This window comes from Butyrivibrio sp. MB2005 (genome assembly GCF_000424285.1).
Taxonomy (GTDB): Bacteria; Bacillota; Clostridia; order Lachnospirales; family Lachnospiraceae; genus Butyrivibrio.
In genome coordinates, this window is record NZ_AUJP01000011.1 from 115,343 (window position 1) to 222,214 (window position 106,872).

Below are 106,872 nucleotides of genomic sequence, written 5' to 3' on the forward strand. Positions count from 1 at the left end.
TTTTCCAAAATAGAAGCTGGAAAAATGGATATACTTCCTGTGCAGTATCATCTGGGATCAACCATAAATGACCTGATAAATATGGTGGATGTAAAGGCTAAGGATAAGGGCCTTAAGCTTGAGCTGAATATTGATGAGACGCTCCCTACGCAGCTAATTGGTGATGAGATACGAATTAAGCAGTGCGTTACTAACATCCTTTCAAATGCTGTTAAGTACACGGAAGAAGGAACCGTGACGTTGGAAGTTGGCTATAGAAAAGTAGATGATATCAATATTATGCTGGGCTTTAGAGTAAAGGACACCGGCATCGGCATTAAGGAAGAAGATATAAACAAGCTTTATTCACCTTTTGAGAGGATAGAGGAGACCAGAAACAGATCCATAGAGGGCACAGGACTTGGTATGAGTATTGTCAAAAAGCTCCTTGCACTTATGGATTCAAGACTTGAGGTAAAGAGCGTATATGGAGAAGGTTCTGATTTTTCATTCGAGGTAAAACAGGAGGTTGTATCCTGGGAAGAAATTGGCGATTTTAAAAAGAAGTATAAAGAGTATCTTCAGAGCCTTGAAAAATATCATGAAAGATTCAAGGCACCTGATGGAGCAATTTTAGTTGTGGATGATACGCCCATGAATCTTACTGTAGTTAAGGGATTGTTAAAGGCTACACTGATTCAGATTGATACGGCAGAGAGTGGACCTGAAACTTTAGAAAAAGTAAAGGTAAGAAAATATGATGCCATTTTTATAGACCACAGAATGCCCGGCATGGATGGAATAGAAACTCTTGCCGCCATGAAGGAGCTGGACCAAAATCAAAACCTTGGTGTTCCGTGTATAGCACTAACAGCCAATGCGGGAGAAGGCGCAAAGGAAGAATATCTGAAGGCAGGATTTGATGATTATTTATCAAAACCGGTGGACGGCATAATTTTAGAAGAAATGCTTGAGCATTATCTACCGGAGGAGAAAGTTCTTCATCCGGGTGATGAGGGTTTTGATGCCATTCCGGATGAAGCGTCAGTCAAGACAGGAGAAGAAAATAAAGAAGAGGAAGATCAGTGCGAAAACCTGTACAATAAACTTGAGGGCGTTGATTATGAGCAGGCAATTAAAAACTGTGGAAGTCTTGATATCCTTACAGATGTGATCCATGAGTTTTACCTGGCTATCGATTCGAAAGCATCGGACATTGAAAACTTTGCAGAATCAAAGGATTATAGGAACTTCACTGTAGCAGTACATGCTCTTAAAAGCTCAGCAAGACTGATCGGGGCTATGGGTTTGTCAGAAAAAGCGGCATACCTCGAACAATGCGGCAATGATGAAAATCAGTCAGAGATAGAGAATAAGAGCGGAGAATTACTGGTTCTATACAGGAGCTATAAGGATAAACTTGCGCCTGCAGTGCAGACTGATGAAAATAAGGATCTTCCCGAGATTCCGGAAGAAGAACTGGGAAATGCCTTTTCTGATATGAAAGAGCTTTTGGAAGCTTATGATTTTGATACAGCAGATGGCATAATGAAGATGCTTGAAGGCTACAGTATACCTGCTTCTTTGCAGGATAAATTTGGTAAAGTGAAGCAGCTGATGGCTGCTGTAGACAGGGATGCACTATTGGAGATTCTCTGAGTTTACTAAATATGAGGGCAGAATATGGAAAAAAGAGTATTACTTATTGGTAGTGAAAAAAGCTTCATGGTTACTTCTATAGCGAATGAGCTAAAGGAGTGCGGTTTTGAAGTAATAAGAGCTATTCCCGATGTCACGCAGATAGAACGAATGGAAGATAAGCCTTCGGTGTATCTCATTTATATTGAAAATGTGGATGATATGCTTGAATTTTTCGTATATCTGAAGGATAAGACTGTAGAGGATGATATTTCAGTAAGCGTCATTGGCTCATCCGATGAGATAGAAAAAATATTGGCGAAGGTTTCAAGAGATCGTCTTGCTGCGGTTTTTGAGAGACCGGTTAATGTCAAAGAACTTGGCAGACAGATGATGTCAGTTGTCGAGCAGGAAGAAGTAAGACTTCAGAAAAAGAGGATCCTCGTAGTTGATGATGATGGCACAATGCTTAGGACTATAAAAAGCTGGCTCTCTGAGAAATATCAGGTTTTCATGGTGAATTCCGGAATGAATGCCATTACTTTTCTTGCTAAAAATAAGGTTGATCTGATACTTCTTGATTATGAAATGCCTGTTACAACGGGGCCCCAGGTTCTTGAAATGCTTAGGAGCGAAACTGCAACAAGCAGCATTCCAGTAATGTTTTTGACGGTCAAGGGCGATAAGGAAAGCGTTATGAATGTACTTGCACTAAAGCCTGAGAAGTATCTCTTAAAAACCATGCCTCCGGCTGAGCTTATTGCCAACATAGATGAGTTTTTTGAAAAGCAGAAGTATAAAAATTACTGATAAATAGTGAATTTATTGTGAAAAAACTGAAAAAGGGCTTATGTAAGTGGTAAGATTATACTAACAGAAAGTATAAGGAAAGCTATGTAATTCAGTTATGAGTAAAAACGCAAGTGAGAAGAAGGTACGCAGATCTCTGCGCCTTGAGTTTAGCATATTATTTATCCTTGTTATGGCAGGGATGATCTTTATGTGTCTTGTGATAAATAAGGCATTTTTGGAGAGGGTATATTTAAGCCATCAGCTTAGGGTTGTAAAACAGGCCTACAGTAACATTGATGATGCCTCTGATGACGGAAGCTTTACCACGGAAGAGTATGACATCGAGCTTCAGCAGATCTGCGACAGATACGGAATTGAGCTGATCATTCTGGATGCAGATTCTCAGATGATAAAATCATCTTCAAGCGATGCGGATTATATGGCTTCTGTTCTCTGGGAGAATCTCATTGGTGATACCATGAGAAGAAAGGTGCCATCACAAAGGGATATTTTGGAGAAAACCGATACCTATACGGTTCAGATTGAGATGGATAGCAGAACTAATTCCGAGTATCTTGAAATCTGGGGAGTCATAGATTCCGGATATATCGTAATGGTTAGATGTGCTTTGGCCGGAATCAGAGAGAGTATCGGAATTTTCAACAGATTCATGACCTTTGTGGGAATCTCTGCAATTATCATAGGTTCTGTGCTGCTCATCTATCTGACTAATAAAATTACAAGGCCCATACTGCAGCTTAGTGATATTTCCAGCGAAATGAAGGATCTCAATTTTGAGGCTAAATATCACTCCAAGGAAAAGAACAAAAACGAGCTGGATATTCTTGGAGATAATATAAATGAGCTTTCTGAGACCCTTGAAACTACAATAAAAGAGCTTAAGACTGCCAATAACGAACTAAAGCAGGACATAGCCCGCAAGGAAGAAATAGATGAGATGCGAAGAGAGTTTTTATCAAATGTATCTCACGAGCTTAAGACTCCTATTGCCCTTATACAGGGGTATGCGGAAGGCCTTGATGAAGGCGTTATAGATGATCCCGAGAGCATGAAGTTTTACTGTGATGTTATCAAGGATGAAGCCTCCAAGATGGATACCCTGGTAAAAAAGCTCCTCACACTTAATCAGCTGGAATTTGGAAATGATGTAGTGAAAATGGAGCGCTTTGATATAGTTCAGGTACTAAAGAATTATGTAAAATCTGCCGAAATATTAACGAAGCAGAAAAATGCCACTGTCAGAATGGCAGATTATACTCCGCTGTATGTCTGGGCAGATGCATTTAAGACTGAAGAAGTAATCATGAATTATTACAGTAATGCCCTCAATCACCTTGATGGAGAAGGCATTATCGAGATAAAGCTGGAGCAACTGGAAGGAAAGGTGAGAATATCTGTATTCAATACAGGAGAGCCTATTCCTGAAGACAGCATAGAACATATTTGGGAAAAGTTTTACAAGGTTGATAAGGCAAGAACCCGCGAATATGGCGGTAGCGGTGTTGGCCTTTCAATAGTCAAGGCGATCATGGAATCCATGCACCAGGAGTATGGTGTAAGGAATTATGATAACGGAGTGGAATTTTGGTTTGAACTTGAAACCGTTTAACTCATTTAGAACTATAACAGGGGGCAGTTTATGAGTAAAAAAGGTTTTATGAAAATAATAGCTGCGGGGTGCATAGCTTCACTGCTTCTTACAGGCTGCGGTTCTACTTTTCCCGAGATGACAGAGGAAGAGTATAACCAGACGGTACAGTATGCTGTTGGTCTTTTGATGAAGTACTCCAATAATGGTGTTGAGAGATTATCATCCATAAGCGCTTTGGAGATGCAGCACCAGATAGAAAAAGAGGAACGTGAAGCTGCCAAGGCGGAGAGAGATGCTCAGCTGGCCGAGAACATAGGTGATGGAACAGTAGAAGATGCAGGCGAAGGTGCAGAAGAACTCTCTGAAGATGAAGAACTGGTTGCTCAGGCAGATGATATTACAGAGCCTGAAACCGAAGACGGAGATGTGAAGGTTGATATATCATCTGAAGATGGTAGCGAAGACGATAATGTTGATGAGCTTTTGGATCAATATGAGGATCAGTTAAAAGAAGGCGTTGAAGGCGCTGAGAATTCAGACGAAGCGGATAGCGCCGATGCTTCCGATGAAGCAGATTCAAGCGAAGAAACTGATGCATCAGATAGTGCATCCACGGAAGAAAGTGTTCCTGATGCTTCTTTAGAGGATTTGGAATCTCTTGCGGATCAGCCCACTGAAGAAACACTTCCTACAGACGATTCCTCTGAGGGAGAATCTCTTACTACTGAGACCGATGAAACTGTTGATGGAATGAGGCAGGAGATATCCAAGGGTATTTTCCTTACATATTCAGGCTACAGTGTCGTAGGTTCTTACGCAGATGAGAATGATGTTTTCTCAATTACAGCCACAAAGGGAAATAAGCTTCTTGTCTTGAATTTTAAGCTTATAAATACCAGCGGAATGGATGTCACTGTGGATATGGTCAAGGCTAATCCTCATTTTCAGGTAATTCTCAACGGAACAAACGTGGGATATACCAATGTGACAATGCTTGATGATGACCTCAGCAGCTTTGCGGGAACCATTCCTGCAGGAGCTAAACAGAACATGGTTCTTATCAAACAGATGAATCAGGACAAGGTAAAAACTGTGGATACACTGGGGCTTATCGGTACTCTCGGAGGAGATACCATCACATTTAACCTTGAATAAGCCTGTATTTTTGAATGAGTTTCAAAAAGCGCCATTTTTGTGGCGCTTTTTTGGTTAATTGCGTAAAATTGTGTTATAATTATAAGGTTAATTGAAACACTACCATAAAACTATATCTATCAGTGTTTTTTAGAAGAGGTAATAAATAATGAAAACATTAGACGATTATGTAAGAACTATACCTGATTTCCCGGAACCGGGCATCATGTTCCGTGACATCACAACAGTGGTACAGGATCCTGACGGACTTCAGCTTGCTATAGATGAGATGCAGAATCTTGTAAAGGATGTTGATTTCGACGTTGTTGTAGGTGCAGAGTCCAGAGGTTTTATTTTTGGTACAGCTCTTGCTTACAACCTTAAGAAGGGCTTTGTAATGATCCGCAAAAAGGGTAAGCTTCCTTGCGAGACCATTTCTGAGGATTATGAGCTCGAGTATGGTACAGCTACACTTGAGATGCACAAGGATTCCATTAAGCCCGGTCAGAAGGTAATCATCGTTGATGACCTTATTGCAACAGGTGGTACTATTAAGGCTATGATCAAGATGATCGAGAGACTTGGCGGCGAGGTTGCAGGTGTTCTTGTGCTCATGGAGCTTAAGGGACTTAACGGCAGAGCAGCTCTTGGCGATTACAAGCTTTATTCTGCACTTGCTTACGAAGGAAAATAATTTTACCGGTTAGGATATCTGTTTTAGTACCGGCTTATTAACTTTTGAATTTTTACTTTAGGATGGTATGGAAGATGGGACAGACTGATTTCGATGATGGAAAAATAGAAGCGATAGATGAGTTCCAATCACCGGAAGCCCTCTATGAAGGGCTTATTAGTCGCGTCCGCAGATACCACCCATCCGATGATATTACGCTTATTGAGAAGGCTTATCAGGCAGCGTACGAAGCTCACAAGGAGCAGAGACGCAAGTCGGGTGAGCCTTATATTATTCACCCGCTTTGCGTTTCCATTATTCTTGCAGACCTCGAGCTTGATAAGGAAACAATTGCTGCAGGCCTCCTTCATGATGTGGTGGAGGATACCATCTATACCAAGGAGCAGGTGGAGGAGCAGTTTGGCGCCGATGTTGCACTTCTTGTTGATGGTGTTACCAAGCTGCAGTTCCTTGAGCTGTCAGGAGATTATGTAAATAAGACTCCGGATCAGATGGAGATGCAGGCACAGAATCTCAGGAAGATGTTCCTTGCAATGGCAAAGGATATCAGGGTTATTCTGATTAAGCTTGCCGACAGACTCCACAATATGCGTACGCTTAAGCACATGCCTCCTGAGAAGCAGCAGAGAATTGCTCAGGAGACTCTTGATATTTATTCGCCCATCGCAGGACGACTTGGTATCAGCAAGATTAAGATCGAGCTGGATGACCTTTCTCTTAAATATCTTGAGCCGGACATTTACTATGATCTGGTTAAAAGAGTTGCTCAGCGCAAGATTGAGCGCGAGAGATATGTTGAGGAGATCTGTAAGGAAGTCAGAAGCCACATAGATGCTGCAGGCATCAAGGGCGAAGTAAACGGAAGAGTTAAGCACTTTTTCAGTATTTACAAGAAGATGCATAATCAGGGTAAGACCTTAGAGCAGATCTATGATCTTTTCGCTGTCAGAATAATAGTAGATTCCGTAAAGGACTGCTATGCAGCACTTGGTGTTATTCATGAGATGTATAAGCCTATTCCCGGAAGGTTTAAGGATTATATAGCAATGCCAAAGCCCAATATGTATCAGTCGCTTCATACGACACTTATTGGTACTTCCGGACAGCCTTTTGAGATTCAGATCAGAACCTATGACATGCATCGTGCTGCTGAATACGGTATCGCAGCTCATTGGAAGTATAAGGAAGCATCCGATGGTAAGCATGCAGAAGGACAGGAAGAAGAGAAGCTCACATGGCTCAGACAGATTCTTGAATGGCAACAGGATATGTCAGACAACCAGGAATTCATGAATCTTCTTAAGAGCGATCTTAACCTGTTTTCAGAGGATGTATATTGCTTTACTCCCAACGGTGAAGTTAAGAATCTCCCGGCAGGATCGACTCCAATTGATTTTGCCTATTCAATTCACAGCGCTGTAGGTAACAAGATGATCGGCGCTAAGGTAAACGGCAAGCTTGTGCCTATCGATTACAGAATTCAGAACGGTGACAGAATTGAGATTCTTACCAGCCAGAATTCCAAAGGACCAAGCCGCGACTGGCTCAGTATTGTTGGCAGTACGTCTACCAAGAATAAGATCAATCAGTGGTTTAGAAATGAGTTCAAGGAAGAGAACATCAACAAAGGTAAGGAACTTCTTCTTGAACACTGCAGAGCAAAGGGTATCGATCTTTACAGCATAATGAAGAACGAGTACCAGGAGCTTATAGTCAGGAAATACGGCTTCCACAGCTGGGATGCTGTTCTTGCTGCTGTAGGTCACGGCGGATTAAAAGAAGGACAGGTTGTTAACAAGCTCTTAGAGCTTTATGAGAAAGACAACAAGAAGAACATGACCGATGAGGAGGTTCTTGCTGCTGTCGCAGAGAGCAGTGTAACTCCCAGGGTTTCAAGCAGTGGAAATGCCATTATCGTTAAAGGCATCCATGACGTTGCGGTTCGTTTTTCAAAGTGCTGCAATCCTGTTCCCGGCGATCCGATTGTTGGATTTGTTACGAGAGGACGCGGCGTATCAATTCACAGAAGAGACTGCGTGAATGTTGCAGCCATGCAGAAGGAAGACCGCACAAGGCTTATTGAAGCCAGATGGGAAGCCCGTGCTCCGGGAGAAAAATATGTTGCGACAATCAACATATTTGCCAATAACAGATCAGGTCTTCTGGCTGATGTTTCAAGGGCTCTTACTGAGAAGAATGTGGATATTATTTCTATGAATACCCGCACCAGTAAGCAGGGACTTGCAACCATGGAAACAGCATTCCAGGTAGCAAGCAGAGAAGAGCTTCTTGAGATTGTTGATAAGATCAGAAATATCGAAAGTGTTATCGACATAGAGAGAACCACCGGTTGATGCTTTTGATGTTGCTGGTACATTACACTTGATAATAAGATATAGCTTCGGAATTGCAGTAAGATTTTGCTGCGGTTCCGAAGAGTTATATGTTACTACGAGGAATTCAAATGAATAATAAAGAGATAGGAAAAGCGGCAGTTGGTTCGATGCTCCTTGGTATGGTGCAGACTAACTGCTATTTTGTTTATAAAGAGGATGGCAGAGAGCACAAGCCGGGAGTAAAATATGACGATCCTACTCCTGTGGTGTTTTTTGATCCTGCGGATTATGGCGATAAAATCTACGAAGCTTTGACAGACAGAGGCTTTAAGGTGGACGCCATCTATCTTACTCATGCGCACTTTGACCATATAGGCGGAGTGAAGGAGCTGGCTGAGCTTTCCGGTGCCAAGGTTTATGCATACGAGAAGGAAAAGAGGCTCTGTGAGGATACCGAGTACAATTTATCTGCAGCCTATGGCATGAATCTTACTGTTAAGCCGGATGAGTTTCTGAGGGATGGGGCTCTTTGCGAAGCAGCGGGGCTACAGTTCAAGCTCATAGCAACTCCCGGACATACAGAAGGAAGCTGCTGTTTTTATTTTGAGGATGACAAGATTCTTATAAGTGGTGATACGCTTTTTGAGGGCTCAGTTGGAAGAACTGACTTCCCGGGAGGCTCCATGAGTACCCTGGTGAGATCCTGCCACGAAAAACTTTTCACTTTGCCGGATGATGTTGTAGTTTATCCGGGGCACGGCGGTTTTACTACCATCGGTGACGAGAAAATGTACAACTCGTTTTTATAACAGTTAACAGGAAGATCTCTAAGATTCCTGGTTAAACATCGCTCAGATTATTAGGTCTATTATGGATGAATTTTTTTGAGTGATAATAGAGTGAATTACAGCGGGAAAGAATTAAAAGAATCAAGCCGCTGTAATTTATTGAATGGAGTGAGCTTAAATTACTGCGGGAAAGAATAAAAGTATCAAGTCGCTGTAATTTATTGAATGGAATGAGTACAAATTACAGCGGAATAGATAAAAAAGTGTCAAGTCGCTGTAACAACTAAGTGGAGAATGCTGCGCAAGTGAAAAGAGAGCATCTTGTCGATGTAATAATGAGCGTGGAATGCTGCGGAAGATTAAAAAAACATCAAATCGATGCAATTTTAAAAGAAATATGAGCACTAATTGCTGCGAAAAGAACGAATAGTTCTCATTTCAATGTAATTCACAATCAATATGAATAAAGGTTAAGCAAATGATACTGGTAAATTTGAATAAAGATAAATTTAAATATGACATACATTCTTTAGTTAAGGCTTTTTATCCGGCAGAGGATGTGCAGGTTTTGACCACTGAGGAGCTTGAATCCAGAGAGAATACAGATGAAACTGATAATGCGCCTGATATAAGAATAGATTTACTTGAAGATGAGGGACATATCGATATTTCATTTCTTCAGGAAGATGGAAGCTATAAGTCTGAAAGCACAGAGTGTGACAGAGGAGATAATGCCGATGCTTCAGCATCAACCAACGGCACGGAAGCATCTCTTGCAACACCTAAGAATGCACTTAAGCAGCTCCTTTATAAGGGCTTATGTGAAAAGGCCGGAAGGTCGCTGCCCTGGGGCTCTCTTACTGGTATAAGACCCACAAGAATTCCCATGCAGATGATATATGAAAATAAGAGCGAGAAGGAAATCCGCGATTATATGCGCGGCACTTTTTTTGTATCGGATGAGAAGATGGACCTGGCTTATAACATAGCAGTCAGAGAGAAGAAGATTCTTGATAGCATAGACTTTGAAGATAATTACAGTCTGTACATCGGAATCCCTTTTTGTCCAACCACATGCCTTTATTGCTCATTTACATCCTATCCCATTGCAGCATGGAAAAAGACAGTGGACACCTATCTGTCATGTCTTGAAAAAGAGATTGATTATGTGGCTGAGGCTTTTGCAGGTAAAAAGCTCAACTCTGTCTATATTGGTGGCGGAACGCCCACAACTCTCGAGCCTGATGAGATGAGAAGGCTTATCGGATATCTTAGGGATAAGGTAGATCTGTCACATTGCAGCGAATTTACTGTGGAATCAGGAAGACCCGATTCTATTACTAGAGAAAAGCTGCGTGCCATGAAGGAGTGCGGAGTAGACAGAATATCCGTTAACCCTCAGACCATGAGTGATGATACTCTTAAGAGAATAGGCAGATGCCACAGCGTTGCTCAGTTCATAGATGCCTATAATATGGCAAGGGAAGAGGGCTTTGATAACATCAATATGGATATCATCCTTGGTCTTCCCGGCGAGACGGAAAGTGACGTACGCCATACCATGGAGGAAATCGGGAAGTTAAGACCGAATGATCTTACGGTTCACAGCCTTTCTGTAAAGCGTGGTTCAAAGCTTGCTGAACATATAAGGACTAACGGATATTTCCTTGAGGGAGATACCGGTGCCATGATGGATATAGCAAGAGAAGGTGCTGCCAAAATGGGACTTACTCCTTATTACATGTATCGCCAGAAGAACATCTCCGGTAACCTTGAAAATACCGGCTACGCTGAGGAAGGAAAGGCCGGAATCTACAATATTCTCATGATGGAAGAGGTTCAGTCCATAGTTGCCCTGGGAGCAGGCACGGTTACTAAGAGGGTTTACGGCGATGGCAGAATAGAGCGCTGTGATAATGTAAAGGACGTTAAGCTCTACATCGAGAAGATCGATGAGATGATTGACAGAAAGCGCAAGCTGTTCGGTTGAGCCTTAGGAAAAATCCTAAGTTTAAAACTTTAAACAGCGGCGTATCAGACAGAAATTATGATTTTTCTTATGGGAGAGGGTATTAAGAAAGATTGGGGAGTACTTTAAATGCAGGCAAATAATAAAAGATACGAGATGATGACACAGACACCGATACCGAAGCTCATTCTTACTATGGCGGTGCCCACTATCATCAGTATGCTGGTAACAGCGATATACAATACAGCAGACACTTTCTTTGTGGGAAGAATATCAACTCAGGCTACAGCTGCTGTTGGTCTTGTTTTCACAATAATGGCGCTTATTCAGGCTACAGGCTTCTTTTGCGGACATGGTTCAGGCAATTATCTTTCAAGAATGCTTGGAGCAGGTGAGCATAAGGAAGCAAATGAGATGGCTTCCACTGGATTTGCAATAGCACTTATAATCGGTGTCATTATTGCAATCGTAGGTAATGTCTATGTAAAAGAGCTTTCCCTTATGATAGGTGCAACTGAGACTACTCTTGTTGATACCGAGAATTATATGAGAATAATTCTTATCGGTGCACCCTTCATGATAGGTCAGTTTGTAATAAATAATCAGCTCAGATTCCAGGGAGCGGCCATGTATGCCATGGTTGGCTTAATGTTCGGTGCAGTAATGAACATGGCACTTGATCCCCTGCTTATTTTTGTTTTCCATCTGGGAGTAAGGGGCGCAGCTATAGCTACGGTAATGGGCCAGGTTACAAGCTTTATTGTGCTTCTTATAGGCTCAAGCAAGGGTGAAAACATCAGACTTTCATTCAAAAACATTCGAATCAATCCTCATTACATAAAAGAAATCATCAACGGCGGTGCGCCTTCACTATTTAGACAGGGCATGGCTGCTGTATCATCACTTCTTATGAACAAGATGGCAGGATATTTTGGCGGAGATGCTGCTATTGCCGGCATGTCTATCACAACACGAGTTATGATGATGCTTATGTCTGCTCTTATTGGCTTTGGCCAGGGGTATCAGCCTGTGTGCTCCTTTAACTATGGCGCAGGCCTAAAGAAGAGAGTAAGAGAAGGATATTTCTTTTGCGTTAAGTATTCCACAATATTCCTTGCAATAGTAGGTGCTGCATGCTTTGCTTTTGCACCTTCTGTAATAGGAATTTTTCGTGATGATCCGGATGTTATAGCAGTAGGCTCAGTGGCACTCAGGTGGCAGTCGGCTACTCTTGTTTTTGGAGGAGTGCTGGTAATATCTAATATGATGCTTCAGTCCATCGGTAAGGGGGTTAAGGCATCCATTACTTCATCTGCCAGAAACGGAATCTGCTTTATTCCGCTGATTCTTATCTTGCCTCAGATATTTGGAATTTTTGGAGTTGAGATTACTCAGGCATGTGCGGATATTTTGTCTCTCTTTATAACAATACCTCTTGCTGTATCGGAACTTCGTAAATTTAAAGACTAAATTAAAAATTTAAATATATTAGGGTGTTGACAGAGTCGGCACCCTATAATATTATACTAAGTGTACTAGATGGATTAGTACAGTAGATACAGATGTTGGAACAGGAGGAAATGATGCTGATTGAAATTGATTTCAGGGACAAGCGGCCGATATACGAGCAGATTTCAGATAAGATGTCTGAACTAATATTGCGCGGCATCATTGAAGCAAATGAAGCGTTGCCGTCGGTGCGCTCACTTGCAATGGATCTTTCCATTAACCCCAACACCATACAGAAAGCGTATGACAATTTAGAACAGAGGGGACTGTGCTATTCAGTTGCGGGGAGAGGAAGATTTGCATCAGGAATATCGGAGGTGATACCGGAGATGAAAAGTGAGTTTTGGAAGGAATTTGATGAACTATTGCAGAAAGCACTTCAGCTTGGAATTACTGAGAAAGAGCTGATGGAACATCTGAAGAAGGATGAGGAAAAGTAAGAAAGGGGAACAGATGATACAGGCTACAAATTTGACGAAAAGCTTTGGCGACATACTTGCGATAAGTGGTATCGATCTGAAAATTGAGGACGGTCAGGTATTTGGACTTATTGGAACAAATGGCGCCGGAAAAAGTACTTTTCTTAGAATGGCTGCGGGAATACTAAGGCCTGACAGGGGGACAATATCAATAGATGGAAGACCGGTCTTTGAGAATCCGGAGGTTAAGAAGGAATTTTTCTATATCTCTGATGATGTGGCATTTTTCGCAAACACCACACCGGTAGATATGGCAGTTTTCTTTGGGAAAATATATGAGAGCTTTGATATGAACAGATTCAATGATCTCATGGATAAGTTCGGCCTTGAGAAAAAGCGCAAGATAAATACTTTTTCAAAGGGTATGAAAAAACAGCTCAGCGTAATCCTTGGACTTAGCGCCAAAACCAGATATCTGTACTGCGATGAGACCTTTGACGGACTTGATCCTGTAATGAGACAGGCTGTAAAGAGCCTTTTTGCGGGAGATATGGAGAGCAGGGATTTTACTCCGATAATTGCATCCCATAACCTTAGAGAGCTTGAGGATATCTGCGACACAGTAGGACTTCTTCATAAGGGCGGAATTATTTTGTCCAAGAATATCGAGGATGCAAGAGCTGATGTTCACAAGGTTCAGTGTGTTTTCAGAGATGATGAGAGCAGAAATCGTACCTTTGAAGAGCTTAAGGTTATTACAAGCGAGAACAGAGGAAAGCTTTATGTCCTTACAATCAGGGGAAGTGAGGATGATATAGAGAGGACTCTTAGGGCAGAAAGTCCTATTTTCATGGAGATGCTGCCTCTTTCTCTGGAGGAAATATTTATTAGTGAAACGGGGGTAGAGGGCTATGACATCAAAAAGATTATTTGCTGATTTATGCTCAGAGAACAGAAAAAGAAGACTGTGGCCCATTGCTCTTTGCCTGGCAGGTAACTTCTTTGGACAGCTTGTTTATGCATATCTTGCGGTTATGAGATATGAGCAAAGGCTTGCAGAAGGAAGAACTGTTATAGAAGACGTAAGGCTTGCATGCTTTGAAATGGCAGGTGGTCTGTCATGGCAGATAGGAATTCTTGTTGTGTGCCTTGCAATAATAAATGCTGTTCAGGGCTATGGATACCTTTTCGATTCAAAGATGTGCGACCTTTACGGAGCACTTCCGGTAAAGAGAGAGAAGCTGTTTGGGGCTGTCTGCCTTAACGGTATTGGGATTTTTGCTGTTCCCTACATCATCTTTGATATGCTTGTTATTATATATTGCTTAGCAAAAGGATATCTTTTGGTATCGTTTTTACCACAGCTCCTGGGGCTGATGGTTACTATAATTTCCACATATACGCTGATTTTCCTTACAAGTACGTTGGCCTGCGTGATGACCGGACATATAGTTGTTGCATTTATGGCAATTTTTGTATTCTTCGTCGGTGGTCCTGCAACAGTGTACATCATCGAGGTTTATAAACAGGCATTTTTCCTGACATATTATTGGAATCAGGAGCCGCCTTATGCAAAATATTCATCGCCCATTGCAATGTATTTGGCGCTGTTTTCAGATGTTAATCGCAAAAACTATATGCTGTTTAACAGTGCATTATTTATAAAAACTCTTATCATAATCGCTTTGTGCATCATCTTTTACATTATTTGCAGAGCACTTATGAAGATAAGACCCTTGGAAGCAGCAGGAAGCTCCATGGCATTTGAAAAGACAAAGCCCTACATAAAATGTGCTATTACTGTTGTGGTTTCTCTTTATGCGGGGATGTTCTTTAAGTCCATAGGTGAAAAATTCAGCATGCTGATATTTGGCATTATCTGCGGACTTGTTTTGAGTCATGCCGTCATTGAGACAATTTATGAGTTCGATTTTAAAGCATGTCTGTCTCATTTTGGATCACTGATTGCATCAGCGGTAGTTACCGGTTTAATAGTCATAATTTTCGTATTTGATCCGCTTGGATATGAGACCTGGATTCCAAGAGCTGACAGGGTAAAGACTTACGCTATTGAACAGAATTATGTTTACAACGGCTTACAGTACTCGGATGATAGCGAAAACAGTGTAATGCCTGAAAACTATATATTTGAAAACATGAAGCTCACAAATATGGAGATAATAGAACCACTCCTTATCGCCGGAGTGGAACATGCCAAAAAGTACCATAACAGCTTTATCTTCAATCGTGAAGCATATGATAATGCTCGGAATGATGGTGAACTGTATGGATCCTTCGATATTATGTGGGAGATGAAAGATGGCAGGAAGATATACAGGAGCTTTGTAGTAGACTTAAGTGATCCTGCCAATAAGACCTGTGTAAAAGCTCTGTTTGATGATTCTGATTTCAAGCAAGGTTTATTCCAGATAATGGATATCTCCGAGGATGATTTTGATACCGTGAAATACTATGACATCAATGGCAGCCATGAAGTGAAGATTGCAAGAGAGGACAGAACAAGGCTTTTGGAGGCTGTTAAGAGCGATATAGAAAATCAGCCCTTTGAAGAACTTGAAGATTCTTATCCTACAATGGTGATAGGCCTGTCGAAGAGCAGTTATTACTATGGATTAGAGATTTGCAATTTTTATCTTTATCCTTCCTTTATCGGGGCCAGAAAAGTTCTTGAGGAGATTTCCATACCTACAGATTGGATCGTGGATATTGATGCCATAAATACGCTTGGTATTCAGTGCTATGACGAGAATGACGACGTATACGACAGATGGGATACAACGGATAAAGAGGAGATAAAAGCTGTTCTTGAAAACAGCACATCAACCTGGATTAATTCCAATTCCATTTGGAGGCACGCAGGCAATGATAGTGTTTATGTAGATCTTTTCATAAACGGTAATAACTCTGACTATCTTGTAATAAATGATATCAGTGCTATGCCAAAGGGATTACAGGAAATAATTGAAAAAACTAAAGCCTATGAATAAAATTTCATTCCGCTCACATTAACGATATTTTGTTGTAAAATAAACATGTGGGCGGAGGTATTGATTATGGCTAATGTAATAAACTATTTGAAGTGGCGCGGCGATCTTACATTTGATGAATCACCATTTAACGAAGTTGATAATCTCGTTTTGTCACTTGTCGTATACAGCGATCTTAAGGGTATTGTGCCTGAATATATGAGCGGTGGCAGCATCAAGGTTAAGGATGCTGCAGCTGCATTTTTCGAAAAACATGATCCCAAATATATGTCCAGAATAGAGTACGACTGGGTGCTTTATTATATGGCAAAAAGCAGGCGCTTTAGTGATCTTTTGCTGTCGGATTTTATGGACATAAATGATATGTCTCAAAATATGCTGGTAACAGCCATGACAGTAAGGCTCCCTGATGGAAGACGATATGTTTCCTATCGCGGAACAGGCTACGACATAGATGACTGGCGAATGGATTTCATGATCAGTTTTCAGGAGATTCCTGCGCAGAAGGAAGCTCTTAATTATCTTAGTAATGTAATGCAGAAATATTCAGGGGATTTCCTTGTAGGTGGTCACTCCAAGGGCGGAAATCTTGCTCTTTATGCGTCTATGAATATTTCTGATACGTTGCAGATTAGAATAAAGCAAATTTACAGTAATGATGGTCCGGGAATATGTTCTGAGTTTTTGGATGAGGAGCGTTTTGAAAACATAAGATTAAGACTTACTCACATCGTACCTGAGTTCTGCATTGTTGGTATGCTTTTTGAGCCTAATGTAAGACACATAATTATCGGAAGTGAAGCTAAGGGAATTGCCCAGCATACGGGAATGACATGGCAGGTTGACGGCAATCATTTCAAGAGAAAAAAGCACCTCAATGAAAACAGCGTCATGTATAACAGCATAATTGATGACTGGATTGAGTCTAATTCCATGGAGCAGCGTGAGATTTTTACCAAGGATATTTTCGATTCTTTAAAAGCAGGCGGAGCTACCAGTATTCAGGATATTCAGGATGGCGGAATGCATGGCTTTGGGACAATTCTTTTGTCCATGGCTAATTCAGAGAGTAAGACCAAGATTGTATTTGGAAAGTTTATAAGTACCTTTTGGGGCAGATTTGAAAAGCTTAGATTTGTGGAAACAATAAAATCCCAGCAGGGTATTATCAGTATTAGTTTGATTCTTTTGGGACTTTTGTTTTTTGCAATTCCGGAGAATGTATATAACCTGCTTGGCGCTCTTATTGCTTTTGTTGGTATTATCTGGAGCGGAAGCTTTCTTATAAAGTCCGGAATGAGAGAAGAAAACGGCGTACTGAAACGTGGCAGGATGATATTTTGGATGGTCATCATGTGCTTTATGGTGTTCCTTCTTTCGAATCTTGAGAGGATTCCAACCTGGACCAATGTTCTTGTGGCAGTAGCCTTTTTGGCACTTGCCGCTACAAGTGTCAGGTATGTAATAAAAAACAGGAAGACCATGTCTCTGCTGGCCAGATTTTGGATGATATTCGTTGCGGTAATTGCGCTGAATGTTGGCATAATAATGTTTACATCGCCTATGAATTTGTCCATCAGGAAATCTATAACAGTAGGCAGTTACCTTGTTATAACAGGTCTTGTAAGGCTCCTTATCCAGCTGCTTGGGGAAGCAAAGAGAGGTGTTGAAAAGGGCTTTTGTTATGAGGAAGAGGATGTTTGATTTAACTCATAAATATGAGTATTAAGGGAAGTTGAAAGGGAAAAGGGATGAGAAAAGGAAATATTAAAAGGGGAGTGGCAGCACTGCTTTGCTTTTGTATGGTTTTTGGCGCCGGCTGTGGTAAAAAGGATGAACCGGTCATAAACAAAGAAAAAAAGACTATCAGCGAAGATGATAAAAACTACGTATATAGCCTCAGTACCGTAGATGATGCAATTTCAAATGAAAGAAATATTGAGAGTTTTTGCAGAAACGGCGATTATATTTATATACTTACATCTGAATACGGTGTAGTCACAGAATGTTCCGTTAAGAGGGTTAGCCTTAAGGATGGGACAGCCGAGGATTTTGTAAAGTTAGAGTCATCGGCGGATTGTTACTATGGCAACATTGCGTGCGATGATGCTGAGAATATTTACGTCACCAAAAACGAGTATCAGGAATCATTTGACGATGAAGAAAATGTTGAAGATGCAGATGGTGATGTCAGCGGAACTGTAGAAATTGGTGATGATACAGAGAAATCAGAAGAGTCTGCAGAAAGCACAGAGGCTTCTGAGAATCCTGAAGATTCTTCAAATGAGACAGCAGAGGACTCTGAAAGTCAGGATGATGACGTGATATCAGAAGAATCTGAATCCGACGAAGAATATACCGTAGAAAACAACACTCTTATAGTTAAGGTTGCTCCTTCGGGGGAGGTGCTTTGGGAGAAAAAGCTTGTAGAAGAGGATAAGAGCAGCAATCTCAACAGCTTAGTTTATGTTAAGGATGTTGGAGTAGTTACTGCGTCTCAGTCAGGCTTTGCTATCTATAATCCTGAAACCGGAGATGGAGAGATGCTTGAATATGGCAAACGCTCCGGTAATGAGGAAGAGTATTATTATGAGAGATCCCTCTTTGTTTTAAGAGACGGAGAACTCTACCTTCAGGACAACGATGAAGACTGGAACTATAGGATATCAAAGTTCGATAAGGCTGCTAAAGTCTTTAATAAAATAGAAAATGCTTATCCTGAGGGTGTTTATGGTGGGGATCAGCTAAATCCCGGCAAAAGCTTTGATGTTTACTACATGAATAGTGATGCCATAATGGCATACAACCTTGGAGATACTGAGCCTACCAAGATCTGCGATCTCACAGCTTCGGATCTGCTTATAGAGTACATAAGATACATCTATGAAAAAGACAATGGCAATCTTGTAGTTTATGCCTCCATGGGTAGTGATGATATGGGGCTCTATGAACTTACCAAGGTTGCCCCGGAGGATATCAAGGATAAGGAAGTATTAGTTCTTGGTACAGTTTTTATCAATGATGATGTAAGAAAACAGGTGGTTAAATTCAATCAGCTTCATGATGATTACTGCATCAAAATAAAGGATTATTTTAGCGATACCTACAGTGACGATATGGAAGGCCTTGAGAAGGTAACGGAGGCCTTTAACCTTGATGTTACCAGCGGAAATACGCCTGATATATTTGTTCTTAGTTCCTATATTCCCTACGAGAGCTATATAAATAAAGGACTTATAGAACCTCTTGATTCCTATATTGAGAAGGACCCCGATATCTCCCTTGATAATTATCTTCCCAATATTATGGATGCATGCAAAAGAGATGATAAGCTTTACATGATCATACCAAGCTTCTATATAGATACAATGAGCGCTGCTAAGAGTATGGTTGGTGATGAAAAGGTGACCCTTAATAATTTCAGGGACATCTGCGAAAAAAACAACATCGATCCTACAATGATGATGGGCTACAGCACAAGAGATTATGGATATATGTACTACTCAAGATGCGGAAGCTGCTTCATTGACTATGAAAAAGGAACCTGTGATTTTAAAAATCCTGCATTCATAAAGCTTCTTGAATATATTAAGGAGCTTCCTGCTACTGAGGCTGAGGACTATGACTACTCACAGTATGAGACCATGTACCGTGAAAAGAAGGCCCTTCTTAGAAGTGAGTACCTGTCATCCTTTGAGGATTTTCAGGTTTCAACAAGAGGATATTTTGGTGAGGAAATAGTGTACAACGGATATCCCACAGATGATGGCGGAGAATCTTATATAGTTCCTTTGCAGCAGCTTGCAATGAGTACCAGCTGTGCCAATAAGGAAATATGCTGGGAGTTCATTAAGCAGTTTTTGTCTGATGATTTCCAGGATACTGTGAAGGATAGAAAGTGGGGCTTCCCTATCAGTAATAAGGCCTTTGATGAGATGTGCAGCCTCGCTCAGGAACCGCCTTTCTTTATTAATGCTGAAGGTAAGAAGGAGCTGTCTGAGAGCTACTACGGAATAGGTGATATTGAGATCAAGATAGATGAGCTCTCAAAAGAAGAAGCAGAAGGTCTGGCTTCCTTTATTAAATCTGTTGATAAGGTTGATCAGTCCAATGACAAGATCTCTGAGATAATCGAAGAAGAGGTTGGCGCCTTCTTCGAAGGACAAAAGACTGCCGAAGAGGTTGCAGATATAATCCAGAGCAGAGTTTCGATATACTTAAGTGAGAACATGTAAAAAACAATTTACTGACGAATTTTCATCTGATCATGCGCAGTATTATGAATTGACACTAAATTCTAAATCTGTTATTTTATTTTTTAGTGAAAGGGAGTAGTTATCATGCTTTGGCATGTTGCATATTCGTCAGTACGGGATTCATCCCCGGATACGCTGTAATTAACGAGACTTTCGCTGCAAATGCAATGCAGCGAAGGTCTTTTTTTATCATATAGGAAATTCCTCTGGATTTCCTATATGATAAAAAAACACTTCGTGAGGATGCGCAGCTCGCGGAAATGAAGTTTATTGCTTCGCAATACCGCTCGCGCGCCAGGATTTCGCGAGCGAAATCCTATTTTATCCGTAAGATAAAAAAAGCACTTCGTGAGATGCGTAGCTGATAACAATTTCACCCTAAAACTGAAAGGACAATGAAAATGAAAACACTTGCAATCATCTTATTTGTGTCAATGTATGTGTGCCTTATAGCTTTTCCCAAGAGAAGAGCAGTTACTGCACTGATCGTTGCTGCTATCTATGTGGCTACAGGAATTCTTCCTGTTTCTCAGATTGGAACAGCAGTTGACTGGAACGTACTTTTAATGATATTTGGAACGCTCCTTCTTGTTGACTACTTTATCGAATCCAAGATGCCCAATCTTATCGCTGAAAAGCTTATGGATCTGGCTCCTAACGTTATGTGGGTTACCATATTCATGTCCCTTTTCTCAGGCCTGATATCTGCATTTATCGATAACGTGGCAACACTTCTCATGGTAGCGCCCGTTGGTCTTGCTATTTGTAAAAAGCTTAAGATCAATCCTGTACCCATGATCATTTCTATCGCAGTTTCATCAAACCTTCAGGGAGCTGCAACACTGGTTGGTGATACCACATCCATCATGCTGGCTGCAAAAGAGTACGCCAACATGGACTTCAATGATTTCTTCTGGATGGACGGACGCCTTGGAATTTTCTTTGCAGTTGAGCTTGGTGCACTTCTTACGGTTCCGATCATGATGTTCTTATTCAGAAAGGATAAGGAGCCCGTTGAAGCAACAGAGAAGACAGTAGTAAAAGACTATGTTCCTACAATCATGATGGTTGCTCATGTAGTGCTTCTTATGGCTGCTTCATTTATTCCTGAAAAGCCCGAGATCACAAACGGTATGATCTGCCTTATCTGCTCACTTATCGGTATGGTTTGGGAGTACTTTAAGGATCACGATGCTGAGAGAATTAAGAGAGTTGTTAAGAGCCTTGACTACGATACAGTTCTCCTTCTTACAGGCCTCTTTATGGTAATTGGCGGAGTTAAGAACGTAGGTCTTGTAAACGATCTTGCAAACCTCATCGTAACAGTTGGCGGCAATAACCTGTTTGCACTGTTCACAATAGTTGTTTGGGGATCAGTGCTTATATCTGCATTCATCGACAACATTCCCTATGTTGCAACAATGCTTCCCATCCTTAAATCCGTTACAGCAACTCTCGGAGTTAATCCCTGCCTTCTGTACTTTGGCCTTCTGTGCGGAGCAACACTTGGAGGAAACATTACTCCCGTTGGAGCAAGCTGCAATATTGCAGGCGTAGGAATGCTCAGAAAAGAAGGTTATGAAGTAAGCTTTAAGGATTTCACCAGAATCGGTATTCCTTTCACACTTGCTGCTGTAATCGGCGCTTATGTATTCCTCTGGACACTCTGGAGATAATTTAAGATTTGAAATTGATGGAAACAGCTCTGTGGTCGACTGATCATAGAGCTGCTTTTTTTCGGCTTATTTTGAGAAGTTTATTAGAATTGATTTATACAATTTTAACAAAAGCAATTTACTTAATATGGTACTATAAACTAGAAGAAATATGATATCAGGAATACAAAATGAATAATATCTATACGAAATAATTTGAATTTAAGCAGATCAATCATAACGGTTAAGTATATGAAAAAAATTTTAATTGTTGATGATGAAGAAATAATGCTAATGCTTGCGGAACGTGCTCTTGGTAGCTATTATGAGACCATTCTTGCGCATTCCGGCGCGGAGGCGGTTGACCTTTACTTTAAGGATCAGCCCGATCTGGTTCTTACGGATCTTCGCATGCCGGAAATGTCCGGATACGAGCTCCAGAGTACGATTCACTCAAGGAGTGATGCTGATACGCCCTTTATTTTCATTACTTCAGATGAAAGTGATGAGAGTGAAAGCAGAGGGTTTGATCTTGGTGCGGCTGATTATATCAGAAAGCCCATAAAAGCCGAGGTTCTTCTTAAGCGTATAGAGAGAGTTCTCGATAATGTCGATGAGAACAATCGTCTTCGAAAAGAAGCTCAGCTGGATGCCATGACGGGACTTTATAATAAAGCCACAACTGAGAGGATTCTTGGAGACATTGTCAGTAAAAAGCGTGGCATGCTTCTGGTGCTTGATCTTGACAGCTTCAAGCTTATTAACGATATCCATGGTCATGAGATGGGCGATAGAATATTGATTGTCTTTTCAGAGCTTATAAAGTCATCTATTCGTGCGAATGATATCGCCGGAAGAATCGGTGGTGATGAGTTCGTTGTTTTCTGTGAAAATCTTTTTGACATAACTGCAATAGAGCAGAAGGTGGATATTTATAATGAAAAATTGTTAGAGGCAGCAAGGACTTACATGGGCCAGGATATGAACATTCCTCTTGGCTGTTCTTGCGGTGCCACCAAGGTCTGGGACCTTAGCCAGGACTATATTACTGTTTTCTCAAAAGCAGATGCTGCACTTTATAAGGCAAAGCAGGAAGGCAAGCATTGCACGCATTTCTATGAGAAGGATTCCGATACTGAGTCTGAAGCGGCTATCAGTGATTTCAGGAATCTGAAAATGATATTCGGAGAAAGAAATCAGTCACGAGGAGCTTTTGTAACTGATACCGACAGCTTTAAGACTGTATACAGATTTATGGTGAGACTGATTTCCAATTACCAGGTTGATACCAGGATGGTTATCTTTACACTTACTGGAAGCGAAGGACAGGAGCTGTCCGATGCTACAGAGAAATTCATGGATGTAGCAACTTCTAATCTTCGAAGCAGCGATGTAGTTTTAAAGCATAATCACAATCAGGTAATAATGCTTATCATGAAGGTGGATGTGGAGAAATACACGATCCCTGTAATGAGAGTTCTTGCTGCATGGAAGAGAGATGGAATCCAGGGCATTTCAGTGGGCTTTGAAGCGGAACAGCTTGAATGTGACGTGTAATCTTCATAGATGTTAAATAACCCCCTTATCTTGTGGCTTAACATGTGATAAAATACCTCTTGTAGTGTTTACTTCATAACGCTACGAAGTAACAAAGAGGGGTATGAAGGTTTTATGACAGAAAATATACAGGTTTTTACTCAGAGCAGCATTCGTATTCAGACAAGGCACGGCGTTATCTACGTTGATCCTTTTCAGATGAAGGACGAGCCTCACGATGCTGATTACATTTTTATTACTCATGATCACAGCGATCACTTTTCCAATGATGACATCAAAAAAGTTAGAAAGAACAGTACTATTCTCATAGTTCCTGAGAAGATTGGCAAGCTGGCCAATGTGCTTGTTCATGACCAGGATAGGCTTATTGTGGTTAAACCCGGTATTTACAAAGAAGTGGATGGACTGGAATTTGAGACAATTCCTGCTTATAACAATATTAAGCCATATCATCCCAAGTCAGCGGGATTTGTTGGTTATGTTTTCAGAGTTGATCACAAGAGAATCTATGTGGCCGGAGATACCAGCCTTACCAAGGAGGCGCAGAAGGTCAGATGTGATATAGCTCTTGTTCCCATCGGCGGTACCTATACAATGGATGCCAAGAAGGCGGCTGAGCTTATAAATATCCTGAGACCGGAAGTTGCGATACCTACACATTATGGAAGTATCGTCGGCAAAAAATCAGATGCTGAGACATTTAAATCACTGGTTAAACCGCCTATAAAAGTAGAGATAAAAATGCAATATTGATATATAATGATATAGGTGTCAAAAGTCAAAAATGCGTACATGCTTGCATGTTAAGCAGTTTGACTTTATGACCCGAACAAATATGAGGAATTAGCAATTTACGCAGTAAATTAGCGGTTTCCGAATATTTGTAGAATTGCGAGAGTTTCGAAGAAACGGAGCAATTCGTATATCATATAATGGACTCGTATACTGTATTTGCTACAGTGTATAGATAAACGAAATACTTTTATGCTAAAGGAGAGAGGATATGAAAGAAGGAAAAGTATTAAGTGTTCTGAAGAAGTCATTATTTATCATGCTGACTGCATTTTTGGTATTTGTATTCAGCACAACAGGTGCTAAGGCGGCATCCAAGAACCCCGGTTTAACTTATAAGGAAAGTTCAATGTGGCTGGAGAAAGGCAGACAGTCATCATCACTGTATCCTATTACCTATGTAAAAAAGGGAGACAGGATCATAAAGGCCAAGAGCTCCAATGCGAAGGTTGCAACTGCCGAAGCAGCTGAAGCTTACGATACCGGATTACCGGCTCTTAGAGTAGTACCTAAGAAGACCGGAAATACCAAGGTTACAGTAGTTGTCAAGCGTGGTAACAAGACCTATACATCAGGAATGAATGTGCATGTTGTAAAATATAAGAATCCCTTGAAGTCATTTAAGATTGGTAATAAGGAATATGCAGGAAAACTTGGCGAACATTCAAATACCAGCGATTATCTTTCAGGAAAAGCAAAGGTTTCTGCTGTAGCTAAGGGTGATTGGAAGGTTACAGGTCTCTTTACTTACAACTACAACACAAAAAAAGGAAAGAACTATAAGAATGGCAAAACAATTGATCTTGGAAAGGTGACTCAGGTAAGTGTACTTGTTCAGAATAAGAAGAATCCCAAGATTCAGCTTTCAGTTCATGTACTTGCGAATGCCAGAAACTGATATTTTATAATGTCTATAGTAAGGCTCAAACGACATGCTCGTTTGAGCCGTTTTTATTTCATATTTTTGTTTCATGTTTTTGTGAAAAAAGTTTTGCGAGGACCTGGTTTAGAATGACTTTAGAGGAAAAGCAGGAATCTATTATTTTTTTATTAAATCTTTGTTAAAAGGGGTCAATTTTTGGCTAAAATATCCGATAATAGACTAAAGAAGGGAATGGAGTCCCTTTATGTTGTGCGGATTTTCCAAATATGGATATGGAGGGCAGATCATATGCATGGCAGGAAGATCAGACGGGGGGAGAAAATCTGCACAAACTGGTTATTAAGAAAGAGCAAGGAGGTGTATAAGATGTCATTGGAAGTAGGTGGAATCGGTAACGCTTCTGCTGTTACAGCGCAGAATGTGGTTCAGGAACAGATAAAGTCAGACGAGAAAGTAAAAGAAAATCCCAAAGCTGAAGAGAGCGCAAAGGAAGAAGCTGCGAAGAAGGAATCCGGCGTTGTTTATGAAAAAGGAATGAATACAGGCGACAATCTGTATAGCATTAACCGCATGAACAAGCAGGACAGAACAGCTATCGTAAATCAGCTTAAGGCAGATGCAGAGCAGAGAGAGCAGCAGCTCCTTAATATCGTACGCCAGACACTTACAGGTCAGGTTGGCGCTTATGGTACTGCTACAGGCGACAGCATCTGGAAGATATTGGCAAGCGGCGACTTCACAGTTGATGCTGCAACAAAGGCTCAGGCTCAGGAGGATATTTCTGAGGATGGTTACTATGGCGTAAAACAGACATCTCAGAGACTGTTCGATTTTGCATCAGCTCTTGCTGGAGATGATGTAGATAAGATGAAAGAGATGCAGGCGGCCATGGAGAAGGGCTTCAAGCTTGCTACAAAGGAATGGGGCAGAGATCTGCCGGATATCAGTAAGGATACATTAGCAGCAGCTAATAAGCTTTTCGAAGACTATTATGCTTCTAAGAACGGTACTACAGCTGAAACAGTAGAATAATACCCGGGATTATGATTTTAAAATGAATAATACATATAACGTAAAACAGCGCCAGTAAATCACCGACGCTGTTTCTTTATGTGAGCCAAAATGCGTATGCTTTGAGCTTTTATTAGATGGCAAAGAGCATCTCTCCAAGATATACGATAAGCGGAATGGAGATTACGGAGAGAAGTGTTGAAATCACGACTTCCTCTACTGCATAGCCATAGTCTGAATTGTGAAGCTGTGCATAGACAGCTACGTTTGAACCTACGGGGCAGGCAGATGCTATGAGTACAGCAATTTTCATTTCTGTAAGAGATGAAGGAATAGCCCACAGTGCAGCCAGTGTAACAAGAGGAATTATCACAAGTCTTACCAAAGCGGTAACATAAACACTTTTTCTTTTTAGCATGTCTACAATATCCACCTGAGCAAGATAGATACCAATAGTGAACATGGCAAGAGGTGTATTGAGTCCTGCCAAAAAGCCTATGCATTTATCGATGATAGTCGGAAGCTGAAGCTGAGTCAGGAATAATACAATACCTATTATTGTGGCATAGACAAAAGGCGCCTTCAGCAGGTTTTTAACGGTAAATCCTGACTTACCGTGGGTCAGAAGAGATACACCGTAGGACCACTGAAGAATATTTATGCATGCAATAAATGATGCGATATAGAACACAGCGCCGTTACTCATTGATGCCACAATAAGGGGAACGCCAAAGAATCCGGGATTAGAAAAGGATGCTGAAAATGCGGCGATCTCATCATTTTTGAAAAAGAGCTTTGAAATAGCTATTGCAATGAGAAGAGCTACAACCGCAGCCAGGATGCTCAGAAGAAATCCTGTGATACGCTCGGGAGTTCTCTCAACTCTGAATCCGTTAATAATAACGCAGGGCAGTGATAAGAATATGAGGATATTACCGATATTCTTGCTGCCTTCGAGGGTGAGCTTGCCGGCTTTGAAAAGAATAAAACCAATGCCGGATAAGATGAACATAGTGATGATCTGATTGATTAGTATAAGTGCCAAAAGAAATACCTTCCTGTTCTTCAACGCCGAGAATGTGATGAATATCAGCGCTGACAATTTCACGCTGCGCGGCTGTGCACAACATAACAATTATTACATAGCTTTGGCTTTGCAGCAAGAATTAGCGTGCCATTATCAAAAAATGCTTTTGCTTTTTGTATGTCACGGCAAGAGGGAATTAAGGAACATGGAGATATTATCTGTTTTGTCAAGCTCATAGGTTCCCCGTAGATGATATGAATCGTGCCTGGGATTTACCTTTACATCAACAGGTATAGTGAAAACCGTATCGTCACTTTCAGGAAGATTCCTCATCTCTGCGGGATTAATATTGTAAAAATGATGGCGAAGAGCATACATGGTATTGTCATCGGCAAGCATTTTTGATCTTAGATCAGGGCTCTCAATTTTGTAATCCATATCAAAATCGTCCCAGGTGGTGTCCACTTCGTACCAGTTATTATCAATATATACAATATTCCAGGCATGAAAACCGGAGCTTTCAGGATCATCGGCATCAGGATTTGCGATACCTGTGACATAGCCGCAGGGTATGCCGGCCCTTTGACAAAGGTATTCGAAAGCAAGGGCATAGCCGCCGCATATTGCGTGATTACTTGTTCCGTCATCACCCCGTACCAGCGCTCCGTAGGCAGTTGAACCAAGGGCACCTGCCTTCTCTGCAGCATCCAGGGAATTAAGCTCGTAGTCGTAGGTTACAAGGTCAATTAGCTTATCGTGTATTTCAAGCTCTATTTCTTTTTTAGGAGCTGACAGATCTATGTCTTTTAAGAAGTTATCCGCAGCTTCTTCGAATTCAGCTATCATACTGTCTTCGCCGGCAGGAGCTTTTCTCAGATAATAAGTGATCGTAACGGTTTTGTCCGCTTTTTCTTTGGAAGATGTGATACGGGGCTCACTGCCCGTCAATAAGAAAAAGTACTCAGGGTGGTCATAGCACATGGCATAGTAGATGTTCCAGTAATATGATGCGCCTTTTTCATAGTATGTAGTAAGTGGAAGAGTCAGAACTCTTTGATAGTTTTTCTCATTTTTATGGATGACCAGATCGTGGAACATTTCATAGATTTCTTTTTCATCGTCATTTAGAGCATTATAAAAAACACGCAGGTTGTCATTATCATAAGTATAATCTTTATTGCATATGATAAGGATAGCCAGCGATATGACAATTACTAAGGATGAAATTATTCTGATGGATTTTGTTTTCATAAAATGACCTTGCCATGCCCTGATTTAATTTGTATTATAACACTTGTACAGATTTATTCAGATAGGAATTAACATGACAAAGGAAACGGAAGAAAAGAAGAGTCGCACAAAACGCATATTAAAGAAATGCCTTCTGGGGATAGCTATTTTTTTAGTTGTGATAGTTATTAGCGTTCTTGTGGCTTTTAAAATTTATACATCAAATTATTATAGAGCAGACAGCATGATAATAAGCACTATTGAGAATTTGCTTGATGACCAGGTTCATTCATATTCTGATAAAAACGGGGCTGTTTTTCTGCCTCAGCAGACAGAGGCAAAAGCTGTTATTATGTTCTATCCCGGTGGTAAGGTGGAATATAATGCTTACGCGCCGCTAATGTATGAGCTATGTTCAAGAGGGTATATCTGTCTTTTACCGAAGATGCCTGAGAATCTGGCTCTTCTCAGGGTTAATGCAGCTGATATCCTTACAAGAGGTTATGACGAGGATATTCGCAGGGCGAAAGAGCTGGACTGGTATCTGGCGGGACATTCCCTTGGGGGTGTGGCCGCTTCGAGGTACTTAAAAGAGAATCTTGATAATACCAAAGTGAGTGGCGACAGAAATTATCGCGGAATGATTTTCTGTGCATCATATACTACGGAAGATTTTTCTGATACTGATCTGCGACTTCTTTCCATATTTGCATCTAATGATGGTGTCATAAATAAAGAGGACTATGAAAACAGTAAGAAATACTGGCCTGCCGATTCTGAGGAAGTAATTATAGACGGCGGTATTCATTCTTACTTTGGGTGCTACGGAATACAGTCAGGTGACGGCATTCCCACAATAACAAATGAAGAGCAACTGGCTAAAACAGCGGACTATATACAGAGCTTTATTGAAACTTCGAATTGATTTTGGGAAGTAATTCAAGTAGTCTGTCCGCAACTAAATCTGCTGCTGCAAGCTTATACATAAGACGCGTTTCCATGGGCGGAAGTTCTGCCTTGAAGGAGCGCGTTTTTTTATCGCAGTCAATTGCAAAATACACTTCTCCGGGGACACTGTCATTATTGGCGGGATCAACGTTGCCTGCAGATCCGGTTATGCCGATTCCTATGTCAGCGCTATAAGCTTTTCTGCATTCCATAGCCATGAAAATTGCAACTTCTTCGGAATATACGCCGTATTTTTCTATTACTTCGGCCGGTACGCCCTGCATGATTTTGGCTTCATTACTATAGGTTACAAAGGCGCCCTTTAAAATGGCTGAGGCTCCTTCTGTGTCGGTGATAAGAGATGCGATCTGCCCGGATGTGATGCTTTCCATGGTGGTTATGCTTGTATTTTTATCTATGAGAGTCTTGGTGATTTCCTTGTACTTATTCCTTACATTTTGCTCAAAATCAGCGCTCATTTGCTTTGACTCCTTATTGGTAGTTTTTTATAATGAATTTAGTCTATTTAATTATATCAGCTTGGAGGTCTCATACAATGCCAAAGGGAACAAACCAGAAGCTTAAGCTCTATTATCTAGCAAAACTCATGGTGGAGAAAACAGATGACAATCATTATCTTACTATGCCTGAGATTATAGAAGAGCTTGCCAAATATGATGTATCTGCAGAGAGAAAGAGCCTCTACGAAGATATCAAGACCTTAGAAGATCTTGGCATTGAGGTGCTTAAGGAACAGGAGGGCAGAAATACCCTTTATCATGTGGGGACCAAAAAGTTTGAATTACCTGAACTTAAGCTCCTTGTGGATTCAATTCAGGTATCCAAATTCATAACCGAGAAAAAATCCAGAGCTCTTATCAAAAAGCTCATGGATCTTGTAAGTGTTCATGAGGCGGCTCAGCTTCAGAGACAGGTTGTGGTTCAGGGCAGAATCAAAGCCATGAATGAGAGTATTTACTACGTGGTGGATGATATTCACAAGGCCATCAGCAGTAACTCCAAGATCACCTTCGAGTACCTTCAGTGGAATGTGAAAAAGGAGATGGTGCCGAGAAAGGAAGGCCGCTACGAAGTAAGTCCATGGGCACTTACCTTTGATGATGAGAATTATTACCTGATCGCTTTTGATTCAGTGGATGAGAAGATTAAGCACTATCGTGTAGATAAGATGAGGAGTATTAAACTCCTTGATGTTAAAAGAGATGGCGCCGAGCAGTTTAAGGATCTGGATATGGCTTCATATTCCAAAATGAATTTTGGAATGTTTGGAGGAAAGACCACAGAGGTTGATATTGAATTCAATAATAAGCTTGTGGGAGTATTCCTTGACAGATTCGGCAAGGATATTCACATCATAAGTGCCAAAAAAGAAGGATGGTCCCAGACCAGAGTAGAGGTGGCAGTAAGTGATCAGTTCCTTGGGTGGATATTTGCTCTTGGAAGAGATGTTAAGATCATAGGTCCTTCTGAAGTAACAGAGAGATTTAAAAATGAAATCGCTGAGCTTATAAAGTGCTATGAATAATAGAATTTATTGATAGAATAAAAGAAACCCGCATTTGATGCGGGTTTCGTGATTTTGTGAAATTTATTTTTTTAGGGCCTCAAGCTTTTCCTTATTGATCTTGCCCTCTGCGATGGTACCTGCTACCCAGAGCTTTAAGGATTCAACGGTCATATCGATATTTTCAAGCTGTTTCTGAATATCTACAAAATCATCAAGCTCATCATCTGAGATTACACCGTCTGCAGTGATATCAATAAGTCTCTCGCGCTGTCTCTCAAGGGCATTAAGAGAAGAGAGCATTCCAAGAACTATCTCTGAAAGTGTGGATTCCTTTACTTCAGGAACTGAATCCTTACCAATACGGCATTCATGTGTGCAGTAATAATTGCAAAGACCGGGCTTTTTATATGCTCTTGCCATTTCAACAACATCTTCGGGGTAGATGGTTGTCTTACCGGTTTCCATTTTCTCAAGTCTGCTTTCGCTTATAGTTCCGAGGATTTCGCTGGCCTGTGCTCTTGTAAGTCCGGCTTCCTCACGACTTTCGAAAAAGATATTTTTGTTTTCTTTTATGGATTTTTTCCCCATTAAGTGAACCTCCCCAATTTCTTAGTTTATCGATTTATCAGTAATTATCATTATATGAGATAATATTCAATTTTTAAATAAGAAATCACATTTCTGTGATATAATATTTTAGCTTATGTCCGGAGAGGATATGGCGAACTTTGTGAAGTTCTTTTGAGGCTTTGGATATGAACTACATTAGGAGGATTTTATGAAAAAAAGAATTTTATCTATGCTGTGTGTAACTGCGCTTACAGTAGCTACTTTGGCAGGCTGCGGCTCTGCGGGAGATACTGCATCTGAATCTGATGCTACAGAGCAGGTAGCTGAAGTTGAGGCTACTGAGGAGCCGGCGCAGGAGTCAGAAGAGAGCGAAGTTTCTGATGCTGCTACAGAGGTATCTGAAGAAGAGGTAGCAGAGGCTACAGAAGAAGAGGCTACAGAAGTAGCTGAAGAAGAGATAGCAGATGATGGCAGAAGCTTTGAGCTTCTCAGAATAGGGTCTCTTAAAGGCCCCACAACCATGGGCATTGTAAATATGATGAAGGATTCTGAGGAGGGCAAGACTACCGGTAATTATGAGTTCGAGATGGCTACTCAGCCCGATGAACTGGCATCCAAGCTGGTGGCCGGAGATCTTGATATAGCACTTCTTCCTGCCAACCTGGCATCAGTTCTTTATAATAAAACAGAGGGCGGAATAAGCTTTGTTGATATCAATACACTGGGCGTTTTGTACTGCGTAACAGGAGATGAATCTGTAAAAACTGTAGCAGATCTTGCAGGTAAGACAGTTATTACAACCGGTCAGGGTGCAACACCTGAGTATTCCATCAGATATCTTCTTGATAAAAATGAAGTAACTGACTGCACTCTTGATTTTAAGTCAGAGGCTACTGAGGTTGCAGCTGTACTTGAAAATGATCCTACAAGTATTGCAGTTCTTCCGCAGCCCTTCGTGACATCTCTTTTGATTAAAAATGAGAATGTAAAGATTGCATTCAGTCTTGCGGATGAGTGGGAGAATCTTTCCGAGAGATCACAGCTTATCACAGGCGTTACTGTTGTAAGAAATGAGTATCTTGATGAGCACGTTGATGAAGTAGAGAACTTCATAGATGAGCATGTTGCAAGTGTAGTTGCTGCCACAAGCGATGAAGAGCGTACAGCAGAGCTTATTGCTGAATACGGAATCATCGAGAAAAAGGAGATCGCCAAGGCTGCACTTTCTAACTGCAACATCGTTTGCATCACAGGTGAAGCTGCAGGAGAGATCCTTTCAGGATATCTTGAGACTTTATTTGAACAGGATCCCAAATCTGTTGGCGGACAGCTTCCGGATAATGATTTTTATAAGCTGAGGTAAATATGACAAAATTTATCAAAAACGTAGTGGCTGCTGTTTTCTGGCTTTTAGTATGGCAGATAATAGCACTTATAGTTCACAATAAGGTTCTGCTTGCAGGTCCCATCACTTCTTTTAATGCACTTATCAGAATGTCGGGAGAGCCTGAGTTTTGGCAGTCTGTTTCCGCATCATATCTGCATATAATCGCAGGTATATTTATCGGAATACTGCTTGGAGCGATCCTTTCCGTTGTTTCATATAAATATGAGCTGGTGGATATGTTTTTATCCCCACTTGTACTTGCGCTTAAGTCCATACCCGTTGCCAGTATAATTATCCTTATACTGATATGGGTGGGAAGTGACTTTATTTCAACCTTTATATCTGCGCTTGTGGCATTCCCCATTATGTACGTGGGAATGAAAAACGGATTTACATCGGCAGATAAAAAGCTCCTTGAGATGGCTCATGTTTACAGAATGCCGCCTTTAAACCAGTTCAGGTTTATTTATATGCCTGCTGTATTCCCGTCACTGGTAAGTGCTGTGTCTCTTGCTATCGGAATGGGATTTAAGAGCGGTATCGCAGCGGAAGTAATCGGACAGCCACTTTTGTCTATGGGAAATGGCCTGTATCGTGCTAAAATATATTTGGATACGGGAGACGTTTTTGCCTGGACCTTTGTAATTATTCTTGTTTCATGGATCACAGAGAAAATAGTTATGCTTCTGCTTTCTCTTGTTAAGAGAGGGGGTATGGTAAAATGACTATAGATCTTGAGAATATATGTAAGTCTTATGGCGATCTGAAGGTTCTGGATAACTTTAATCTGGAGATAGAAAATGACCACTCATATGTGATCACAGGTGAATCCGGTAAAGGAAAGACCACTCTTATAAGGATTTTACTGGGACTTGAACAGCCTGATTCAGGAAAAGTACACCTGATGGGTGACTATAAATATGCATATCTTAATGCGGGAGTTGTTTTCCAGGAAGACAGACTTTGTGAGAATTTCTCCGCAGTACAGAATGTAGTTATGGTCAATAAGAACAATTCCGTTAAGGTGGCAGAGGAGGAGCTTAAGAAACTTCTTCCGGAGGATTCAATTTATAAGCCTGTCAGAGAATTGTCCGGAGGCATGAAAAGACGTGTGGCTATCGTCAGAGCATGCTCCATTCCATCTGATATGCTTATTATGGATGAGCCCTTTACGGGGCTTGATGCTGCGACAAGGCAGAAGGCAATTGATTATATCAGAGAAAAGCAGGGGAGAAATCCTCTTTTCATAACCGCACATGATGCGGAGGGCTTTGATTTCTGCAGAGAAGTGAAGCTTTAAGGTAGTAACTAATAAATGGTAGGAATTAGATAGGAGATTTTATGGTAACAAACGACAAAGGGATAGTAAGCTTTAAACACAAGATTATGGAAGAGGTATGTCGCCTCGCATGGAATGATGAGCTGGATGAAGCTCATAAGGATAAACTTGCGTATGACATGGCTCCCGGTCCCAAGCCGGAGTATCGCTGCTGCGTTTATAAGGAAAGAGAGATTGTACGTCAGAGAATCAGACTGGCATGCGGTCAGGCACCTACTTATAACGAGGGCTCCAAGAATGTGGTTCAGGTAATCGATCCTGCTTGTGATGAGTGCCCTATTTCTGCATTTTCAGTAACTGATAACTGCAGATTCTGTATAGGTAAGGCTTGCCTCAATTCATGTAAATTCGAAGCTATTCACGAAGGAGATATGCGTATGCATATCGACCCTGCAAAGTGTAAAGAGTGCGGTATGTGTGCAAAGGCCTGTCCTTACGGAGCAATCGTTCATCTTGAACGTCCCTGCCACAAGGCTTGTCCTGTTGGCGCTATCACTTATGATGAGTATGGTTACTGTAAGATCAATGAGGATAAGTGCATACAGTGTGGCCATTGTATCCACAGCTGTCCTTTCGGAGCTATCGGCTCTAAGACTTATCTTATTCAGATCATCGAAGCTATCAAATCAGGCAAAAAGGTAATCGCTATGTGCGCACCTGCTACAGAGGGTCAGTTTGGTGAGAACATCACTATGGCTGCTGTTCGCAACGCTCTTATCAAGGTTGGCTTTAATGATATGGTAGAAGTTGGTCTTGGCGGAGACATGACAGCAGCTTATGAGTCCAAGGAGTGGGCAGAAGCTTACGAACAGGGCAAGAAGATGACGACATCATGCTGTCCTGCATTTATAAATATGTTAAAGAAGCACTTCCCGGAGCAGTTTGAGAATAACATGTCCTCAACAGTTTCTCCTATGTGTGCCATTTCAAGATATCTTAAGGCGCAGGATCCTGATTGCGTAACAGTATTTGTAGGTCCCTGCATTGCCAAGAAGTCTGAGGCACAGGATGAAACAGTGCCGAACAATGCTGATTTCGTAGTAACTTATGGTGAGCTCAGAGCACTTATGAGATCAAAAGATGTTGAATTTGAACCCGTTGATGACACTTATCAGGAGTCTTCAATCTGGGGTAAGAGATTTGCTACAAGCGGCGGCGTTGCAAATGCTGTTATTGAGTGTATGCAGGAGAGAGGCCAGGATGTAGCAGACCTTAAGCTTCTTAGAGCAGCCGGTGGTATCGAATGTAAGAAAGCACTTACACTTCTTAAGATGCATAAGCTCCCCGAGGACTTCATCGAGGGTATGGTTTGTCCCGGTGGTTGCGTAGGTGGTCCTTCCAAGCATAAGACAGAGGTTGAGATTACCAAGGCAAGAGCAAGCCTCCTTGCAAAGGCTGATGGCAGAAAGGTTCTTGAGAATCTTAAGAACTATCCTATGGATAAATTCTCAATGCACAGAGACGGTAAGAAGATCGACCTTCCGGATTGATAGAAATAACGTGGTTTTGCTAGATTGACATTTTTTTATCTATTATTGAGTATGAATTATTATTGATGTAAAATAATCCTCGTGTGATTTTTTGCGTGATTTTTTACAATACGTTTTCAGGTCTTTAGACCTATGTTCATAATTAGGAGGAATTAAAATGTACGGTTTTGGCGAGATGATTTCAAAACTTAAAGCAAACCCAAAAACAATAGTATTCACAGAAGGTGAAGATCCCAGAATTCTTGAGGCTTCTTCAAGACTTCTTGCAGGTAACTTCTTAAAACCTATTCTTCTTGGTAACCCTGATGTGATCAACAGGGCTGCAGAGGAAGAGGGATATAACATCAGAGGAGCTGTTATAATCGATCCTACCAACTACGAAGATTTCGATGCAATGGTAGATGAATTTGTAGAGCTTCGTAAGAGCAAGGGCATGACACCTGAGCAGGCAAGAGAGATTCTTTCTCATTCCAATTATTTCGGAACAATGCTTGTTAAGATGAAGAAGGCAGACTGCCTCCTTGGTGGTGCAACATATTCAACAGCTGATACAGTTCGTCCTGCGCTTCAGATCATTAAGACTAAGCCCGGTAACAGTGTTGTTTCTTCATGCTTCATTCTTGTTCGTCCCTCAGCAATCGGCGACAACGAAGTAATAGCAATGGGTGACTGTGCTATCAACATCGATCCTACAGAGGACGAGCTTGTTGAGATCTGCAAAGAGACAGTTGATTGCGCTAAGGCATTTGGCGTTGATCCCAAGGTTGCATTCCTTTCATTCTCAACCAAGGGTTCGGCTAAGAGCCCTTCAGTTACTAAGATGCAGAATGCTGCAAAGAAGGCACAGGAGAAGTATCCTGAGATTCCTATAGATGGAGAGCTTCAGTTTGACGCAGCAGTTTCTCCCAGAGTAGCAAGGAATAAGACACCGGATTCACCTGTTGCAGGACATGCAAATACATTTATTTTCCCTAACATCGATGCAGGTAACATCGGTTATAAGATTGCTCAGCGTATGGGTAACTTTGAAGCATACGGTCCTATTCTTCTTGGACTTAATGCACAGATCAACGATCTTTCAAGAGGCTGCAATGCTATAGAGGTTTATTCTATGGCTATCATCACAGCAAGCCTTGCATAATTGATACAAGCGTTACCGGCTTATTCTGATTGAATAAGCCGGTTTTTTACCTTATATGGAATCACTATCTGATTTCTGTAAGTTTTAGGAGACATCTATGGAATATAAAGATTACATGGTGCGTGCCACAGCAGGTAATGCACAGATTAGAGCATTTGCAATTACTTCAAGGAATCTTGTGGAGGAAGCAAGGAAGATTCACTCTCTTAGCCCTATTTGCTCAGCGGCTTTGGGCAGACTTATGAGCGGTGCTCTAATGATGGGAGATATGCTCAAGGGAGACAAGGATGCACTTACAATAACAGTTGACGGAGACGGCCCCATTGGAGGACTTCTTGTTACTTCAAATAACAAGGGCCAGGTAAAGGGCTATGTTAAGAACAATGCAGTTGTTCTTCCCAATAACACCGAGGGTCATCTTAACGTAGGCGGAGCTGTAGGTAACGGAACACTTACTGTTACAAGAGATCTTGGACTTAAGGATCCTTATGTTGGAACAATTTCTCTTTACTCCGGTGAGATAGCAGATGATCTTACCTGCTATTTTGTAGAATCAGAGCAGATCCCTTCATCTGTTGGTCTGGGAGTTCTTGTGAATAAGGATCTTAGCATTATGGAGGCGGGAGGCTTTATTGTTCAGCTTATGCCTGATGCTACTGAGGAAGTAATTTCCAAGCTTGAAAGCAATATTCAGGGAATGCCTACAGTTACAGATATCCTGAGAGAGGGCAAGACTCCGGAGGATCTTCTTTCCATGGTTCTTGACGGACTTTCAATGGAGATTACAGATACGAGACCTGTTGAGTATCACTGTGGCTGCGATAAGGACAGAGTAGAGAGAGCACTGGTCCTTCTTGGTAAAAAAGAATTGCAGAGCCTTATAGATGATAATGAGGATATTGAGATAAAGTGTCAGTTCTGCGGAACAGCTTATAGCTTTACTCCCACAGAACTTAAAGAACTTATGCTTAGAGCAAAATAAAAAAGAAGACCTTCCATGAAGCTTTGATTAGCCAAATGGAAGGTCTTTTTATTGTTTGCTATCGCCATAGCTACAGTAGTTAAAACGAAGCAGTGTAGAAAAGATTTAATGTACCAGTACTTTATCGAGGCGCTTTTTTAATTCAGGTCCAACGATTGCTACTATAGCAATTTTGATTATGCTGGTAGGGATGAAAGGAATGACACAGGCTGCCAGTGAATATGCAAGATCTGCCTTTGCAATGATCATGAACCATACTGTACCAAATGCGTAATTGATGACGGCACCTATGATAAGGGCTGCAACAACAGTTACGTAATAGAGAGCAGGCTTAGAAGATGATGTGCGTATCTTTACTCCAAGCTTGTGGCCAAGACCTGCGGTGTAGGACAGTATAGGGAATGATATAAGGAATCCGCCTGTCATACCAAGAAGTATGCCAAGACCACCCTGAAATGAAGCAAATACCGGAATTCCTACAGCTCCCATGAGTAGATAGAGCAGAGTGGCTATAGTTCCCTTTTTCCTTCCTATAACAATTCCTGCAAGAGGAACGATCAAAGTCTGCAATGTCATGGGTACGCCTGATGGCATAGGTATTGAAATCTGTGCAAGTACCGCCATGATTGCAGCAAATGCTGCGATCTCACAAATATCTATGGTGGTCAGCTTCCCTTTTGTTAATTCATTGTCCAAGTAATTCTTTTCTTTAGTCATCATTTGTCTCCTTTTAAACATAGGCAGGTTATCAAAAAAATATTTAAGTTACTGTAAACCGTAAAAATTGTGTGTAAATATAGAACAATTATCAAATTATAGTAACAAATACCTGTCTGCATTATTGAGTTTATTGTTTATTGTTTATCATGTCAACTACAATTTGATATTTGTATTTGCATTGAAGGCACACTAAATATGGGCATGAATTATGATTAGATACAATATATTTGAGGGAAAATGGTTATTTGTCACACTTTGTATAATAATTCACAAAATTTAAATGAATTGTACAGTATATTCTGAATAATAAGATAACTAGCTATAAAAGTGTAAATTATCTAAAATATATATTAATTAAGCGGAAATGTGTTGACAATTTAAAGCGATATTGATATCATCATAATTACCAAAAAGAAAGCGGATGGAAACAAAAGTAGCAAAGGTAGCGAGTGCTTTACCGGAGCGAGGATAAGAGGTTTCCTCTGTTTTGAGGAACAGGGCGAGATGAGGCGGCGAGTGCTTCACCAATTCGAGTCAGTGTTCCCTTATTTTTCTAACGAATCGTGGTACCACAGGAACGGCGAGTAATTCGGATGCCGGTGGTAGACAGAGATCAGGTGCGCAACTGGTTTCGGTGATGAAGGATTCGAGAAAATAAAATAATTCTACAAAGGAGAACAGTCCATTGGAAATTCAGAACTAAAGGGCGTCGATCAATTGAAGGTCGGCGCCCTGATTCTTTGTTCTTTTTTAATCTATTGTAAATATGTAGAAAAAACATAGTTGCACTTACAAAAAATTTAGTGTATATTACGAAACTATGAAACGGAAAAAACGAGTTTCTACTATTATATAAAAGAACGAGGGGCATTAAATGGCAACAAAGAAGAAAAAACTGCTTATTGTGGAGTCTCCCACTAAGGTAAAGGCTATCAAAAAGTTCCTGGGTAATGGCTATGAGGTTGCAGCCAGCAACGGTCATGTCAGAGATCTTCCCAGAAGTCAGATGGGTATCGATGTAGATCACGGATTCGAGCCCAAATATATCACTATAAGAGGAAAAGGCGACGTTCTTGCTTCTCTTAGAAAGGCAGCAAAGAACGCAGAACATATATATCTTGCAACTGACCCTGACCGCGAAGGTGAGGCTATTTCCTGGCATCTTATGACTGCTCTTAAGCTTGAGGATGCTAAGGATCGTTTTTCACGTGTGACTTTCAATGAGATCACTCAGTCTGCTGTTAAGGAAGCTATGAAGCATCCAAGGGACATCGACATGAATCTTGTTGATGCTCAGCAGGCAAGACGTGTTCTTGACAGAATGGTTGGTTATGAGATTTCTCCGCTTCTTTGGGATAAGATCAAGAGAGGCTTAAGTGCAGGTCGAGTTCAGTCTGTGGCTCTTAGAATCATTTGTGACAGAGAGGATGAGATCAATTCCTTTATTCCTCAGGAATATTGGACATTGGATGCTGCTCTTAAGGTAAAAGGTGAGAAGAAACCTATAGTAGCCCGTTATTATGGAAAGAACGGCAAAAAGGTAGATATAGCTTCAAAGGATGAGCTTAACGCTATTCTCAAGGAATTAGAGGGTAAGAAGTTCAAGATTTCTGAGATCAAGAAGGGTGAGAGAGTAAAGAAGGCACCGCTTCCATTTACTACATCAACTCTTCAGCAGGAAGCTTCCAAAGCACTTAATTTTTCAACTCAGAAGACAATGCGTACAGCGCAGCAGCTTTATGAAGGAATCGATATGGGTAAGGCCGGAACAGTAGGTCTTATTACATACCTTCGTACAGATTCAACCAGAGTATCTGAAGAAGCCCAGGCAGCTGCACAGAAATATATTGTAGATGCTTTTGGTGAAGAATATCTTGCTGAGAAAATCGCAGGCGGCAAGAATACTGCTAAAATTCAGGATGCACATGAAGCAATCCGCCCTACAGATGTAAATAATACACCTGTTGCGGTTAAAGAGTTCCTTTCAAGGGATCAGTTCAGACTTTATCAGCTTATCTGGCGCAGATTTATGGCCAGCAGAATGGCTGCAGCAAAATATGAAACCACATCTGTTAAGATTGATGCCGGTGAGCACAGATTCACAGTAGCTGCATCAAGAACAGTCTTTGACGGATTTATGAATGTTTACACCGACGAAGATGATCAGATTGAGAAGAATACTCTTGCAAAGAGAATTGATGAGAACTCTGAGCTTGTACTTGAGGAGTTTGAGGAGAAGCAGCATTTCACACAGCCTGCACCTCATTACACTGAAGCTTCTCTTGTACATGATCTGGAGGCTCTCGGTATCGGAAGACCCAGTACCTATGCGCCTACTATCACAACAATCCTTGCAAGACACTATATTACCAAGGAAAACCGCAACCTCTACGTGACTGAGCTTGGCGAAGCAGTTAACAGAATGATGAATGATGCATTTCCTCAGATTGTTGACGTAACATTTACTTCTACCATGGAGACTCTTCTTGATGGCGTCGCTGAAGGAAGCGTGAAATGGAAGACAATTGTAGAGAATTTCTACCCTGATCTTCAGAGTGCAGTTGAGAAGGCAGGAAAAGAGATTGCAAAGGTTGAGATTCAGGATGAGGTTTCTGATGTTGTATGTGAGAACTGTGGAAGAAACATGGTGATCAAATACGGTCCTCATGGAAAATTCCTGGCTTGTCCCGGATTCCCTGAGTGCAGAAACACCAAGCCTTATTACGAGAAGACCGGTGTTATGTGCCCTAAGTGCGGTAAGGATATTGTTCTTAAGAGAACAAGAAAAGGCAGACTTTACTATGGATGTATCGACAATCCGGATTGTGATTTCATGGTATGGCAGAAGCCTTCTGTTAAGCCTTGTCCCAGATGTGGCGGCCTTATGCTTATAAAGAATAATAAGCTTGTCTGCAATGATCCTGAGTGCGGATATATCGGAGATAAGGATACAGACGAGTAAATATTTTCACAATTTATTTAATTTTAATAAAATATTCGACAAATTACTTTGAAGTTGTTCAATATGTATGTTACAATCGCATTAGTTGTAGAAGATTTATGCAAAACGTCTAGCATTTTCTGAAAAAAGGAGCGATTCCAATGAGTAGCGTACAGCTTTTGGATAAAACGAGAAAAATCGGGAAATTACTACATAACAGTAATTCCGGCAAGGTGGTTTTTAACGATATCTGCACTGTGCTGTGTGACATTCTTAATTCCAACATGCTTGTTATAAGCAGGAAGGGAAAAGTGCTTGGTATCGGTGAGACTACTTCCGTCGATTCTCTTGGCGGCCTGATTGTTGATGATGTCGGCAGCTTTATCGATCCGATGCTTAATGAACGACTTCTTACGGTTTTGTCTACTAAGGAAAATGTTAACCTCGAGACTCTTGGTTTCGAGGGAGATGTTATGCGTAAATATCAGGCGATTATCACACCTATTGAAATCGCCGGTGAGAGACTTGGAACACTTTTTATCTATAAGTGCAATGAGCCCTATGATATCGATGACATAATTTTGTGTGAATATGGCACAACTGTTGTGGGCCTCGAGATGCTCAGAGCAGTTAATGAAGAGAATGCTGAAGAGAGCAGAAAACTTGCGGTTGTTAAGTCTGCTATCAGTACACTTTCATTTTCAGAGATGGAAGCCATCATTCATATTTTTGATGAGCTTGATGGAATGGAAGGCGTCCTTGTGGCAAGTAAGATTGCTGACAGAGTAGGTATTACTCGAAGTGTTATTGTAAATGCACTCAGAAAGTTTGAGAGTGCAGGCGTCATTGAATCCAGATCTTCAGGAATGAAGGGAACCTACATCAAGGTTTTGAACGACGTTGTATTTGATGAGATCAAAAAGCTGAAAGCGCAGATGTAATAAAATGCGTATTTGTGGCCGATATATATTAAACAGGAAGTATTATGATGAAGGGATTTATCTATTTTGATAAATCCCTTTTGCCATATTTGGATTTACTAATCCTTGTATGATGTTCATACAAAAAACACAATATGAAGTGTATTTTTTGTCAATACATCTTGTAATTTGAACAAAATGAACGTAATATGTAGATAGGGTCAAAAGGCGAACGGGGGTATTTTTATGATTAATAGTAACGCTTTTGATTACATCAATGTACTTGATAAGACTGCAGATGCATCCTGGACCAGGAATGAAGTTTTATCAAACAATATTGCCAATGTGAATACGCCAAACTACAAGCGCGAGGACGTTGCGTTTGAGAGAGAGCTTGAGCGTGCTCTTGGCAACTCCAGATATAAATCCATGGACGCCAAAGTGGCAGATCTTAAGGTCAACAGACTGAAGGCAAGACCATATACAGATTATTCCAATTTCTCATACAGAATGGATGGGAATAACGTAGATATCGATACTGAGAACGTGACTCTTGCAGCCAATCAGATCAAATATCAGGGTGTAATGCTTGGAATCAATTCCGAGTTCACCAATCTGAAGAATGCGATGAAGAGCTCATAAGCTGTGAGAATGCAGCAGAATCTTAGGAGGGGCTTATGATTAGTACCGGTAATATATTTGATTCTTTTAACATAAATTCATCGGGAATGACAGCAGAGCGTTTCCGTATGGATATTATTGCTGAGAATATCGCCAATGCCAATACCACAAGAGATGCTACCGGCGATGTTTATACCAGAAAGGTAGTTACCTTTACAGAGAAGGGTGTGCAGACACCTTTTTCCAAGATACTTAATGACAGACTGGATAAATACAGCGGAAGAGGCGTTAAGGTTTCTTCTGTAAAGGATGATACCTGGACAGATTACAAGATGGTTTATGATCCGTCACATCCTGATGCAGATGAGTATGGCTATGTTACATATCCCAATGTGGATATCGTTACTGAGATGACCAACCTCATCGATGCACAGAGGGGCTATGAAGCCAATGCTACGGCATTTAGCGCCAGCAAATTCCTGATGACTCAGGGACTTTCCATAGCTCAGTCATAATAATCATGGGGGATTAATTTATGGCAGATATTGATATCAGTCAGGTTAGAAATGTTCATTCAAGAGCTATACGTGATGCCGAGAAGGCATATAGCACCATTACCAATCCTGTAGGGGACAGATTCGGCAATGATGGCTCTTTTACCAATATTTTCACAAGGGCAGTGGAGAACATCAATACTACCAATGCCTATCTGTCAGATGCCGAGAACGAAGAAATTAAATGGGCTCTTGGCGAGACTGACAACACACATGATCTCGGTATTGCTTTGCAAAAGGCTGAGACAGCACTTCAGTATACCATTGCTGTTCGTGACAGGTTACTAACAGCCTATAGAGACATTATGAACATGCAGATATAAAGATTTCCAAAGTCCTAAGTTTCCGTGCTTGCACTGGGAAACTTAGGACCTTGGAAATCTAACAGACATGAGGAAGTAGCCGGATACGGCGGATTCCGAATGGCTGCAGGATTGCGAGAGCAGCTCGCTGCGTAGCAATCCGTATTATATCCAGAGAACTAAAACATTTATGGGAGGAGAAAAGTATGCGAGAACGTCTTTTGGAGCTCAGGGACCGTATCCTTGAGTGGTTCGGACGCTTTACAATTAGACAGAAGACGCTGATGGCGGCTGCAGTCGCTGCCGTGCTCCTTACGGTTATTATTCTTGCTACGGTTCTGAACCAACCGAAGTATGTACCACTTGTTACTGCTGAGACCACCAAGCAGTCAGCTGAGATTGTAGAGCTTCTTGATGAAAATAATATAGATTACAGGTTGTCTGAGGATGTACTTAGATTCGAAGTACTTGATAAGCAGGAGACCACAGCTACACTGCTTCTTGCACAGAATGATATTCAGGCAACATCTTACAGTATTGAGAACGTAACTGATTCCAGCTTTTCCACTACAGAATCAGATAAGCAGAAAAGATATGTAAAATACCTTGAAGATAAGCTTGAGAACGAATTTATTGAAGAGTTCGATGCTATCGAGAAAGCAAGGGTAAAACTGTCTATTCCCGTCAATGACGGTACGCTTCTTTCCAAAAACGAAGAAGCTTCAGCAAGTATCATACTTAGATTGAAAGATCCCGATGCCTTTAACGAGGACAATGCAGCATACCTCGCAAAGGCTGTTTCTGTTGCACTTGGTAATAAGACCACAGATAATATCGTGATCATGGACAGCGAGAGCAATATGCTGTTCTCGGGAACAGAAGAGGCATCTGCTTCCGGTCTTGCAAGTACCCAGCTTACAGCCAAGACCAAGGCTGAGCAGGCGATTCGTGCTGAGATAAAGCGTGTGCTTTCCGGAACCAATCTTTACAACAGCGTAGAGGTTGCAAGTAATCTTGTAATTGATTTTTCAAATAAAGAGACCACAACTCACAGATATTATCCTGCAGATGATCAGACACAGGGTGTTCTGAGTCACGAGGATGTTTATAATGCTGAGAATGTCAACGGTACTGGTGGTATTCCCGGAACAGATACCAACAATGATGATGAGACCACGTACATGCTTCAGGATAACGAGCAGTCATCATCTACCGTAAGTGAAGAATCAAGAGATTATCTTCCTAACGAGGAGATCACCAATGAGAAGACTCCCGCAGGCAAGATCAATTATGAGGAATCATCTATTTCCGTAACGGCTATCAGATACGTCATCTACAATCAGGATGATTATAAGCCTGAAGATCACGGTGACCTTACCTGGGAGGAATTCAAGAGACAGACAGGAGTTACTCCCACTGAGGTTTCTGATGATATTATCAATATCGTTTCCAAGGCCAGCGGTATCGATTCCACCAGAATTTCAATGACAGCTTACGATCAGCCCGAGTTCTTTGATTCCGAGGCTGCTGCGTTGTCATTTACCGATATTCTTCAGATCATACTTATTCTTCTTATTCTTGGACTTCTTGGATTTGTTATTTACAGAAGTATCAGAATCAGAAAAGAAGAGATTGAGATCGAAGAGGCTGAGGATGAAGAGCTTCCGGAGGAGCTTTCTGTTGAGGAGCTTTTGGAGTCGCAGCCTGAAGAATTTGTTGATGAGCTTGCCGAGATTTCCATGGATGAGGGAAGTGAGACCCTTCGTCTTATTGAGAAATTTATCGAGGAGAATCCGGAAGCTGCAGCTATCCTTCTTAGGAACTGGCTGAAAGAAGATTATGATATGTAAAGAACCTAAAAATACTTGAGGGGAGAGAGACCATGGCAATAGATGGGGAAGAATTTGATGATGATTTAGACGAAGGTACAGGTGGTGCGGCTCCCGGCGGTATGCCTGCTGCAAATTATGATCCTGCGCTGACAGCTAATCTTTCCGGTACTCAGAAGGCTGCAATCCTTTTGATTGCCCTTGGACCGGAGAAGTCCTCTGCTATATTCAAGCATCTTAAAGAGGACGAGATCGAGGAACTTACGCTTGAAATTGCAAATACCAGAAGCGTAACACCTCAGGTTAAGGATGCGATAATTGAAGAGTTCTACGGAATCTGCCTCGCTCAGCAGTATATAGCTGAGGGTGGTATTAACTATGCCAAGGAACTTCTTGAAAAAGCCCTTGGTGAAGACAAGGCAATGGATGTTATCAGTAAGCTGACAGCATCATTGCAGGTTAAACCCTTCGAGTTTATTCGAAAGGCAGATCCTTCACAGCTCCTTACTTTCATTCAGGACGAGCATCCGCAGACCATCGCACTTGTTATGTCCTATATGTCGCCTTCACAGAGTGCGCTCATTCTCGGTGCACTGCCTCCTGAAAGACAGGCAGATGTTGCGAAGCGTATCGCTACCATGGACAGAACAAGTCCTGATACCATCAAGGATGTTGAGCGAGTACTTGAGACCAAGCTTTCAGCTCTTGTTAATCAAGATTACACTGTTGTCGGCGGTGTTGATGCTGTTGTTGAAATCCTCAATACAGTTGACCGTGCAACAGAAAAACATATTATGGAGACTTTGGAAATCGAGCAGCCTGAACTTGCTGATGAGATCAGAAAGAAGATGTTCGTGTTCGAGGATATCCTTCTTCTGGACGACCGTGCTATTCAGCGTGTGCTGCGTGATGTTGATAATGCAGACCTCGGTCTTGCATGTAAGGGCTCTACAGAAGCTGTTCAGACCGCTATCTTCAACAACCTGTCCAAGCGTCTTGCTGCTATGATCAAGGAAGATATGGACTTCATGGGACCTGTTCGTATGAAGGATGTTGAAGAAGCTCAGCAGAAGATTGTTAATATTATCCGTAAGCTGGAAGACTCCGGAGAAATTGTAATCTCCAGAGGCGGAGGTGATGATCTGGTTGTCTAATTCGTCGAATCTTTTTAAAGCCGGCTGGATCATGGTCGATGAATCGGAAAAGCGCATAATCGACAATAATGAGCTGGCAAACAAAAAAATAGAGGCGCATCAGGAAGAAGAGGCCAGACGTCTTCTTGCGGCGAAACAGGAAAACGGCGAAGACGTAGTGTTCGACGGTTTTTCTGATGGGTTTTCGGAGGGTATCGGATATGATCAGATAGATGCCTTCGATGACAGTCAGAATATCATAGGTGCCGGTTCACCTGAATTCATGGAAGGCATGGATGGCGAGGGTTTTGACCCAATGATGACAGAGATGCCGGATATGTCTCAGATGTCGGAAGAGGTTATGCCTGATGATGGCATGCAGAATCAGTTTCAGGATGGATATTTTGATGAATCTCAGGGAATGTCCGATGAGGATATGAACCTTGGAATGGAAATGGAAGAGCCACCTGCTTCGGAGATGATTCCCGAAGAACCTCAGTTTAACCTGGATGAGATACAGGCTCAGATTGATGAGCAGCTTAGAATGGCTGATGAACAGGCTAAACAGATAGTAGCCGACGCTCAGGCCCAGGCTGAGGAGATTAGGAATCAGGCCCAGGAAGAAGGCAAGGCTGCCGGCTATGAAGAAGGCTATCAGCAGGGAATTGCAGAGGCAGAGCAGCTAAAAGCTGATGCACAGGCTGAGATAGAAGAAGAGAAAAATAAACTTCAGGCAGATTTTCAGCAGCTTATAAATACCATAGAGCCAGATATGGTAGATGCTCTTACAAGTGTTTATGAGCATGTTTTCAATGTTGAATTCAAGGACAATAAGGACATAATCCTCCATCTTATCAGAACTACACTTAGTAAGATGGATAGCGGAATCAGTATAATCCTTCACATCTCATCCGATGATTACGATCTTGTAAGTGATGAGAAGCCCTCTCTTGAGGAGGCTATGGCCAGTCCCAATTCCACTTTGGAGATAATTGAGGACCCGCTTTTGAAGGAAAATGAATGCATTATAGAATCCGAGGGAGGCGTTTTTGACTGCTCTCTTGGAGTTGAATTATCGGAGCTTGCAAGGAAGCTTAAGCTTCTTTCCTACGATAGGAGTAAGCGTTAATGTCTAGCGGTATTGTTGATTATTCAAAATACAAAAAGCTTAGCAACAACGTGTTCTATAAAGTCAGAGGCAAGGTAGTTAATGTTGTTGGGCTTACCATAGAGTCTGCAGGACCTGAAGCTAAAATGGGTGATATCTGCTATATCTATCCCAAGAGAAAAGAGGGTGAAGATACAGTAAGACCATCCGGCAAAGGCACCATGGCTGAGGTAGTTGGTTTCAGGGACAACCATGTACTTTTGATGCCTTATGAAAACACAAGTGGTATCGGAAGCGGAAGTATCGTTGAGAATACGGACTCACCACTTAGAGTTAATGTGGGCGAGGGTCTTCTTGGGAAAACACTGGACGGTCTTGGAAGAATAGATGGTACCAACTATGGAAAAGGTGTTCATCTTGAAAACGGTATAGCCTATTCAGTTGAGAATCAGCCTCCGGATCCCATGACAAGAGATCCGATTTCAGATGTATTATCCCTTGGAGTTAAGGCAGTTGACGGACTTTTAACTGTAGGTAAGGGACAGCGTATAGGTATTTTTGCAGGTTCAGGTGTTGGTAAATCAACCCTTATGGGTATGTTTGCAAGGAATACCAATGCAGATATAAATGTAATTGCTCTGATTGGAGAGCGAGGCAGGGAGGTCAGAGAGTTCATAGAGCGTGACCTTGGACCTGAAGGTATGGAGAGATCCATAGTGGTGGTTGCCACCAGTGATAAGCCGGCACTAGAACGACTTAAGGCTGCCAAGACTGCAACCTCCATAGCAGAGTATTTCAGAGATAAGGGTAAGGATGTTCTTTTGATGATGGACTCACTTACACGTTTCTCAATGGCGCAGCGAGAGATAGGTCTTGCCAGTGGCGAGCCCCCTGTTTCAAGAGGTTATCCGCCAAGTGTATATGCGGAGATGCCAAAGCTTCTTGAAAGAGCAGGCAAATCCAGAAAGGGCTCTATTACAGGACTGTATACAGTACTTGTAGATGGTGATGATTTTAACGAGCCTATTACGGATACCGCAAGAGGTATTCTCGACGGACATATTGTACTTAACCGTAAGCTTGCTCAAAAGAATCACTATCCTGCCATAGATGTTCTTGCCAGTATTTCCAGATGTATGAGCGCTATTGCACCTCAGGAGCAGAAGAAGGCTGCAGGTAAGCTTAAGAATGTTCTTGCAACATATAATGACGCTGAGGATCTGATAAACATCGGCGCATATAAGAGCGGTGCCAATAAAAATATTGATTATGCCGTATCCAAAATAGATGCGGTTAATGCTTTTTTGATGCAGGAGACAGATGAGAAGTTCTCCTATGAAGAAGTAGTTGATATGCTTGAGAGACTGTTCTCTGACTGATTAGTGGTAGGTAGGTTTTATGCCCAGATTCAATTATAAACTGCAGGGTGTCCTCAATCTGAGAATTCAGCAGGAAGAGCAGGCAAAATCTGATTTCTCTGTGGCTAACAAGGAACTGAACGATCAGCTGGATATTCTGAATGAACTAAAAAAACGCCAGCAAGGCTATATACAGGAAGGTTATATGCTTAGAAGCTCTGCCGTTATGGATGTTCAGGCCATCATGGATAATAACTATGCTGAGAAGCAGATGGAAGTCATGATCTTAGACCAGGAGCATGTCATAGAGCGCTATGAAGCTAGGTATGAAATGGCCAGAATTAAGCTCACCAGAGCGATTCAGGAGCGCAAAATGCAGGAAAGACTCAGGGAAAGAGCCTTTGAACAGTACGTGGAAGAAGAAAAAGAAGCTGAATCCAAAGAAATGGATGAGAGAACAAGCTTTACTTATACCAGACGATCCAGAGAGGGTAACTAATGGCTGAAGAAATACTTAATGAAAATTCGGTTTTGCCACCGCCGGATGGTGATGATAAAGCCGCCAGAAAAAAATTAAAAGAAGACCGTAAAGCCCTCAGAAAAGAACTGAAGGAGCAGAAAAAAGCTGCGAAGAAACGCCAGGAAGAGCTTGCTGAGAGAAGAGCTGAGCTCAACGGAGATGACGGCGGCGGAGTAGCTACGCTTGTTGTAACATTTTTCATTATCCTGATATGGCTGATAATTATGGTCATGCTTATAAAAATGGATGTTGGCGGATTCGGATCCAATGTCCTTGCTCCGATAATAGGTGATATCCCCGGAATAAACAGAATACTTCCGGAAGGAAGCTATACAATACAGGAAGATGCGCCTGAAACTGCAGTGTCCGACGGTGAAACTGAAGCACTAGCCAACAGCCTTGAAGAAGCAAACATTTATATCAAGCGACTTGAGAATGAGCTTCGAAAGGAAATGGAAGACAATCAGACCCTGCAGGAGGAAAATGAGAAGCTCCAGGCAGAGGTAGCAAGACTTGAGCCCTTCGAAGAGGAGCAGGCACAATTTGAAGCAGAGAAGGAAGAGTTTTACAAGAACATTGTCTATGCAGACAATGCGCCTGATCCTACAGAATTTCAGAAATACTACGAGCTTATAGAACCTGATATAGCTGCACAGATATATGCTCAGATTCTTCAAAAGCAGTCTGATGACAAAGAGCTTGAACAGTATGTAAAAGCATATTCATCCATGAAGGCCAAGGAAGCAGCGGCTATCTTTGATAAGATGATGGAGAATGACACCGGTGATGCTGTAAGACTTATATCCAAGATACTTTGGGAGATGAGTGCTGAGAACAGAGGTGCCATCCTTGATAAGATGACGGAAGAGTATGCAGGTAAGGTTACGGATTATATGGAGCCCAAGGCACATACCGCATCGGTTTCCGGTATAACGACAGGAAATTAAATAATTTATAATCTTTTAATATTTTTCGGCCGTGTGGGTTAAGTTTTTATCCCTACGGCCGATATATTTTTTGTAGAAGTATGCGCATACTAAACATAAAAGAAAGGAGGAATGCAGTACATGATAAGTAACGCGATTCCTGGTATTGCAAACGTCAATACACTCGTAAACAATGCACCTGCAAAGGGAATTGCAGTCAGCAGTGATGTTAAGGATGCCTTCCGTAAAGCTCTTGCTCAGGCAAATACCGAAAACAAAGCTGCATCTGTAACTACTTCTCTTAACAAAACTCTAAATCAGACTGTTACAAAAGCTGATAATCAGCGTACACCAGATCTGACAGATGCGACTACAGAAAGGATGGACGCTGCTTCAAAGGGCGGCGATGCCACAAAGAACGGCAAAGCTAAGGTATCCGATGAAAAGGACAACACACAGGTAACAGAAAACAACGCTGTTACAAGCACTGCTGAAAACGGGAATGTCGCAGAACAGACTCAGGAAACAGAAGCTGAAGAAGGCGTTATCGTTATCAGTGAAGAAGCTGAAGGAAATGCAGAGATTACGGCAAACAGCGATGCATTAAATACAGCTCTTATCGATGAAGCGATGCAGCTCTTACAGAACCTTGCAGATGAGCTTTCACTGGACATTGAGGATATACAGAATGCAATGGAGACCCTTGGTCTTACAAATATCGCAATTCTTAATCCCGCTAATATGTCACAGCTTATCGGACAGCTTACAGCAGGTGATGATGCAATGGCTGTAGTAACCAACGCAGACATATATCTGAATGTTCAGAATATGCAGGATGCGGTGTATACAGCAAGACAGGATCTTATGGAAGAATTCGATCTTACTGAGGAACAGCTAAGCGCAGCTCTTGAAGAGTTCGCAGAGAATCTTCCCAAGGAAGAAGCACAGGGTGAGCCAGTAGTAAATACCTTCAATGAGACTCTTGTTGAAGCACAGATAGAGCAGGCACCTGTTATGGTTCAGCAACCTGTAAAGCTTGAGGTTACGGAAGAGGAAGGAATTGTCAGAGAGATTTCCGATAATACAGCCTTTGTACAGCCTGAAGTAGCAGAAGAAGTAATTGAGCTTCCTGAAGAGTTCGGACGAAACAATGATGGTGGCAACAAGAGAAATTCAGATGAAAAGGGTCAGAACACACCAATGTTCAACCATTTCTTCAACCAGATTTCTTCTTCACTTTCAGAGGTTTCGGAAGCTGCAGCACAGACCCAGCAGGCACCTATGGCAGACACACAAAAGATCATGGATCAGATTACTGAGTTCATCAAGGTCAACATCAAAGCGGAATCAACATCAATGGAACTCCAGCTTCATCCCGCAAGCCTTGGAACAGTAAACGTAATGATCGAGCAGGCCAAAGACGGAAACATGATCGCCAAGTTCATGACTCAGAATGAAGACGTAAGAGCAGCTATTGAAAGCCAGCTTCAGCAGCTTCAGGAAAAATTCAATGAGCAGGGCATCAAGGTAACTGCAGTTGAAGTAACAGTCAACGCAGGTGGTTTTGATCAGACACTTAATGACTCACAGAGCCAGAAAGAGGAAGATCAGGAGAATCAGAACATCATCAGAAAGCCCATGAGAAGAATCAGACTTGGTGATATTACACCTGAAGGCATCGAAGGCTTAGAGCAGGTAGATGAGACCGACAGACTCACAGCAGAGATGATGGCAATAAACGGAAACTCAGTTGATTTCTCAGCTTAAGAGAAACAGGAGGTACAAGGATGAGTGTTAACGCAGTAGTAGAGAATGGAAAAGTTGTCGATACCAACAACTCCAGTGCAAAAAAGGAGAAAACATCCAACGGTTATGACAAAGACGCTTTCATGAACATTCTCTGTGCACAGATGAAGTATCAGGATCCTCTTGAGCCTACATCCAATACTGAGTACATCAATCAGTATGCAACATTTACGCAGGTTGAGCAGCTCTCCAACATGGCAGAATCCTTTGCAATGTCCAGAGCGTCCGAGATGGTTGGTAAAACAGTAATAGTTACCGACGATAATGGAAACAAGGTTCAGGGCAAGGTTGACTATGTAACCTACAGCGGTGGAGAAGCATACCTTAACATCGATGGCAAGGACTACAAGATGGATACTGTTAGTAGCGTAGCAGATTCCAAGTTCGTTGAAGCTCATGATCAGGCAGATGATCTGGTAGAAATGATTGAGAAGTTCCCGGATTACAACAATCTGAATTACACACACGCAAATGATATTTACACGGCATACAACTTCTATCAGAACATGTCCAGTGACGCAATTGCACTTGTAGACAAGAAGTACATCACAGAGCTTGAAAAGTATAAGGCAAGAGCAGATGAGCTTGTAACAGAAGCTGTAAAGAATGAAACAGAGTACGAGAAGCAGCAGGCTGAAAAAGCAACAAAAACAGAAAGTACAAATACCGAAAGCAACAACGAAGGAGGATCAGAGACAACCGCTTAATAAATATAAAAAATTTGTTAAAGATGGTTATGTTTTTGATTATTTGACCGAAATATATATCGGTACAGCAAATGAACTTTGTGTTTTATTTTGAGAAAGGAGAAAGCCGTAAATGATTCATAATAACAGCGGATTCCTTTCCATAGAGCAGGTTCAGAATCAGTATCCCATAAATAAAACAGAAAAAGGCAGAGGAACAGTCGGCGTACAGAATTCAGACTTCGGTAAGATCCTCAGCCAGATCGAAAACTCAAGGGACGGTGTTAAATTTTCAAAGCATGCATCGAACAGACTAAACGACCGTAACATCGAACTTACTACTGATCAGATGAACCGCCTGAATAACGCAAGGAATCAGGCAAGTGCGAAAGGAATAAATGACTCGCTTATCCTGGTAGATCAGCTTGCATTCATCGTAAACGTACCAAGCAGCACAGTTGTTACAGCAATGGACAGTCAGGAAACTGGCAGTAACGTATTTACCAATATAGACGGAGCGGTAATCGCATAACTTTAGGAGACAAAAGGATACGAGAAAACAGACCGGACCGAGGATGTTGGGCAGAGCATCCGTAAGCTCACACAGACAGGTGAGTATCTAAGGAGGTCAAAGAATTCCCGACCGACAGAAGGAATTCAAATTCAAATCTCAAATCCCAAACTGTCAACTTAATATGTGACCCGTCCCTCTGACTTTATGTCTAATCAGGAGGACATGCCTTATGATGAGATCACTCTTTTCTGGTGTTGCAGGACTTAAGACCCACCAGGTCAAAATGGATGTTATCGGTAATAACATCGCCAATGTCAATACAACATCCTACAAGTCACAGTCAATCACCTTCAGTGATCTGATGTATCAGACCACACAGCGTGCATCCCGTGCAACCGAGACTACCGGTGGTATAAACGCAAGACAGATCGGTCTTGGTGCTAAATCCGGTGCCATCGCTACGGCCATCACACAGCAAGGCGCAACAGAAACAACAAATAATCCTTTTGATATGCGTATTACCGGTGATGCCTTCTATATTGTTAATGATGGAAACCAGACCATGTATACAAGAGACGGTTCCTTCTACATTGACGGTGCAGGCAACCTGGCAATGCAGTCAACCGGTTATTTCGTATACGGATGGACAGCTGTAGAAGATGAGACAACAGGTGAAATCACAGTTAACACAAACGGTGGAGTAGGCAAGCTTCAGCTTATGAGTGCTGAAAACATGACTTATCCTCCGGAAGGAACAACAGAGGCTGTTGTAAGCGGAAATATCGATGCTCACGACACAAACATCACAAGCGATAACGGAAAAACAGTTACTCTTGAGTTCTATGACAACTTAGGTTATCTCTATACAGCAAAATTCGCAGTTCGAGATGTAAACGATCTTGAGCACACATATACAATGACTCTCGAGGACATCCTCGATTCTAACGGAAATACAATCGGCGCTGAAAAGCTCAGCTATGTAAGCTTTACAGACGGCGACAACGAAGAAGCTAACTACGGACTTCGTAATTCCTGGACAAAGACAGTTACAACAATTAACTACACAGCAACAGTAGGAGCTAAGAACGTTACCTTCAGAAATCCTTCAGGTTCAACCGCATACAGCGGAATTCCTGCATCAGGATCCATCTCAAGTCTCGTTGAAAAGGCACCCACACTCCTTAGGAATGTTTACAACCTCACAGTTGGTCTCGGCGGAGACAATACAGTAGCAAGTACAGATTATTACACAATCAATGAAGATGGTTCTATAAGCGTATTCCCTGTAGATGCATCAGATAAGGAATCTGTAAATCTTGGACAGTTCTTCAAGAATGCATCAACAGATACAACTTTCACTTATGGAACATACACCAATTCAAGCTATGCAACAGTACCCAGAAGCGTTGAGATAAAGTCAGCAGACCAGCTCAGCGATAAGCAGATGGAAGTACTGAACACAATGTTTGGTCTTGATGTAGCAAGTCTTGATTTTTCAGATGATAAGACCTACACATATGCGATTTCAAGTGACGGTGTATCAAGTCTTTCACTTACAACTAACTCATACTCAGAATCGACAGCTACAGTTCAGGCACCTTTTGATATGGTTAGCAGCACAGGAACAACCATTACCTTCAATGACACAAACAGCGAAACAAATATTACTGTAAATCTTGCAACAACAACATTCTCAACAGGACTTCCTTCTGAGATACTTAAGATTTACGGACTTAAGAGTTCTGATTACAAGAGCCAGGTAAATAATAATACATTTAAGACCTACACTTACAGCATAGATCCTACAACCGGCGGCCTTTCAGTTACAACCAGAACAACCACCAACGATGAGGCATTCTATGCAACAAATCTTTCTACAACACCCGGAACAGATGATAACACTGTAAACTTTGGATCACAGACAAACGTACCCAAGAGTGGAACACTCAGCCAGGCATCAGACGATTCTCTTCTTGCAGATATGGGTATCAACAAAGCTGATCTTATTGCACAGAACACAGCAGGCGATGAGACCTATGTCTACAGATACACAATCGCAGATGGCAATCTCACAGTATTAAAGGACACAATTAAGGAATCCGCATCTTCAAGTACGGTTGGTTACAGTAGGACAGCATACACCTTCAAGGCAGATACAGCAAATAACCATGCTATCTTCAATAACAGAAGTGATGATCTGACTTATCCTCTTGAAGGAACACTTCTTGCAAACGACGCTACATCAATAGACCTTCTTAAGTGCTACGGAATGTCAGCATCTGATATCCCCGCAACAGAAGGAAATGCATCATTTACATACAAGTATTCAATAAATAAGGATACAGGTGAGATGACGATCACCAAGACAACATCCACCAAGTCAGAAGAAGGTGCTTATGTAAACGACAAAGCATACTCAGTATTTCTGAATACAGGATCAAACATCGTATTTAGAAACAACAAGTCAGAAGTTGACACAGCTGTTCCGCTTACAGGTACAGTAGCAAACCTTACAAACAGCCAGAAGAATATACTCACAGCTGTTTACGGCTACACACCTTCAGGTGATGACGTTACATATTCAATCAGCGAAGATGGCTCTAAGCTCACTATCGGTACAATGAATACAGCCGGTGTTAATACTTACGAGATTACAAAGACCACAAAAGAAACACAGCTCACATTTGAAGTTGACGTGGATGAGACCACAGCAACCTTCAGAAATGCCAGTGAAGAAGGCAAAATCGTATATGATGCAGTTCCCAGAACAGGATACGTATCAGAAATCAATGATGCAACAGCAACAGCAGATTTCTTTGCAGATGTTTATAACTATACACCTGATGCAACAGCAGAGAACTACGAGACACTTACATACCACATTCTTGATGACGGAAGTCTTCAGATTGTAAACAACAGCATTACACTTAAGTACAACGCAAAGACCGGTGATATCGTTCAGCCTGAAGAAAAGATCACACTTAACTTCCAGCAGGATGCGGTTATCGACGGACAGCCCAAGATGGCAGGCTTCACAGATGTTAACATGGATTTATCATCAACAACAAACTACAACACCATGGCAACATCCACAATCGGAGCTGTAAAGGGTGACCTTGCAAGCCTTAAGACAGGTAGAGCAGTTGGTACCATGAATGGTATGACTGTAAGTAAGGACGGAACAATCTACGCAACATATTCAAACGGCCAGACAAAGCTTCTTGGACAGATCGCTACAGCAGAGTTTGCAAATGCATCCGGTCTTGAAAAGCAGGGTGACAACCTCTACTGCCAGACACTTAACTCCGGTGAAGCTAAGGTTCAGGATGTAACATCAGATGGTGGCTACATCACAACCGGCGTACTGGAAATGAGTAACGTAGATCTTTCAAGTGAATTCACAAGCATGATCACAACTCAGCGTGGATTCCAGGCTAACAGCCGAATCATTACAGTATCAGATACACTCCTTGAGGAGCTTACAAACCTTAAGAGATAATAGGTAATCACCCGTAGAGGTTCGGGGGAAAATAGGAAGAACCTCTTCGGAAGAGGAGAACCTGGTAGGGGGCAAAATCAGAATAGGTCAGGGCAATACAGGTCCTGGCCTATTTTCGTATTTAGTTTTGGTTAGAAAAATTGAAGGGAGATGGTGGAGTTGCGGCTCTGAAAATTAATTTCATAATTATGCTATATATAATGAAATAAAAATTCAAAAAAACCATATTCAAATTCAAATTTCTTTCAAAAGATTATAAACACCGGATAAACTAATCAGAAAAAAACATTAAAGATTTACCTTTTACAATTCCGGAGACAAAAAACGTTATTAAAACTTTAAATAAATCACGATATGTTGTATAATGCAATTGATATTATGCACAAGATATTGCATGAAATATTATTTCATAATTTTTGAAAAAAATTGAAATAAAAATGCAAATCCCTTGTTTTTCGGTATTTCATGCATACAAAAACGAAAAAAGCGTGATAAAATGAAATTATCTTATTAAATAATGTAATTTTGTTTCAATTTCGGAGATTTGGAATGATTGAGATTACCAAAATGGATGGCCGGGCAATACTTGTTAATGAAGACCTTATAGAGACGGTGGAAGCTAATCCCGATACCGTTATCATAATGGCCAACGGAAGGAAGCTCATAGTTCAGGAGACCATTTCCGAAATAATGAAGAAATGTAATGAGCGACGTGATTCGCAGGGCAGTGGATCACATAGCTGATAATCCGATATTTTACTATTACTTTTATGAGGGGGTAAACTAAGTGGATATAGGATCAATACTTGGCATTGGCCTTTGTTTCATTTTCATGATATTGAGTATCGTGTTTTCGGCAGGTATCACGGGTGTTAAATACTTCCTGGATGCTCCGTCGGCCATGATAACTTTCGGTGGAGCTTTTATGGCGGTTTTGGCTTCAAGAAGTCTGCCCAGTTTTATCAGCGGACTTAAATCCTACACACTTATTTTTAAAATGCCCGCTGATGACACCAAGACTGTTATCAAGCAGATTATAGATCTTTCCAATACAGCCAGAAAGGAAGGCCTTCTTGCTCTGGAAGAAGCTGCCGGCAATATCGAGGACGCTTTCATGAAAAAGGGCGTTATGCTTATTGTCGACGGTACTGAGCCCGAGCTTGTTAAGGGAATTCTTGAGGCAGAGATAGATGCCATGTCCGAGAGACATAAAGAGAACTATTCATTCTTCGGTGATGTTGCAGGTATGGGACCTTCCTGGGGAATGATCGGAACACTGCTTGGACTGGTTCTGATGCTACAGAACATGTCAGATCCGTCATCAATCGGACCGTCCATGGCGGTTGCCCTCATCACGACGTTCTACGGTTCAGTTCTTGCGAACTGGTTCTGTTTCCCTGCTGAGAATAAGCTAAAAGCAAGAGATAACGCAGAATATACAATGAAAAGTATTGTCATAGAGGGACTTTTGTCAATTCAGGCCGGGGAGAACCCCCGTGTTACTGAAGAGAAGCTTAAGTCATTCCTGTCACCTGCAAACAGAGCAGCTTATGAGGCAGAGAATGGCACAGGCGATGGAGGCGGAGAGTAATGGCTAAAAAACCGGAAGAAATAAAGCCCGGCTTGCCGGCCTGGCAGGGTACATTCGGTGATCTGATGAACCTTCTCCTTTGTTTCTTCGTGTTGCTTTTCTCAATGGCGAATATGGATGCTGCCAAGTTTGAAGAAATAGCTGCGTCATTCAGTTCAGCATTTGGTATTTTCAATGGCGGTGAAGCTGCTTTGGGACAGGGAGCACTTGTCGGAGATGGTATTTCACAGCTCAACGAGCTTTCCAATTACATAATTTCAATGGGTATTTCACAGTCCGGCTCTCAGAATGAAGATGTTACCGATACAACCGGCGAGAATGCCAGTGAAAACGGAGGAGCCGGTGTTAATGAAAACGGTGATTCATCAGGAATAAATCCCGGAACCGGCGGTGCAGATTCCGAGGAAGATGCTGAAAATAAAGGTTCAGGGACTGAGGGTGATGCTGAAGGTACCGGTTCTGAAAGCGAAAGCGCAGCAGCTACCCCCACAGCGGAGGAAGCCAAGGAAGAGCTTGAGCAGGAACAGCTTAAGGCTTCCGAACAGCTTGCAGCTCAGGTTTCTGAATCTTTAGATGCTATGGATATTTCAAACCAGATTGATGTGAATTTCACCAGTCAGTTTGTTCAGCTGACACTACAGGGTGCAATCCTGTTTGATTCAGGTGAAGCGGTGCTTAAGCCCGGTGCTGAAACAATCCTTAATAAGGTTGGAGCTGTACTTGAGAGATATGCCGGAGGCACCATAGAGATTGAGGGACACACAGATAATGTTCCCATGAACAGAGCAGGTAAGTACAGTAATAATGACGAGCTTAGTGATGGCCGTGCCCTTTCTGTATTCTATTACCTTGTTGAGAATACAACTCTTGATCCTGCTAACCTTAAGCACTCAGGAAGAGGTGAATATGAGCCGGTGGCTGATAATTCAACACCTGAGGGACGCTCCAAGAACAGACGAGTAGAGATTCGTATTTACAATCCTTTAAGTCCTATGTATTAAGGATTGGTAATCATAAAATGTGAGGGAGAAAAACATGAAAAAGAATCTGCTTTCAATTATTATCCTGGCACTTCTTTTAGTGAATACTGTTATGACGGGTTTTATGATGCTGACAGTACTTACTACCAATAACCAGGCGGTAAAGCTCATCGGCGATATAGCTGCTGCATTGCAGATAGAAGCTAACGGCGGTGAAAATGGTCAGGGATTTTCAGGATCTGCTACGGGCAATGTTGATATAGCAAACGTAAGTAACTATACGATAGCAGATATGACTATCACCCTTAAGGACAGCGGTGATGGCAAAACACATTACATGCTTGCTACAGTGGTTCTTTCCATGGATACATCCAATCCGGATTATGAGACCTATGGAAACGCTGAGAAATTTCCTACTTATGAGGATATGATAAAGTCGAAGATTACAGAGGTTATAGGCTCATATACACTTGATGAAATCAGACAGTATGAGGATGAAGCAAAAGCTACACTCCTTGAGGAGATCCAGGAGATCTTCGGATCAGGCTTTATATATGATGTAAGCTTCAGCAGCAAGGTTTATCAGTAATTATTGGGGAGTATGAAAAGAGTTTATGGTTGTTTTTATGGAATTGAGGTGGTCTGCGCTTGAGTGAAGTATTATCACAAAATGAGATAGATAACCTACTGGCGGCGCTTAATACGGGTGAACTCGACGTAGATCAGATGTCAGCTACCGATGAGAAAAAGGTCAAGGACTATGACTTCAAACGTCCTGCCAAGTTCTCTAAGGAGCACCTGAGAACCCTGGAGATGATCTATGAACATTATGGAAGATTGTTGTCCACAACACTTCCTTTGTATCTTAGAAAAAACGTACAGGTTTCGGTTGCGAACTCAGAAACGGTTACCTATTCGGAATTTAGTAATGCACTTAGTAACCCTGTAATTTTGGGTATCATAAATTTCCTGCCCTTGCAGGGAACCATAATAATGGAGCTTCAGGCCAATATCGGTTTTTCCTTTATAGACAGAATGCTTGGAGGAGAGGGAACAGGTATTGATAAACCAAGACCCTTCACCGATATCGAGATGCCTCTTATTGAGAAGCTGATTACTATATGTATGCAGCTTATGGTTGAGCCTTGGGAGAACGTTATAGCCATCAATCCCATAATGGAGAGGATTGAGACTAATCCACAGTTTGCTCAGGTTATATCTCCTACAGATATGATCGCCATCGTAACTCTCAATATGAAGATAGGTGATACAGAAGGTCTTATGAATATCTGTCTTCCTTACTTCACACTGGAGAGCATCATGGATAAGCTCAATACCAAGTTCTGGTTCTCAACAATGCAGAAGCATGATGATGACACTTACGGTGATCATCTTGAATTCCTTGTAAGACATGTGGATGTGCCTGTAAAAGCAGTACTTGGAAAATGTAATGTTTCAGTAAGTGATTTCGTATCGCTTCAAAGAGGCGATATTATCAGACTTGATAATCAGGTAAATAGCGAACTGCAGGTATATGTAGGGGATATTTACAAATTTACGGCTTTGCCGGGAACTACGAAAGATAAGTATGCCGTCAGAATAACGTCGGTAGTAAGAGAGGAGGAAGAGTAGCAGCATGGATGGAATGCTTTCACAAGACGAAATTAATGCCCTGCTCGCCGGTATGGACACATCAGGTGGTGGAGATGCAGGAGGCGGAGATGCCCCGGCAGATGCTCCCGCAGACGCCCCTGCAGCAGATGCAGGAAGTGCTCCTTCGGGCGGCTCTGGTTTCCAGGCCGCAGAAATTGACGAGAGTCTTTTGACGGATGATGAAAAGGATGCCATTGGAGAGGTTGCCAATATCAGTATGGGCTCCTCTGCAACGACATTGTATTCCCTTGTAAATCAGAAGGTTAATATCACAACGCCACAGGTAGAGCTTGCAAACTGGAATACAGTGCTTGATAACTATGAAAAGCCCTGTGTTTTCATTCAGATTAAATACACCGTAGGTCTTGAAGGAACCAATATCCTCATACTTAAAGAGCATGACGTTATGGTTATCACAGACCTTATGATGGGTGGTGACGGAACCAATACTGATGGTGAGGTTGGAGAACTTCAGCTGTCAGCTATTTCAGAAGCAATGAACCAGATGATGGGTGCAGCAGCAACATCACTTTCTACCATGACTGGTCAGAAGGTTGATATCAGCCCGCCGGTTGCAACGCTTCTTGATATGATTGATGATGATCCCAGTGATATATCTGATTTCCTTACAGGAACTTTCTGTAGAGTTACATTCAAGCTTCAGATCGGTGATCTGGTAGATTCAACTCTGATGCAGCTTTATCCTGTAGACTTTGCTAAGAGTCTTAAGGATACTGTAAGTGCTGATGGTGCAGATCAGTCTGAAGCCCCTGCAGAAGCAGCACCTGCTCCCGCACCGGCTCCTGCTCCCGCAGCAGCGCCTATGCCTGATATGGGAATGCCTGCTCAGGATATGTCTCAGATGGGAATGCCGCAGATGGGTATGCCTCAAATGGGAATGCCTCAGATGGGCATGCAGATGATGCCTCAGATGATGATGCCTCAGATGATGCCGAATATGAATGTTCAGCCGGCTCAGTTCCAGAGCTTTGCAGGAGGCAATCCCGCAATGGCTGCCGGAGAGAATATCGGACTTATCAAGGATGTTCCTTTGGAGGTAACCGTTGAGCTTGGAAGAACCGCAAAAGCGATTTCTGACATTCTTGACTTTGCACCCGGTACTATCATAGAGCTTGAGAAGGTTGCCGGTGAACCCGTTGACGTTCTCGTAAACGGCAAGTTCGTTGCAAAGGGAGAGGTTGTAGTAATTGAGGAGAGCTTCGGCGTCCGCGTAACTGAAATAGTACAATAAATGAAAAGGCAAAATAAATGTCAGTAGCATCTATTTCGCAGCTTATCACTGTACTTATCATTTTTATTCTGGTACTTGGTGCCACTTATTATGTAACAATGTGGATCGCCAAATACCAGAAGAATAATGTGGCAGGCGGAAATATTGAGATCCTTGAGACCCAGAGATTATCTAATACCAAATATATTCAGATAATCAGGGTTGCATCAAAGTATCTTGTTATTTCTGTCAGTAAAGACAGTGTGACGTTGCTTACGGAATTAACGCAAGATGAATACAAACCGCCGGAATTTACAAAGGCTGAGATTCCTGATTTTAGTAAGGAGCTTAGTAAAATGATGGACAGGTTTAAGAAGAAGTAAGGTATGAAAAGTTTTAGGGGAGTAAAGAAGAGAGAATCATGGCTTAGGAGAGGCATTCTGTGTTTATGCCTTTCTTTTGTTATGATTTTTTTTGGTTATGGAATAAGTCCCATAACCGCCAAGGCATCCACTTCTTATGTGGATGATACGCATACGACTGATCCCACAAGGGACAGAGAGACGCATTTGACAGGAACTGACAGTGAAAGAACCAATATTCACGAAGCCGGAGAGTCAAAGGATGCAGATGATCTAAAGGAACTTAATATAGCAAATACCGTTACGGTAACCTATGACAATGGTAACGGCACAATTAACGGAGCTCTGAGAATTCTTATTACTCTGACTCTTATTGCCCTTGCTCCGTTCCTTTTGATAATGATGACCTGTTTTACCAGAATCATCATTGTTCTGCATTTTACAAGGGCAGCCATAGCTACCCAGACAGCTCCGCCGAACCAGGTGCTTATGGGACTTGCTCTGTTCCTTACATTTTTCATAATGCAGCCCACTCTCACAGAGGTCTATGATACTGCGATACAGCCTTTTGAGAGAGGAGAGATTGAGCAGCAGGAGCTTTTTGATCTTGGAATGAAACCTATAAGAGAGTTCATGTATGGTCAGACTCAGACCAAGGATGTTCGTCTTTTCATGGAAATCGATCAGATGGAATGGGATGGTCAGCTTGAGACAATTCCCAATGCGGTACTTATTCCAAGCTTTCTTATAAGCGAGCTTAGAACCGCATTTATTATAGGATTTTTGATATTTATACCGTTTATCGTCATAGACATGGTAGTATCGTCGGTACTTATGAGTATGGGTATGATGATGCTGCCGCCTACGACTATTTCAATGCCATTCAAGATTCTGCTTTTTGTTCTTGCTGATGGTTGGAATCTGATAATCGGTAGTCTTGTTAAGACGTTCTACTAGAAAGGAGGAGGATTATGACAGTTGATGACGTCACTGCGATCATGGGTAATGGCCTGTTTATGGTAATAAAAATAGCAGTTCCTGTTCTTTTGGTGTCCTTGATCGTGGGTCTTGCGGTTTCGATTTTTCAGACGGTTACATCGATTCAGGATCAGACACTGACATTCGTTCCCAAAATAATCCTTACCTTTTTGGCACTTATGGTTCTTGGTAACTGGATGCTTACAGAGCTTGCTAACTATGTAACTAAAATCTGGTCTGATTTTAGCTTGTATATACATTAGGTGTGGGGTAAGAGGATTTGATAGATTACAGCTTCACCTTTGGTGATCTTGAAATATTTTTGCTTATTCTTGTAAGGGTGACTATGTTTGTTTATGTGGCACCCTTTTTCAGTATGAGTAATACACCTCAATGGGTAAGAATATGCTTTTCCATGTTTCTATCCATTCTTTTGTATGGTACTGCGCCGGTTCAGACACTGGATTACGATACGATACTTGGCTTTACCGTAATTGTTGCCAAGGAGTTTTTTACAGGACTTTTAATTGGATATGCGGCTCAGATTTGCACCATGATATCGACGCTGGCAGGTCAGGTAGTGGATATGCAGGTGGGCTTGTCCATGGTTCAGATCATGTCTCCCGGTTCAAGAGAGCAGGTATCTGTTTCAGCAGGTATTTATCAGTATGCATTTATGGGAATGATGCTTGTGAGCGGTCTTTACAGGTATCTTGTATCAGCCCTTGCTGATTCTTTTACACTTATTCCTGTAAACGGCGCTGTGTTCCACTCGGATAAGCTTCTTGATTCCATGCTTACATTTTTTGGTGCTTATATGGTTATTGGATTTAGAATCTGTCTTCCGATTTTCATTGTTACATTTGTGGTTAACGTTATTTTAGGCGTGCTTGCAAGAGTAGCTCCTCAGATGAACATGTTTGCCGTAGGTATGCAGCTTAAGCTTATTTTGGGACTTACTCTTATGTATATGACCAGCACACTTTTATATAATGCATCTGACTTTATTTTTACCAATATGAAGGTGCTTATGAGGGCATTTATTGATGATCTTATTTGAAGAAGCGGGAAAATTTAATACAGAAATGCTTCTTTGTTATGATCTGCAGTTCTTTGCAGATGGCCCCGGCGGTGAGAAAACTGAAGAGCCTACCGCTAAAAAGCTGCAGGATGCAAGAGATGAGGGACAGGTTGCGAACAGCCGTGAGGTTGGAAATGCGGCCGGCCTTCTTGCGCTTTTTATTTTGCTTAGACTCCTTTATGGATATATGGCAGAGAGCTTTACGGGAATGTTCAACTATGTGTATGGGCAGATCCCGGAGTTTACCACCATGTACGATGGCTTATTGCCGCTTCAAAATATTAAGACCGTAATGAATCAAGCTTTAGTCAGAGTGTTTATGCTGGCATTTCCTTTTTTTGCTGCGGCTATTCTGATAGGACTTATTGCAAACATAGCGCAGGTAGGATGGAAGATCACTACCAAACCTTTACAGCCAAAGCTGAGCAAGCTGAACCCTATAAGCGGTTTTAAAAAGATTTTTTCTACAAGATCTATTTTTGAGCTGTTCAAGGCTATCGGAAAAATAATAATCATTGGCTTTGTTGTATATAACTATTTTACAGGTGTTTCTGCATCGCTTTTTACGCTTTATGATATGCCTCTGTCACAGGCGATCGGCCTCATGGGGCATACGGTCATAGATATCGGAATCAGAATAGCTGCCGTTTATGTCATAATCGCAGCTGCGGATGTTATTTTCCAGCGCAGGAAATTCCGTAAGGATATGATGATGACCAAGCAGGAAGTAAAAGATGAATACAAGAACACTGAAGGAGATCCTCAGATCAAAGGCCAGCAGAGAAGAAGGATGCAGCAGGCTTCCCAGCGCCGTATGATGCAAGAACTTCCCAAAGCTGACGTAGTCATCACCAACCCTACTCATTACGCTGTTGCAATTTCCTATGACGCCGATCTTGACGAGGCTCCGAGAGTTATTGCCAAGGGTGAAGATTATCTGGCTCAGAAGATAAAAGATGTAGCTAAGGAAAACAATATTGAAATCGTAGAAAATAAGCCACTGGCACGTATGCTTTATGCAAATGTTGAGGTGGGCGAGTTTGTACCTCCGGAGCTTTACCAGGCTGTCGCAGAAGTCCTTGCTTTCGTATATCACCTTCAGGGCAGGGTATAAGGTCACAGAGCCTGCTTTTAAACTATATTTGCTCGAAAATTAATATTTTGACATAGATGTTATACTTGTGCTTCATTTTTCTCTTGAATACAAGATATAGTATGCGATATACTAGAAGTGTATAAGTATGTAAAAATGGGGAAAGGGGGAGCATTAGATGAATAACATCCTTGAAACTATCAGAAAACGTGCATTTGATTACGGCGTTGCACTTTATTTCGTTGCGGCTGTAATGATGCTTATTATCCCCATTCCGACATGGCTGATGGACTTCCTTCTCGCCTTCGATATGTCACTTTCTTTTGTCATATTGTTTACGGCGATGTTCTCTAAGGAAGTTTTGGACATGTCATTCTTCCCTACAATCCTTTTGTTCACCACAATATTCAGAATAGCGCTTAACGTATCATCCACCAGACTTATTCTTACAGGTGGTGATGCCGGTAAGGTTATCGAAGTATTCGGTTCCTTCGTTGGTGCAGGTGACCTGATCATTGGTGCCATCGTTTATGCGATGCTTATCCTTGTTCAGTTCATGGTAATCAACAAAGGTTCTGAACGTGTAGCTGAAGTATCAGCCCGTTTCACCTTGGATGCTATGCCCGGTAAGCAGATGGCTATCGATGCCGACCTTAATACCGGCGCTATCACAGATCAGGAAGCTAAGGAGAGACGTGAGAAGATCCAGAACGAAGCAAGCTTCTTCGGTGCCATGGACGGTGCTACGAAGTATGTTAAGGGAGATTCCGTTGCCGGCCTTATTATCACCGTTATCAATATCGTCGGTGGTATTTTGATGGGCGTTTTGAGACAGCAGCTTCCTATCACAGAGGCTCTTGATAAATATTCAATCCTCACAATGGGTGATGGTCTTGTAAGTTCAATTCCTTCACTTCTTGTATCACTCAGTACAGGTATCCTTGTAACCAAGGGTAGTAAAGAGGCTGATTTTGGACCTGCCCTTATCGGACAGTTATTTGGCATGTCCAAGACCTTGTATCTTGTAGGTGCGATTGTGGCAGCCCTTGGTATACTTACACCTTTGCCCAATGTTCTTTATATTCCTCTTGGCGGATTTGTGGCAGCCCTTGGCTTTATGATGGACAGACAGAAGACCGTTGCTCATACAGAGGAAGAGGTAATGGCAGAGGAGGAGCAGCAGGCAGAGGAGATCAGACAGCCTGAGAATGTTACCAGTCTTTTGCAGGTTGATCCCATCGAGCTTGAGTTTGGTTATGGAATTATTCCCCTTGCTGATGTAAATCAGGGCGGTGACCTTCTTGACCGTGTCGTAATGATCAGAAGACAGATTGCTCTTGAGCTTGGTACCGTTGTTCCTATTATCAGACTTAGAGATAATATCCAGCTTAATCCGAACCAATACATAATTAAGATAAAGGGTATACAGGTCAGCGATGGCGAGATTCTGTTTGACCACTATATGGCTATGAATCCCGGCAATGCGGATGAAGAGATCACCGGTATTCCTACTTACGAGCCTTCCTTCCACCTCCCTGCAACATGGATCACAGAGAGCCAGAGGGAGAGAGCGGAGTCTCTTGGTTATACTGTTGTTGATCCGCCTTCAATCATTGCTACTCACCTTACAGAGGTTATCAGGAATCATATTGCTGAGCTTCTCACCAGACAGGATGTACAGAATCTTGTCAACAATCTCAAGGAGAACAATCCTGCTCTTGTTGATGAACTTACACCCAAGCTTATGTCTCTTGGTGAGATTGAGAAGGTACTTCAGAATCTTCTCAGCGAAGGCATATCCATCAGAGATCTTGTTACTATTTTCGAGACTCTGGCAGACTATGCACCTTCAACCCATGATAGTGATATCCTCACAGAATATGTGAGACAGAGCCTTAGAAGAGCGATATCAAGTAAATATTTCTATCCCGGTGAGACCACCAGTGTTATTACGCTTGATCCCAAGATTGAGAAAGAGATCATGGATTCTGTTAAGCAGACAGAGACCGGCGCGTATATCACCCTTGATCCCGCCAGGACAAAGGCAATACTTAAATCAGTTGGTGAGCAGGCCAAGAAGCTTGAGGATGCAGGCAGAGTGCCTATTATCATGACATCACCTATAGTTCGTATGTACTTTAAGAAAATGACTGAGGATTATTACAAGGATTTGATCGTGATATCCTACAACGAAGTAGAACCTAATGTTGAAATGCAGTCAGTTGGGATGGTAGCGGCATAATATGATTATTAAAAAATATACCGGAAAAACTGAATCAGAGGCTACGGAAATTGCGAAGAAGGAGCTGGGTGACAACATAGTCATAATGAATGTACGCCCGGTGAAAAAGAGCGGCTTCTTTGCTATTTTTGCTCCGCCAAGAATAGAAGTGACGGTAGCACTTGAAGATGAGCCCTCCAAGGTGACAAGGCCCATAAGACCCAATAATGTGCAGCCGCAAAAGACAGTTAAGCCTGCCCAACCATCTAATGCCAGCATTGGTGAAAAGCTCCTTAAAGCCCAGGAATCAGGCGAGATTCCGCCTCTTAAGGTGGGAGCTTCTGATCACGAAGAGGTGACTTCCAAGAACCATGACAGAAGAGAATCAGAGCCTGCCAAGACTGTCACTGAGTCTGTGAATGAAGATAACAGCGCAATCGAGGAGAAGCTTGACAGTCTTCATAACCTTATTGAGAAGAACCTTAAAAATGAGAAGGATGAGGATAAAGAAGAGAGTAATACTCTTTCTGAAGAGACAATTACTTTTGTTAAGGTTCTTTACAATTCGCTTATTGAGAGCGAGGTTGACGAGGTTTATGTCAACCAGCTTACAGATGAAGTTGAAAAAGTCAGCAAGCCCAATATTCCTATGGATTATGTACTTGCTAATGTATATCAGAAAATGGTTCTTAAATTTGGTGCGGCTGATACCATAAAGCCTCCGTCATCCGAGGGACCAATCGCTGAGATTTTCATAGGCCCTACAGGTGTTGGTAAGACCACAACCATTGCCAAGCTTGCATCAGAACTTAGAATCAATCAAAAGAAAAAGGTTGCACTTCTGACTGTGGATACATACAGAATCGCTGCTGCAGATCAGCTCAGAACCTATGCCACCATCATGGAGATCCCTTTCCGTGTTATTTATTCTGTTGATGAGATTAAACAGGCTGCAGAAGATTTCAAGGATTATGATTACATTATGGTGGATACCGCAGGTCACAGCCTCCACAACGAGGAACAGAAGCAGAATATGGTGGGCTTTATCAAAGCCCTGGAAGAGCTTGTAGAAACAGAGAATTATCTTGTTTTGAGCGCAACCACCAAGTACAGAGATCTTATAGAGATAGCAGATGGTTATTCGCAGCTTGTCCGTTATAAGCTTATTTTCACCAAAATGGACGAGACCAGTTCTGCGGGTAATCTTTACAATATTCACATGCACACGGGAGCTCCCATGTCCTATATTACAAATGGTCAAAATGTTCCCAGTGATATTGCTGTTTTTGATGCGCAAAGAAGTGTTAAGAGCTTATTGAGCGGTCATTAAACGCTATACTAATTTACAATAAAATGTCGACATTTTTACAGATTTTGATAAAATAGAAACAGGTATATTTATGGATCAGGCTGAACAGCTTAGAAGAATAATTAAGGCAGAAAATGCCCCTACAAGGCCGCTTGCCAGAATAATTACCGTTACAAGCGGTAAGGGAGGCGTAGGTAAGTCCAATGTGGCTATCAATCTTGCGATACAGTTTCGCAGAATGGGTCAGAGAGTAATCATACTTGATGCGGATTTTGGACTTGCTAATATTGAGATAATGTTTGGAACAGTACCCAAGCATAATCTAAGCGATCTTATTTATCAGGGCAAAAATATAAAGGATATCATTACCTGGGGACCTGAAGGCGTTGGATTTATTTCAGGCGGTTCCGGAATCTCGGGAATGTATGATTTAAGCAGGGACTATCTTGTTTATATAATTGTTAATCTGGCAGAACTAGATGCAATTGCAGATACGATAATAATCGATACAGGTGCGGGTATTTCCAATGCCGTAATGGAGTTTTTGGTTGCAAGTGGTGAGATCATTCTTGTTACCACTCCCGAACCCACTTCCATTACCGATTCATATTCGCTTTTGAAGGCACTTAATCAACAGCCCAGATTTTCAAAGGAAAACACCATGATCAAGGTTGTATCCAACAGGGTAGCTTCCACTGAAGAGGGACAGCAGCTCTTTAACAAGCTCAATGCTGTTGTTGCCAGATATTTGAAGCTTCCGCTTTCGTATCTTGGAGAGATACCACAGGATCAGAGTCTTGCAAGAGGCGTTATGCAGCAGACTCCTGTTTCAATACAGTATCCCAACGCAAAATCGGCGAAGGCGTTTGAACAGATTGCAGCGAGACTTACGGACAAAAATGCAGCGGATATTATCAAGCCGCGCGGAATGGCTGCATTTTTCTCGCATATTATCACAGGCAGGAAATTAAACGAAAAAGGTTCCGGAGAGCAAAATTCCGGTCAATAAAATAAAGGTAAGAGGGGTACCTGAAAATGCTTGCGGATTATATATCGCCCGGTAACAAAATCGAGCTAAAGGCAATCGGCAAGGTCTGGATGGATGAGGACAGTCGCACACGTAAAATCCATCTGAGTAAGATTACAGACGTAATCTCGGAGGACAGGATAGAAGTACTGATGCCAATGGATAAAGGCAAATTGGTGCTGCTTCCTGTGGATGGGGAGTACAGTCTGTGTTTCTACAGCTCAAGAGGACTGTTCCAATGTTACGGAAGGATCGTTGACCGATACCGAAGCAACAACGTCTATATTCTTGTTTTGGATCTTCTGAGTAATCTGCAGAGGCTGCAAAGACGAGAATATTACAGATTTAGCTGTGCACTTGAACTGAAATCCAGGATTTTCTCCGAGGAAGAGGTAGAAGCCATCCGCAGAAACTGGGGGCTTTTAATAGGCACAAGCAAACCGCTGCAGCGAAGCGTGATAGTAGATATCAGTGGTGGTGGTTTACGATTTGTCGCTAACTTCCAATATGAGGAGGGCAGCACGATTTATTGTGCGTACAGACTACCAGGAAATATTAATAATGTTGAGTATGAAATGGTGTGTAACGTACTAAGGGTACAGGAACTTGAAAACAGGCCCGGACTGTATGAACACCGCATACAGTACGCCTACATTGACGAGACTTCCAGAGAAGATATTATTCACTTTATCTTTGAGGAAGAACGAAAAATTAGAAAGAAGCAAAACTAAATGTCGAAAAAAATTTTATTAGTTGATGACTCTGCACTCATGAGAACCGTCCTTAGTGATATTATAAACTCAGATTCAAGATTTCAGGTTGTAGATAAGGCCAAAGACGGTATTGAAGCTCTTGAGTTGCTGAAAAAGAATTCCTATGACGCAGTTATACTCGATGTAAACATGCCTCGTATGGACGGAATTACGTTACTCAAAGAGATCAATAAGAATAAGATCAGAGCAAAGGTAATGATGTGTAGTACCGACACCAAAGAAGGTGCGAAGGTTACATTGGATTCCCTTGAACTTGGCGCTCTGGACTTCATTCATAAACCGGATCGTGCTTCGGAATGCCGAGGCGACGATTTCACTAAAACACTTATCAGGACACTCGATGCGGTATGCGAATCGAAGGCTCCTGTGATAAGTACGAAGGCTTTCTCACTCGATGAAATGAAAGCCTCTCGTAAGGTGGTGGAAATCGTCGGCAAGCATGCAGACAAGGTCACCGGCAATCGAATCGTTGCGATTGCAAGCTCTACGGGCGGCCCTCGTGCGCTTCAAGCGGTTATTCCCAAACTTCCTAAAAACTTAAAAACACCGGTTGTACTTGTACAGCATATGCCGGAAGGCTTCACAGCTTCACTTGCAGAAAGACTTGATTCTCTTTCTGAGATAAGTGTAAAAGAAGCAGCGGAAGGTGATGTTCTTCAGGCTGGTACAGTGTATATCGCAAAGGGCGGTAAGCACATGCATATAATTACATCCGGCGGCAAGCACACCATTCACTATGTAGATGGTCCTACAAGAGAGGGCGTAAGACCATGTGCAAACTTCATGTATGAATCTCTCATGGATTCTGATTACGACACGATTTGCTGTGTTGTACTCACAGGAATGGGTGCAGATGGTACAGAAGGAATAAAAAATCTGAAATCGGTTAAAAAAGTACATGTCATCGGACAGGATGAAGCGTCCTGCACAGTTTATGGCATGCCTAAGGCAGTGGCAACAGCTGGTCTGGTCAATCAGGTCGTTACACTTGATGACGTAGCCCAGGAAATAATAATGAACGTTGGAGTTAAGTGATCACCTGATGAAGTTCCTCACGAACCTGGTGTACCACTTAGTTACATCGAAGACTTTAGACTAAGATGTAACTTCCCGTGTTGTTTTTCGACGCCTGGTTCCCGATTACTTCTCGAAAACGTTCGCTTTTCTTATGGAGGTAAAGGGATTATGGATGTTTCTCAGTATCTAGGCGTCTTTCTCGACGAATCAAAGGAGCATCTGCAGACGCTGAATGATGCAATCATGCAGCTTGAGCAGGATCCGGAGAATGAGGATGTTATTAATGATATCTTCCGTTCTGCACATTCCATGAAGGGAATGGCAGGAACCATGGGTTATACAAACATGCAGAATTTGACCCATGATATGGAAGATGTCTTCTCTGACGTGCGTAACGGCACGCTCAAAATTGACAGTAGTATGATAGACACCCTTTTCCAGTGTCTTGATGCTATTCAGGCTTACGTAGATAATATCACAGAGTCACAGGACGAAGGATCTGAGACCAACGCAAACCTTATTAAAGCGCTTGCAGATATAAGAGCAGGTGGCGGAGCAGCAGCGCCCGCAGCACCTGCAGCAGCTCCTGCAGCTGAGGCAGCACCCGCTGCAGCAGAAGCGGCACCCGCAGCAGCACCTGCAGCAGCTCCCGCAAACGGACCTGCTCCCGATGCTGATCCTACAAAGGATTTCAGGGCGATCAAACTTGATCCTGATGCTAAGGGCAGCCTTGAGGATGCAAAAGCAAGCGGCAAGAAAATCTTTGGAATCAATGTCAAAATTCAGGATTCCTGTATTCTTAAAGCAGCAAGAGCATTCCTCGTATTCAAAGGACTTGAGGAGATCGGTGAAATTGCGGCTTCTGAACCTTCTACCCAGGATATTGAAGACGAAAAATTTGAATTTAACTTCAGCATGATCATAACCACTGATGAGGATGATGTTGGCAAGATCAGAGAGATTGTCAAGAACGTTTCTGAAATAGAGGATTGTGAGATTGGTGAATTTGATCCCAGTACTGCAAGAAGTACTGAAGATCCTGAACCTGCAGCTGCAGCAGCGCCCGCAGCACCTGCAGCAGCGGCACCCGCAGCAGCACCTGCAGCTGCAACACCGGCAGCACCTGCAGCAGCTCCCGCAGCTAAGCCTGCAGCAGCACCTGCAAAAGATGCTGGCGGCAAGAAGCCTGTTGGTAAGCCTGTTGTTAACAGAACAGTCCGTGTTGATATCGACAAACTTGATGTTCTCATGAACCTGGTTAGTGAGCTTATTATCGCTAAGAACTCACTTATATCAGCAGCAAATTCAGCTGGAATAGTAAGCGGATCAGTTAATGAGCAGATTGAGTATCTTGAAAGCGTAACAACCAACCTTCATGAATCAGTCATGAAAGTTCGAATGGTTCCTATCGAGAGCGTACTGCAGAAGTTCCCGAGAATGATCCGTGACCTTAATAAATCACTTGGCAAGAAGATGGAACTGACCATGACCGGTGAAGATACTGAAATGGACAGAACCGTTGTAGATGAGATCGGTGATCCTTTGATGCATCTCCTTCGAAACAGTGCAGACCACGGTATCGAGTCAGCAGAGCTCCGTGCAGAGCGCGGTAAGCCTGAAGAAGGACAGATTTTCCTTCATGCATATCAGGATGGTAACAGCGTTGTTATCGAGGTTGGTGATGATGGTAATGGTATCGATGCAGAAGCAGTAAAGAATAAGGCTATTGAAAAGGGCGTAATCACTCAGGATCAGGCTGATTCCATGTCAGAGAAGCAGGCTGTTGAGCTCCTTTTCCATCCCGGATTCTCAACTGCCAAGCAGGTATCTGAAATTTCCGGACGAGGCGTTGGTCTTGACGTAGTTAAGTCCAAGGTTGAATCCCTCTCCGGTGAAGTTGATGTTAAGACTAAGCTCGGTGAAGGAAGTACATGGATCATCAGACTTCCTCTTACACTGGCTATTATACAGGCTCTGATGGTTATCGTAGGAAACGAGAAGTATGCGATTCCTCTTGATTCCATCCAGAGTATTGAGGATGTTGCTCCCGCAGACATTAAGACAGTTGAGAACAAAGAAGTTATCAACCTCCGCGGCAACGTAACTCCTATCATTCGTGTTAACAGAGCTCTTGAAACTGAAAGCACAAAGGCTGAGGATGAAGATCTTGTTGTTGTAATCACCAGAAAGGGTGATCAGCAGATCGGTCTTGTAATCGATGAACTGATGGGACAGCAGGAAATCGTTATCAAGCCTCTTGGTAAGTATATGAGCAAATGTCGTATGATCAGCGGCGCTACAATCCTTGGTGATGGTGAGATCGCTCTGATCCTCGATACAAACCAGCTCGCGTAACCTTCAGCTTTGTGATTATTGCGTCGAAAGTCGCAGGAAAGGGTAAATAACTATGAATGAACTTAGAGATACACAAGACATGGGTGAACTTATTCAGTATATAGTTATCCGTCTTGGCGAAGAACAGTATGGAATAGATATTAAGTACATTGACAATATTGTGCGTATGCAGCAGATAACAAGAGTACCTCAGGTAGCTCATTATCTCAAAGGCGTTATCAATATCCGTGGTGTCATTGTTCCTGTAATGAGTCTCAGACTTAAAATGGAAATGGATCCGGATGAGATTACCGATAAGAGCAGAATCATCATTCTTAAAGCAGAAGAAGATACACTTATCGGCATCATAGTTGATCAGGTTAACCAGGTACTTACGCTTGGAAGTAAGAGCATTGAAAAGGTTACCTATAGTAATGATAAAGGCAAAAAGATCAACAGCTTTATCAGCGGCGTAGGTAAATATGAAGGTGGTCTCGTTTCTATACTCGATCTTAACATGGTTGAGATGGAGGAAGACAAGGTAAAAGCGTAAACAGCTAGAGTATGAGGAGGAAAATCTTTGAGTGAGATGAGTTTGGACAATCTGTCCAGTCAATACTTTGATGTACTCAAGGAGCTTGGAAACATCGGTGCCGGTAACGCTACGACAGCACTTGCACAGATGCTTAATACAAAGGTGGATATGTCTGTTCCACAGGTAAAGCTTCTTGACTTTAAGGATGTTGGCGACCTTATGGGTGGAGCAGAGCAGATAATGACCGGTATATATCTTAGCGTTGAGGGAGATATAAACGGAAGTATCATGTTCCTGCTTGGAATGAAGGCTGCCAGACATCTGGTAAATATGCTCATGGGGATTAAAGACAAGGATGAAAGTGTTCCTTTTGATGAGACTGAGCTCTCAGCAATTAAGGAAGTTGGAAACATCATTACAGGTTCATATCTGAACTCTCTGTCAATGATAACCAACTTGAAGCTCCTGCCTTCTGTTCCATTTATTGCGATTGATATGGCCGGTGCAATACTTTCAGTTCCGGCGATAGAATTCGGCATGATGGGAGATAAGATTCTTTTGATCGAGACCAGCTTCTTCGATGAAGAGACACTCAGTGGATATTTTATCCTGCTTCCTGATATGGATGGTTACAGTAAGATACTGACATCACTTGGCATGGGTGATATCACAGTTACAGGATAAGGAGCTAATGCATGAGCCAAATAATCAAGGTTGGTATGGCTGATCTTAATATTTGCGTAAGTCCTGACGGGATAACGACATTGGGCCTTGGTTCCTGTGTGGGTATAGCTGTAAGAGACCCTGTGACAAAAATTGGTGGCCTTGCACATGTAATGCTACCTGATTCCAAAGAAATTAAGAATAACTCCAACATTCCTAAATTTGCCGACACGGGCATTGAGGAACTCATAAAGCAGGTTGTTGCAAAGGGAGCAAACAGATCAAGACTGGTTGCCAAAATTGCAGGTGGAGCGCAGATGTTCGCTTTTAGCTCATCAAATGCAACCATGCGTGTCGGTGAAAGAAATGTTGCAGCGTCAATTAAAAAACTAAAGGAGTTGAATATTCCGATATTGGCGCAGGATACAGGGGAATCTTATGGTAGAACGGTTATTTTCTACCCGGAAAATGGAGATTTTGTCATAAGAGCTGTCGGTAAGCCGGAAAAGACTATATGAGCAAAGTAGAAGAAAACAGCGAAGAAAAATTAGAAGAAACATCAGAAGAACAATCTGAAGATTCTAAAAAGGAAAAAGAGAAAAAAGTAAATGTAAGAACTGAAGTTATTGTCAAGACGGAAGCGCCAAAAACAAGACTTATAACCGCTTTTGTAATGCTGTCAGGCAGTTTGTTTGTAGCAATTTTCACTTACCTTCAGCATTACGATATCGGGAAATGGCTTACAACACTTTTTGTTTCTCTTGTCATTTTTACTGTAGCCGGACTTCTTCTTGAGTGGCTTGTATCACACTTCAATGGCCTCGTTCAGGCCAGAGATGATGCTATTAGCGTTCAGGAAGAAGCTATAGCTGCAAGAGAGGCAGACGAACTTGCAGCTGCGGAGGCTGCGGCTGAAGCGGAGAGGCTGGCTGCAGAACAGGCAGCCCTTGAAGCTGAGGAGGGACTACAAAATACACCGAATGACTATGCGGATTTCGGGGAAAGCGATGAATTCGTAGGTATCGACGATACTGAAGAATTTTAACAAGGAAAATTAACACATGGATGAAGCCGGAAGAAATAAGCTTTGGAGTGAATATCAAAAGACGAAGGCTCCTGAGCTTCGCGAAAAGTTAATTTTGGAGTATGCTCCGCTTGTTAAACTGGTTGCGGGGCGACTCTCCATGTATTTGGGTTTTAACGTGGAATATGATGACCTTGTGGGCTATGGCATCTTTGGTCTTATTGATGCCATTGATAAGTTTGACCTTCTTAAGGACGTCAAATTCGAAACCTATGCCAGTGTAAGAATCAGGGGTGCAATCCTTGATCAGATCAGGAAAATGGATTGGATTCCCAGAACTATCAGGCAAAAACAGAAAAAGATAGAAGCTGCGATTCATGATATTGAGAAAGAGATGGGACACCCGGCTTCTGATTCTGAAATTGCCGCAAAGCTTGGCATTTCAGAAGATGAGTACCTTAACTGGCAGAACCAGATGAAGGTGACAGGCGTTGTTTCTCTTAATGAATTCATGGAACAGGGAAGCGATGTGCCTGAAGATACCAACAATCTTGCATCCAGTTTCGATAAACCCGAAGAAGCTCTTGAAAAAGAAGAGCTTAAGAAGATGCTTGCCGAAAGCTTGCAGCTTCTTACTGACAAAGAGAAGAAAGTCATTCTTCTTTACTACTATGAAGAGCTTACACTGAAGGAAATAAGCAATGTCCTTGAGGTTTCTGAATCTCGAGTATCACAGCTGCACACAAGAGCACTTCAGAAAATGAGAGAAAAGCTTGGAAAATACTTAGGAATTTTGACTGAATTAAGGTAATGCTATAATCCAGGAGGAAGCTATGAACGGTTATTTTCAGTTGGTTACAGGTGGCAGAGAAACAGGCATAAGAGTTTATCCACCAACTGATGGTGGAGATTCCCTTCAATACGATGCTGTAAAAGAGTATCTTGATGACCGTGCAATCAGCTTTGTTCCTGCTGTTCTTAATGATGCCCTGACTAATGCGGACGGTATGCTTGTGATTTTAAACGAATCACCGACATATCCGGAAAGGGAGAGCTATAAGCTCACCATTTCCAGAGACCGCATGCAAGTCACGGCATTTTTTTATGCTCCTTCTGAAGACGGCGAGCTCATGACACCAAAGGAATTCATACAGGACCTTGCCTACAGAGAGATAACCTTTGGAATTGACTCCGAAGCAATCCAGAAATTCTTTGGAAACAGAGAATACTGCAAGGAATTTGTTATAGCAAAGGGCAGAAAAACAAGGGAAGGATGCGACGCTAAGGTTGAGTACAACTTCAAGATGAATCTTCGTGCACAGCCCACTATGCGTGAAGACGGAAGTGTGGATTACTTTAATCTGAACATGATCAACCATGTCAAAAAGGGTGATAAACTTGCCATGCTTGTGCCTGAGGATCCGGGAGATCCTGGGCAGAATATTTATGGCGAGATTTTAAAGCCCCACCCTGTTAAGCCAACCAAGATAAAAGCAGGTAAGAATACAAAGCTGTCAGAGGATGGCCTTGTTCTTTATGCCGATGCTGACGGGCATGTAACTGTGAAAGAAGGAAAGGTTACTGTCAGCAACGTAATACAGTTTGATAACATTGATGTTTCAACAGGAAATATAAACTATGACGGCAGCGTTGAGGTTAAGGGAACCGTTGCGACAGGATTTTCTGTTAAAGCAGGTGCCAACATAATTGTCAAAGGCGTGGTTGAAGGTGCCAGCTTAAAGGCAGGTAATGATATCATCCTCGAAAGAGGAATAAACGGTATGTCCAAGGGCGATATATCCGCCGGCGGAAATATCGTAACGAAGTTCATTGAAAATGCCAGGGTAAATGCAAAGGGGTCTATTACCAGTGAGAGCATTATGCATTCGACGGTTTCATCGGGAACAGAGATAAGGGTTTCCGGGAAACGAGGATTTATTGCAGGTGGGAGATGCACGGCTACTGACAGGATCATAGCTAAGGTTCTTGGAAGCGAAATGGGAGCAAGTACGCTTATTGAAGTTGGCGCAGATCCCAGCATTAAGTTAAGGCTAAGAGAACTGACAAAAGCTATAGCAGATTCTCAGAAACGTCTTGAAGCAGTCACACCTACTATTGATGCGATTACCAAAAGGCTTCGCTCAGGCGCAACCCTTACTCCCGAGCAGACAAGACAGGCACAGCAGATGATGACTATGCATAAGGTTCTTACATCCCAGCTTGAGAAAAATAATGCTGAGCTGGCAGAGATTCAACAAAAATTAGCTGAATCGAAGGATGCTTATGTTATAGTAGAAGGAACAGCATATCCCGGAACCACTATTCAGATCGGGGATCAGACCACAACACTTAAGACACAGTCGCAGTATTGCAGGTTTGAACTGAGAGATGGTTACGTAAAGACAGGCGCTATCTAATCTAGAAGGGTCAGGTAGCCGATAAATTATGTAAGAAAGGGGATGTTAGAGGCGAAGGGAGGCAACTATGTCGATAGGAAGAATAGATTTTCAGGGGGCGATAGCCAGAACAAATGACATAGCGCAGATAAAAGCAAATGAAGACAATCGGGCTATGACAAATCAGAACACCTTCCAGACTCAGTTTGACAAGGAAGTTGATCAAAAAGCTAACTCTGTAAATGAAAAAGAAAATGCCGATCAGAATAAGCAGGAAAAATTTGATGCCAAGGAAAAAGGCAAAAATGAGTACAGCGGAAATGGCGGCAAGGGGGAAAAGAAAAAGAGGGAGCATACCAAGGAAGATATAGAAAAACTTTCCGAGACCTTAATAGGGTCCGATGGAAGGCCTCTTGATATGCATATTTCCTCAGGGTTTGACTTCAAAATCTGAACACTTTATAATACTTTTATATTTGTATCTTTTTGGGAGAAGGGTACACGGTTTCTAGTGGGGATATTATGATAAGTGTTACAGAAATTATTTTAATCATCGTCGGAATCCTGGCGGTAATATTAGGGTATCTGATACCGAACAACTCTGCGCTGAATGAGGTGGACAGCGAGCTGACTGAAGCCAAGATCAATGATCTTGTCAGAAAAGCAATTCGTAATTCACAGGGGCAGATTGACGAGATGCTTGATGAATGCACAGAGGAAGCCATCAATAAGGCTGAGCGTGCAATGGACAGAGTTACCAATGAGAAAATGTCCGCGATAAGTGAGTATTCAGATACTGTCATGAACGATATCCATAAGAATCATGATGAAGTAATGTTTATGTATGACATGCTTAATGATAAGCATAAAAACCTCAAGAACACTGTTTCTGAGGTTAATCGTGCTGCAAAAGAGGTTAAGCAGACTGCAAAAGAAGCTGTACTTACCGCCGAGCAGGCAGAAGAGGCTGCAAGAGCTGCAAAGGAAGCTGCGATGCGCGTAGAGAGTACACCTAATGTAGTTGTATCTGAGCCTGTGGCTTTCGAGCATACTGTATCTGAGCCTGTACTTCACAAGACACCTGATTATGATCCTGTAATCAGAGAAGATGTTTCCAATAAAAATACTTCTAATGAAGAATTTGAATATTTTGATGAAGATGACTCTGATGAAACTGTAGTTAAGCCTGAGAATGAGGAAGAGACCAAACAGTTTTCATCACTTGTTGATATTTTGGACAGAGCAGACAGTGCAGCTGCGAAGAAGACTCAGAATAAGGTTATAGGTTCAGAACCCGGTAACATAATTACACCTGAGAATACCTTTGCAGAAACTGAGAATGCTCCTGTATCAGAAGTAGCTAATACAGAATATGAGCATGACATTAGTGAGACAGTTAATGAAACTCCGGAATACAGCCAGGAAGCTCCTGTAGGAGATGTAACCGAAATGCCGGAGATTCCAGAAGCAGATGCTGCAGAGGATATTTCCGGAGCAAAGGTTGTTTCCATTTCAGATGCCTCAAGGAAAAAGGCAGAAGCAGCTGAAGCGCAGCCGCAGCTTATGCCGGGAGATCCTGCATCAAGGAATCAGAGAATACTTGATATGCACAAGGCAGGAAAATCTGCAGTTGTTATAGCACGTGAATTAAAGCTTGGTATTGGCGAGGTTAAGCTTGTTATTGATCTTGCCGGCAAGCATAAAAAGAATAGAAGTTCTATTATGTGAGGAGCATTAGTCTAGAGTATGAAGCTTAAGTATTATTTACGGGGAATGGGTGTAGGAGTCTTACTCACAGCCATTATTATGGGAGTTGCTCTTTCCGGTTCTTCATCAAAGATAAGTGATGAAGAAGTAATAAGAAGAGCAAAACAGCTTGGAATGGTAGAAGCGGAGGATACATTATCCCAGTATTCAGAATCCGCCAGATTAACAGAGGAGATTGCTGAAAGTGATTCAACTTCATCCGATACGGAATTGGATACGCAGGAAGAAGAAATATCTGAAGAAATCAACCAAGGGGAGTCTGAAACAGGTGAATCAGTTCCTGAAGTGGTTGAAGAAGAGAAAGAGAGCAGCAACCTTGGCGAAAGCAGCGAAAGCGTTGAAGCCGAGCCGGATATTGCACTCGCGGGTGACGACGCAGCGGGGGCAACATCCACGGAAACGGTAGAGAGCAGCTCATCAGCTTCTAAATCTGTTGAAGTAGAAGTTGCAGAAAACGAATCACCTAAAACAGAAAGTGAAGCAGAAACTCCCGAAAGTGAAGCTGCCGATGCTTCCGCAAGCACTGACACTTCGTCAGAAGCAGCTACTACAGAAGCAGCTCCTGCAGAGACTGAATCTACAGCGCCTCAGACCAATGAAGCTGTAGAAACTGCTGAAGCTCAGCCTGCATCATCTGATGTTAATTATGTTGTGGTTGTTATCCCGGGCGGTAGCGAATCAGATACCTGCGCCAGAATCATAAGAGAAGCAGGAATTATAGATGATGGAGTTGCATTTAACAATTATCTCGTTAATGCAGGTCTCGACAGAAAGATCAGATCAGGTACCAAGCAGATACCCAAAGGAGCATCTTTTGAAGAGATAGCTAGGATTATAACAAAATAATGTCTTGTCAAAAGCCCAAAATCATGGTATTCTATTGAAGCTGTGAGTTTATGGGCTTTTTTAGTGCTATTTTTTCACAGAGTCACAAATAAACACGCATATCCACTTTTCATCCGGTGTCTTTTAGATATGAAGATAGGATGTGAACCTTCCGAAGGAAATAACGCCCCTTCGGGTCACAAGGCAAAGATATGCGGAAGATTAACCAAATGGAGGTAATAACATGAGCGTTGTATCTATGAAACAGTTACTTGAAGCAGGTGTACATTTCGGACACCAGACAAGAAGATGGAACCCTAAGATGGCTCCTTACATCTTCACAGAGAGAAATGGTATCCACATCATCGATCTTCAGAAGTCAGTTGTTAAGGTTGACGAGGCTTACAAGGCAGTATTTGAGATCGCACAGCAGGGTGGTACTATTCTTTTCGTTGGTACAAAGAAGCAGGCACAGGACGCTGTTAAGACAGAGGCTGAGCGTTGCGGTATGTACTATGTAAACGAGCGTTGGCTTGGTGGTATGCTTACAAACTTCCGCACAATCCAGAGCAGAATCGATCGTCTTAAGAAGCTCGAGAAGATGCAGGAAGACGGCACATTCAATGTACTTCCCAAGAAGGAAGTTGCTCAGCTCAACAAAGAGTATGAGAAGCTCAACAAGGTTCTTGGCGGAATTCGTGATATGAAGAGAATTCCTGATGCTATCTTTGTAGTAGATCCTAAGAAGGAAAGAATCTGCATCCAGGAAGCTGAGTCACTTGGAATCACACTTATCGGTATTGGTGATACAAACTGTGATCCTGAAGAGCTTGACTACATCATCCCTGGTAACGATGATGCTATCCGTGCAGTAAAGCTTCTTGTTGGTAAGATGGCAGATGCTGTTATCGAGGCTAATCAGGGTGCTGAGGCACTTACAGCTGAGCAGGCTGAGGCTGTTAGCGAGGAAGCTGAGGCTGAGACAGAGGAGTAATCCATTTATAAGCTTCAATTGATAAAAATAATATTATTCGCGGAGGATATAAATACATGGCTATCACAGCAGCAATGGTAAAAGAGTTACGTGAGTCCACCGGTGCAGGTATGATGGAGTGCAAGAAGGCACTTACTGAGACTAACGGTGATATGGATGCAGCAGTAGAGTTCCTTAGAAAGAACGGTCAGGCTAAGGCTGAGAAGAAGGCTAGCCGTATCGCAGCTGAGGGTCTTACAAGAATCGCTGTTAAGGATGACAAGACAGCAGCAGTTGTTGAGGTTAACTCAGAGACTGACTTCGTTGCTAAGAACGAGCAGTTCCAGACATTCGTTGAGGCAGTTGCTAAGCAGGCTGTAGAGTCTGATTCTAAGGATATGGACAGCTTCATGGAAGAAGCTTGGAACGTTGATTCTGCTAAGACAGTTAAGGAAGCACTTATCGATATCACAGCAGTTATTTCTGAGAAGCTCAGCATTCGCCGTTTTGAGAAGGTTGTAGCTGAGAACGGTATCGTAGTTCCTTACGTACACGGCGGCGGAAGAATTTCAGTTCTTGTTGAGGCTGACACAGATGTTGTTAACGATAACATCAAGGAAGCAATCAAGAACATTGCAATGCAGATTGCAGCTCTTAATCCTAAGTATGTTGATATGAACGATGTTTCTGAAGAGTTCAGAAACCACGAGAAGGAGATCCTTCTTGCTCAGGCTACAAAGGAGAACGAGGAGCTTCCTGAAGGAAAGAGAAAGCCTCAGCAGATCATCGAGAAGATGCTCGAGGGTCGTCTTCAGAAAGAGCTTAAAGAGATCTGCCTCAATCAGCAGGTATTCGTTAAGGCTGAAGATGGAAAGCAGACTGTTGGCCAGTATGTAGCACAGGTTGCTAAGGATAACGGCGCTAACCTTTCAATCAAGAGATTCGTTCGTTTTGAGACAGGCGAAGGTATTGAGAAGAGAGAAGAGAACTTTGCAGAAGAAGTTGCAAAGCAGGCTGGTATGCAGTAATTAACTGTATAGAATATGTTATTAAATGCCCTTGTCGTTTTTGACGGCAAGGGCTTTTATACTAAAAGTTTCAAGGGAGATTATGAAATCAGATGGGTTCAGTAAGTATTAAAGGAACCGGTTCGGGTATTATCCTTGAGCTTGACAGAGACATATCTTTTGAAAATCTCACACAGGATATTGCTTCCAAATTTCGCGAATCTTCTTCGTTTTTCGGAAGAGTAAGTGTAGGATTACTCATAAAGGGCAGAGCTTTAAGTGATGATGAGATTGCTCAGGTTTTAGATATTATTACTCAAAACAGTAAGCTTACCATCACCTGCGTTATTTGCGAGGATCCTGATACTGACGAACTTTTCAGTAGATTTTCATCTGATACTGCATCTTCAGCAGCTACATCTACTTCAGATAATAGCAGTGTTTCTCAATATGACATGTCTGAGGTTTATGATGCAATAAAGGATACAATACCGGCTGATGATTTACAGGATTTGATTCCGGATAGGGATGATGCCAGAATTATTTATGGCAGTATGCGTTCCGGTATGACTCTTAATGAGAAAAAGAGTCTTGTTATTCTTGGAGATGTTAAACCCGGTGCTTCTGTTGTCTCTAATGGAAGTATTTTTGTACTCGGTGCCCTTAGAGGAAGTGTTTATGCAGGCGCCGGTGGAGACGAAAGTACCTATGTTTTTGCTCTCGAAATGGATCCTTTACAGATAAGAATAGCTAACGCCATAGCAATTTCGCCTGATGCTGATAAAGGACCGAAACTTAAAACAAGAAAATTCCGCAAAAAGGTGGTTGATAAAGTCCCTGAGGTGGCTTACATTTTAAATGGTCATGTCGTAAAGGATGTTTACGGACCGTCATTTATGCGAGATAATAAATTGGTATGAATAATTAAAATATGATTTTGTATGGAGGAAGTAAATGGGAGAGGTAATAGTTGTAACATCCGGTAAGGGTGGTGTCGGCAAAACTACCACTACTGCCAATATTGGAACAGGTCTTGCCAAGCTTGGCAAAAAGGTTGTTCTCATTGATACAGATATAGGTCTTCGTAATCTTGATGTGGTTATGGGGCTTGAGAATCGAATTGTATATAATCTTGTAGATGTTGTTGAAGGAAGCTGCAAGGTGAAGCAGGCTATGATCAAGGATAAGAGATATGATACACTTTTCCTTTTGCCTGCAGCTCAGACAAAGGATAAAACCAGCGTTACACCTGATCAGATGAAGAAGCTTGCTGAAGAACTTAAGCAGGAATTTGACTATGTTATCATGGATTGTCCTGCAGGTATTGAGCAGGGCTTTAAGAATGCCATTGCTGGTGCAGAGAGAGCTATCGTTGTTACTACACCTGAGGTATCAGCTGTTAGAGATGCTGATCGTATCATCGGACTTCTTGAAGCTAATGAGATTGGCAAGACACAGCTCATCGTAAACAGGCTTCGCCCTGAGATGGTTAAGCGCGGAGATATGATGAGTGCTGAGGATGTAATCGACATTCTTGCTGTTGAGCTTCTTGGTGTTGTTCCGGATGATGAGAGCATAGTAGTAGCTACTAACAACGGTGAGCCTCTTGCAGGCGATAATTCCTTGGCAGGTCAGGCTTATATGAATATTTGCCGCAGAATAATGGGAGAATCAGTTCCTTTCCTTAACCTTGAGGATAAGAAGGGATTCTTCGCTGCATTGGCCAGTGTTTTTCGCAAGTGATAAGGGGGCGATGATATGAAGCTGACAGATATTTTTAAGAAAAAGTCATCCAGCGAAATGGCTAAGGATCGCCTTAAACTTGTGCTTGTATCAGACAGATCAAGCTGTTCACCGGAGATTATGGAACGAATCAAGAATGATATTCTTGAAGTGCTTTCTAAGTATGTAGAGGTAGATCAGAGCGGACTTGATATCAAGTTTACTCAGATGGATACTGAAGGTGCTACAACTGATAGCAAGACAGTTCCCGCTTTGTATGCAAATATTCCTATCAAGAACATGAAGCATTCTGCAAAATAAACAGATAAAATAAAGACCTGTTTCGCGCAGGTCTTTTTCAATGTTTATCGCAATATTCAAATTTATAATATCACCATTGAATAAATGACAAAATAGAGTTATTATATTCTAGGTAGCAAATAATTTGCATACAATCAATTAGGAAAAGAGGATTTATTATGGCTTCTAATGTAAAGAAAGATAGTTTTGACTCGCTTAAACTGGAAAACCAGCTTTGTTTTCCGTTATATGCATGTTCTAAAGAGATAATAAGGAACTATAAGCCTTATCTTGATGAGCTTGACCTTACATATACTCAGTATATTGCCATGATGGTACTTTGGGAAAAGAAGGAGATGAACGTTAAGACTCTTGGTGAGAATCTGTTCCTTGATTCAGGAACACTTACTCCTGTTCTTAAGAAGCTCGAAAGCAAGGGCTATATCAAGAGAACAAGATCCAAGAATGATGAGAGAAACCTTCTTGTTTCAATAACACCTGAGGGAGAGGCTCTTAAGAGTAAGGCAAAAAGCATCCCCGAGAAGATCGGAGGCTGCATTAAATTATCAGAGAATGATGCCAAGGAATTGTACCGTTTACTGTACATGATTATTGAAAATATTCGCTGAAAAATACTATAATTTTTTGATATTTTTATAACAAATTTTTAATCAATAATCAGTGTTTTTGTGGTAGTATGTATAAGGCATTATTTGCTTAATTACTAAATTATCCTGAAAGGGGTGGAGAATTCTTGAACATACAAATTCTTAAGGCAGTAGATTTTCTGATTTTCTTTCCTTTTGTGATGGCAGTTCTTATGTTCTGTATCAAAAAGGCGTCTCTACTGCGCAACATTGTTGCCGGTCTTGGTGGCTTTAGCATCATGATCACTGCAATCCTGGTAGGAACTAAGGTACTTGGAACTCAGGGAGTTACTAAGAACACTTTTCTTACTGAGACAGCAGTCTATGACCACATTATCATGGGTGGTGAGATACTTCTCATGTGTATTGTGGTTTTCCTTAGCATAAAATACAAAAAGTATTATGCTATTCTTCTTTCCATGCTTGGTACACTTCCTGTACTTTGGATGGATCTCACAGGTCAGGCTCTTGAGGGAAGCGCTCATATGAGAGTTGATTTCCTTTCAGCTGTTATGATCCTTATCGTAGGTATTGTAGGTATTCTTATCTGCATATATGCTTGCGGTTACATGAAGGATTATCACAATCACCACACTGAAGTAGAAGACAGATCAAACTATTTCCTTGCTCTTTTGTTTGTATTCATCGGAGCTATGTTTGGTCTTATTGTGTCTGATAATCTTGGTTGGATATACTTCTTCTGGGAAATCACAAGCGTATGTTCATTCCTTCTTATCGGTTACACCAGAACAGAAGAAGCAGTTAACAACAGCTTCCGTGCTTTATGGATGAACCTTCTTGGCGGATGCGGATTTGCCTTTGGTCTTATGTATTGCAACATGACTCTTAAGGTATCAAATCTCAGCGCACTTACACAGCTTGTTCCGAGAGAGAATATGCTTGTTATGGTTCCTGTTACACTGTTTGCTTTTGCTGCACTTACAAAGAGTGCACAGTTCCCGTTCTCAAGATGGCTTCTTGGAGCGATGGTTGCACCTACTCCCAGTAGTGCGCTCCTTCACTCTGCAACAATGGTTAAGATCGGTGTTTACATGCTTATCCGCCTTTCACCCATGCTTGCAGGAACATTTACTGGTGTAATGATCACTGTTATCGGTGGATTTACATTCTTCGCAGCATCACTTCTTGCTATTACTGTTAGTGACGGTAAGAAAGTACTTGCTTATTCAACAATTTCAAACCTTGGTCTTATCACAGCCTGCGCAGGAACAGGTACTACAGAGGGTGTATGGGCAGCAACAATGCTCATTCTTTTCCATGCTGTATCAAAGTCACTTCTGTTCCAGACAGTCGGAGATATCGAGAACTGTATGCACAGCCGTGATGTAGAGGATATGCACGGACTTATCATCAAGCTGCCTAAGCTTGCATTTATTATGATAATCGGTATCTGCGGTATGTTTATGGCACCCTTTGGTATGCTTGTATCAAAGTGGGCAGCTCTTAAGTCATTCGTAGATTCCAATTCAGTATGGCTTGTTCTTTTCCTTGTATTTGGTTCAGGCTCAACACTTTTCTACTGGGCAAAATGGCTTGGAAAGATCTGTACTGTAATTCACCAGTCATACGAACTTGAGGACATCACACCCAGAAGTGAGATGATCTCTCTGTTCCCTCTTACAACAATGATCGTTGTTATGTGTTTTGCATTCCCCTGGATGTCAGATCACATGATTCAGCCGATCCTTAACGAGGCATTCCATAAGAATATACCTAATGTAATCGGTGGCTCTGATGTTATCATCATGATGATAATGGTTACTATGATCTTCATTATCCCGATCGGAAGCAGATTCCTTGCAATCGGTAAGAAGAGTAAGATGACCATGTCTTATGTAGCCGGTGTAAATGCCGGTGATGATCGTCACTACATCGACTCCTTTGGTAAGGAGAGAGCACTTTACATGTCAAACTGGTATATGACAGATTATTTCGGTGAGGACAAGCTCCTTGCTCCCAGTATTGCGATCTCTGCAGTGATAGTTCTCGTAATGCTTATTATCGTGATCGGAGGTACTATCTGATGGTAATGACAATATGTAAGGTAGTTCTTTATATTTTACTTGCGCCTATCATCGGCGGACTTATGGAAGGAATCGACAGAGTCGTTTCTGCAAGAATGCAGGGCAGACAGGGCCCGCCGCTTCTTCAGCCCTTCTATGATGTTTACAAGCTTTTAGCTAAGCAGACCACTGTTGTTAATAGTATTCAGATTCTGTTTGTTATAGCTTATACAATATTCACCATCTTTACCGGTGCATTGTTCTTTGGCGGCGGAGATATGCTTCTTGTATTCTTTGCTCTTTCAATGTCCGAAGTTATGATGGTACTTGCAGCTTATTCCACAAACGGACCTTACAGTGCAATGGGTGCAAACCGTGAGCTTCTTCAGATGATGTGCTATGAGCCCATGATTCTTCTTGTTGCTATCGGTTTCTACGAAGTTCACGGAAGCTTCATGGTAAATGATATGCTTGCCGGACAGGCACCTGCAGTGTTTAAGATTCCCGGAATGCTTATCGGCTTTTTGTTCATACTTACAATTAAGTTCAGAAAGTCACCTTTTGATATGAGTACTTCACACCATGCTCACCAGGAGATGGTAAAGGGTCTTACATCTGATATTTCAGGTTCCAACCTTGGACTTTACGAGATAGCAGAGTGGTATGATCAGGTACTTATGATGGGTATTGTTGCTATGTTCTTTATCTACAACAACCCTGTAAGCTATGTAATCGCAATTGTCGCTTGTGTGATTTTTTATCTGTTGGAGACGTTTATCGACAATGTATTTCCTCGTGTGAAATACATGGCTATGCTGGTTTCATCATGGGTAGTAATCCTTGTAACAGCCGGCACAAACCTGCTTATCCTCAGTGTTATTAACTAATATTAAGAGATTAGGAGATATTATGAAAATTTCAAAATCACCCTGGGTATTACATTATGATGGCTCAAGCTGCAACGGCTGTGACATAGAGGTACTTGCAACAATGACTCCTCTCTATGATGTAGAGAGATTCGGTATTATTAATACAGGTAACCCCAAGCATGCAGACATACTTCTTTTAACAGGTGGTATCAATGCACAGACAGCTCCGGTTGTAAGACAGCTGTATAATCAGATGCCTGATCCAAAGGTAGTTATCGCTTGTGGAATATGCTCCTGTGATGGAGGTATCTTCAAGGATTGTTATAATATTCTCGGCGGCTCCGATAAGGTAGTTCCCGTAGATGTATATGTTCCCGGATGCGCAGTTCGTCCGGAGGCTCTCATCGATGGCGTAGTTAAAGCACTTGCTATCCTTGAGGAAAAGAGAGTAAAGGTTAAGGAATCCATGAAACAGGGTTACTGTACTGTGGATTACAGCAAGATTGCAGTTCGTATGAAGGCAGAAGACTATGATCCTGCTACACAGTATGACGCAGTTCTGACTGAGGAGGCTCTTCGTGAGCAGGCTGAGGAGAAGATAGCTGCTACTGCTAAGCCTGCACCGAAGCCGGCAGCTCCTGCAGCAGCACCTGCTGCAAAGCCCGCTGAAGCTGCAGAGCCCAAAAAGGATGAAGGAGGGAACGCCTGATGAATGCAGAGTTTAAGATTGTTAAGGCAGAAGAGATCATCGATGAGGCGCAGAGACTTAAGCACGACGGATATCATCTGATGCAGCAGTGCTCAACCAGAACTCCTGATGGATATGAACTGGTTTATACATTTGGTAAAGCACTTGAGGTTCAGCAGGTTAAGATAATCCTTGCTGAGGATCAGAGTATTAACAGTATCAGTAGTGTTTTCCCTTGTGCATTTTTGTATGAGAACGAGATCCACGATCTTTTCGGAGTGGACATTCAGATGATTAGCCTTGATTATAAAGGTAGCTTCTACCGTGTTGCTATAGAAACACCTTTTAAGTAGCTGTGAGAACCTGACGAGGTTTTTACGAGTCTGGTTCGAACGTGTTACTTCGAGCAACGCGAGGAGTAACTTCATTGTTAAAATAATTCAGTGAGAGTAAGGAGAATATATGTCAACTAGAAGTGTAATTCCTTTTGGACCTCAGCATCCCGTATTACCTGAGCCTATTCATCTGGATCTGGTACTTGAGGATGAGAAGGTTGTACAGGCTATTCCTGAGATTGGTTTCATCCATCGTGGACTTGAGAAGCTTGTAGATAAAAAAGATTTCCAGGAAATGGTATATGTAGCAGAGCGTATCTGTGGTATCTGTTCACTTGGACATGGCCTTGGATACTGTGATGCTGTTGAGCATATCATGGATTTAGAGGTTCCTGACAGAGCAAAATATTTAAGAACAATGCTTTCTGAGCTTTCAAGAATGCATTCTCACATGCTTTGGCTTGGACTTCTTGCAGATGCTTTCGGATTTGAGTCACTTTATATGGAGTGCTGGAGAATCCGTGAAGAGATTCTTGATATGTTTGAGATCGCAACAGGCGGACGTGTTATCTTTTCAATCATGAAGATCGGCGGCCTTAGAAGAGATATTCCCGATGATATGCTTAAGGATTTCAGACAGAGACTTGATAGCATTGAAGAGGGCGTTAAGATTGTAAGTAAGCCTTTCATCGATGACGTTGCAGTTAAAAATCGTCTTGTAGATGTAGGTATTCTTACACCTGAGAAGGCAGATCTTCTTGGTACAGCAGGTCCTTTCCTTCGTGCAAGTGGTATTGCAAGAGATATCCGTTCAACAGGATATTGTGCATACGGCGACATCGAATTCGAGCCTATCACAAGCACAGGATGCGATTCTTATGCTCGTACAGAAGTACGTATTAAAGAGATATATCAGGCAATTGATATCATGCGTCAGTGTATCGATAAGATGCCTGCAGGCGCTGTAGATGTACCTGTTAAGGGATTCCCCAATGGTGAATACATGGCCAGAATCGAGCAGCCCAGAGGAGAAGCTCTCTACTATGTAAAGGCAAACGGAACCAAGTTTGTTGATCGTATGAGAGTAAGAACTCCTACATTTGCTAATATTCCGGCTCTGGTAGAAGTTCTTGCCGGATGTGATCTTGCAGATGTACCGATTTTGGTTCTTACGATTGATCCTTGCATCAGTTGTACAGAGAGATAAGAAAGAAGGTAAGAAGAATTGAGTCTGGTTAATTTTAATAAAACTGTTTTAAAAAATCTGTTCTCCAAGCCTGCGACACGTAAATATCCCTTTGAACCTAAGGTATATCCGGAGCGCACGCGCGGTCATGTCGTAAATGATATGGATGTATGCGTTCTTTGCGGACTTTGCTCAATTAAATGTCCTACAAGAGCGATTACTGTTGATAAGGCAGCTAAGACCTGGTCTATCAGACCTATGAGCTGCATACAGTGCAGAAGCTGTGTAGATAACTGCCCTAAGAAATGTCTTTCAATGGATACTCAGTTTACTGAGCCCGGAAGTGAGAAGATCACTAAGACATTCCCGCAGTCTGAGAAAGCTATTGCTGCTCAGGAAGCACTTATGAAGGCAGCTAAGGAGCGTGCAGCAGCCGCAGCGGCAGCTAAGGCCGCAGCAGGCGGAGCAGCACCCGCAGCAGCAAAGCCTGCACCGGCAACACCTGCAGCTAATGCTACACCGGCAGCACCTGCTACTGAGGCAAAGGCTGAAGCACCTGCAGCTAAAGCAGAAGCTCCTAAGAGCGGAATCGAAGCTATTAAGGCAGCTGCACAGGCAGTTAAAAAGGACGAATAATTTATGAAAGCACTTATCCGCGTCACCGGTGCTGTCCAGGGAGTTGGATACAGACCGTTTGTGGCGGAGCTTGCAAGTAAATATGCATTAAGCGGAGAAGTGAAAAACTGTGGCGGAATAGTTGAAATAATTGCAGAGGGACCTGAAGATACCATTAAAAGCTTTGCAAATGAGCTTAAGGTATCTTATCCCTTTGGAAGTATCGTTATAAATGTTTCACTACAGATTTTGAATGAATGTGAACCGGAGGGGCATAAAAGCTTTTCCGGTTTTCGTATTGTTCAAAGCTCGAGGTTTGACGAAGAAGGATCACTTCCTGTATTCCCACCTGATATAGGTATTTGTGATGATTGTCTTTCTGAAATGCTTGATCAGAAGGACAGACGATACGGATATCCTCTAATCAGCTGTGTTTCCTGCGGCCCGAGATTCAGTATTCTAAAGAATCTCCCCTATGACAGGGAAAATATCACTATGGATATTTATGATATGTGCCCTGAATGCAGCGCAGAATATCTAAAGGGAAGAAGGCGTCATGCCCAGACCATCAGCTGTCATAACTGCGGACCACAGATGATTTTTAAGGCTACTACTAAAGATGCTTGTCACATGAATCCGGAAAATATCAGCGCTGATCAAGAGAAAGATATGACAGTCAGTATAAAGGAAAATGCTGTTCAAGATGCAATAAAAGTCCTTAGAGATGGCGGAATCATTGGACTAAAGGGCATTTCCGGATATCAGCTTGTGGCACTTCCTTATGATGAAAAAGTGGTTCAAAGACTTAGGGAGATAAAAGGGCGTGAGAAGAAGCCATTTGCAGTGATGTTCGAGAATGTAGATGCAGTCTCTGAGTATTGCTGTGTAAATACAGAAGAAGATAAGCTTCTTAATCAGTCATCAAGGCCTATAGTTCTTTTAGATAAGAAAAAGAATTATGTGAATTGTTTTGCATCTAATGTATGCGGAATTTCTAACCAGATAGGGGCTTTTTTACCTGCAAGCGGTATACATGTGCTTTTAACTAAGGAGCTTGGACCACTCATCGTAACCAGCGGTAACCTGTCAGGACATCCCATGATAGTATCTGACGAAGAGTTCGCTGATAGTTTTGCTGATAAGATAGATGGAATTCTGTATTACAAGAGGGACATACTAAGACCTCTTGATGATTCTGTTTTGCAGATTGTCAAGGCAGGCGATGATTATGTTAACAGATTTGTTCGAAGATCCAGGGGTTATGTGCCTTTGCCCATTTTCCTGAATAAACCGCTAAAAGAAAAGGTATTATATATAGCTTTTGGAGCAGATTTAAAGAATACTTTTTCTATTGGATATGGAGATAAGATTATCACAAGTCAGTTCTTTGGTGACATGGATGAACTTGGTATTCAGAAGGTTGCGGAAAAAGAGCTGAAAGAGATTCTTTCTATCTTTGGCGTGGACCGGCTTGATATCACAAAGACTATAGTAATATGTGATATGCATCCCGGATATGTTTCAACTGCCAAGGCCAAAGCTTTCTACGAGAGTCTTGAAGGCAGTAAGGAACTTATTCAGCTTCAGCATCATCATGCGCATATCGGCTCAGTAATGGCAGAAAATGATCTTAAGGATTGTATTGGAATTGCTTTTGACGGAACTGGTTTTGGAACAGATAATACCATTTGGGGAAGCGAAGTTCTGGTATGTGAAGGTGGAGAATACGAGAGGCGTGAACACTTAAGAGCTGTGCCCATCGTAGGTCAGGATGAAGCTATGAAGAACGCAGGAATTCTGGCTGCATGTTTCATGACAGATGCAGGACTTGATTCTAATGAGTTACTGCAAAACCATTCTACACCTGGCGATGAGATTGGAAATAGCAAGCCTTCATCCCTTACAGAAAGTGATCTGAATCTTATAAAGGCAGCACTTTCAAATAACATCAACACCTACAGGAATTCCGGAATGGGAAGACTTTTCGATGCTGTTTCCTATATCCTTGGATTTTCAGAATATAATTCATACGAAGGTGAGTGTGCCATAGCTTTGCAGAATGCTGCGGAAGTATATATTGCGCAGTGTAATGCAGAGGGCAGGGCTGAAAACGAAGAACTACTTAAGTTCCCGATAAACGATTCAGACTGGGATACGAGAGAACTGATCAGAGATATTGTAGATAGATGTCATTCTCAGGACAGAAGAGAGATTGCTTATGCTTTTCATATGACTCTGGCAAAGGCAGCGCTTGACAGCTGTATTAAAATCAGAGATGAAAAGGGAATAAACAATGTATGCCTAAGCGGAGGAGTTTTTGCAAACAGACTCCTTGTTACAAAGCTCCATAAGCTCTTAAAAGAAAATGGATTTATGGTATACTTAAACAAATTTTTACCGACCAATGACGGCGGTATAAGTGCAGGTCAGATATACCTGCAGGGTTTACGAGATTTAGAAGAGGTATAAATATGTGCGTGGCTTTACCCGGTAGGGTTGTTGAACTTAACGGAACAAAGGCAACTGTGGACTTTTCAGGTAATACTGTGGAGGCAGAGGCAGGTCTTGTTAAGGTTAAAATTGGCGACAGAGTTCTAGTGCATGCAGGATGCATAATTCAGACCATGAATGATGCAGAGGCTGATGAACTCGAAGATCTTTTCCGTGAAATCGAGGATATTCAGATTTAATATGGACAGATTACAGGAAATAAAAGATAAACTGAAAAATTATAATGGCGAAACCGTAAGATTCATGGAGGTTTGCGGAACTCATACCGCAGCTATTTCAGAAAACGGAATTCCAGGGATGCTCTCTGATAATATCAAGCTTATTTCAGGTCCCGGATGCCCTGTATGCGTAACTGTAACAGCAGTAATTGACAAACTTACAGAGTTTTCCATGCAGGAGAATACTACAGTTTTGACCTTTGGTGATCTTATAAGAGTTAAGGGATCAAAGTATTCTCTGGCTGATGCAAGAGCTCTTGGGGGCAGTGTGGAGATGCTTTATTCTCCTATGGATGCCATCAGACTGGCTCTTGAGCATAAGGATAAGAATTATGTTTTTGCAGCAATAGGGTTTGAGACCACAACGCCCGTATATGCCATGGTTTTAGAAGAAATTATTAAAAGAGATGTTCATAATCTTAAGCTTCTTACATCACTTAAGACCATGCCCCAGGTAATCAGATGGGTATGCAAAAACACTGACAATATTGATGGTTTTATCGCTCCCGGACATGTGGCTGTTGTTACAGGATCCGATGTATTTAAACAGCTTTCAGAAGAGACGAAAATGCCATTTGTTGTTACAGGCTTTGAAGGAGCCCAGCTCCTTGCAGCAATATATGCACTTACCGGCATGAAGGGCAGGACCGGCATTAAAAACCTTTACAAAAGCGTAGTTACTCCCGAAGGCAATCTTGAAGCAAAGGAAGCTGTGGAGAAATTCTTTGAGCCCTGCGATGCTTCCTGGCGCGGAATGGGAATGATTCCGGGATCGGGTATGAGGCTTAAGAGCGAGTATGCTCAGTATGATGCAGGAAGCTATGGCCTTGATGAGGATCACATGCCTCCCGGATGCAGCTGTGCAAGAGTTCTTACAGGTGAGATAGCACCTAATGAGTGCCCTTTATTTGGTAAAAAATGTACACCTGAAGATGCGCATGGAGCATGCATGGTTTCTACAGAGGGCAGCTGTTATAATTATTACATTTCAGGAAGAGGAAATTGATGAAAATTACTATGGCGCATGGAAGCGGTGGAGCTTCCACATCTGAGCTTATTTCAAATATATTTGCAAAGCACTTTAAAAATGAGGTGCTTGATAGAATGGAAGATTCTGCGGTTGTACCAGGAAGCAGCAGAATCGCTGTTACTACAGATTCCTTTGTTGTAACACCATACTTTTTTCCGGGCGGAGATATTGGAAGATTATCCGTATGCGGAACAGTAAATGACCTTCTTATGAGCGGAGCAGTTCCCAAGTATCTTACCTGTGGCTGCATACTTGAAGAAGGTATGGACATGGATGACCTTGATAAGATCATTGAATCCATGGCAGCTACCGCAGATGAAGCAGGAATCAAGATAATAACCGGAGATACAAAGGTTGTAGAAAAGCGTGGAGATTTTGGCGGAATAATGATAAATACTTCAGGTGTTGGATTTATGCCTGAGAGTGTTTCTCTTTCTCCTGCAGGCTGCAAGGATGGCGATGCCCTTATTATTTCAGGTAACCTTGGTGATCATCATGCAGCGATTCTTTCAGGAAGAATGAATATCAAAAATGAGATAAAGTCAGATAATGCACCTCTTGGCGAGATGGTTAGCGCTCTTATTTCAAACGGCATAAGAGTTCATGCTATGCGCGATGTAACAAGAGGCGGACTTGGTACTGTTTTATCTGAATTTGCAAATGCATCCGAATGCACAATAGACATCTATCAGGATAAGATTCATGTGAGCCCTGCAGTTAAGGACTTCTGCAAGATGTTGGGGCTTGACCCTGTTTATATGGGCAATGAAGGAAAAATGATCTGCGTAGTCGACGAAGCTGACGCAGACAAGGCAGTTGAACTTATAAGAGGTGCAAAATATGGAGAAAATGCCTGCATAATAGGAAATGTAAGCACCAGAGATAATGGCAAAGTTATTCTTCATACCGGAATTGGCGGAGAGAGAATAATCGGACCTCTTTACGGTGAGGGATTACCTAGAATCTGCTAAGAAATAAGCCGTAAATGCAGTGATTTTGCCTATTTTCTTATAAGAACAATTTATACATCTTATGAAAACAAAGTGTGTTATAATAGATAAGATGTTGTTTTTAGTTTTAAAGGTATTAGATCTATGAAGTTTACAAGAGTTAATAAGGATACAGTTAATTGCATAATCACAGAAGATGATATGGACGAGCAGGGCCTTAAGCTTGAGGACCTTTTTGATAAGAGTAAGGAAGCAATGGATTTCCTCCATGACGTAATGGAGAGAGCTGCACAGGAAGTTGATTACAAGCCTACAGGTGCTTTTACACCAATGCAGATCACAGTTCTTCCCGATCACTCGATTTCGCTTACATTATCTGAGAACGCTGAGGAGGCCTTTGCAGATATGCTTAAGAACCTTACAGAGAAGGCAGGTCTTAAGCTTCCCAAGAATTTCCTTGAGGAACTTGGCGATGTATCTGAGGAAGAGAGAATTCCCAAGCTCAGTGAGTACCTGCAGAATCTTAAGGAGTTCACAAGTTCTGTAAGAGATATGGCTAAGAAAGTTGAAGATGCCGTTGAAGATAAGAATAATGGTGAGCTTCCTTTCATAACAGAGAACGACTCCAGAAAGACTAAGATCAAGAAGGATAAAAAGGACAAGAAACGTTCTGAAGAGCTCGATAAACTGAACTTTACATCCTTTGTATTTGAATATGATTCACTTAGAACAGTTATAAGGCTTTCCAAACAGATACCTAAGAAGTATTCTTTAGCTACATCACTTTATAAGGATGCTTCCACAGGCAAATATTACATGCTTTGCGACAGGAAAAAAGAGAAGTCAAGAAACTTTGCTTCTGTATTTTCAATTTGTTATGAGTTTGGTAAGTTCGTAACCACAAAGGATATTGCGATTTATCACATGGATGAGAATTTCGACACCATAATAAAAGAAAAGGCAGTTGAGAAATTAAGGAAACTCTGATACGAAAACAGAAAAGGAACGGCTAAAAGGTCGTTTCTTTTTTATATCACAGGAATTCCTATTTTTATAAAAAGTATTTAAGCACAGACTGATTTGGATGCTGATTATGTTTTGATATGAGGTTTTCATGAGCACTGATAATGAGATCAGATTAAATAAATTCATAGCCATGTGCGGTGTCTGTTCAAGGCGAGATGCAGACAAGCTTATCGATGATGGGAAAATAACCGTTAACGGAGTTGTTGCTACCCAGGGAATGAAGGTCACTGATAACGACATTGTTATGTATGAGGGTAAGCAGATTAAACCCATGGAAGAAAAGGTTGTCCTTGCTTATAACAAGCCCGTTGGAGTTGTTTGTACAGAGAAGGATGACCACGCTGAGAGAACCATTATTGAAGACCTTAACGTAGATATGCGTGTTACCTATGCAGGGAGACTTGATAAGGATTCTGAGGGTCTGATGATTCTTACAAATGACGGCGATCTTATTCAGGCTATGATGCGGGGGGCCAACGGGCATGAGAAGGAATATGTTGTTGAGGTTGATCATAAGATCACTGATAGATTCCTTCGTGAAATGGAAAAGGGCGTTTATCTTCCAGAACTAGAGCAGACTACAAGACCCTGCAAGCTTACGAAGATTACAGATACATGTTTTAAGATAGTGCTTACCCAGGGTCTTAACAGACAGATCAGACGAATGTGTGATGCTTTTGGCTATAATGTAGTTAAGCTTAAAAGAATCCGCATTATGAATGTGGAGTTACAGGGACTTAATTATTCAGAGCACAGAGTTCTGGAGGGAGAAGAACTGCGGACTTTATACAAAAGCGCAGGACTTGATATTTGAAAAAAGTATAGGGGAGATTTTATGGCAGAAAAAGAAATAGTACAGAGATATAAAGAGCTTTCTGATACAATACGTTATCACATGGATCGCTATTACAATCAGGATGCACCGGAGATATCCGATTATGAATACGATCAGCTGATGCAGGAGCTTAAAAAGATAGAAGCTGAGAATCCTGAGCTTGTAACCTCGGATTCTCCAAGCCAGATTGTGGGCGGAACAGCCAAGAGAGAAGCCGGTGTTAAGGTAACTCACAATGTTCCAATGCTTTCTATTGAGGATGTTTTTGATAAGGCAGATGTAGAAGCATGGATAAATAAGGTTCATTCAAGACACCCGGATGCAGCTTTTTCAGTCGAACAGAAAATTGACGGTCTTAGCATGACCTTAAGATATGAGAGGAATCCTGAAAAAGAAGGATACATGAAGCTTTCTCTTGCTGAGACCAGAGGTGATGGAATGGTGGGCGAAGATGTAACAATAAATGCCCTCGTTATTCCCGATGTAATAAAAGAGATCAAGTTTGATGCGGACTATCTTGAGCTTAGAGGCGAAGTCTATATGTCACATGAGGACTTTGACAGATTTAACGAGACTCAGGAAAAGCTCGGCAAAAAGGTTGCTGCGAATCCCAGAAACCTTGCTGCAGGAACCCTTCGTCAGCTGGACAGCAAGGTTACAAAAGAACGCGGACTTAAGATGTTTATCTTCAATGTTCAGGACGGACCTGCAGAGCTTATGCAGAGCCACTGTGATGCACTTGATAAGCTTAAGGCTCTTGGCATACCGGTAGTAGCCCATAGAAAGTGCATGAATTTTGAAGAGGTTTCTGCTGCGATAGATGAAATTGGCGAAACAAGAGGAGACCTTTCCTTTGATCTTGACGGCGCTGTTATTAAAGTAGATAACACAGTATGGAGAGATGATTTCCCTGCAGGAAGCAAATATTCCAGCGGCCATATAGCATATAAGTATCCGCCGGAAGAGCGCATAGTTGTAATGGATGAGATTCTCGTGGATGTGGGAAGAACAGGAAAGCTCACCTTCACAGGACAGTTCCATGATAAGGAGACTGGAAAGCCTGCAAGACTTTGCGGTACATCAGTATCAAGAGCAACTCTTCACAATCAGGACTACATCAGAGATATGAAGATCGGTATCGGCGGATCCTACAAGCTCTTTAAATCAGGTGAGATCATTCCTAAGCTTAACGGCTGCGTTGATGAGCCTGAGGTTGTATACGAAGCACCTCATAACTGTCCTGTTTGCGGACATCCCTTAGTAAGAGAAGAGGATACAGCTGATATCAGATGCGTTAATCCTACATGTCCCGCACAGGTCACAAGAACAATTGCATATTTCACATCAAGGGATGCCATGAATATTATGGGCCTTGGTGATACTCTTATAGAAGCCCTTACTAAGGATGGTTATCTGTCAAATTATGCGGATATCTACGACCTCTATAAGTACCGCGATGAGATGATAGAAAAGGGCATTATCGGAAAAGAGAAAAATACAGATAAGCTTCTGGCTGAGATTGAGAAATCAAAGTCCAATAACCCTGTTCAGCTTCTTACAGGTCTTGCCATCAGAAATGTTGGAAAAGCAACAGCAAGAGAGATCATGAAGCATATCACTGATTTTACAGAGTTGTTTAGCATTACTGTTGATGGATTTTTATCTATGCCTGATATAGGCGAGACCACAGCAAATGACCTCTATGAATTTTTCCATGACGAGGATAACAGAGCTCTTGTCATGCGAATGAAGGAGAGCGGTCTTAACATGACAGTTGAGAAGGATGAGGATGCTTCCGATAAGCTGGCTGGAATGACTATTGTTGTTACAGGTACACTTCCTACACTTGGCAGAAAAGAAGCAGAAGAGCTTATTACCAAGAACGGAGGAAAAGCCTCCGGAAGCGTATCTAAGAAAACCACTATGGTTCTCGCCGGCGAAGCTGCAGGCAGCAAGCTCACAAAGGCTCAGGACCTTGGCATCAAAGTAATTGATGAAGCAGAGTTTTTGGAGATGATAAAATAATCCCATCTTAATCTGGAAAATAGTGCTTGGAATGTTTTTTTGATATACTACAAAAAATAGTAACGGAGGACTGGTAAAGTGCCTATTAAAATACTTAACGATCTTCCTGTGAGGGAGATACTTGAAAAGGAAAATATATTTGTTGTAGATGAGAACAGAGCGATGCATCAGGATATTCGTTCATTGAATATCTGTATTTTGAATCTGATGCCGTTAAAAGAAGATACAGAGCTTCAGCTTCTCAGGTCACTTTCAAATACGCCTTTGCAGATAGATGTATCCTTCATGAGAGTAAGCTCCCATAAATCACTCAATACATCGCCCAACCACCTTAACAGGTTTTATCACACCTTTGATGAACTAAAGGATAACACCTATGACGGACTCATCATCACAGGTGCTCCTGTTGAGCAGATGGAATTTGAAGAGGTGGATTACTGGCCGGAGCTTTGCGAGATTTTCGAGTGGTCCAAAACAAATGTAACATCAACATTCCATATTTGTTGGGGAGCACAGGCAGGACTTTATTATCATTATCATATTCAAAAGAGATTACTCCCTGAGAAGCTCTTTGGACTTTTTGAGCATAGGGTTGAAAACAGGAAGGTGCCGCTGGTTCGAGGCTTTGATGATGTTTTCCTTATGCCTCATTCAAGACATACTGAGACACCGGCATCTGCAATTCATTCCTGCAGCGATCTGGTAGTGCTTGCTGAGTCAGCTGTTGCAGGAGTTTTCCTTTGCATGTCAAGAGATGGCAAAAACATATTTGTAATGGGCCATGCTGAGTATGACAGACTAACTCTCCACAACGAGTATATAAGGGACCTCAGCAAAGACCTTCCTATTCATGTGCCGGTAAATTACTATCCTGATGATGACCCTGATAACACACCGAAGCTCACTTGGAGATCACACTGCAACAACCTGTATTCCAACTGGCTCGACTATTATGTATATCAGGCAACACCCTATAAGTGGGGACAGATACTGGATGATGAGAGAAGAAACAAGGCTGCAAGCGCACTTACCTCTGAACAATAAAACATAAAAGTTTTATGAAATCTCATTCAAGATACTCGCAAACGATAATAAATAAGTTAAAATATAATATATCGGTTATATTCTGAAACTTTGAAAACACATTTATCGCGGAAAAGGGGTGCACAATGGGCTTAGATCTTGAAGAAGAGGAAAAGGAAGTAAAGGTTGCTTCACCAAGGACCAGGACAAAAAGAACCAAGGAGCTCCTGGAAGAGAACTCAAAAAAAGTAGAAGAGCTTTCTAATGAACATGAGAGTCTTGAGAAGGAGATAAGTGCGATCGACGGAGAGGATAAGACTCTCGGCGATAAAGATGTTGTCGGAATAGACATCGAGCACGAGAAATTCGGCAAGGGCAAAATTGCGAAGCAGGATGGCAAGTACATTGAAGTCCAGTTCAACGACGTTGTTAAGAAATTTGTGCTTCCCGGCGCTATTGCTGATGGATATCTTCGAATAAATGATGAAGAGCTTGTTGATTTCTTCAAGAAAAAGAACGACGTTCATAATCGTATGCTCAAAGCACAGGTTGCACTTCGTTCAAATGAGTTCACATCAGATAGAATAAAAGAAGAAATCGAAAAGATTAAAGAAAAAGCATAATACTATTTAAAATACAAGATATGCTACAAATACGACCCTCCAAATTTGGAGGGTCGTTCAACATAGTGCACACTATTCTTAGGTTTAGATTTACTGTAATGCCGTGTTTATGTTTTTTATGAGGAGGGTAACCATGGATTTTACAAAAAAGCTGATGAAACCGTTGGTATTAGGCTTTTGTTTTTTGTTTATGCTTTGCTTAAGTAAGCAAATTACGAAGGCGCAGGAGCAGGATACTACTTGGCAAAATGAATTTTCCATTAGAGATACCACTAATGTTTCGGATTATGACAGTGTCCATCATTATCTATTTATCCGTAGATATACCGGAAATGCTTCGGTAGTGACAGTTCCAAGTAAAGCGGTAAAAGACGGAGTTGAGTACACAACTGTTGTAACTGGTAGTGTGTTTTCAGGTAATCAGAAAATAACATCCGTAACCTTCGAACAGGGCTGCAAAGCAGCAGACATGGGATTTTTATTTGACGGTTGCAGAAATCTTACAAGTATTACGTTTAATAATCTGGATACCAGCCTGATTGGCAGTGATCCGCTAAACCCTAGCACCAGGGCATTCGTCGCCACTTTTGAAGGGTGTGAAAAATTAACGAGTCTTGATCTGAGTTTTATTAATTCTACAAATGCAACTGATATGTGCAGGATGTTTGCAGAATGCTCTTCACTTGAATCTGTCAATTTAAGAGGCCTGGATACTTCTAAAGTTACAAATATGTTGGGCATGTTTGATGGATGTGATTCTCTTAAGACTTTGGATTTAAGCGGCTTTGATACAAGTAACTGCGAACAAATGAGAACAATGTTTAAAGATTGCTCTTCTCTTGAAAAAATCACATTTGGTCCGAATTTCAAGGCGCAAAAAGTTTCGGCCTTTAATAGTATGTTTTATGGATGTACGGCCCTTGCGTCTATTGATTTAAGTACATTTGATACTTCAAATGCAACGACTTTTGCTTCTATGTTTGGATATTGTCAGTCATTAGCTTCGTTTAATTTTGGCAATTTAAATACTTCCAAGGTAAATGATATGTCAAGCATGTTTTATGAATGCACATCACTTGCTTCGGTTGATTTTGGAAGTATAGATACTTCAAACGTTACAAACATATCACATATGTTCCGTAAGAATATTTCTCTTAAAACACTTGATCTAAGTGGTTTTAATGCAGCTAGTGTATCCAATGCTGATTACATATTCTATGAGATACCGACCCTTGCGACCGTAGATTCTCCTAAAAATCTGAGCGTTAATATTATGTTTTCAGGAGATTATAAATATTACCTTGATGACAATAAGGATGGCATTCCTGATTCTACAACCTCCTACACAGGAATGTTGCAATCAGCAGCTTCTCACAGATACATTGGAAAAACGGATGCAGAACTTGCTGACATTTTGCCGAAACCGCAGACCATAAGCTTTGAGCGAAAGAAGATAAAGATAGCCAAGGGCGACCAATTTAATATCACCTATAAGAGTAATGCCAAGAAAATATCATGGTCTACAAGTGATAAAAAGGTAGCAACCATAACCCAGTCCGGAACTCTTAAAGGAAAGAAAAAGGGAAAATGCACTATAACCGCAACTACTGATGGCGGCGCAAGCGCTACATGCGAAGTAACCGTACAGTCTGATCCTATAAAGCTTAAGAGTGTAAAGGCATCAAAGAAAAAACTCACTTTAAAGAAGGGTAAGAAGTACAGCTGCTACACTGATTTTGCTATGCTTCCATACAACTTCTCAATTAAGAACATAAGTTTCAAATCAAGCAATAAATCAGTTGCCAAAGTAAATAAGAATTCCGGCCTGATCACACCTAAAAAGAAGGGTAAATGTGAGATTACGGTAACAGTTAAGGATAGAGCCGGCACTATAAAGACATGTAAGATTAAAGTGGTTGTAAAGTAAAAGAGATTCTTAGTATGAAAAATCATGTGATACATGCTAATTACCGTGATATGATAAAAGATAGAATCTGCGCTTAGCAGAGCTATAGATGACATGCCTGATGATTTTATTATTAGGCAATTTATGATGATTCACAAATCGGAGGTATTTAGTATGCTTTTGTGTGAGTATAATGAAGAAGAAACAATGAACTTGTTCAAAAAAGAGGGCATACAGGAAGGACTACAGCAAGGACTTCAACAAGGACTTCAACAAGGACAACTGCAGCATCTTGTCAAACAGGTTTGCAAAAAGCTTAGAAAATCTAAAACAGCTGTTGAAATATCAGAAGGGTTGGAAGAAGATTTAGATGAAATAAAAAGAATCTGCGCTATTGCAGAAAAATACGCTCCTGACTATGACATAGAGTCTATATATAATGAGTTGATGAAAGAAAAGGTTCTAAGCTGATTATTGTTTTGTTAGACTCCCCGGATTATTCCGGGGAGCTTTTTAGCTTATAATTCTTCTGCAACAAGGAGGAGAATTATATGTTACAGATTAATGATGAGACAATCGCAAATTATGCGAATTATTTACAGGAGATGGAGAAATCAAAAGCCACAGTCAGAAAATATGTGCGCAGCATCTGTAGATTTTGCAATTGCTGTGGAGGAAACATAAAGTCAAAGGCTGTGATTCTTGAATATAAAGAAACACTTCATAAGCAGGGTTATAGCATTAGCACGATAAATGGAAATATTGCAGCTATAAATTCTTTTTTGAGTTTCGCAGGAATACCTGAATGGAAACTTAGATCACTTCGCATCCAAAAGAGAAACTTCCAAATTGATGATAATGAAATAACATTTGATGAATACAGAAGAATGATCGAGACATCTGAGAAAATCAGTGATAAAAGGATGCCATATATTCTGATGACTCTTGCAAGTACAGGAATAAGGATCAGTGAGCTTCCATATATCACACCGCAGGGCCTAAGAAGGGGAAGAATTCAGATAAGTCTAAAGGGGAAAATCAGGATTATTCTGATACCTGAATCTCTGTCAAAAACATTGCTTATCTATTGCGAGAAAAACAAAATTATCGAAGGAAGTATATTTATTTCAAGAAATGGCAGACCGCTTCACCGAAGCTATATCTGGCGCAAATTCAAGGAAATCGCTATAAAGGCAGGTATCGACCAAAACAAAATATATCCGCATAACTTCAGACATTTTTTCGCAAGAACCTACTATGATGCATATAGTGATGTCATTCATTTAGCTGATATCTTAGGTCACAGCAGCGTCAATACAACAAGAATTTATACTATGCGCCGCGGCGCAGAAGAACGCGACAAAATCGAAGCTCTTGGCCTGGCGGTTATCTAACCGCCAGGCCTAAGTTATATTAATCATTTCTTAAGACATTTCGTATGTGTTTCTTAATAAACCAATGGCGGTTTTGTGGTATTATCTTTTTTGCGTGATCACGTGATTTAGTAGTATATAAGATTTTCGGTTATTTCACCAAAGAATACCCAGTATCATTTGAAATATTCAATAAAGGGAATCTTTAAATACAGAATATCAAAACTATGCATAATGGCGGCCATACAAAGGTTGTATGGCTGTTGAAAGTGGCACTTTTTTGCCGTATTATGAAGAAAGGAAAATAAATGATTGAGCAGACAGATATATCAGGTACTATAGATATTACGAATAAGGAAGCGCAGTATGATGAATGTGTGAAAAGATTATTGTCAAATAGACTGGTACTCGCATGGATCATGAAAGAATGCGTTCCTGAATTTGCGCAGTTTTCTATATCTCAAATAGCAAATAAATGCATTGAAGGAGAGCCGCAGGTATCAAAGATTGCGGTTGATCAGGATCAGCTTGATAAGGACGAACTTCAATATCTTGAGGAGTTGCCGGATGGCAGAATCGAAGGACAAAATACAGAAGATAATTCGATAAAAGAGGGAAAAGTCTATTACGATATAAAATTCTCAGCAGTTGTACCGGACTCAAAGGAACCGGTTCATCTCATTTTGAATGTCGAGGCGCAAAAGGACGATGATCCACCATATCCTCTTATCAAGAGAGCTTTATATTATGTAAGCCGTATGATAAGCGCACAGAAGAACACGGTCTTCATTAAAAGTCATTATGAGAAAATTCGTAAGGTTTATTCTATATGGATTCAAATGAATGTTGATGACGAATATAAGAATACTATTACACGGTATAGAACGGTTGAGGAAAATGTCATCGGAAATGCATTTGAAGTGTTGTCCGGCACATTAAATGAGTCCTCAATCTTCACTTTAAATGAGGCTGCATAGGGTGTCAGACAAAGGGTTCAGTCAGATTGTTTGACACC

98 protein-coding genes (1 of these 98 running past the window's edge) are annotated in these 106,872 nt (G+C 41.7%); 93 read left to right on the plus strand and 5 right to left on the minus strand.

The window, feature by feature from the left end; genetic code table 11:
- The 19 genes from G610_RS22075 to G610_RS0107345 all read left to right on the plus strand — a co-directional run.
- Positions 1 to 1,638, plus strand: the 3' portion of a protein-coding gene (locus G610_RS22075) for an ATP-binding protein (protein ID WP_051197808.1). 1,437 nt of this gene lie to the left of the window's left edge; the window shows 1,638 of its 3,075 coding nt (coding positions 1,438-3,075); the start codon falls outside the window, past its left edge; its stop codon occupies positions 1,636 to 1,638.
- A 24-nt stretch (positions 1,639 to 1,662) separates the two neighbouring features.
- The gene (locus G610_RS0107250; protein WP_026524255.1) at positions 1,663 to 2,427 is read left to right on the plus strand and encodes a response regulator; all 765 of its coding nucleotides are present in this window, start codon (positions 1,663 to 1,665) and stop codon (positions 2,425 to 2,427) included.
- A 97-nt stretch (positions 2,428 to 2,524) separates the two neighbouring features.
- The gene (locus G610_RS0107255) at positions 2,525 to 4,039 is read left to right on the plus strand and encodes a sensor histidine kinase (RefSeq protein ID WP_026524256.1); all 1,515 of its coding nucleotides are present in this window, start codon (positions 2,525 to 2,527) and stop codon (positions 4,037 to 4,039) included.
- A 30-nt stretch (positions 4,040 to 4,069) separates the two neighbouring features.
- Positions 4,070 to 5,176, plus strand: a complete 1,107-nt coding sequence (locus tag G610_RS0107260) for a hypothetical protein (protein WP_026524257.1) — start codon at positions 4,070 to 4,072, stop codon at positions 5,174 to 5,176.
- A gap of 148 nt (positions 5,177 to 5,324) precedes the next feature.
- Positions 5,325 to 5,849 carry an adenine phosphoribosyltransferase gene (locus tag G610_RS0107265; protein WP_026524258.1) on the plus strand — a complete coding sequence of 175 codons (525 nt, stop codon included), beginning with the start codon at positions 5,325 to 5,327 and terminating at the stop codon, positions 5,847 to 5,849.
- A gap of 74 nt (positions 5,850 to 5,923) precedes the next feature.
- Positions 5,924 to 8,203 carry a RelA/SpoT family protein gene (locus tag G610_RS0107270; protein ID WP_026524259.1) on the plus strand — a complete coding sequence of 760 codons (2,280 nt, stop codon included), beginning with the start codon at positions 5,924 to 5,926 and terminating at the stop codon, positions 8,201 to 8,203.
- A gap of 110 nt (positions 8,204 to 8,313) precedes the next feature.
- Positions 8,314 to 8,994: an MBL fold metallo-hydrolase gene (locus G610_RS0107275; RefSeq protein WP_051197810.1), complete on the plus strand. Its 681-nt coding sequence runs from the start codon at positions 8,314 to 8,316 to the stop codon at positions 8,992 to 8,994.
- Between the two features lie 457 nt (positions 8,995 to 9,451).
- Positions 9,452 to 10,963 carry a coproporphyrinogen dehydrogenase HemZ gene (gene hemZ / locus G610_RS0107280; RefSeq protein ID WP_026524261.1) on the plus strand — a complete coding sequence of 504 codons (1,512 nt, stop codon included), beginning with the start codon at positions 9,452 to 9,454 and terminating at the stop codon, positions 10,961 to 10,963.
- A 108-nt stretch (positions 10,964 to 11,071) separates the two neighbouring features.
- Positions 11,072 to 12,412: an MATE family efflux transporter gene (locus G610_RS0107285; protein WP_026494437.1), complete on the plus strand. Its 1,341-nt coding sequence runs from the start codon at positions 11,072 to 11,074 to the stop codon at positions 12,410 to 12,412.
- A 113-nt stretch (positions 12,413 to 12,525) separates the two neighbouring features.
- Positions 12,526 to 12,891 carry a GntR family transcriptional regulator gene (locus G610_RS0107290; RefSeq protein ID WP_242829624.1) on the plus strand — a complete coding sequence of 122 codons (366 nt, stop codon included), beginning with the start codon at positions 12,526 to 12,528 and terminating at the stop codon, positions 12,889 to 12,891.
- Positions 12,892 to 12,904: 13 nt separating this feature from the next.
- Positions 12,905 to 13,807, plus strand: a complete 903-nt coding sequence (locus tag G610_RS0107295) for an ABC transporter ATP-binding protein (RefSeq protein WP_026524263.1) — start codon at positions 12,905 to 12,907, stop codon at positions 13,805 to 13,807.
- Positions 13,782 to 15,878, plus strand: a complete 2,097-nt coding sequence (locus G610_RS0107300) for a DUF6449 domain-containing protein (protein ID WP_026524264.1) — start codon at positions 13,782 to 13,784, stop codon at positions 15,876 to 15,878. Before G610_RS0107295 ends, G610_RS0107300 begins: the two co-directional genes overlap by 26 nt.
- Positions 15,879 to 15,944: 66 nt before the next feature.
- On the plus strand, positions 15,945 to 17,582 hold the full coding sequence (locus tag G610_RS0107305; protein WP_026524265.1) for an Mbeg1-like protein: 1,638 nt from the start codon (positions 15,945 to 15,947) through the stop codon (positions 17,580 to 17,582).
- A 47-nt stretch (positions 17,583 to 17,629) separates the two neighbouring features.
- Positions 17,630 to 20,113: an ABC transporter substrate-binding protein gene (locus G610_RS0107310; RefSeq protein WP_026524266.1), complete on the plus strand. Its 2,484-nt coding sequence runs from the start codon at positions 17,630 to 17,632 to the stop codon at positions 20,111 to 20,113.
- 422 nt (positions 20,114 to 20,535) lie between these two features.
- A complete protein-coding gene (locus G610_RS0107320) occupies positions 20,536 to 21,810 on the plus strand; it encodes an SLC13 family permease (protein WP_026524267.1) in 1,275 nt (424 codons plus the stop codon).
- A gap of 231 nt (positions 21,811 to 22,041) precedes the next feature.
- Positions 22,042 to 23,346: a GGDEF domain-containing response regulator gene (locus tag G610_RS0107325; RefSeq protein WP_026524268.1), complete on the plus strand. Its 1,305-nt coding sequence runs from the start codon at positions 22,042 to 22,044 to the stop codon at positions 23,344 to 23,346.
- Positions 23,347 to 23,460: 114 nt separating this feature from the next.
- A complete protein-coding gene (locus G610_RS0107330) occupies positions 23,461 to 24,099 on the plus strand; it encodes an MBL fold metallo-hydrolase (protein WP_026524269.1) in 639 nt (212 codons plus the stop codon).
- A 250-nt stretch (positions 24,100 to 24,349) separates the two neighbouring features.
- On the plus strand, positions 24,350 to 25,036 hold the full coding sequence (locus G610_RS0107335) for a hypothetical protein (protein ID WP_026524270.1): 687 nt from the start codon (positions 24,350 to 24,352) through the stop codon (positions 25,034 to 25,036).
- Between the two features lie 351 nt (positions 25,037 to 25,387).
- The gene (locus G610_RS0107345; RefSeq protein ID WP_026524271.1) at positions 25,388 to 26,053 is read left to right on the plus strand and encodes a hypothetical protein; all 666 of its coding nucleotides are present in this window, start codon (positions 25,388 to 25,390) and stop codon (positions 26,051 to 26,053) included.
- 112 nt (positions 26,054 to 26,165) lie between these two features.
- Here G610_RS0107345 and G610_RS0107350 read toward each other — a convergent pair whose 3' ends face one another.
- Together G610_RS0107350 and G610_RS0107355 are read right to left on the minus strand one after the other, a co-directional pair.
- The gene (locus tag G610_RS0107350) at positions 26,166 to 27,077 is read right to left on the minus strand and encodes an AEC family transporter (protein ID WP_026524272.1); all 912 of its coding nucleotides are present in this window, start codon (positions 27,075 to 27,077) and stop codon (positions 26,166 to 26,168) included.
- Positions 27,078 to 27,239: 162 nt separating this feature from the next.
- Positions 27,240 to 28,310: a transglutaminase domain-containing protein gene (locus G610_RS0107355; protein WP_026524273.1), complete on the minus strand. Its 1,071-nt coding sequence runs from the start codon at positions 28,308 to 28,310 to the stop codon at positions 27,240 to 27,242.
- A gap of 73 nt (positions 28,311 to 28,383) precedes the next feature.
- On the opposite strand from G610_RS0107355, the gene G610_RS0107360 reads away from it, so the two are divergent.
- Entirely contained in the window at positions 28,384 to 29,214 is an 831-nt protein-coding gene (locus tag G610_RS0107360; RefSeq protein ID WP_035797164.1) for an alpha/beta hydrolase, read from the plus strand.
- Here the strand turns inward: G610_RS0107360 and G610_RS0107365 are convergent.
- Positions 29,195 to 29,716, minus strand: a complete 522-nt coding sequence (locus G610_RS0107365; protein ID WP_026524275.1) for a CinA family protein — start codon at positions 29,714 to 29,716, stop codon at positions 29,195 to 29,197. The two genes, G610_RS0107360 and G610_RS0107365, sit on opposite strands and share 20 nt — an antisense overlap.
- Positions 29,717 to 29,793: 77 nt before the next feature.
- Between G610_RS0107365 and G610_RS0107370 the strand changes: the two genes are divergently transcribed.
- On the plus strand, positions 29,794 to 30,783 hold the full coding sequence (locus tag G610_RS0107370; RefSeq protein ID WP_026524276.1) for a helix-turn-helix transcriptional regulator: 990 nt from the start codon (positions 29,794 to 29,796) through the stop codon (positions 30,781 to 30,783).
- Between the two features lie 63 nt (positions 30,784 to 30,846).
- On the opposite strand, the gene G610_RS0107375 is transcribed toward G610_RS0107370, so the two are convergent.
- Positions 30,847 to 31,353: a helix-turn-helix domain-containing protein gene (locus G610_RS0107375; protein ID WP_026524277.1), complete on the minus strand. Its 507-nt coding sequence runs from the start codon at positions 31,351 to 31,353 to the stop codon at positions 30,847 to 30,849.
- Positions 31,354 to 31,543: 190 nt separating this feature from the next.
- Between G610_RS0107375 and G610_RS0107380 the strand changes: the two genes are divergently transcribed.
- The 6 genes from G610_RS0107380 to hslO all read left to right on the plus strand — a co-directional run bounded on the left by G610_RS0107380 (position 31,544) and on the right by hslO (position 37,674).
- Positions 31,544 to 32,698, plus strand: coding sequence for an ABC transporter substrate-binding protein (locus tag G610_RS0107380; protein ID WP_026524278.1), 1,155 nt, complete (start codon positions 31,544 to 31,546; stop codon positions 32,696 to 32,698).
- A 2-nt stretch (positions 32,699 to 32,700) separates the two neighbouring features.
- On the plus strand, positions 32,701 to 33,447 hold the full coding sequence (locus G610_RS0107385; protein WP_051197811.1) for an ABC transporter permease: 747 nt from the start codon (positions 32,701 to 32,703) through the stop codon (positions 33,445 to 33,447).
- Positions 33,444 to 34,022, plus strand: coding sequence for an ABC transporter ATP-binding protein (locus G610_RS0107390; protein ID WP_026524280.1), 579 nt, complete (start codon positions 33,444 to 33,446; stop codon positions 34,020 to 34,022). The genes G610_RS0107385 and G610_RS0107390 overlap by 4 nt, the downstream gene beginning before the upstream one ends.
- Positions 34,023 to 34,063: 41 nt before the next feature.
- Positions 34,064 to 35,551: a 4Fe-4S dicluster domain-containing protein gene (locus G610_RS0107395; RefSeq protein WP_026524281.1), complete on the plus strand. Its 1,488-nt coding sequence runs from the start codon at positions 34,064 to 34,066 to the stop codon at positions 35,549 to 35,551.
- A gap of 157 nt (positions 35,552 to 35,708) precedes the next feature.
- Positions 35,709 to 36,692, plus strand: coding sequence for a phosphate acetyltransferase (pta, locus tag G610_RS0107400; protein ID WP_026524282.1), 984 nt, complete (start codon positions 35,709 to 35,711; stop codon positions 36,690 to 36,692).
- A gap of 97 nt (positions 36,693 to 36,789) precedes the next feature.
- Positions 36,790 to 37,674, plus strand: a complete 885-nt coding sequence (gene hslO / locus G610_RS0107405) for an Hsp33 family molecular chaperone HslO (RefSeq protein WP_026524283.1) — start codon at positions 36,790 to 36,792, stop codon at positions 37,672 to 37,674.
- 105 nt (positions 37,675 to 37,779) lie between these two features.
- Here the strand turns inward: hslO and G610_RS0107410 are convergent, their stop codons facing one another.
- The gene (locus tag G610_RS0107410) at positions 37,780 to 38,394 is read right to left on the minus strand and encodes a biotin transporter BioY (protein ID WP_242829625.1); all 615 of its coding nucleotides are present in this window, start codon (positions 38,392 to 38,394) and stop codon (positions 37,780 to 37,782) included.
- An 874-nt stretch (positions 38,395 to 39,268) separates the two neighbouring features.
- Between G610_RS0107410 and topA the strand changes: the two genes are divergently transcribed.
- The 66 genes from topA to G610_RS20185 all read left to right on the plus strand — a co-directional run bounded on the left by topA (position 39,269) and on the right by G610_RS20185 (position 106,834).
- On the plus strand, positions 39,269 to 41,356 hold the full coding sequence (gene topA, locus G610_RS0107415; RefSeq protein ID WP_026524285.1) for a type I DNA topoisomerase: 2,088 nt from the start codon (positions 39,269 to 39,271) through the stop codon (positions 41,354 to 41,356).
- 140 nt (positions 41,357 to 41,496) lie between these two features.
- Positions 41,497 to 42,276: a GTP-sensing pleiotropic transcriptional regulator CodY gene (gene codY / locus G610_RS0107420; RefSeq protein WP_026524286.1), complete on the plus strand. Its 780-nt coding sequence runs from the start codon at positions 41,497 to 41,499 to the stop codon at positions 42,274 to 42,276.
- A 225-nt stretch (positions 42,277 to 42,501) separates the two neighbouring features.
- Positions 42,502 to 42,897 (plus strand): flagellar basal body rod protein FlgB, encoded by a 396-nt coding sequence (gene flgB, locus G610_RS0107425; protein ID WP_026494470.1) that lies wholly within the window; start codon positions 42,502 to 42,504, stop codon positions 42,895 to 42,897.
- 35 nt (positions 42,898 to 42,932) lie between these two features.
- Positions 42,933 to 43,391, plus strand: a complete 459-nt coding sequence (flgC, locus tag G610_RS0107430) for a flagellar basal body rod protein FlgC (RefSeq protein WP_026524287.1) — start codon at positions 42,933 to 42,935, stop codon at positions 43,389 to 43,391.
- 20 nt (positions 43,392 to 43,411) lie between these two features.
- Positions 43,412 to 43,753 carry a flagellar hook-basal body complex protein FliE gene (fliE, locus tag G610_RS0107435; RefSeq protein ID WP_026524288.1) on the plus strand — a complete coding sequence of 114 codons (342 nt, stop codon included), beginning with the start codon at positions 43,412 to 43,414 and terminating at the stop codon, positions 43,751 to 43,753.
- 185 nt (positions 43,754 to 43,938) lie between these two features.
- A complete protein-coding gene (gene fliF, locus G610_RS0107440; RefSeq protein ID WP_026524289.1) occupies positions 43,939 to 45,582 on the plus strand; it encodes a flagellar basal-body MS-ring/collar protein FliF in 1,644 nt (547 codons plus the stop codon).
- 101 nt (positions 45,583 to 45,683) lie between these two features.
- Positions 45,684 to 46,715: a flagellar motor switch protein FliG gene (fliG, locus tag G610_RS0107445; RefSeq protein ID WP_051197832.1), complete on the plus strand. Its 1,032-nt coding sequence runs from the start codon at positions 45,684 to 45,686 to the stop codon at positions 46,713 to 46,715.
- Positions 46,699 to 47,823 (plus strand): FliH/SctL family protein, encoded by a 1,125-nt coding sequence (locus G610_RS0107450; RefSeq protein WP_026524291.1) that lies wholly within the window; start codon positions 46,699 to 46,701, stop codon positions 47,821 to 47,823. The genes fliG and G610_RS0107450 overlap by 17 nt, the downstream gene beginning before the upstream one ends.
- Entirely contained in the window at positions 47,823 to 49,181 is a 1,359-nt protein-coding gene (fliI, locus tag G610_RS0107455) for a flagellar protein export ATPase FliI (protein WP_026524292.1), read from the plus strand. Before G610_RS0107450 ends, fliI begins: the two co-directional genes overlap by 1 nt.
- Before the next feature lie 19 nt (positions 49,182 to 49,200).
- On the plus strand, positions 49,201 to 49,659 hold the full coding sequence (gene fliJ, locus G610_RS0107460; RefSeq protein ID WP_026524293.1) for a flagellar export protein FliJ: 459 nt from the start codon (positions 49,201 to 49,203) through the stop codon (positions 49,657 to 49,659).
- Positions 49,659 to 50,627: a hypothetical protein gene (locus G610_RS20150; RefSeq protein WP_051197815.1), complete on the plus strand. Its 969-nt coding sequence runs from the start codon at positions 49,659 to 49,661 to the stop codon at positions 50,625 to 50,627. Before fliJ ends, G610_RS20150 begins: the two co-directional genes overlap by 1 nt.
- 120 nt (positions 50,628 to 50,747) lie before the next feature.
- Positions 50,748 to 52,373, plus strand: a complete 1,626-nt coding sequence (locus G610_RS0107470; protein WP_026524294.1) for a flagellar hook-length control protein FliK — start codon at positions 50,748 to 50,750, stop codon at positions 52,371 to 52,373.
- 20 nt (positions 52,374 to 52,393) lie between these two features.
- Entirely contained in the window at positions 52,394 to 53,119 is a 726-nt protein-coding gene (locus G610_RS22080; RefSeq protein ID WP_051197816.1) for a flagellar hook capping FlgD N-terminal domain-containing protein, read from the plus strand.
- 112 nt (positions 53,120 to 53,231) lie between these two features.
- Positions 53,232 to 53,630 carry a TIGR02530 family flagellar biosynthesis protein gene (locus G610_RS0107480; RefSeq protein ID WP_026524295.1) on the plus strand — a complete coding sequence of 133 codons (399 nt, stop codon included), beginning with the start codon at positions 53,232 to 53,234 and terminating at the stop codon, positions 53,628 to 53,630.
- Between the two features lie 211 nt (positions 53,631 to 53,841).
- Positions 53,842 to 57,111 (plus strand): flagellar hook-basal body complex protein, encoded by a 3,270-nt coding sequence (locus G610_RS23775; RefSeq protein WP_051197818.1) that lies wholly within the window; start codon positions 53,842 to 53,844, stop codon positions 57,109 to 57,111.
- 549 nt (positions 57,112 to 57,660) lie between these two features.
- Positions 57,661 to 57,855, plus strand: coding sequence for a flagellar FlbD family protein (locus G610_RS0107490; RefSeq protein ID WP_026524296.1), 195 nt, complete (start codon positions 57,661 to 57,663; stop codon positions 57,853 to 57,855).
- A 43-nt stretch (positions 57,856 to 57,898) separates the two neighbouring features.
- Positions 57,899 to 58,702, plus strand: a complete 804-nt coding sequence (locus tag G610_RS0107495) for a motility protein A (protein WP_026524297.1) — start codon at positions 57,899 to 57,901, stop codon at positions 58,700 to 58,702.
- Positions 58,702 to 59,703, plus strand: a complete 1,002-nt coding sequence (locus tag G610_RS0107500) for an OmpA family protein (protein WP_026524298.1) — start codon at positions 58,702 to 58,704, stop codon at positions 59,701 to 59,703. The genes G610_RS0107495 and G610_RS0107500 overlap by 1 nt, the downstream gene beginning before the upstream one ends.
- A gap of 34 nt (positions 59,704 to 59,737) precedes the next feature.
- A complete protein-coding gene (locus tag G610_RS0107505) occupies positions 59,738 to 60,271 on the plus strand; it encodes a flagellar basal body-associated FliL family protein (RefSeq protein WP_026524299.1) in 534 nt (177 codons plus the stop codon).
- Between the two features lie 59 nt (positions 60,272 to 60,330).
- Positions 60,331 to 61,314: a flagellar motor switch protein FliM gene (gene fliM / locus G610_RS0107510; RefSeq protein WP_026524300.1), complete on the plus strand. Its 984-nt coding sequence runs from the start codon at positions 60,331 to 60,333 to the stop codon at positions 61,312 to 61,314.
- Between the two features lie 4 nt (positions 61,315 to 61,318).
- On the plus strand, positions 61,319 to 62,587 hold the full coding sequence (gene fliY / locus G610_RS0107515) for a flagellar motor switch phosphatase FliY (protein ID WP_026524301.1): 1,269 nt from the start codon (positions 61,319 to 61,321) through the stop codon (positions 62,585 to 62,587).
- A 17-nt stretch (positions 62,588 to 62,604) separates the two neighbouring features.
- Positions 62,605 to 62,949, plus strand: coding sequence for a FliO/MopB family protein (locus G610_RS0107520; protein ID WP_026524302.1), 345 nt, complete (start codon positions 62,605 to 62,607; stop codon positions 62,947 to 62,949).
- Positions 62,950 to 62,952: 3 nt separating this feature from the next.
- Positions 62,953 to 63,885: a flagellar type III secretion system pore protein FliP gene (fliP, locus tag G610_RS0107525; RefSeq protein ID WP_026524303.1), complete on the plus strand. Its 933-nt coding sequence runs from the start codon at positions 62,953 to 62,955 to the stop codon at positions 63,883 to 63,885.
- Between the two features lie 14 nt (positions 63,886 to 63,899).
- Positions 63,900 to 64,169, plus strand: coding sequence for a flagellar biosynthesis protein FliQ (gene fliQ, locus G610_RS0107530; RefSeq protein ID WP_026524304.1), 270 nt, complete (start codon positions 63,900 to 63,902; stop codon positions 64,167 to 64,169).
- A 17-nt stretch (positions 64,170 to 64,186) separates the two neighbouring features.
- Positions 64,187 to 64,966, plus strand: a complete 780-nt coding sequence (locus G610_RS0107535) for a flagellar biosynthetic protein FliR (protein WP_026524305.1) — start codon at positions 64,187 to 64,189, stop codon at positions 64,964 to 64,966.
- Positions 64,953 to 66,101, plus strand: coding sequence for a flagellar biosynthesis protein FlhB (gene flhB / locus G610_RS0107540; protein WP_026524306.1), 1,149 nt, complete (start codon positions 64,953 to 64,955; stop codon positions 66,099 to 66,101). Before G610_RS0107535 ends, flhB begins: the two co-directional genes overlap by 14 nt.
- 157 nt (positions 66,102 to 66,258) lie before the next feature.
- Positions 66,259 to 68,322: a flagellar biosynthesis protein FlhA gene (gene flhA, locus G610_RS0107545; RefSeq protein WP_051197820.1), complete on the plus strand. Its 2,064-nt coding sequence runs from the start codon at positions 66,259 to 66,261 to the stop codon at positions 68,320 to 68,322.
- A 1-nt stretch (position 68,323) separates the two neighbouring features.
- Positions 68,324 to 69,631 (plus strand): flagellar biosynthesis protein FlhF, encoded by a 1,308-nt coding sequence (flhF, locus tag G610_RS0107550; RefSeq protein ID WP_026524308.1) that lies wholly within the window; start codon positions 68,324 to 68,326, stop codon positions 69,629 to 69,631.
- A 70-nt stretch (positions 69,632 to 69,701) separates the two neighbouring features.
- Complete coding sequence (locus tag G610_RS0107555; protein ID WP_026524309.1) at positions 69,702 to 70,619, plus strand: MinD/ParA family protein; 918 nt, start codon at positions 69,702 to 69,704, stop codon at positions 70,617 to 70,619.
- A 26-nt stretch (positions 70,620 to 70,645) separates the two neighbouring features.
- Entirely contained in the window at positions 70,646 to 71,368 is a 723-nt protein-coding gene (locus G610_RS0107560) for a flagellar brake protein (RefSeq protein WP_026524310.1), read from the plus strand.
- Complete coding sequence (locus G610_RS0107565; RefSeq protein ID WP_026524311.1) at positions 71,369 to 72,445, plus strand: protein-glutamate methylesterase/protein-glutamine glutaminase; 1,077 nt, start codon at positions 71,369 to 71,371, stop codon at positions 72,443 to 72,445.
- Positions 72,446 to 72,595: 150 nt separating this feature from the next.
- Complete coding sequence (locus G610_RS0107570; protein WP_026524312.1) at positions 72,596 to 74,782, plus strand: chemotaxis protein CheA; 2,187 nt, start codon at positions 72,596 to 72,598, stop codon at positions 74,780 to 74,782.
- A gap of 52 nt (positions 74,783 to 74,834) precedes the next feature.
- Positions 74,835 to 75,314 (plus strand): chemotaxis protein CheW, encoded by a 480-nt coding sequence (locus tag G610_RS0107575; RefSeq protein WP_051197822.1) that lies wholly within the window; start codon positions 74,835 to 74,837, stop codon positions 75,312 to 75,314.
- A 27-nt stretch (positions 75,315 to 75,341) separates the two neighbouring features.
- Positions 75,342 to 75,980: a chemotaxis protein CheC gene (locus tag G610_RS0107580; protein ID WP_026524314.1), complete on the plus strand. Its 639-nt coding sequence runs from the start codon at positions 75,342 to 75,344 to the stop codon at positions 75,978 to 75,980.
- A gap of 11 nt (positions 75,981 to 75,991) precedes the next feature.
- Positions 75,992 to 76,477 carry a chemotaxis protein CheD gene (locus G610_RS0107585; RefSeq protein WP_026494497.1) on the plus strand — a complete coding sequence of 162 codons (486 nt, stop codon included), beginning with the start codon at positions 75,992 to 75,994 and terminating at the stop codon, positions 76,475 to 76,477.
- Entirely contained in the window at positions 76,474 to 77,004 is a 531-nt protein-coding gene (locus G610_RS0107590) for a hypothetical protein (RefSeq protein WP_026524315.1), read from the plus strand. The genes G610_RS0107585 and G610_RS0107590 overlap by 4 nt, the downstream gene beginning before the upstream one ends.
- Before the next feature lie 16 nt (positions 77,005 to 77,020).
- On the plus strand, positions 77,021 to 77,794 hold the full coding sequence (locus tag G610_RS0107595; protein ID WP_026524316.1) for a FliA/WhiG family RNA polymerase sigma factor: 774 nt from the start codon (positions 77,021 to 77,023) through the stop codon (positions 77,792 to 77,794).
- A 22-nt stretch (positions 77,795 to 77,816) separates the two neighbouring features.
- Complete coding sequence (locus G610_RS0107600) at positions 77,817 to 79,400, plus strand: FapA family protein (protein WP_026524317.1); 1,584 nt, start codon at positions 77,817 to 77,819, stop codon at positions 79,398 to 79,400.
- A 67-nt stretch (positions 79,401 to 79,467) separates the two neighbouring features.
- Entirely contained in the window at positions 79,468 to 79,833 is a 366-nt protein-coding gene (locus G610_RS0107605) for a hypothetical protein (protein ID WP_026524318.1), read from the plus strand.
- Positions 79,834 to 79,901: 68 nt separating this feature from the next.
- Positions 79,902 to 81,107, plus strand: a complete 1,206-nt coding sequence (locus tag G610_RS0107610) for a DUF6115 domain-containing protein (RefSeq protein WP_026524319.1) — start codon at positions 79,902 to 79,904, stop codon at positions 81,105 to 81,107.
- Positions 81,108 to 81,125: 18 nt separating this feature from the next.
- Positions 81,126 to 81,992, plus strand: coding sequence for a hypothetical protein (locus G610_RS0107615; RefSeq protein WP_026524320.1), 867 nt, complete (start codon positions 81,126 to 81,128; stop codon positions 81,990 to 81,992).
- Between the two features lie 223 nt (positions 81,993 to 82,215).
- A complete protein-coding gene (gene rpsB, locus G610_RS0107620; protein WP_026524321.1) occupies positions 82,216 to 82,965 on the plus strand; it encodes a 30S ribosomal protein S2 in 750 nt (249 codons plus the stop codon).
- Positions 82,966 to 83,021: 56 nt separating this feature from the next.
- The gene (gene tsf / locus G610_RS0107625) at positions 83,022 to 83,972 is read left to right on the plus strand and encodes a translation elongation factor Ts (protein WP_026524322.1); all 951 of its coding nucleotides are present in this window, start codon (positions 83,022 to 83,024) and stop codon (positions 83,970 to 83,972) included.
- 92 nt (positions 83,973 to 84,064) lie between these two features.
- Positions 84,065 to 84,871 (plus strand): septum site-determining protein MinC, encoded by an 807-nt coding sequence (locus tag G610_RS0107630; RefSeq protein ID WP_026524323.1) that lies wholly within the window; start codon positions 84,065 to 84,067, stop codon positions 84,869 to 84,871.
- A 34-nt stretch (positions 84,872 to 84,905) separates the two neighbouring features.
- A complete protein-coding gene (gene minD / locus G610_RS0107635) occupies positions 84,906 to 85,694 on the plus strand; it encodes a septum site-determining protein MinD (RefSeq protein WP_026524324.1) in 789 nt (262 codons plus the stop codon).
- Positions 85,695 to 85,709: 15 nt separating this feature from the next.
- On the plus strand, positions 85,710 to 85,994 hold the full coding sequence (minE, locus tag G610_RS0107640) for a cell division topological specificity factor MinE (protein ID WP_026524325.1): 285 nt from the start codon (positions 85,710 to 85,712) through the stop codon (positions 85,992 to 85,994).
- Between the two features lie 158 nt (positions 85,995 to 86,152).
- The gene (locus G610_RS0107645; RefSeq protein ID WP_026524326.1) at positions 86,153 to 86,602 is read left to right on the plus strand and encodes a MarR family winged helix-turn-helix transcriptional regulator; all 450 of its coding nucleotides are present in this window, start codon (positions 86,153 to 86,155) and stop codon (positions 86,600 to 86,602) included.
- A gap of 125 nt (positions 86,603 to 86,727) precedes the next feature.
- A complete protein-coding gene (locus G610_RS0107650) occupies positions 86,728 to 88,665 on the plus strand; it encodes an NADH-quinone oxidoreductase subunit 5 family protein (protein ID WP_026524327.1) in 1,938 nt (645 codons plus the stop codon).
- Positions 88,665 to 89,531 (plus strand): respiratory chain complex I subunit 1 family protein, encoded by an 867-nt coding sequence (locus tag G610_RS0107655; RefSeq protein ID WP_035792573.1) that lies wholly within the window; start codon positions 88,665 to 88,667, stop codon positions 89,529 to 89,531. Before G610_RS0107650 ends, G610_RS0107655 begins: the two co-directional genes overlap by 1 nt.
- A 22-nt stretch (positions 89,532 to 89,553) precedes the next feature.
- Entirely contained in the window at positions 89,554 to 90,222 is a 669-nt protein-coding gene (locus G610_RS23780) for an NADH-quinone oxidoreductase subunit B family protein (protein WP_026524329.1), read from the plus strand.
- Complete coding sequence (locus tag G610_RS0107665) at positions 90,222 to 90,554, plus strand: NADH-quinone oxidoreductase subunit C (protein ID WP_026494512.1); 333 nt, start codon at positions 90,222 to 90,224, stop codon at positions 90,552 to 90,554. Before G610_RS23780 ends, G610_RS0107665 begins: the two co-directional genes overlap by 1 nt.
- Positions 90,555 to 90,663: 109 nt before the next feature.
- Entirely contained in the window at positions 90,664 to 91,743 is a 1,080-nt protein-coding gene (locus G610_RS0107670; protein WP_026494513.1) for a hydrogenase large subunit, read from the plus strand.
- Positions 91,744 to 91,761: 18 nt separating this feature from the next.
- Complete coding sequence (locus G610_RS20165; protein ID WP_081667307.1) at positions 91,762 to 92,358, plus strand: 4Fe-4S dicluster domain-containing protein; 597 nt, start codon at positions 91,762 to 91,764, stop codon at positions 92,356 to 92,358.
- 3 nt (positions 92,359 to 92,361) lie between these two features.
- A complete protein-coding gene (hypF, locus tag G610_RS20170) occupies positions 92,362 to 94,806 on the plus strand; it encodes a carbamoyltransferase HypF (protein WP_035797168.1) in 2,445 nt (814 codons plus the stop codon).
- Between the two features lie 2 nt (positions 94,807 to 94,808).
- Positions 94,809 to 95,027: a HypC/HybG/HupF family hydrogenase formation chaperone gene (locus G610_RS0107685; protein WP_026524330.1), complete on the plus strand. Its 219-nt coding sequence runs from the start codon at positions 94,809 to 94,811 to the stop codon at positions 95,025 to 95,027.
- A 1-nt stretch (position 95,028) separates the two neighbouring features.
- Complete coding sequence (gene hypD, locus G610_RS0107690; protein WP_026524331.1) at positions 95,029 to 96,072, plus strand: hydrogenase formation protein HypD; 1,044 nt, start codon at positions 95,029 to 95,031, stop codon at positions 96,070 to 96,072.
- Complete coding sequence (gene hypE, locus G610_RS0107695) at positions 96,072 to 97,067, plus strand: hydrogenase expression/formation protein HypE (protein WP_026524332.1); 996 nt, start codon at positions 96,072 to 96,074, stop codon at positions 97,065 to 97,067. Before hypD ends, hypE begins: the two co-directional genes overlap by 1 nt.
- 123 nt (positions 97,068 to 97,190) lie before the next feature.
- Entirely contained in the window at positions 97,191 to 98,033 is an 843-nt protein-coding gene (locus G610_RS0107700; protein ID WP_026524333.1) for an adaptor protein MecA, read from the plus strand.
- Positions 98,034 to 98,160: 127 nt separating this feature from the next.
- Complete coding sequence (locus tag G610_RS0107705; protein ID WP_026524334.1) at positions 98,161 to 98,886, plus strand: pseudouridine synthase; 726 nt, start codon at positions 98,161 to 98,163, stop codon at positions 98,884 to 98,886.
- A gap of 21 nt (positions 98,887 to 98,907) precedes the next feature.
- Positions 98,908 to 100,932 carry an NAD-dependent DNA ligase LigA gene (gene ligA / locus G610_RS0107710; RefSeq protein ID WP_026524335.1) on the plus strand — a complete coding sequence of 675 codons (2,025 nt, stop codon included), beginning with the start codon at positions 98,908 to 98,910 and terminating at the stop codon, positions 100,930 to 100,932.
- Between the two features lie 78 nt (positions 100,933 to 101,010).
- Positions 101,011 to 101,976, plus strand: a complete 966-nt coding sequence (gene metA / locus G610_RS0107715) for a homoserine O-acetyltransferase MetA (RefSeq protein ID WP_026524336.1) — start codon at positions 101,011 to 101,013, stop codon at positions 101,974 to 101,976.
- Between the two features lie 125 nt (positions 101,977 to 102,101).
- The gene (locus G610_RS0107720; protein WP_026524337.1) at positions 102,102 to 102,578 is read left to right on the plus strand and encodes a hypothetical protein; all 477 of its coding nucleotides are present in this window, start codon (positions 102,102 to 102,104) and stop codon (positions 102,576 to 102,578) included.
- 133 nt (positions 102,579 to 102,711) lie between these two features.
- Positions 102,712 to 104,505 (plus strand): BspA family leucine-rich repeat surface protein, encoded by a 1,794-nt coding sequence (locus G610_RS22090; RefSeq protein WP_051197824.1) that lies wholly within the window; start codon positions 102,712 to 102,714, stop codon positions 104,503 to 104,505.
- A 153-nt stretch (positions 104,506 to 104,658) separates the two neighbouring features.
- Positions 104,659 to 104,955: a hypothetical protein gene (locus G610_RS20180; protein ID WP_035797171.1), complete on the plus strand. Its 297-nt coding sequence runs from the start codon at positions 104,659 to 104,661 to the stop codon at positions 104,953 to 104,955.
- Positions 104,956 to 105,035: 80 nt separating this feature from the next.
- A complete protein-coding gene (locus tag G610_RS0107735; RefSeq protein WP_026524338.1) occupies positions 105,036 to 105,878 on the plus strand; it encodes a tyrosine-type recombinase/integrase in 843 nt (280 codons plus the stop codon).
- 287 nt (positions 105,879 to 106,165) lie between these two features.
- Positions 106,166 to 106,834 carry a hypothetical protein gene (locus G610_RS20185; RefSeq protein WP_051197826.1) on the plus strand — a complete coding sequence of 223 codons (669 nt, stop codon included), beginning with the start codon at positions 106,166 to 106,168 and terminating at the stop codon, positions 106,832 to 106,834.
- Positions 106,835 to 106,872: the final 38 nt, after the last annotated feature.

Coding starts and splice junctions, on each gene's coding strand:
- G610_RS0107480 (WP_026524295.1), top strand. CDS start 53,232: ATGATTCATAATAACAGCGGATTCCTTTCCATAGAGCAGGTTCAGAAT.
- G610_RS0107520 (WP_026524302.1), top strand. CDS start 62,605: ATGTCAGTAGCATCTATTTCGCAGCTTATCACTGTACTTATCATTTTT.
- minD (WP_026524324.1), top strand. CDS start 84,906: ATGGGAGAGGTAATAGTTGTAACATCCGGTAAGGGTGGTGTCGGCAAA.
- G610_RS0107630 (WP_026524323.1), top strand. CDS start 84,065: ATGGGTTCAGTAAGTATTAAAGGAACCGGTTCGGGTATTATCCTTGAG.
- G610_RS0107260 (WP_026524257.1), top strand. CDS start 4,070: ATGAGTAAAAAAGGTTTTATGAAAATAATAGCTGCGGGGTGCATAGCT.
- G610_RS0107345 (WP_026524271.1), top strand. CDS start 25,388: ATGTCATTGGAAGTAGGTGGAATCGGTAACGCTTCTGCTGTTACAGCG.
- G610_RS20150 (WP_051197815.1), top strand. CDS start 49,659: ATGGCTGAAGAAATACTTAATGAAAATTCGGTTTTGCCACCGCCGGAT.
- G610_RS0107300 (WP_026524264.1), top strand. CDS start 13,782: ATGACATCAAAAAGATTATTTGCTGATTTATGCTCAGAGAACAGAAAA.
- G610_RS0107565 (WP_026524311.1), top strand. CDS start 71,369: ATGTCGAAAAAAATTTTATTAGTTGATGACTCTGCACTCATGAGAACC.
- G610_RS0107295 (WP_026524263.1), top strand. CDS start 12,905: ATGATACAGGCTACAAATTTGACGAAAAGCTTTGGCGACATACTTGCG.
- G610_RS0107605 (WP_026524318.1), top strand. CDS start 79,468: ATGTCGATAGGAAGAATAGATTTTCAGGGGGCGATAGCCAGAACAAAT.
- G610_RS0107360 (WP_035797164.1), top strand. CDS start 28,384: ATGACAAAGGAAACGGAAGAAAAGAAGAGTCGCACAAAACGCATATTA.
- G610_RS22090 (WP_051197824.1), top strand. CDS start 102,712: ATGGATTTTACAAAAAAGCTGATGAAACCGTTGGTATTAGGCTTTTGT.
- G610_RS0107410 (WP_242829625.1), bottom strand. CDS start 38,394: ATGATGACTAAAGAAAAGAATTACTTGGACAATGAATTAACAAAAGGG.
- fliQ (WP_026524304.1), top strand. CDS start 63,900: ATGACAGTTGATGACGTCACTGCGATCATGGGTAATGGCCTGTTTATG.
- rpsB (WP_026524321.1), top strand. CDS start 82,216: ATGAGCGTTGTATCTATGAAACAGTTACTTGAAGCAGGTGTACATTTC.
- G610_RS0107305 (WP_026524265.1), top strand. CDS start 15,945: ATGGCTAATGTAATAAACTATTTGAAGTGGCGCGGCGATCTTACATTT.
- G610_RS20180 (WP_035797171.1), top strand. CDS start 104,659: ATGCTTTTGTGTGAGTATAATGAAGAAGAAACAATGAACTTGTTCAAA.
- G610_RS0107615 (WP_026524320.1), top strand. CDS start 81,126: ATGAAGCTTAAGTATTATTTACGGGGAATGGGTGTAGGAGTCTTACTC.
- flhF (WP_026524308.1), top strand. CDS start 68,324: ATGATTATTAAAAAATATACCGGAAAAACTGAATCAGAGGCTACGGAA.
- codY (WP_026524286.1), top strand. CDS start 41,497: ATGAGTAGCGTACAGCTTTTGGATAAAACGAGAAAAATCGGGAAATTA.
- flgB (WP_026494470.1), top strand. CDS start 42,502: ATGATTAATAGTAACGCTTTTGATTACATCAATGTACTTGATAAGACT.
- G610_RS0107265 (WP_026524258.1), top strand. CDS start 5,325: ATGAAAACATTAGACGATTATGTAAGAACTATACCTGATTTCCCGGAA.
- fliI (WP_026524292.1), top strand. CDS start 47,823: ATGTCTAGCGGTATTGTTGATTATTCAAAATACAAAAAGCTTAGCAAC.
- G610_RS0107705 (WP_026524334.1), top strand. CDS start 98,161: ATGAGCACTGATAATGAGATCAGATTAAATAAATTCATAGCCATGTGC.
- ligA (WP_026524335.1), top strand. CDS start 98,908: ATGGCAGAAAAAGAAATAGTACAGAGATATAAAGAGCTTTCTGATACA.
- fliF (WP_026524289.1), top strand. CDS start 43,939: ATGCGAGAACGTCTTTTGGAGCTCAGGGACCGTATCCTTGAGTGGTTC.
- G610_RS0107470 (WP_026524294.1), top strand. CDS start 50,748: ATGATAAGTAACGCGATTCCTGGTATTGCAAACGTCAATACACTCGTA.
- G610_RS0107365 (WP_026524275.1), bottom strand. CDS start 29,716: ATGAGCGCTGATTTTGAGCAAAATGTAAGGAATAAGTACAAGGAAATC.
- G610_RS0107390 (WP_026524280.1), top strand. CDS start 33,444: ATGACTATAGATCTTGAGAATATATGTAAGTCTTATGGCGATCTGAAG.
- G610_RS0107670 (WP_026494513.1), top strand. CDS start 90,664: ATGTCAACTAGAAGTGTAATTCCTTTTGGACCTCAGCATCCCGTATTA.
- G610_RS0107645 (WP_026524326.1), top strand. CDS start 86,153: ATGGCTTCTAATGTAAAGAAAGATAGTTTTGACTCGCTTAAACTGGAA.
- G610_RS0107665 (WP_026494512.1), top strand. CDS start 90,222: ATGAATGCAGAGTTTAAGATTGTTAAGGCAGAAGAGATCATCGATGAG.
- flhB (WP_026524306.1), top strand. CDS start 64,953: ATGATCTTATTTGAAGAAGCGGGAAAATTTAATACAGAAATGCTTCTT.
- G610_RS0107335 (WP_026524270.1), top strand. CDS start 24,350: ATGAAAGAAGGAAAAGTATTAAGTGTTCTGAAGAAGTCATTATTTATC.
- G610_RS0107490 (WP_026524296.1), top strand. CDS start 57,661: ATGATTGAGATTACCAAAATGGATGGCCGGGCAATACTTGTTAATGAA.
- G610_RS0107590 (WP_026524315.1), top strand. CDS start 76,474: ATGAGCAAAGTAGAAGAAAACAGCGAAGAAAAATTAGAAGAAACATCA.
- flhA (WP_051197820.1), top strand. CDS start 66,259: ATGAATAACATCCTTGAAACTATCAGAAAACGTGCATTTGATTACGGC.
- G610_RS0107310 (WP_026524266.1), top strand. CDS start 17,630: ATGAGAAAAGGAAATATTAAAAGGGGAGTGGCAGCACTGCTTTGCTTT.
- G610_RS0107610 (WP_026524319.1), top strand. CDS start 79,902: ATGATAAGTGTTACAGAAATTATTTTAATCATCGTCGGAATCCTGGCG.
- G610_RS0107285 (WP_026494437.1), top strand. CDS start 11,072: ATGCAGGCAAATAATAAAAGATACGAGATGATGACACAGACACCGATA.
- G610_RS0107655 (WP_035792573.1), top strand. CDS start 88,665: ATGGTAATGACAATATGTAAGGTAGTTCTTTATATTTTACTTGCGCCT.
- fliJ (WP_026524293.1), top strand. CDS start 49,201: ATGCCCAGATTCAATTATAAACTGCAGGGTGTCCTCAATCTGAGAATT.
- G610_RS0107270 (WP_026524259.1), top strand. CDS start 5,924: ATGGGACAGACTGATTTCGATGATGGAAAAATAGAAGCGATAGATGAG.
- G610_RS0107570 (WP_026524312.1), top strand. CDS start 72,596: ATGGATGTTTCTCAGTATCTAGGCGTCTTTCTCGACGAATCAAAGGAG.
- G610_RS0107370 (WP_026524276.1), top strand. CDS start 29,794: ATGCCAAAGGGAACAAACCAGAAGCTTAAGCTCTATTATCTAGCAAAA.
- G610_RS0107255 (WP_026524256.1), top strand. CDS start 2,525: ATGAGTAAAAACGCAAGTGAGAAGAAGGTACGCAGATCTCTGCGCCTT.
- hypD (WP_026524331.1), top strand. CDS start 95,029: ATGGACAGATTACAGGAAATAAAAGATAAACTGAAAAATTATAATGGC.
- fliP (WP_026524303.1), top strand. CDS start 62,953: ATGAAAAGTTTTAGGGGAGTAAAGAAGAGAGAATCATGGCTTAGGAGA.
- hypF (WP_035797168.1), top strand. CDS start 92,362: ATGAAAGCACTTATCCGCGTCACCGGTGCTGTCCAGGGAGTTGGATAC.
- G610_RS23780 (WP_026524329.1), top strand. CDS start 89,554: ATGAAAATTTCAAAATCACCCTGGGTATTACATTATGATGGCTCAAGC.
- G610_RS0107375 (WP_026524277.1), bottom strand. CDS start 31,353: ATGGGGAAAAAATCCATAAAAGAAAACAAAAATATCTTTTTCGAAAGT.
- G610_RS0107380 (WP_026524278.1), top strand. CDS start 31,544: ATGAAAAAAAGAATTTTATCTATGCTGTGTGTAACTGCGCTTACAGTA.
- topA (WP_026524285.1), top strand. CDS start 39,269: ATGGCAACAAAGAAGAAAAAACTGCTTATTGTGGAGTCTCCCACTAAG.
- G610_RS0107290 (WP_242829624.1), top strand. CDS start 12,526: ATGCTGATTGAAATTGATTTCAGGGACAAGCGGCCGATATACGAGCAG.
- tsf (WP_026524322.1), top strand. CDS start 83,022: ATGGCTATCACAGCAGCAATGGTAAAAGAGTTACGTGAGTCCACCGGT.
- G610_RS0107395 (WP_026524281.1), top strand. CDS start 34,064: ATGGTAACAAACGACAAAGGGATAGTAAGCTTTAAACACAAGATTATG.
- G610_RS0107560 (WP_026524310.1), top strand. CDS start 70,646: ATGCTTGCGGATTATATATCGCCCGGTAACAAAATCGAGCTAAAGGCA.
- G610_RS0107500 (WP_026524298.1), top strand. CDS start 58,702: ATGGCTAAAAAACCGGAAGAAATAAAGCCCGGCTTGCCGGCCTGGCAG.
- hemZ (WP_026524261.1), top strand. CDS start 9,452: ATGATACTGGTAAATTTGAATAAAGATAAATTTAAATATGACATACAT.
- G610_RS0107700 (WP_026524333.1), top strand. CDS start 97,191: ATGAAGTTTACAAGAGTTAATAAGGATACAGTTAATTGCATAATCACA.
- G610_RS20185 (WP_051197826.1), top strand. CDS start 106,166: ATGATTGAGCAGACAGATATATCAGGTACTATAGATATTACGAATAAG.
- G610_RS0107575 (WP_051197822.1), top strand. CDS start 74,835: ATGAATGAACTTAGAGATACACAAGACATGGGTGAACTTATTCAGTAT.
- G610_RS0107320 (WP_026524267.1), top strand. CDS start 20,536: ATGAAAACACTTGCAATCATCTTATTTGTGTCAATGTATGTGTGCCTT.
- G610_RS0107330 (WP_026524269.1), top strand. CDS start 23,461: ATGACAGAAAATATACAGGTTTTTACTCAGAGCAGCATTCGTATTCAG.
- G610_RS0107595 (WP_026524316.1), top strand. CDS start 77,021: ATGGATGAAGCCGGAAGAAATAAGCTTTGGAGTGAATATCAAAAGACG.
- G610_RS22080 (WP_051197816.1), top strand. CDS start 52,394: ATGAGTGTTAACGCAGTAGTAGAGAATGGAAAAGTTGTCGATACCAAC.
- G610_RS0107325 (WP_026524268.1), top strand. CDS start 22,042: ATGAAAAAAATTTTAATTGTTGATGATGAAGAAATAATGCTAATGCTT.
- G610_RS0107555 (WP_026524309.1), top strand. CDS start 69,702: ATGGATCAGGCTGAACAGCTTAGAAGAATAATTAAGGCAGAAAATGCC.
- G610_RS0107505 (WP_026524299.1), top strand. CDS start 59,738: ATGAAAAAGAATCTGCTTTCAATTATTATCCTGGCACTTCTTTTAGTG.
- G610_RS0107385 (WP_051197811.1), top strand. CDS start 32,701: ATGACAAAATTTATCAAAAACGTAGTGGCTGCTGTTTTCTGGCTTTTA.
- G610_RS0107450 (WP_026524291.1), top strand. CDS start 46,699: ATGATCTGGTTGTCTAATTCGTCGAATCTTTTTAAAGCCGGCTGGATC.
- G610_RS0107585 (WP_026494497.1), top strand. CDS start 75,992: ATGAGCCAAATAATCAAGGTTGGTATGGCTGATCTTAATATTTGCGTA.
- G610_RS0107735 (WP_026524338.1), top strand. CDS start 105,036: ATGTTACAGATTAATGATGAGACAATCGCAAATTATGCGAATTATTTA.
- fliG (WP_051197832.1), top strand. CDS start 45,684: ATGCCTGCTGCAAATTATGATCCTGCGCTGACAGCTAATCTTTCCGGT.
- G610_RS0107685 (WP_026524330.1), top strand. CDS start 94,809: ATGTGCGTGGCTTTACCCGGTAGGGTTGTTGAACTTAACGGAACAAAG.
- fliY (WP_026524301.1), top strand. CDS start 61,319: ATGGATGGAATGCTTTCACAAGACGAAATTAATGCCCTGCTCGCCGGT.
- G610_RS23775 (WP_051197818.1), top strand. CDS start 53,842: ATGATGAGATCACTCTTTTCTGGTGTTGCAGGACTTAAGACCCACCAG.
- hslO (WP_026524283.1), top strand. CDS start 36,790: ATGGAATATAAAGATTACATGGTGCGTGCCACAGCAGGTAATGCACAG.
- flgC (WP_026524287.1), top strand. CDS start 42,933: ATGATTAGTACCGGTAATATATTTGATTCTTTTAACATAAATTCATCG.
- minE (WP_026524325.1), top strand. CDS start 85,710: ATGAAGCTGACAGATATTTTTAAGAAAAAGTCATCCAGCGAAATGGCT.
- G610_RS0107250 (WP_026524255.1), top strand. CDS start 1,663: ATGGAAAAAAGAGTATTACTTATTGGTAGTGAAAAAAGCTTCATGGTT.
- pta (WP_026524282.1), top strand. CDS start 35,709: ATGTACGGTTTTGGCGAGATGATTTCAAAACTTAAAGCAAACCCAAAA.
- G610_RS0107600 (WP_026524317.1), top strand. CDS start 77,817: ATGAACGGTTATTTTCAGTTGGTTACAGGTGGCAGAGAAACAGGCATA.
- hypE (WP_026524332.1), top strand. CDS start 96,072: ATGAAAATTACTATGGCGCATGGAAGCGGTGGAGCTTCCACATCTGAG.
- fliE (WP_026524288.1), top strand. CDS start 43,412: ATGGCAGATATTGATATCAGTCAGGTTAGAAATGTTCATTCAAGAGCT.
- G610_RS0107720 (WP_026524337.1), top strand. CDS start 102,102: ATGGGCTTAGATCTTGAAGAAGAGGAAAAGGAAGTAAAGGTTGCTTCA.
- G610_RS0107355 (WP_026524273.1), bottom strand. CDS start 28,310: ATGAAAACAAAATCCATCAGAATAATTTCATCCTTAGTAATTGTCATA.
- G610_RS0107275 (WP_051197810.1), top strand. CDS start 8,314: ATGAATAATAAAGAGATAGGAAAAGCGGCAGTTGGTTCGATGCTCCTT.